This is a genomic window from Spirosoma pomorum (assembly GCF_054776615.1).
The window spans coordinates 1152836-1268178 of sequence record NZ_BAAHBP010000001.1; the positions used below are offsets into that span (position 1 = coordinate 1152836).

A 115343-nucleotide genomic window follows, 5' to 3' on the forward strand; every position below is an offset into this window, starting at 1 on the left:
AACATACTGATCGCCTAATTCAAAAGGCTCTGATACGTCACCAACATCCGTCTTATTATCAAATGCCCACCGGACTACCGAACGAGCGTCGCTTAACGCGTTGATCTGATTAGCATTTTCGGGAATTCGTTCGGCGGTTGCCACAACGAGGGACTTATCTTCCTTCACTTTAGCGTCAAACTCTTCTTTCGTGTTGGCTTCCGATGCGAACTGATCCGCTTTCCGCAACGCTTCGTCACGCGTGGTCTGGCTTGGGTTAATCGTTTTACCGATACCCGCAATCCGATACAGCGTGTTCGTCTTAGGCTGGGTTACGTTGATGATGTGGTAACCAAAATCCGTTTCAATGATGCGAGGAATTAAACCAGCCGAAGTAGCGCTGAACACAGCTGTTTCGAAAGGCTTCACCATCTGGCCGTTATTTTTGAAGTAACCAAGATCGCCACCGATTGACCGCGAACCATCGTCACTATTCTGCTGAGCCAGTGCGGCAAAGTCAGCCCCGCCCTGAATCTGACGAAGAATGTCTTCAGCCCGACGACGCGCGCTTGCTTTGGCCGAATCACCCTGTGCACGCTGAGTGCTGATCAGGATGTGGCTAGCCCGAGCGGTGAAGCTCGTATCTTTCTTGGTGCCGCCGTACTTGTAAATGAAGTACGTATTACCCTCACGGAACGGCCCATAAATACCACCTGGTGCGAAGGTTGGGATAGCCGCCCGCAGTTGTTCGGGCATCTCGCCTGCTGTCAGGTAAAGCGGTACACGGACGTCACTGTTTTGCTGCGCAAAGGTCGAATCATTTTTGGCAGCACCCAGTCCGCGAGCCAGCGATTTGATGTCGTTATACAACGACGAGCTGTCTTCTTTTGACGGAGCAATGGAGAACGTAACGTACTGAATTGTCCGGCTGTTTACACCAGGATATTCATCTTTATGCTGGTTCAGGTAGTCCTGTAATTGCGAGTCGGTCACCTTAATCGCTGTGTCGTTTACCGCGTAAAACGGAACGTACAGGAATTTGACATTCGCTTTTGTGTTCTGAGCCTGATATTCTTTCTGTGCTTCAGCGGTAGTCGCAAAAATCGACATCCGCATTAGACCTTCATACTTTTCGCGAAGACGATCAGAGCTTAAGTTCTGTTCAAAACTAGCCCAGGCAGCCTGCTGCTGTGGTGGCAGATTTTTCAGACCTTTCAGGTAATTGATAATAGTCGATTTATCGAACACGCCCGTTTCAGGGTTCGTAAATGCCTGCCGAACAGAGGGGCTGATGTTGTTCCCCTGTACCATGTCCACCAGCTCTTCTGGCGACACTTTCAGCCCTAGTTTATCGAACTGCTTCTGATAGGCAATTTCAAAAATGAACTGGTTCCAGGCTTGCTCACGAATCTGAGCCAGATCCTGCTCTGCGGGAGCCCGGCCTGCCTGTTGTTCAAATTGCGCCCGCAGTTGATCTACTTTCGCATTAAACTCCGGGTAATCAATGGATTGGCCGGCAATCTCGCCAACCTCCTGCTGGTTTCCGCCGAACAGCGTACTACGGCCGCCGAGCAAATCACCACCCACGATGAACAGAAGCAAGCTGACGGCGATAATGCCTACGGCTAACCCTGAACGTTCTCTGATCTTGTTAATGACAGACATTTCGCTTTTACGTACAATTTAGCCCGCAAAATAACAATTTACTTGGCTGGAATACAAGCGAAACTTATCCGAATAACGATACAAAATTGGCTTTTTTGTGGGTAAGACTAGTTGTCCGTCAACTGATTGGCGATTTCAGTAAATAATTCGCCTTCCGCCCCTACTACACCAAAGCGGGCAAACAATTCTTCGGCATACCAATTTCGTTGTCGTGTCAGGCGAACAACTTCCTTGTGCCCGCTCTGCCGATACGCATACTGCTCTACAGCAGCCGGGTTTCGCCAGACGCTAATCGTGCACTGTTGTACTATGGGAACTTCTCCGACGCCGATTCCAAACAGAAGTTGGTCGCGGTGTTCCTGCAACCGTTGACGAGCCTGCGGAACGTGACGCCAGAAGTCGGGCAGAGCGCGGGTTCGTATGGTTGCGCGAGTTAACACGGCGACAGGGGCGTCACTATCTACGGGCACCAGAGAACTGGTATCAACCTCAAACGGGTTCTGACCACTCCATTGACCGTGCGATCTCTGGGGTTTCAGGTACAACGTACTTACCGACTCAGTGTCGTTTTGCAGCTGCTTGAATAAGCGGGACTGTTTAAACTGGTGAGCTTTGTCTAAATCAGGCCAGGTTCCTAGGAAAACATAGGTCGACCAGTCGGGCATTAAACCGAAGTTCTGACCACTTCCCATGAGTTTACCGAATTGTAGGGCTGGCACTGTCATCGGCTGGCGTAGCCACCGCCCCATATTGGCAAAAGCCCGAAAACGAGCCCCTGTTCTGTAGCGGAATACGGTTACGGTTACAATGCTCATTTAATTCAGTAAACGAAAAAATCTATACTATGGCTAGTCAGCTGGATTACGTTTTCGAACGTTACTAACGAATAGTCAACAAAAATGGGGAGAAGTGACCACACTTAATACACAAGCGCCGACCCCAAGTTGAGGTCGGCGCTTGTCATTTTTTATGTTTGAAAACTAACAGCAACTAGTTATTGTCTAGCTTGTCACCTGCTCTGTCAAAAGCATCGCCAATATTACGGCCTGCCTTCTTAAAACCAGCTTTGATATCTTTCCAGGCGGCAGCTGATGCGTTTTGTGCTTTATCAATGTCGTTACCCAACTCTTTGCGATCCTGCTCTAGCTCGGCTAACTCTTCCTTAGATTCAGCTTTTGCTTTTGCTCCCTGACGCTTTATATCAGCCTGTAAATCATCGATTTTAGCGTCTAACTTGTCTTTTTGTTCTCTCATTTTGGAGACGGCTTCTTTACGTTCCCGCTCGAAATCCTCGCCAGCCTCGTCTGCTTTAGCTTCAGCTTTATCACCTGCTTCTCTCAGATCTTCACGTGCCTCGGCCGTTGCATCTTTGGTATCGGCCTTAATTGCGTCACCAGTTTGCTCCATGGCATCTTCTGTACGTGACTCATTCTTATTGTCCGAGCCACAGGCTTGTAACAGTGCCAGTGAAGCAACCAGCATCATCGTACCACCAAAATTCCGAAGTTGTCCCAGCACGAGTTGTGTCTTTTTCATAGCGTTTAATCTTTTGTGTAGTTAGTTCTGCCTATTCATTGGCAAACGCTGTGCCAAGCGCCAAGAAAATCCACTCGTATCACTGCTTCCATTTGATAGCGCAGCCAATTGGTTTGGTTATTGGTGACTGAACAGGATGACCAGCTAACAAACTGGTGACAGCTTCGTCGACGTAGTGGCGCTGTATCTCGGACTGGTCCTGTGGGTTATCGTCAATTGCCCCTGTATACTCCAGAATAAACTTCCCGTTTACCAAATTCAGCACGAATACTTGCGGAGTACGACTTGCCCCGAAGGCTCGGGCCACAGTCTGGGTGTCATCCCACAAATAAGGGAAGCTATAATTTTTCACCCGAGCCCGCTCCCGCATCTGCTCAAACGTATCATCAGCGTAAGCTGCCGGATCAGTAGACATAATAGCGACAATAGAGAAGCCCTGTTGCGAAAATTTCTGGTTTAGAGCCAGAAGTCGCTCTTCGTAGGCGTTGGAAAAAGGACAGTGGTTACTCGTAAAAACAATGATTACGCCCCGTTGATTTCGAAAATCGCCGAGTGCAACAGATTTACCATCTACGTTTTTCAGGCGAAAGTCGGCTATTACATCGCCAAGAGTATAGCCCTGACGAATTTGTGCTTGACTATCTAGATTAGCCACGGTACAAATAACTGCTAGAAGACTGCTCAGTAGATAATTCATGCGCTTTAACACTCTGCTCTTCGTAAGGGATTTTAGTGTTTAGACAACATAAGTGGCAAAATGATTAATTCCAGAGCAAGTCTTCCTGAACGGGATTCAACGAACGATCACTTTCTGCGTACGTTTTTGTCCGTCAGGTGCTGTCAATTCAAGAATATATAACCCTGGTTGGAGCGATTGTGCGGGCACAAAATCAGCGCTTTCACCTGCTCGCTCCAGACTTCCTTCAATAAGTTGACCGGTGTGAGTGAGCAAACGAATTTGAGCTCCCTCAGCATTCCAGATCTGCGCATGGATACGATCAGAACTCGTCGGCATCGGATATACGAATAGCCCTGGTTCTTCCGGTCGAACAATAGCCGCGACGGGTTTGTAAGAATGTGCTGTTCCGTCGAAGTCTATCTGCGTTAATCGATAATAGTTGGCGCCGGGCAGCGGATGAGTATCGATCAAGCCATAGTTCTGTCGGACAGTGGTTGTTCCTTTGGCTGCTACCTCACCAACCAAAACGTATTCTGTCAGATCACGGCTACGCTCGACAATAAAGCGATCGGCATCCTGCTCCGACGTCGTACTCCAGGCTAGCTGCACCTGATTGGCTTCGGGTTTAGCCGTGAATGAAAGCAGTGATACGGGCAACGTGCCGCTTATATCGCGCATGATGATGCGCCCGATTTGCAGAACACCAACACCATTACTAAACCGAAACTTAAAATTATTAATTGCCTGACCAGGAGTAGTGACTGCCTGATCGTTGAATACCTTCGTTGTTCCCACCCATATGTCATACGTATCATCAGGCAGAGTTTCCAAAACGCCTGTTGGCGCGACATACTTGAAATTACTAGTGCCAGTATTGTTCATGGCAAACGTAATTGTTTGGCGGCCGCTAAACGAAGCGCTGTTGCTAGCAGACCCCTGACCTGGCATATTTCTAATCGAGAATTCTCCCGATTTTACTTCTGACAAGTTGAATCCTACTCGCGCGTACATTTCGCTGATGAGCGGGTTTTGCGGGCCGCTGTTGAAACCACTTCCAATGTACAGTATTACGGAACTAGTCGAACTGACAGATATGTCATTTGAAAGCACCTCAAAGCTAAACTGAACGTGCAGGGAGGTAGGTGTACTAGCAAAATTTGACGAACGGGCTATGTGACCCGTGTTAGCATCCGTTGGCCGGCTGAACTGGACAGCGTTATTCGTAATGGTAGCGCTCAAACCGGCTAGCCCATTGACCTGCGTATTATTGGGTGAGCTGCTAACGTAAGAGGCAGGAGTCCCTCCTGCTGAAAAGTTTTGTTCGAAGTACGTGGTCTGAGCGGATAGACGAGCACTGATAGCTAAAAGACCTAGTGAGGCCGTCAACAAACGGTTAAACATGAATAGTGTGCGTTACGGTGTAAAATCCGGCGCAAACTATTCATTTATACCTACTTAAGCGACTGTTTAGTAAATAAAAGTACCCGTTTTTGTCTCTATAGTTACTCGCTTACCTTCGTAGGCTTCGACATGGCCAATGACCTGAGCGTCAATTCCAAACGAGCTGGCGATCTCAATAACGCGCTGTGCGTGCGCTTCTGACAGGTATACTTCCAGCCGGTGGCCCATATTGAAAACTTTATACATCTCCTGCCAGCTTGTACCACTTTGTTCCTGTATTAGTTGAAACAGAGGTGGAACTGGGAATAGATTGTCTTTGATGACATGTACATTATCCACAAAGTGAAGCACTTTTGTTTGTGCCCCGCCCGAACAATGAACCATGCCATGGATTTGCTCCCGTAACTCTTCCAATAATACCTTCGCAACAGGAGCATAGGTGCGGGTTGGCGAGAGGATAAGCTGCCCGACGTTTAGACCAGTCGATTCAACCAAGTCAGTCAGTGATTTAGAGCCGCTGTATATTAACGATTTATCAACAGCTGGGTCAAAACTTTCGGGATAGTTATCGGCCAAGTAATGTCCTAATACATCATGACGGGCGGATGTCAGGCCGTTACTGCCCATTCCGCCGTTGTACTGGTTCTCGTAGGTTGCCTGTCCAAAGGAAGCCAGACCAACGATCACATCGCCCGCCTGAATCTGATCATTACTAATTACCTGGTCACGTCGCATTCGGGCGATGACCGTACTGTCAACAATAATGGTACGTACCAGATCTCCCACGTCAGCGGTTTCGCCACCGGTGCTGTAAATGTCAACGCCGTGGTCACGCAACAGCTGCAATACCTCTTCGGTACCGCTAACAATTTCGGAGATTACCTCCCCTGGAATCAGATTCTTGTTCCGACCGATAGTCGACGACAGTAGCATTGGCCCGGTAGCGCCTACGCAAATCAAATCGTCGGTATTCATGACAACCGCATCTTGAGCGATACCACGCCACACGCTTAAATCACCCGTTTCACGCCAGTATAGATACGCTAATGACGATTTTGTTCCGGCCCCATCGGCGTGCATAATCGTACAGAAATCAGGATCACCAGCGAGCGTATCTGGTACGATTTTGCAGAAAGCTTTTGGAAACAGCCCCTTATCAAGTTGAGCAATGGCGTTGTGAACGTCTTCTTTACTGGCGGAAACTCCGCGCTGGGCATAACGGTCAGTCATGGGGCAAAGGTAAAGAAAAGGAGGAAGGGGAGGAAAGGGACGAGAGGGAGGAAAGGAAAAATGGTAGTACGTACTAAAAAAGCTAGCCTCAAAACTCCTTTCCTCCTCCCCTTCCTGCCTAATAATTGATTCCCACTTCGGCGCGGACCTGATCTAATAAAGTCATCAGGTTTAGGCTATCCGTCAGGGACCAGAGCGGGCTTTCGGTCAAACCACTAGCTAGGCAATCCATAACGTGCTTCGCTTCAAAATCATATCCGAAACTTGAGCGGTCAAACGTGAGCGTTTCGGGCACTTCGCCAATTCGTTCGAGTGTCAGACTAGTGCTCTCGTGCCAGCGACCATGAACTTTGATAAGTCCTTCAGTACCGTACACATAAGCTTCACAGGGTGTTTTGGTACGTAACGTACTATCCAGCACGGCAATTTCTCCATCCGCATAGGTCACCACCATACCAATTTGTTCATCGACGCCGGTCGATCCGAACGTAGCGGTTGCCTTGATCGACTGCGGCATTCCCAGCATAAAATACGACCAGAACAGCGGGTAGATACCGATGTCGAGCAACGCTCCACCGCCTAGTTTCTTGTCAAACAAACGTCCCTCAGGGTTGAACATGGCTTTGAAACCGAAATCAGCACGAACACCTGTTACCTCCCCAATGGCACCCGCTTCAACCCATTCGCGTGCTTTTTGTACCGTAGGCATAAAACGGCTCCAGAGGGCTTCCATCAGAAACAACTGCTTCGAACGCGCGGTATCAACCATCTCCCGCACCTGCGTCAAGTCCATTGCAAAAGGCTTTTCGCCCAATACGGCTTTCCCTCCGTTCAGCAGCATGATTGCGTCGTCGTGATGCCGAATATGACGCGTAGCGACGTAAACGACGTCCAGTTCGGGTAGAGTCAGTAGATCTGCATAATGTCCAAAAGCGTGAGGAATATCATACTCCCGGGCGAACTCATCGGCTCGCTGCTGATCGGAAGATGCAACAGCATACAGTTTAGCATCTGGTACTGTTAGTAAGTCTTTTGCGAATTTATGGGCGATGTGTCCCGGCCCTAGAATACCCCAGCGAATCATAAGCAACACATAAGTTGAGAGACGATAAACAGCCTAAATTACCGGGCTGAACGGCAGTCAAATCTATAGTTTTTTCCTAAGTTGCGTCCTTACCATCCTGTTTGCTAGTGAAAAAATACCGGTCCCTACTCATCTCGTTATGTTTTCTTTTCACCTTCGTACCCGTCTTTGGTCAGATTGTCGAACAGCCAGATCCGCTACGGCCTTCAACGAAAGAGCCGGTGCTAACTGACTCGATTAAAGTCAATAAAGATTCAACCCGAGCCCGGCAGATTGCCGATTCTATTGCCGCAAAGAAGCCTGTTCAGCCGGAGCGGATTCGTACGGTACGATACCGGTTTGCCGCCGACGGTACTGTAACAAGTGGTAATGTCAACCGGACTTTACTGCAACTGGCCGGGAGTACAGATTACGAACTCAGTAACTACTTTAAGATTTCTAGTAATCCCTCGTTTGTGTACGGTGAGCAAAGCAGGGTGCTGGCTGAGCGAGAGTGGTTCGGCGATTTTCGAACAACGTATCGGTATGCTAACCGACTCTACTACTTAGCATTTGGGTCTTTCGAACGGAGCAACCTTCGGCAAATAGATCGACGCTGGACCGTTGCTGGTGGAGTAGGCTACAAGCTGATCGACCGAAAACAGATATATATCTCGCTGACGAACGTACTGGTACAAGAGTTTACTGATTTTGTTGAGTTAAATGATATCAACATCATCCGAAACTCAGCCAGGCTTTACGGTGAATACACTTTCGGGGCCGACCGATTTAAGGTGACGCACACGGCATTTTATCAACCTGCTCTTGGTCAGTATAACGTCCGATGGAATGCTAGTGTCAGTCTACAGATCAAGCTGACAACACTTATCAGCTTACGCTCAACAATGGCCAATGCCTATGAGAGTCTGGTCGTACCAGGCCGCCTGAATAACGATCTTCGGTTTACTATTGGGCTTGTCTACGAGAAAAAGTAGAAACAAGAAGGGGAGAAAGGAAAAAGAAAAGAATACCATCACTCTTTTACTTGTTCCTCTCTCCCCTTCTTATTACTTCTCCTTCTATTTCTTGTCCGGATACGGAATGATCAGCTTTTCTCCCCGGGTGGCGATGTCTTTACTTTTCTTATTGGCTCGCATTAACGCTTCTTTGCTAACGCCGTACTTCTGAGCCACCACGCGCAGCACATCGCCGGGACCTACTGTGTGTACTGCCATAACTTTTACGTTCAGCTTCGTTACACCAGCCTTTACGTCTGACTCCGATACGCCTGGATTAAGTGCCTTCAGGGTGCTGAGTTTCATGTTGTACCGATTGGCAACACCGTAGAAAGTTTCACCCGTACCAACAGTATACGGGCGAGTTACCCCACCGGCTTTGATAGCCACTTTCTCAATAGGTCGTTCCACCTTTTTTTCTTCTTTCGGCGTACTAACGTCCGGCTTCTCAGCTTTCTTCTCTACCTTAAGTGGTTCAGCCTTAGCTACTGATTCTTTCTTTTCTTCCTTAGGTGTTCCGGCACTCGATTCCTTCGAAACGGTTTTTTCGGGCGACGTTGGTTTACCGGTTGTTTCCCGATTCGCAGCAGCAACGTCTTCGGCTGTTGCATCCGCTACCGGAACGTCCGCTGGCGGCTCTGCCTGGGACAAATCTACGGGAGCGGGTTGCGAGGACGTATCGGCTTCCTGGGGGGCCATTAACATCTCCGGGTCGTCCTGTACCATCGCCTGCTGCGTAGTGGTGTCGAGAGCCACATTCGTCAGTTCGTCAGAGCCGTTTGTGTCATCGGAGATGTAATCATACCCCACGTACAGCAGCGCAACGATAATCCCAACTAAAACGACAAGAGTCAGGGCGGGCAGGCTGGAGTTATTATCGGGGCGCGAGTTTGTTGTTTCTTTATCCGTTTCCATAGTATGTTGTTGTCCGCTTAGGGAGTCATCAGCTGACGACTCATATCGGCTACTTTCTCTTTCAATTCCTCTTTGAAAATAGCCAGGTTTTGCGCTACTCGCTCATCAAACGCGCCAACCATTTGTGCTGCCAGTATCCCCGCGTTACGGGCACCGTCAAGCGCCATCGTTGCCACAGGAACTCCCGCAGGCATTTGTAGAATCGATAGGACGGAGTCCCAGCCATCAATCGAATTGCTAGACTTGACAGGAACGCCAATTACGGGCAACGTAGTGAGCGAGGCTACCATACCAGGCAGATGAGCAGCGCCACCGGCGCCGGCAATAATAACTTTGAGCCCTCGGTCACGGGCTGATTTTGCGTAGTCGACCATTTTTTCGGGCGTTCGATGCGCCGATACAATGTCCATTTCCCAGGCGACCCCGAGCGTGGTCAGAACGCTGGCCGCTTCCTGCATAACCTTGCGGTCGGACAGGCTACCCATGATAATACCGATCATTCAGAAAATAATGTAATTGACTATCTGCGAAGTAACGTAAGATTGACGGACTTTCCCCGGTCAATCTTCTTTTTTTTGTTACCGGGCTTACTTCCCTATTTTCGACTAGTTTGATCGCTTTGGGTTTAATCGATTATGCCACGTCTTTTTTAGATTACGTGCTAATCACACATAAACGACTAGCTTGACAAGGTAGATTAACAGTGAATTAATTTGTTTACTGCCCTAGGCTATCGCAACAACACAGTCGTTTTGATCGTACTAGTTGTTACGTGCAATCACGGCGTACTAACGGGCTTTTCTCTGTATGCATCAATCTTTACGATTCTGGAATTGTCTGTTCGCTACAGGTATATTCTATCTGATTTCATTCCTAGGCTACGCTCAGCCTTTGCGCCAGTACACAGCGCAGCAACAAGCTAGACAACGCGAGATTCAGCGAATCATCACGGCTGAACGGACGGAGAATTATCAGCGAGCAGCAGCAGTAGCCCAAAAGCTAGGCCGCCCTTCTCAACATCGCCGTTCCGATGGCACAGTTGTACTCCTGAGTGGTATCAGCGAAACAGGCGAACTATTATATAACACCACATACAGCGCGACCCAGGCCGGTCAGAGTCTACGTACCTCGTCGCTGTATACAGGCGGCAGTTTAGGGGTTTCCTTGTCGGGGAGTACGCTTTCCAATAAGATAGCCATCTGGGACGGGGGAAAGGTGCGCAATACGCACGTCGAGTTCCGAACCAGTACAACGAGCCGAGTTACTCAGATCGACAATGTTGACACGAACGATGATCATGCTACGCACGTATCGGGCATTATCATGGCCGCAGGCGTCAACCCTCGGGTGAAAGGTATGGCGTTCGGTACTAATCTGCGCGCTTACGATTTTAAAAATGACGCAACAGAAATGACCTCAGCTGCGCCAAACCTGTTGGTTTCTAACCACTCCTATGGAACCCAGGCCGGCTGGGTTTATAACAGTGATCGAACAACGACGACCAAGTGGGAATGGTGGGGCGATACAACCGTTAGCAAAACCGAAGATTACAAGTTTGGGCTTTATAACTCGAGTACCAGAGTCTGGGATCAGATTGCCCAGAATGCGCCTTATTATTTGATTGTAGAAGCGGCTGGAAACAGCCATGGCCAGAATGGACCTGGCGTAGGGCTGCCCTATTACTTATCGACATCAAACAACATCAGTACGGTAGCTCGCAATGATCAGAATGGGTATGACCAGATCAGCACGACAGGAACAGCTAAAAATATTCTCTCTGTAGCCGCTGCCAGCAATTTGTCTTACGGATATAATCAAGCTAGCGACGTCATTTTGGGCGACTTTAGCAGTTGGGGCCCTACGGACGATGGACGAATTAAACCGGATATCGCGGGCATTGGAGTTAGTGTTCTTTCGTCGATTGCTACGAACGATAGCGCTTATGCGTCCTACAGTGGTACGTCCATGGCGTCGCCTACGGTGGCGGGCTCTGCACTCTTGTTGCAGGAACTGTATTCTCAGCGCAACAGCGGTAAGTTCATGCGATCTTCGACGCTGCGAGGCCTGATTTTGCACACCGCCGACGAAGCCGGTACGTCTTCCGGACCGGACTACCGCTTCGGCTGGGGACTCATGAATACTGAACGGGCGGGTCAGGCGATTTTAAACACGAACAATAACTACTTGCTGGACGAACGGACGATCAATCAGGGAGAAACATACTCATTTACGATGGTTGCTTCCGGTCGAGGGCCGTTGGTAGCCACCATTTGCTGGACAGACCCTGCTGGTACGGCTACGACTGCCTTGAATAGTCGTACGCCAAAGCTGGTCAATGATCTTGATCTGCGGGTTAGTGACGGGACCGCAATAACACAACCCTGGATACTTGATCCAGCCAACCCATCCAACGCTGCCACGCGGGGCGATAATGTCCGGGATAACATCGAGCAGGTGTTAATCGCTAATCCCATACCGGAAAAAACTTACACGTTGACCATTACGCATAAAGGTACGCTGAGCGGCAATAAACAGGATTACGCTCTGCTTCTTAGCGGTATCGGTGGGTCAGTCCCCTGCGTATCGAGGGCGACGTCAACAGCTGATACTAAAATCGCTCGTGTTCAGTTCAACACGATTGATCAGACTGGCGCAGCAGGCTGTACAGCGTATACCGACTTTTTAGGCGTTGGCACAACGGTGCAACCTGATCAGCAGATCCCATTAACAGTTTCGCTCGGCACTTGTGGCGCAACGAAAAACGCATCGATCAAAGCCTTTATCGACTGGAATCAGAACGGTAGCTTTGATGAGGCAGGAGAGACCGTAGCCACGTCAACCGTGCTGGCAAATTCAGGCCAGTTTACCGCTACAGTATCCGTTCCGACAACGGTTCAGGCTGGTCAAATTCTCCGTTTTCGCATCGTTGCGGTGGAGACAGACAACCCGGCCACGATTACTGGTTGCGGAACGTACGGAAATGGAGAAACGCAGGATTATACGCTCACTGTCATTCAACCGGTAATTGACGTTGGCCCCACAGCTTTGGTGTCGCCGGAGGGTAATTTCTGTAGTCAGCCGGGACAGTTCGTCACCGTGCGTCTTCGCAACTACGGGAGCGCCACACAAACCAACGTTCCTGTATCGGTAACTATTACAGACGCTAACAATGCCCCAATCGCCACACTATCGGGTTCGGCCCCCAGCATCGTGGCTTTCCGTGAGACTACGTTATCATTAGCGATTCCAGCAAGTACTGCCTTGCAAGCCAGCCAGGCTTACAAGTTTACCATCAGCACAAGCTTAGCGAACGATCTCAAACCTGCTAACAACACGCTTACCGAAACCCGCACGGCAGCACCCACTTCAACGGGGGGGCTCTTCACGGCGATGCGTTGCGGCAGTGACACGGCTCTTTCACTACGTAACGCGGGCAGCGGAGTAGCTTATTGGTACGACGCTCCCACGGGTGGGAATCTCCTGGCAGCCGGTAACCAGCAATCCCTCCGGTCGCTACCAGCCAGCGGTCAGCTCTATGCGGGTCTGAATGACTTCTCAGGGGTAATTGGGCCGACCAGCAATAGCGCTTTCGGGGGTGGTACCTATGCCGGTAATTTCGGCCCCGCCCCCCTGGTATCCACTCAGGTTCCACTTCTGATTGAGAGCGCTCGTTTATACATCGCAGCAGCCGGCAAGCTTACCTTCACTGTACAGAAATACGACAACACGGTTGTTTCGAGCGTAACGCTGGACGTACAGCCTACGCGCAACCAAAGCTTGACGGCCGTTAGTAATGGACAACTGGTCGATGACCCGAATGATCCAGGAGCGGTTTACCCACTGAATTTACGTATACCGACCGCTGGCGATTATAAAATAGCCATCAGCTATGCTGACGGTGCATCTATCTTCCGAAGCAACGTCGGCGTTACGGGTTTCCCATTTCAATTGGCGACGCAAAATGGAACACCCGTGGTAACAATCAAAGGTTCTTTATACGATACCGGCAGTGGAACAGATACCTTGAAAACCGCCTGGTATTATTTTTATAATATGCGAGTTCGGGCGCTGGACTGTGCTGGAACGCAACGGGTTGCCGTTCCGACGACCACCGGAACATCCCCTGCTGCTACGTTGACTGCGAATGGATCAACTAACATCTGTCAGGGTTCCAATTTGGTGTTACAGGCCGGTACAGGGTCTAACTATTCGTATCAATGGTACCGTGACGCGCAATTACTTTCAGGAGTAAGCAGTAGTACGTTGTCCACCTCTACGCCCGGTAGTTACGCTGTTCAGATCGCGAACGGCTGCCTACCCATTCGTTCGACTACCCTTGCCATTACGGTTCAGACTCCTGTTATGCCAACCATTACAACCAATGGCTTGATGTTGACCACTAGCGCTCGTAGTAACATTCAGTGGCTTCTGAACGGAGTAGCTATCACGGGGGCTACCGGGGCAAGTCTTACCGTCGTTCAATCAGGACGGTATTCAGTCAGAGGAAGCGTCAATGGATGTGGTGAACTAATTTCCGATGAAACCTACGTAACGATTCTGGCAGCAGAGCCCACTGTCCAGGAACGTATTCTGAACGTTTATCCTATTCCGGCCACGCAACAGATTACGGTCTCCCTAGTCAACATGCCAATCCTTTCCTACTCACCTGTCGTCCGCCTGACTGATTTACGAGGAACGACCATCCGAACGGCATCCCTGCAACGTAACGGTGCTGACTATTCAGTCGACCTAGATATTGGTGATCTACCCGGTGGCACCTTTATAGTTGTCATCAATGACCAGACATCTCAGTCAGTTTGGGTTAAACGAATCAAAAAGCAGTAGCCTAAAACGACAACAGCCCGCAAACATTCAGTTTGCGGGCTGTTGCTTTTATTCACCAGACGTGTCCGACTTATTTTCCTTTGGCAGCGTCTTCCTGCGCGATAGCCAATTTGACTGCTTCATACAGGTTAACAACACCACCCGTCTTTGACAACGCTTTGAAATCAATCGTATCCGTAGATTCAGGCTTGTGGACCTTAATAGCGTAAGGCGTTGCTGACTGTTCTATAATCCGTTTAATATCCGCGTAGGTCAGTTTCGGAAAATACGATTTCAGCACCGCAGCTACCCCGGCCACAACCGGCGAGGCCATGCTTGTACCGTCGTTGTTTTCGTATTTACTCCCCGGCACGGTCGAATAAATTGCCCGGCCTGGCGCAAAAACGTCGACTGATTTTTTGCCATAGTTCGAGAAGCTAGCAACGAGATCATCACCTGTACTTTCGGCACTTGCCCCCACCGTAATTACGTTTGGAATCTCTTTTCCATCAAGAAAACGGGGAGCCGGATAGTTAGCGGCTGTGTCAATATCTTTTCCGTCATTTCCAGCCGCGTGGACCATTAATACGCCCTTCGACAGCGCGTACCGCTCCGCATCTTCTACCACTTTACGGTTGGGCGAGTAGTCCTTTCCAAAGCTCATGTTGATGATCTGTGCTCCGTTGTCAACCGCGTAACGAATAGCATTAGCGATATCCTTGTCGCGCTCATCGCCATCGGGAACCGCCCGGACACCCATAATCTGAACCGCATCAGCAATTCCTTTTACACCTAGCTCATTCGTCCGATCGGCTCCAATGATTCCCGCTACGTGGGTTCCATGATCTGGACGCGGACCAGCGATGTCGGGATTGCCGTAATATTTTTCGGTCATATCCTCTGGATTGTCACCCACAACAGCCCGGCTATCGAAATCTGGATTGTAGTTGTATTCAGCGCGGGCTTTTAACTGCTCATTGGCTTTTTCAAGCTCCCCAATTACATCATCCGCATTGGCGACTTGCTGTTGCTGCAATAACTGTCGGATAGCGTTGACGGGCCCTTTCAGCATTTCGTTTTTAGTCGTATCAGCAATATTCCGCAGGGCTGTCGTGTCAAGCGTCTTTACATCATACGCACTTTTGATAGCATTCACGGCACCCGCAAACTGCATATAAAACTGGCTGATGCCCTGGTATTGCGCTTTGTACTGGGCTTGGTTTTTCTCGACTTCAGCTTTCGTTTTTTTATAGAGGTCAAACTCTTTCTGCTCTTCAGGCTTGAACGACGCACGGGTTTTGCCCTCATATTTTGGCTTCAGCTTAGCGTACAAACGCGTTACCTCCGCTGTTTCATAGCTTACGTTACGTCCATCTTTTCCACCGATGAAATTCCAGCCGTGAATGTCATCTACGTAGCCGTTCTTATCATCATCAATTCCGTTTCCGGGAATTTCTTTTGGATTGGTCCAAAGCACCCGGCGCAAATCTTCGTGCGTTGTATCGATTCCACCATCAATGACCGCCACAACAACTGGCGTTGGTTTGCGATTCTTCAGCAATTCGCGATAGGTTTTTTCAACGCTGATCCCAGCCGATTTATCGGACTTATCCGACAGATACCATTGGGATTGTTGTGCCAACGCACCCGTTGCCAGCAGACTCATTGCTGCATATACTAGGAGTTTCTTCATATACTCTAAACGTTCTGCTTCGCGATAAAGCTCAACAAAATCAAGGAAAGTCTTTGTACTAAAGCTTAAAACTTGTTAAAACATCCATTTAGTGGATTTCCGTTACAATCGCTACAAGTTTACTGAACGGTCGTATTTTATTCATTAAGCTTTTCGCATTTTTATTAACAACCCGTTCATTTTTATAGTTGTAGAAATAATTCCACTATCAATAAGGATTATGTCTACTAGGCCCCCTAAAAACGGCACAGGTCCGCTCGATCATCTGGCTTTGCGGTATTTAAGGCGGGCACTTGATACAGTTCACCCCACGGATGAACCTTACGTTCTGAACCCGGTCGAGAGCCGGCTTATTCAACGAACGAAGGTGCTAACGCTTAGTCTAGCGGCCTTTTTGGGGGTTTTAGGCGTATTGTTCCTGTACATTCCACAATACAACTGGCCCGATTTTTTTCAGAGTACCCAGATCAATTTGCTGGGCGATACGTATCACTTGCCACTAGTGACGATTGTCTATGGGATTTTGATCGTTTACGTAGAAATCCACCTGCTCATCGGTCTCAATTTACTCGGTGTTAAGACGATTATGCACGTGTGCCAATTTCCCCGGGCTCACGATGCTCAATACGATCGTCACCTGCGGGCGCTGGCCGATGCTGCCCTTGAGAAAACCCATCGGGGGATTCTTCGTTTCGGTATCGACCCGTACCTGAACATGCCACGTTGGGGCCTGACCATTTTTTTTCTACTTAACCAAGTTAAGGCCTTCTTGAGCCAGTTTCTGGTAAAGGTAGTAGTCCGGCGTTTTTTAGGCAGATATGTATTACGTCAGTTTACGGATCTGTTAGGTATGCCCATTTTTGCGCTCTGGAACGCTTATGCATCCTGGCAGGTGCTCCACGAAGCACAGGTTCGCGTGATGGCTCCGACAACAATCCGGGAATTCGTGAACGAACTACACGACGAGTGGGGTAAAGACTCCGAATTTCGCCCCTTGATTCTGGAAGCTTTACAATACGTGGCAATCCTGAAGCGCCAGTACAACTACGCCCATTATCTATTGACCGAGACGCTTATTGATCGCTTCGATTTGCGAACAAATAAACCGCTAACTGGAGACTTCATCGCGCAAATTGCCAATATTTCTCCCAACGTACGCCAGAGCCTTGAACGTCTCATTATTTTTGGGGTGTTGATCGATGGCCGATTATCATGGGTCGAAAAACGTCAAATCCGCCAGCTTCAGAAACAAGGGCTTTTGACGTATTCGATCAGCGAAATCCAGAAGTTAGGCAAAGAATACAACCAGGGTAAAGGGTTGTGGGTATAAGCCCCTCAACTCGTCTTCTCAACGGGCACCTCCTGCGTTTTCGTTACCCGTACCTCATGAATCCGTTTGTCATCGGCGGAGAGGATTTCGAACGTAAAATTGGCGTAACTAATCTTTTCTGCTGTTCTGGGTAGCCTGTTGAACAGTTCCAGTAGCAGGCCGCCTAATGATTCACTATCTCCTTGTACGGCTTCGAACGTAGCGCTGTCGACATTCAGTACGCGGCAGATCTCTGAGATCGGCATTTTTCCTTCGAATACCACGGTTTGTTCGTCTTCACGTCGGTATCCTTCGGGGCTTTCCTCATCAAACTCATCGTTGATATCCCCAAAAATTTCTTCGATAATATCCTCCAACGTAATCAGTCCCCGGGTACCTCCATACTCATTGACAACAATAGCAATATGTACCCGGCGCTTCTGAAAGTCTTGGAGCAGATCGTCAATTTTCTTGTTGTCCGGAATAAAATAGGCAGGACGCAATAACGATTGCCAAGCAAACGAGTCGCTCTGCTGTATGTGCGGTAGCAAGTCTTTAATGTAAAGAATGCCTTCTACCTGATCCAGCGATTCATGATATACAGGAACCCTTGAATAACCGGACTCGTTTATCTGCGCAACCAGCTCAGTAAAGGTCAGATTACTAGGTAACGCTGATATATCATGGCGGGGGCGCATCACCTGTCGGGCGGTTAAGCTGCTGAAGTTGACGATTCCTTTCAGCATTTCTTTCTCTTCAGCCGACGAACTCCCACCCGTCAGCTCAACGGCGTGACTCAACTCTTCAACGGATAATTTATAGCCGCGTCGTTGAATTCGTTTATCGATTTGATTGCTTAGGCTAACCAGTAAAATGGAAAATGGCCGAAAGACAAACAAACCTATTTGGGCAAGAGGAGCTGTTCGACGAGCAACACTCAGACTACTCTGGCTGGCATACGCCTTAGGAATGATCTCGCCAAAAAGAACGATCGCCAACGTAGTGGTCAATACCACTCCTAATAATGTCCAGATTGATTGGTAAGCGGCCTGCGATGATTTCCAGGTCAGATACGTAACAATAACAACTATACTGATATTCAGCAGATTGTTAAATATCACCAATGAAGCTAGTAATCGTTTGGGGCGTTCCAGCAGATTGGCAATCTGCCGTTCATTTGCCTGCATACTATCGCGGCAACGTACCCGATCATCGTGGGTTAACGAAAAGAAAGCCGCTTCCGAGGCTGATACCAGAGCGGCCAGCACAAGAAGCAGCAGGATAAGCGCCGTGTAAGGGGCGTATAAATCAAAATAGGTGCTCCAGCTAGTTAAAGCTGGAAGCACCTGTCGAGGAAGGGGATCACTATGGTCCATCTATACTATATCTCGTTCAACAATCGAGCATTGCGGGATTTAGAACGGTAGGTCGTCATCTCCACCCCCATCGAATGGCATCGGCTCAGGCTCACGCCGGGCCGGTTGCTGACGAGGAGCGGATGGCTGAGGAGCTGGTGCGGCTGCACGCTGGGGTTGAGGCTGCTGACGCACTGGTGCGGCTTGGGGAGCAGCCTGCGCCCGGGGCGCTTCGTATTCAGGCTCGTCCTGCCGGTCGCTGTTTGGTGAGCCCAGCAACTGCATGGTGTTAGCCCGTACCCGTAACGAAGTACGTTCTTTACCTTCTTTGTCCGTCCAGAGTTCAGTACGTAACCGACCTTCGACATAGACCGAGTTTCCTTTTTTCAAGTACTTTTCAGCGACCTTGGCCTGTTCGTTCCAGAGCTCAACCCGGAACCATTCGGTCTGCTCAACTTTCTCACCATTCCGGTTGGTAAATTTTTCGGTCGTAGCCACGTTGAAGGTTGCGACAACAGCACCACCATCCAGGTAACGTACCTCAGGATCAGCACCTAAATTACCGATGATGGTCATTTTATTAAGACTTGCCATTTGCTTGTTTTTTTACGTTTTATACGAAGGGTTTAGTGTGCTTTATTTGCTTAAAGTTACTGAATTAAACCAACTTACGCAACGTTTTTGACCAAATAATTGGTAATTAGAACAGGCTTGGGAAGTTGTTCTACCTCAGCCCGGGAATACCAAGTCATGCCGTCAGGTAATGCTCCTGATAGCTCCTCGGGTAGATCAATTAAATAGACCTGCCCGTTAATCCGCTGATGGGAAAGTAACTGCGAAACCACTACGGGTGGAGCAGCCAGCACACCCTGCTCAACCAACTTTTCAACAGCCTGGGGTAGCGCTAAGTCCCGTAAAGCAGCCTTGGGCTCGTCGGTTTCAAGTAGATAAAAATCGTATAGACTCTGCCAGATATCCTGATTGGTACGCTCACGCATGGCGATCTGGTTACCTTTTCGAAATACTAGATAATTGAAGTAGCGATTCCGAACGGGGGCTTTTTTCGCCTTTACCGGTAGCAGGTGCTGCCGCCCGGTCAAATATGCCGCACATTGTTGTTGTAGTGGACAAAGCAGGCAATCTGGCGCTATGGGAGTACACTGGATAGCACCAAACTCCATGATTGACTGATTATACGTAGCCGGATCGTCGGCAGCCTGTATTAACCGAGTCGCCAGAGCAGCAAAGGTTTTCTTGGCACCCGTCGTTGTAATATCTTCTTCGATGCCGAACACGCGGGCCAGCACCCGATACACGTTGCCATCAACCACCGGTACGCGCTCACCGAAGGCAAATGACGCAACAGCAGCAGCCGTATACGCCCCGATTCCCTTCATTTTGAGCAAGTCATGATACGTATCCGGAAACTTCTCCGCCAACTGCTCCGTTACGTAACGGGCTGTCTGGTGCAGATTTCTGGCACGAGAGTAGTAACCCAACCCTTGCCAGAGACGTAATAATTCGCGTTCGTCAGCACGAGCCATGTCGGCTACGGTTGGGTAGTTTTCAACGAAGCGTTCGTAGTAAGGTTTGCCTTGTGCTACGCGAGTCTGCTGGAGAATTACTTCCGATAGCCAGATGCGATATGGGTCACGTGTGTGACGCCAGGGAAGGTCGCGCTTGTGCCGTTCGTACCAGCGCTCCAAGGTCGGTGCAAACGTTGTCTCAGTGACGTTAAGGTCTGATTGCCAATTCAAAATAAAACAGGAAAATGCACGAGTGGTCGCAAAAAGGAAGCAATGAAGTTTTTTTAAATCTGTTGAAACCCCTACCTTTGTGCTCCCATTTTTGGCACCCGAATTTTCAACAACACAGTAATCGTTAAAGTTTAAGAAGTCGTGACGAAAGCAGACGTAATTTCAGAGATCGCCGATAAAACCGGAATCGATAAGGCAGAGGTTACCAACACTCTTGAGACCTTCTTTTCGGTGGTCAAGGACTCGCTGGCCGAAGGAGAAAATATTTATGTGAGAGGTTTCGGTAGTTTCATCAATAAAAAGAGAGCGAAGAAGGTTGCCCGTAACATCTCGAAGAATACCGCTATGGTAATCGACGAACACTTCATTCCAAGTTTCAAACCTGCTAAAGTTTTCGTAGAGCAGGTAAAAACCAGTGACAAGGCTAAAGTAGCCGCCGAATAGTTTTCAATCTGGCCTTATCGGCGTTTGCATTGTAACTCCTCCCTATGAATAAATACGTGCTTGTAGTGATTATGCTAGCGGCAGTGATGACGGTCGGGCTTTACAGCCTGCCTCGGGTTGTTGTGCGGAATGAAAACAAGCAACTGGGTGGCCGAACAACGCAAACGCCCACGGCCGATTCTCTTTCGGTAGCGGCTAACACGGGCACTCCTGATCGCTCGTCGATGCATGAGGAAGCCGTTACGCCCGAACAACAACGTAAACTGGAAAGTCTCCGATCGGCATTTCTAACGGCAATACCAGCCCAGAAAGATGCTGCTGGAGAAAAGCTGATTTCTTTCTTTCGAGACATTACTCGTTACGACAGTGCTGCTCACTACGCCGAAGTGCTAGCAACTACGCAACCTTCGGAAGCTAATTTGCTCCGAGCTGGTGACGTTTATTTTGAAGCATACACGTTTGCAGTCGACGCAGCAAAAACTGCTACACTGGGCAAGAAGACTCGGGATTTTTACCAGAAAGCAATTGATAAAAATCCGAACCTATTGTCGGCGAAGGCTAATATGGCTATGACCTACGTCAACACGGAAAACCCAATGCAGGGAATCGCCCTTCTGCGGGAGGTGTTGCAGCAGGACCCAACAAACGAGCTGGCTTTGTTTAACTTGGGTTTGCTATCGATGCAGTCAAATCAGTATGATCGGGCTATCGAACGTTTCCGGCAGATTCTGGTCAATAATCCAGCGAGTCGAAAAGCTCAGTTTTATCTGGGTATTAGCCTAGCTGAAGCAGGACAACGTGACGAAGCCAAACAAGTGCTGGCTCAAGTAAAAAAAGGAGAGAAAGATCCGCAAATTCTAGCTGCTATTCGCGAATACGAAGATCGGCTGAAATAATACCCGGTATGCCAACGGGTTTCCTGAAAGCGTACCACCCAGAAGAAATTCAGTATTGAACAACTTCAACAAGGGCCGCGCCGAGTGGTCGGCCGACATCTATTTTCAACCATAAAACACTGTTTGCATTATGCCTTGCGGTAAAAAACGGAAACGGCACAAGATTGCCACCCACAAGCGGAAAAAACGGCTAAGAAAAAACCGGCATAAGAAAAAGTAGTATGCAGCTAGCAGTGAACAGCCTGCAGTTCTGCTTACGCTAAACTGCCTACTGCCTCATTTCATACTGCTCACTCAGCCTACAGAAGCCCCGTGCCGGTCTGCAAAGCCCGAACGTGGCTTCTTTGTTTATACAGCCATTCTAACCGTACATTCATCTTGTGAGTAATGAATTAATTATCAGTTCTACTCAGAAAGGTGATCGGATCGCACTCTTGCAAAGCAAGAGATTGCTGGAGTATCACGAAGAAGAGTTAGACAGCAGCTTTACTGTTGGCGATCTTTACCTGGGAACCGTTAAAAAACTTTCGTCAGGCCTGAACGCGGCCTTTGTCGACGTAGGTCACGAAAAAGATGGTTTTCTGCACTATCAGGACCTTGGGCCTAACATCAATTCGCTCAACAAACTGGTCAAAGACGTTATCGCCAAACGGGTAACGAACGGACGGCTTAGCGGTGCTAAGTTGGAGCCACCTATTGATAAGATTGGTAAAATCGATAAGGTGCTGACAAAGAATATGCCCATTTTGGTGCAGGTAGTTAAGGAACCCATCTCAACCAAAGGGCCTCGCTTGTCGTGTGACATTTCGATTGCAGGTCGCTATCTGGTACTGGTCCCCTTCTCAGATGGGGTAAACCTATCAAAGAAAATTACGGACCGTGCCGAACGAACACGGTTAACCCGACTAATGGCTTCTCTGAAGCCACAGAATTTTGGGGTTATCGTGCGTACCGTAGCACAGGATAAAGATGTTGAGGAGCTTGATCGCGATTTACAGCACTCCCTCGAAAAATGGGATCAAGCTATCAAAAACCTGTCCGAGGCAAAACCACGCGACCGGGTTCTCGGTGAGATGAACCGGGCCTCCTCCATCCTACGGGATATGCTTAATGAATCGTTCGAGAGTATCACGGTGGACACCCGTGAGTCGTTCGATGAGATTCGAAACTTCATCCATACTATTGCGCCCGACAAAGAGAAGATTGTCAAGCTATACACTGGCAAATCCAAACTCTTTGAAGCAATAGGCCTCGAAAAGCAACTGAAATCGCTCTTTGGCCGATCGGTTAGTTTACCAGGCGGAGGATACCTGATCATTGAGCACACCGAAGCGCTGCACGTTATTGACGTCAATAGCGGCAACAAGTCCAATTCGGAAGAGGATCAGGAGGCAACGGCTATCAGCGTTAACCGAGAAGCCGCAAAAGAAATTGCTCGCCAGCTTCGGCTGCGGGACATGGGTGGTATCATCGTTGTTGATTTCATTGACATGAAAAAGCCGGAGAACAAGAAGCTTCTTCAGGATATCATGCGGGATGAGATGCGTGCCGATCGCTCGAAATTTACCATTCTGCCCTTAACAAAATTTGGGCTGATGCAGATTACCCGGCAGCGTGTTCGTCCGGAAATGAATATTGTAACCCGCGAGGTGTGTCCAACCTGTGGGGGAACAGGCACCATTCAAGCAAGTGTTCTAGTAACTGATGTCATTGAGAACAACCTTGACTATATTCTGACTAAGCAGAACGAGACTGGTATCTCCATTTCTATGCACCCCTTTTTGTACGCTTACTATACAAAAGGCTTTTACTCAAAGCAAATGCAATGGTTCGTCAAGTATAAAACCTGGGTTAAATTGGTCAAAGACAGTTCACTAGGCATTGTCAACTTCAAATTCTTCAACAAATCAAACGAAGAGATCGAGGTTGGAAGCGGAGCTTAGTACTAGTAAAAAATTACTAGTATAAACAAAGATCAGTTAGCACTTGCAGTGCAAAAAAGTTTTAAAGAAAAGGCTACACTTTTTCAAGTGTAGCCTTTTCTTTACGTGCTGCTGTTAGTTGACTAATGCAGCACTTCCATCTCGCGTAATTCATTATAGACTTCTTTTCCGATAAGATCCTCCACAGATTCGACCGTATCGATAGTTAACAGTAAGTCCCTCAGGTCGTCCGTAATCTCGTAGATTTGATACGTACGTCTGTCGAACAGGACAGGAGCTTCCTCCAAGTCACAGATAGAATAACGTTGTCCATTAAACGTAGGCTTTGTTGCCCACGGGGAACTGACCTCCGTATTCTTCTCTGTTTCAGGCTCAAGAAAATCCTGAATATAGCTCCATCCATCCCATTGACCCGGATAGCGTTGTACATAACGCCACAGATTATCATACAGTTGTTGCATGGCCTCCTGGCAGAACATATCACGGTCGCTATTCCGGATCGGCTTGATTGGGCTAGAAACGTGCAAGACGTTAGTCAGGTCAGTATCTCGGTAGGCTATTACGGGTATGATAGGTACACCGGTAGCATGTGACAGATAGCCAACACCCTTTCGAGTAAGCACTCGCCGGTTACCAAATCGAACGGGTAGGAATTTGTCTTCCTCGCCAGGTTCGGGTCCCGTTTCCGCGCTTCCATCAACGTAAGCGATAATAGACTTGCCCGCTTTAAGCTCACGTAACAGAGTAAGCCCCGCCGTAGGACTCCCAGCATCAACTAACCGAATCGTATTAGTCAAGCTGTATTTCTGACGTAATGCTTCAAAGTGTTCAGTCAGGATGTCTCCCTGACTTTTGTTCATGTTACTACCAACTAGCAGCACGCAGTCTACACCTCGCCGAAACAGTAAACTTGTTAGAAGCCGATAGGAGCCTAGGTGATACGTACAATAAATAAATGGCTCTTTATTGTTTACCAGAAACTCCTCGCGGCCACTCGTCGTTACTATATCACCCGCTGTCAGACATTGTTGATCGAAGCTTGTAAAGATTTCTTGTAACAACAGCTCTCTGAACAGGTTCTCATGCTCGGTACGGGGTATGAAAGGCATAATGTTCTCTACGTTAGCTGAGAACGTCGTGTACTTCATTAAATAACCCCGTTCCTGATGAAGATTTACGCGGCTAAAGTGCTCCCGACAGCGCACGAGCTCTTCACGGTAAAGTGTGCGTGCAGTTGGCATAACTTGCGATTCTTACAGTGAGAAGTTAGCTTTGGGAGCAAGGCCATGGAAAGACGACCAGCCGCAGCATTCGGCTTCCTGCAAGAAGTTCAGAACGTTCTTGGATTCGTTTTTGACTGCTGACAACTTGATGTTTTTAACGGTTTGAACAGCTTTGATGGTGAATTGCTTTTTCATGATGACTTTTGATTTGAGAGTGATTTTTCCTGTTTTGATCGGCCCCTGAATACGTTGCCGATTGACTGATACAAAATTATATTGCCCAGGAAGGGTCATCAATCGCAAAAAAGTCTCATTATTATCGGCGGAATTAGTAACTAATTACTATTTCTTTAGTCTATATATTTGATAAGGAGTAATATGGAAGCAGTGAAATTAACCAGGTCGTTTTTGAAGAAGCCGCTGTATAGCGTCTACCTCATGCTTGGTATCATTCTGCTTATCGAAGTATTTGCCTGGACTGCTACTTACAATACAAAGTCCTTGATCATGGCTAAACATGGTGGGTTTTGGCCTTATATTGGTCTCCTTTTCCGTAGTTTACTAATACCTGAAGTATTCACAGCTTATATCGTAGCTACGTTAGTTGATAAGGCCCACCAGATTTTCAATTTGACCACTGTTGATCTGAACGCAAAAGCAATTGCTCGTTATGAATTTCTTTTGTTACCAGTCGTTCTACTATCATTTTTGATTTTTAATCCCATCACAGAGTCTGTTAGGTTTCTAATGGAAGCCTTTCCCCATTACACCTTCTCCAACTACTGGGATGAGTTTATAGCCGGCACGTTTAACTGGGGTACGTATTTGCGTTATTTGGCCCCAGTAGTACTAATTGGTTATATACCGACCAACGTTTCTCTTGTATCCGATTACTTTTCCCAGCGACAGCAGGAGCAAGAAGAAGCAAAGCAACAGGCAATTTTGTATCCACCTTTGGTTCCTCCTGCTCCGGTGGCCTCTACCTACCTGATGCACCTCAAAGGTCGCGATCCACAGGGAGAATTAGATTTTCCTACCTCAGACGTCTACTACTTTACGATTGAAGAACGCTCTTACTACGCCGTCGTTCCCAAGGGCCGTTACGCCGTCAGCAAGGCACTAAATGAGCTGGAAGCAGAACTCGATCCGACCCAGTTCTATCGTATTAAGCGCGACTACATTGTCAATAGAAAAGCTGTTCTCAATTATGCTTATTGGGAAAATGGTAAATACATTGTTCGGCTAAATACCCCTGATCACTACGAAATCGTAGTCCCCCGCGCTCGAATGCAGGATTTCAGAGAATGGTTACAAGCTGACCAGCGAGATCCGCAATCCTTTGCTGATTCTAGTCAGGACCCTCTATTGATGCCTCATTAGCCTCTATAAGTAGTTTTTGACTGAAATACTGTACCGAGGTAACTGCCGGCATCCATCTAATTCCAGTTTTTTTGCAATATGTGCCTTGTGGTTTATTATCGTACGATAGCTAATTCCCAGCTCATCAGCGATTTCGCCTGACGTGTGACCATTGGCTATTAGTCGTAATACCTCACGCTCCCGGGTAGATAGCCGCCCTAACTCTTCGCGCGTTTTATCGGTCATGACTTCGATTCCATAATTACGAATTAAGTTCATAAAACCACTGCTGTAGTAACATCCCCCATAGCTCACGGTCTGGAAACAGCGATACAATTCCTCTAATCCATCGTTCGCATACAGAAATCCGAGGAAGCCCATTTGCATAGCTTCAACGATCGTGCGTACATCTGGCTTACTAGCGTATAAAATAAACTTCGTCTGGCTATTTGATCGTTGAAGATCTTGGACGACTTCAAACGTCTTACGTCCTGAAATCTCAGGTTCAATGATAACACACTGTGGCCGTTTCACTCGAATCTGCTGAAGCGTATCCTCCATTTCAACGGCTCGTCCAACTACATTGTATCCTTGCTCTTTCAGGAGTTGGCTCAATACCTCACACGTGAACAGTTCTGACTGTGCCACCAAGATTGAAAAATCCCGACGACGGAGCGCAAAGTTTTTGGCGGCCTCGTGGCCATTATTCGATTGGTTCATAGTATAAGTATGTCACAGATGTTTTTAGCGGTATGAATCTAATATGCTCAAAAAAAACTTAACAATGAATCATTCTGAAATCACCATCAGTAGGGACGAAATCACTGATAATAAAGGGAGAATTTGGGTGATTTCGTCCCTACTGATGGTGATTTCAGGCAGAAAGACTTGATTTCAGCCGTTTTGACCTACTATTTTTGATCATCAGCGGAGCATTCACTGTCTTAACGCATTGTGTGATGAATCATAAAGAATCAAAAAAATCGTCGACCTACGAAGCATCATCTGCCGAAGTTCAAACTGTTATTATGGACTGGGTAGAAGCAACTGAAGCATTCCACCGTCGTTACGCTAAACTGACTGAAGTCATCAACAAGCTGCAATCATCGTCACGTACCAAGTCGGTTCAGCAGCGCGAGCGGCTCAAGAACCTCACGGTTTTACGTCGCCACATGAGCGATGTGTTGATGACGCTACTTATGGACATGGGCGGTCAGCAATCCAGCCGTTCTGCGCTACCATCCAAACCAGGTCAGCTTCGCACGCATGCTTCTTTATTAACTGAACTGACACAGAAAATCGACGCTGAGCTAGTCAACGCTACTGTTGTCGCACGCGCTTAACGTTCAACCTTCCTCATAGACAAATGCAAAGCCTCTCGGTACCGAGAGGCTTTGCATTTCTCCCATCAACCAGAAATAACAGTACCCAGCAGACGCGAGATTTCCATATCAATCCGTTTATACTGCATAAACTCCATTAGTATCCTATCTGCCTCTTCTGTAAACTCTTTGTTTACTTCTCTTAACTGCTGTTGAAGGACCGACATGCGTTGTTCAGCCAGTATTTTCTTTATCCGTAATATATTCCGATAGGCAGCGTCAGCCAGTATCGAAACTTCTTCTTCTGACGGTACGAAAATCTCATGCCGCAGCCATCCTTCGCTAATCTCGTAGCGTGGCGTGGTGAGGCTAATTACCTGCTGCTGAACCGCGGATTCAGACGTTACACGCTGACTGATGAAATCAGTAGCAGTTAGAATAGTTCCATGAGTATATGCCTCACGGAAATGAGTCAAAATATGGTTAAACGGTTGGGTTTGAAAATCGATTTCGTGTAATTCGCTGAGTATGTACTGACAAAGAGTGATACCAGGCTCTAACTCCTGCGCTCCATAGTTTATGAGTAACCGTACACATTCTTCCTCTTGATAGGATACAGGAGTACGTGTTGACCCTACCCGATCTCTTTCTACCTCTGGTGCTGTGGCCGGACTGTATACAGGTTCGTCTGGCGATGGAGCTGTATCGATCTCCAGCTCATTTAATAAGGCATTTATGTCATCAATTGAGGAATCAGCAGCAGTCAGTGGTGCTGATCGTTGCTCCTGTCCTGGCGCCCGTTTCTGCCGATCACTGCTTTTGCGAGCCTGCTCCTGTTGTACTCTCAGCAGCCGGTTTATTTCAGATATAACAGATTGTTCACTGACGTGAAAAACCTGCGCTACACGCTGCGACAATGTCTGGCGCTTTAGCAGGTCCGGTATCTTTGTAATACTAGCGCAGACATCAGATATTCCCTCGGCCCGCTTCAAAGGGTCATCACCAGCTTCGGTTAACCAGCGACCAGCCTTAAAATCAATAAAATCCTGGGAGTGCTCCTTGATATAAGTTTTGAAGACGTCAGCTCCCACTTTATGCACATAACTGTCCGGATCCTCGCCGTCTGGTAGTAGCAGCAGCTTAAGATTAAGCCCTTCCTCCAGTACCATATCTAATCCGCGCAGGGCAGCCTTGATACCGGCGGCATCGCCATCGTACAGAATCGTTACGTTAGGTGTAAAGCGACCAATCAACCGAATCTGCTCCGTGGTGAGCGACGTACCTGATGAAGCTACTACGTTCTTAATGCCCGCCTGGTGAAGGGATATAACATCCGTGTAGCCCTCAGTTAAATAACAGACATCCTCTTGACGAATGGCCTGCTTCGCCTGGAAAATTCCGTACAGTACCTGACTCTTGTGGTAGACTTCCGTTTCGGGCGAGTTCAGGTACTTGGGTTGATTTTTATCCGTTTTTAGGATTCGGGCTCCAAACGCAATAACTCGACCCGACACATTATGAATGGGAAACATGACCCGCCCCCGGAAGCGGTCAAATACTTTGTTGTTTTCTTTACTAAGGATTAGCCCGGCCTTTTCCAGTATTTCTCTCTTGTAGCCGCGTTTCAGACCAGCTTGTAGTAGGGCGTCCCACTGGTCGTAGCTATAACCCAGATCAAAAGCGTCCAGCGTCGGATTCGTAAAACCACGCTCACGAAAGTAGGTAAGCCCCACGGTTTTGCCTTCGTCGCTGTTCAGTAATGCTTCCTGAAAAAATGTTTTGGCGAAATTCAGTACGATTAGCAGGCTTTCACGCTCGTTCTGGCGTAAGAGCTCTTCTGGTGTCTGCTCCTGCTCTTCAATCTCAATCCCGTACTTTTTGGCGAGATAGCGTAGTGCTTCGCCGTAGCCGATGTTTTCCACATCCATAACGAAGCGAACCGAATCCCCCGCTTTGCCACAGCCAAAGCATTTATAAATCTGCTTGGCAGGGTTAACGCTAAACGAAGGCGTTTTTTCATTATGAAATGGACAGCAAGCAATGTAATTGCTCCCACGCTTTTTCAGGGAAACAAAATCATTGACTACTTCCAGGATATCAGCCGCCTGCCGAATTTGATCGACAGTTGCTTCAGGAATACGCATCAGTTATTAGCGAGTTTTGACCTAGCAAATTTATAGCCAATTCCATCTTTTTGTTATACGCAAATTGCCTAATGTCGGTTTGAGTATATCTATCATGTGGCATTTTTTTTGTCACCGTTTCTTGAGGCCTAGTCGACACCAATTTCGCCCGCCCCCGTTGACCTCTTTTTGCCCAACGTATGATATACCGTGTTGTATCCTCTGCAACGATTTGTAGTTGTGTAGAATACCCTAGAGGAGCTTCACCTTACACGATAGCTGGCCGGTTTATTTTTCTACTTTTTTGCTCGATCTGCATTCAGGCTACAGGTTTGCGTAAGGGTCGTACAACGAGATGTAATGATGAAAAGGTACAAATCTTTATAAACAAACTGGGCGAGCAGAATCACTTCTGCTCGCCCAGTTTGTTAGTTTAGTTGATGTTGACTAATAAGCCCGCACCAACTTACCTTCCATAAAGTTAACGAAAGCTTTATTGACAACATTGTTCCCGCCGGGGGTTGGGTAATTACCTGTAAAATACCAATCGCCGGAATGAGCAGGGCACGCTTCGTGCAGATTTTCAACCGTCTGATAAACAACGGCTACTTCAGCCTTTAGATCAGAGGGCGTAATAATCTGCGCAACTTTGTTCGACAACTCTTCGTGCGTAAATGGCGCGAAGATGGCCTTCACGTAGTTCTCTTTGGTTGCATTGCCAGACTCGATGGCGGCTACGCACTCAGCGTACACCTCATCAAGAATATATTCTTGTCCGCGCTCGCGTAATAATTCCAGCACGGCCCGGAAAGCAACAAATTCTTTTACTTTCGACATATCGATGCCATAGCAATCCGGAAAGCGAATCTGAGGAGCCGACGACACGATGATGATTTTCTTGGGACCTAGTCGGTCCAGCATCCGTAGGATGCTTTTTTCAAGTGTCGTTCCCCGCACAATGGAATCATCTACGACAACGATATTATCCTTGCCCTTCTTGATGACCTCGAACGTAGTATCGTACACATGCGATACCATGTCATCCCGCTGACTATCATCGGTGATAAATGTCCGCAGTTTTACGTCCTTCGAAACCAGTTTCTCAATTCTAGGACGGAAAGCAAGTACTCGATCGAGTTCCTCTTCGAAGAGAATGCCTTCCATAATCGCTTTTTTACGCTGCTTATAGAGATATTCTTCGATGCCTTCTACCATGCCGAAGAACGCCGTTTCAGCCGTGTTCGGAATGTACGAGAAGACTGTGTTTTCCAGATCGTAATCGATTTCTTTCAGGATCTGCGGAATAAGCAGTTTACCCAGTTGTTTCCGCTCGTTGTAAATATCAGGATCGGTAGCACGCGAGAAATAAATCCGCTCGAAGCTGCATGAACGCTTTTCGATTGGTTTGACGAACTGCTGCTCAGCGTACTCACCATGTTTATCGATGATCAACGCGTGACCCGGCTGTACTTCTTTAATCTCGCTATATTCTACGTTAAATGCCGTCTTGATCGCTGGCTTTTCAGATGCAACAACGACCACTTCATCATCGGCATAGTAATACGCAGGCCGAATACCGGCTGGATCACGAGCGACGAACGATGCACCGAAGCCCGTCATCCCCACCATGGCATAGCCACCGTCAAAATCGCGGCAGGAACGGTGCAAAACGCGCTGCATATCAAGATTATCTTCGATGATGTCCGACAGTTGTGGGTTTTCGTAAATCCCTTTGAATCGATCGAACACCCGCTGGTTTTCTTCGTCCAGGAAATGGCCGATTTTTTCCATCACCGTAACGGTATCCATCTTGTCTTTGGGGTGCTGTCCCAGCGAAACAAGTTTGTCGAACAGGCCGTCTACGTTGGTCATATTGAAGTTACCCGCAACGACCAGATTCCGGCTACGCCAGTTACTTTGGCGCAGCATCGGGTGACAGTTCTCGATCTCATTAGCCCCGTGGGTCCCATAACGCAGATGGCCCATCCAGACCTCACCCGTAAACGCTATATTCTCCTGCAACCATTTGGCATCTTTAGCCTTGTCCTTGTTGCCTTTGAGTGCTTTACGGAATTTCTTGTTGACCTTCTCGAAGATGTCGGCTACCGGACGCTGGTCGACTGAGCGGTAACGGCTGATATAGCGGTGACCGGGTGGAACATCAAGCTTGATGTTTGCGATACCGGCCCCGTCCTGGCCCCGGTTCACTTGCTTTTCCATGAGCAGGTAAAGCTTGTTAGCTCCGTAAAGAGCGGTACCGTATTTGTCGATGTAATACTGGTACGGTTTGCGGAGCCGAATCAGGGCAATACCGCACTCATGTTTGATAGCGTCGCTCATGAGGGTGTCGCTGAAGCGATTAGGTTTTTAGTACGTAACGAAGTAACGGCTGCCATTTTGCAATGGTTCAGCAGTGGGTAGAACAAAGTTATGAAAAGTAGAAGGCCGTAAAATCAACAAGTTGAAATTCCTTGGTAAAATATAGGGCTCCTATTACGTGTATCGATACGCCCACCAGATTAGCAGCCCCTGCAAGGGAAGCCTTCCCCACCGTATCAATGCAGGAATGTGGGCAAACTTATCGGCCGTAGCCATGTATATGTTGGCAGGAAATACAGCAATCAATAGCAAAATAAGTCCCCAAGCCGCCCAGGATCGTGTCGCTGGAATTAGTAAACCAATCCCCAGTAGTATTTCAGCGATACCACTAAGCCCCACCATTAATTGGTGAGCGGGAACGTACGGTGGCATAATAGACAGAAATGGTCGAGGCTTGACCAAGTGCGCGATTCCTGCCACTATGTACACAACTGATTGTAGGTAGAGCCCCATAACTGATTTTTTAGAAACCTTTCTTCGCGCGGATTAAACGATCAGAGTATTACGTTGTCCAACCGGCAGACTGTAGGGAAAACAGCTTGCCAGCTGACTTGTTCCGCTCACCGTAACAGAAACGGCCCTCTGCGCAGAGGGCCGTCTTTTTTATTCGATGATATGACCAACAAAGCTGGCACTGTTGTCTAAAATGGGGCCGCCTTTCCGAAAGCCCAGTCCGCAGGCCTCTCCGGCAAAGAATACCCCTGCTTGATACGTGTTGCCCTGGCTATCCTGTTCGAGTTGAACGTATTCCTGGTAAATCTTGGGATAGTCGCCGTACTCACCGTCAACGCCTAGTCGTTCGCTCCCGTCCTCGTTCAAAATCCGGACGTTAGCCCCTTCGCGACCAAAAATCACTTTTTCCACGCAGGCTTTTCCCACCAGTGGTTTTGTATCGGTTTCGAGCAGCAATGGATGGTACGGATACAGTTCCCAAAGGATTTTTAGAATGTACTTCGATTGAAACAGCAGTGTGTACGCCGGATTCAAGACCACAACCAGCCGCTGCCGAATCAGTTCTGTTAAGATATTGACCATTTCAGGCTCGTCTTCGGCAATCGATTCCCAGGGAACCAGCTTGAACCAGAAATCCATTTTTTCGAACTGACTATTTTTGGGATTCTGCCAGAAGATACCCTCCTGCCCCGAAAACTCTACGTTGTCAACAAAGTCAAATTCTACTTCAAAGCCTGCTTCCCGAGCTGCTTCGCCCAGAAGCGCAACGTTGGCATCGTCTTCCGGAAAACCGCGCATGGCAGACAACAGCAGTGTCGGCTGTAAATCAGGATTTACCGCTAGTAATTCTTCGAATTGCGTGGTCAACGTTTCGAATAACGTATTGAACTGCTGACTGTCATCCAGTTGGTTGGCACGTAAGTGGGCGTATTGCACCACGGCGGTTTCGGGCAAGCAGGTTGCCGTATCGGCGTTAAACTCCAGCAATTTGATTTGACTGCCATTAATTCCTCCGGCTAGGTCAAACCGACCGTACAGATGAATGTTCCGATCGTCATCCCAGGAAAGCTTAATCAGTTCAACCAGATTTTCGGGAATCCCCAGCTCAGCAAATCGATTGTTGTCAATGACGTGCTGACCAGCCGCCACAAACATATCGAACAAGTCGTTGGCCGCTTCAGCGTAAGCATCAGCTTCATCAGCGCTAACGTTGACGACTTCATTCGTTAAATAAGGTAATGTATCGTGACCCAGCATCCAATCCCAACCAATGTTTCGTAGCTGGGCATCAGGGCTGGTGGCCAATGTTTTTAAGGAAATCATTACTTCTTGTTAAGTCGGGTTTTAGATAGGAATACCTACTGATTAGGCCGTTATCAGATTTTTTTGCAGGCCCGCTTTCTGGATAAAATCAGCAATTAGCGTTTGATAGTACTTGACGTATTGATGCTTTTCATTCAGCGACCAGTTCAATTCCGTTGCCATTAGATCGGCCACAACTGGTGTTACGTCGCTCGTTAGCCGCCAATCCAGTAATTCCAGTCGCCAGCGCCGGGCCAGTACATCCCGGATTGTGACAGCCATCTCTTCGCGAACCTGATAAACTACTTCGGCCTGTACGTAAGGATACTTCGGATCGATACGCTTTGCCCATTGGTTATTCTCCCGAATCAAGCTAGCCACGCCCTCGGCCCGGTTACCGTACGCTTTCATCAAATGCTGACAGACGTCCGCCGGGAGCTGATACGCCTGCTGAAGTTTTTGCCAGTTGTCAAACCGGTAGTTTTCGCCCCCAACCAGAAAGTGCGTTGCCGTCGTTGAATGGGCGGAGTTATTTAACCGTTGAGCGACTTGATCAATAGCGTCCTGCGCCATGAGTCGGTATGTAGTCCACTTCCCTCCCAGCAGACTCAGTAACCCCGACTCAGCATCTTCTTCTACTTCGTGATCACGCAACAACGCTTTGGTGTTGGCTCGATTACTAACAATCAGTGGGCGTATTCCGCCAAAGCCAGCCTGTACTTCGTTGGCATTGGGAACGTTGGCAACGTAAGGGCGTAACGTATCCAGCAAATACTGAACCTCGTTGGGTTCCAGCACGGGTTCGTGTTGCCCTTCGGTATAGTCATTGTCTGTTGTTCCAACAAAAACTTTGTCCTCGAACGGAATAGCAAAGACGACCCGTCCGTCCGCCGTTTTAGGAATCAGCATCGCACTGTCGCTTTGCAGCACCTGCCGGGGCAACGTAATGTGAACGCCTTTACTAGGTCGGATACGGGGCTCGGCTGATGGATTGGCCAGTAAGCGGATTGCATCCGCGTAAGGGCCCGTACAGTTCAAAAACACCCTGGCTTTTAGGGGGAACGACCTATCTGTAACCTTATCCTCAACGAGCGCAGCCGTAAGCCGTTGGCCGTTACGTTCAAAGCCCGTTACGTTTATATACGTTGCCACAGCAGCCCCGGCTTCAGCGGCTGAATGAGCCAATGCCAGTGCGTACCGCGCATCATCAAGCTGTCCGTCATAGTACTGAACCGCACTGTGCATGTTGGGCGTCAGAGTTGGCATCTGAGCTATAGCTTCTTTTTTACTGAGCCAGCGTCCCTTCGGGAATGCGTCGTGCCGGGCAAAGAAGTCATACAGACGCAGGCCGATAGTAATGTATATTCCCTCAATAAGGCTGAACACTGGGGTAAGCAGTGCCAATGGGTGAGCCAGATGAGGGGCGTTCCGAATAACCGTTCTTCGCTCAGCCAGACCGTGCCTGACCTGCCGTAGTTGAGCCAGATCCAGCTTTTTAATTGCCTGCTCCAGGTAGCGCACGCCCCCATGAATAAGCTTTGTTGAGCGGGACGACGTTTCGCCCGCGAAATCACCCCGATCAATCAGCGCGACTCGTAATCCTCGTAAGGCAGCGTCCAGCGCGGCTCCGGCCCCACTAGCGCCAGCGCCAATTATGCATACATCGAATTCTTCGTTTTGAAACCTCTCTATGCTTGCTTTCCGATTCATGCCTAAAGGTACGTTAATAAGACGTTGTCTACGCTGCGGTTAGCGTTGATCGCAGGTCCGTTCCTACGATGAGAAGCCCCGGCTCCGGCCACCAAAGAAACCGCTGCGACCGCCTGACGGACGCGTGGTCCGGACAACCCGCGACGCACGGACATTTTCGCCGATTTGTGCCGACCGATTATACAGGCCCGAATTAGCATACATGCCTGCTCCGTAGCGCTGGCGGTCATCCGTATATTGTGGCGCCGTGCTTCTACCCAGCATGTATCCCATACCTCCCCACAAAAGTGCGTTAGCCAGTCCGTTGCTATGATGATAGCCCGCTGGATTATTCAGATAGGTACGGGTCGACTGGTCGTTTTCAACGAGTCGACGGGCAGCTTCGACACTAAGCGTATCGCGGTGACCATCCGCGTAATTCACAATCGCACCCGCCTTATCTGAATCGGTCTCTACTTCATCCGTAATTTTGAAATTACCAGGAGATGTTTCAGTGATGTACGTTCGTACGCCTTTACGAAAACTGGTTTCGGTCTGTTCCGTTTCGTCGGCGTTATTATTACCACAGCTTTGGAGCAGCACGGTTCCATTCAGCAATGCCAGTGTCAGCGTAGTACTGAGCGTAATGTCTTTAACGCGCCGAAGAATTGTATTCCTACGTAGTGGAGTCATAAAAAGAAAAGGTTTTGTCTGGACTAAACTACCAGAAAGCATTGGCGGTTGCAACGGTAATTGGATAAGTCCGCTATAGTATCTTCCGAGTGGTCACTAGCGAGGACGAAAATTACCTCGGAATAAAAACGGGACATCAATGGAAACGCTAACTGTTGTATTCAGTGCTTTCAAACTGGCCGGTGTTGCTCTGGCATTAACAAATTCTTGTTATCCTGACAGAACTTTAGCGGATACGACTGTCATCAGGGGTAAGGGCAGATCATTCCTGTTGAATTCTCACCATAAACTCAATCGTTTCTTGCTCCTAACGGTGCTTTATCGTAGCCATGCGCAGATAGACGCCGTTGGTCCAGCCAAATCCATCCTGGTTCGGGTATTTCCCTCCCCCTGTCGTCAGCGAAGCGTCAACTACGTTATATTTTTCCATCATCTTGCCCGTGGATTTGAATACTTTATCATTTAAAGATAGCCACCGGTCACGGGCATCATCAGCTGTAGTTTGAAAACCATAGTTGACTAACCCCTGGTAAACAATCCACTGCAAAGGTGCCCAGCCGTTGGGCCAGTCCCACTGCTGACCGCTATTTTCGAGTGTAGTAACCCAGCCTCCAGCCTGCAGAAACTTTTCCTTCAGTTGCTCATGAACACGCTCTCCCTGCTGAGGACTCGCCAGGTTAAAAAACAAGGGAAAAGCCGACGCCAGCGTCAAGGCTGGTGTTTGCTGTCCCGCCAGCAGATCATAGTCGTGATAAAAACCCGTTTCTTCCTGCCAGAAATACGTATCGATAGCTTGTTTACGCTGCTGAGCCAGCCGCTCGAATTCAGATGCCTGAGTTAAGTTTCCGGCCTGTTGATACGCTTCTTGCAGCGTTTTTTCTAAACTGTATAATGTGCAGTTCAGATCGACCGGTACCAGATCGGCAGTGCGGGTCTCTATCATAGCCATTCCCGTGGAAAACCAACGACTGCTAAAATCCCAGCCCGACTCGCAGGCCGCCCGGAGGTGCACATGTAATTTGAGGGGATCGACACCGGCCTCTATGGCCTTGCGGCCCAGCTCATACTCCGCCTTAAACGCTTCAGCACGGGGCAGTTCGGTCGCGTCCCAGAAACGGTTTAGCACCTGTCCATCGGGCATCCGTACCACTCGCCGATTGAATGGATTTTCCGGCGTTACCTCTGCCTGCCCAGTCATCCAAAAATCGTATTCTTTTTGCAGATGGGGCAAGTAACGTAACAATACGTCCGGACCGTCCACTTCCGCCAGTAACTGAACCATAAGCGCAAAAAAAGGTGGCTGTGATCGGGTCAGAAAATACGTTCGGTTTCCGTTGGGAATGAAGCCAAACGTATCTATCAGATAGGCGAAGTTGTCGAGCATAGCCCGGATCAAGTCCCAACGACCTGCATCGGCGAGGCCCAGCATGGTAAAATACGTGTCCCAGTAGAAAATCTCCCGGAACCGCCCTCCCGGAACCACATATGGATATGGCAGCGAAACCCGCGAACTACCCGGCACATCCGTGTCGGCCGGTCGGGTCAGGTTATCCCAAAGGCTGTTGATGTGGTCGACCGTGCTGCGCGAGCGGTCACTAACGTAATCGCGGTGAGCCGCACTGGGTAGGAGAAAGTACTTGTTGACAAAGGCGGACAGGTTAAAATCAGGCTTTACTTTTTCAGACTCGTAAAGCGCTAGTAGTTTACTAGCCTCCAGCTCTGGTATGCAGTCAACAAACGTTTTCGAATCCGTAAATACCGACGTCAACTGGACTTCCCGAAATAAGTCACTAAAAAGCTGATCGGGTGGTAGGTATTGTGATGAGTGAGCCAAGAGTAAAAGAAAGTCGTCCCGGCCAGTTGACCAGGACGACTTCGTTTATTTGTTGATGATAGATGTAATCATGCGAAGCGGTACCTGCACCCAGTCAGGCCGATGATTCAGCTCGTAGCTTAGATCAACAACGGCCCGTTCGAGCAGGTATGTTTCGATCATCATCTCCAGATCATCGGGCTGCTGAGGAACCAGGGCGCTCCCTCGGACCGTATCCAGGTAAGCCCTCAAGAAGAAGCTACTCATGTAGTACGCCCAGAAATCAGCGTATCGTTTCGTATCCTTTTTCTCTTCTTCCGATAGTTGAAGACTTTTCGAGAAACCTTCGTGGGCAACGTAATAAAACGACCGGATCATCGTAGCAACGTCACGTAACGGAGATCGCTTGAGTCGGCGTTCGCTGTAACTGCGAGTTGCATCGCCCCCGAAATCCTGAATAGCCATGTCTTTACCCGTCAGCAGGATATTATTCAGCTGCAGGTTGCCATGAATCCGGGTTTTTGTCGCGTCTAGTTTCTTTTCGTAAATCCGTTTCAGTACGTTCAGTATATCTTCTTTACGTTCGATAATGGACTCAAGCTCTTCCTTGACGTCGTTCGACAGGCGATTTAGCGTACGCTGCTGGATTTGATAGTTTTCCCGAACAATCGCCTGCATGCCCGAAAACAGCGACCGTTGATAGTGCAGTGAAAAATCTTCCGGTGCAAAGTCCTTGAGTTCTTTATCGGACGCCAGTGCCAGATGCATCTCACCGATGTGGTGGCCAATCACGCGAACCTGTTCAGCAGCTCGCACGCCCAGTAAGTCTTCTAATTCTGGGGATATCTCATTCACCGAAACGGGCTGCGCCAGACTCCCTTGTCGGTCCTGCGTATTGAGCAAGCTCAGGTCGCGGGCCAGAATCCGCTCAATGTAGTTATTGATGCGCTCCAGCATGAATCGGTGTCCGTCGCCCCGACTTTCGGGAATAAGTTGCATCATACCAAGCGCAATCGGATCCACACCCGTTTGCAGACTCACTGCCCCCGCAAAGGCAGGCACGCAGCCAAATCCAACGGTTTCGGATAGGTACCGACTGATTTCCAGGTCAGGGTTAAGAGCACGGTCAATTTTACGGTACATCTTCAAGATGAAGTTGTTATCGTAACTAATGGCCGTGTAGCCCTGCCCGGACGTAACAAGTTTAGGCCGGATATCACCGTGACTGTTGGCGTAATCGCTCAGTATTTTACTGCCTTCAAACGTAATTCGATCCTGATCAGCAGCCGACTCAGTCGAGTTTGTTTTGGCCCCACTGTCAACAAATCGATTTAGCAGTAACTGTTGGAGCGCCGTTACGTAAAACCCATCACAGAGAATACCTTCTTTGCCGTCGACCGTTAACGTAGCTAACACTGATTGCGCGCAGTTTTCCAATAGTTTGCCGGCCTGTATGTCGGTGGCAAAAGTTAGCACCAACTGATACGTTTCGGGTAGACCGCGCTCGTAAGCGATCTCGATCAGGAGCAGATAGGAATCCCGGTCATCAACAGATAGTTTGCTAGAGTCGGTGATGGAAACCCCGAAAAGCGTTTGTCCGCGTCCGTTGAACCAATCGACTTTGTCCAGGTAGGCTGGTATTACATTTGTTTCGAGCAGCTCCCGCGAATAACCATCCAGTATGTTCTCCCACTTAGCTACTTCTAAGTTTGGAATATCAGCCGTTTCAGCTACCTCGGTGCGGGTTTTATCCAGCACAAACCACTGGTAATCGTGCGGAGCCAGCGTAAAGAAATACGTACCGTTTTCGCCAATAACCGGGAAGCGGTTCTGGCTAAATAGTTCGACCGGAACCTGACCGCGATAATCGTTAAGATCCACCTCAGCCGGCTGCGCATATTTCGACAGATTGATAACAATCAACAATGTCTGATCGTCGTAAGTCCGCGTAAACGCCAGCACTTTCGGGTTTTCGACGTTCATAAACTTCAGATCGCCCCGCCCGAACGCTTTGTATTTTTTGCGCAGACTCATCATCCGCTTCGTGAACCAGAACAGCGACGACGTGTTGCCCCGTTGCGTTTCGACGTTCACCGACTCGTAATGATACTCCGGGTCCAGAATGGTTGGCAGGTATAGTTGCTGCGGGTTAGCGCTGGAGAAGCCCGCGTTTCGATCGGGCGACCACTGCATCGGCGTTCGTACGCCATCCCGATCGCCCAGATACACGTTATCACCCATACCGATCTCATCACCATAATACAAAACAGGCGTCCCGGGCAGCGAAAAAAGCAGGCTGTTCAGCAGTTCGATCCGCTTCCGGTTGTTCCCCATGAGCGGTGCCAGCCGATGCCGAATCCCCAGGTTGATCTTGGCCTTCGGATTTTTGGCGTAGGTCTTGTACATATAATCCCGCTCTTCATCAGTCACCATTTCAAGCGTTAGCTCATCATGGTTACGCAGGAAAATAGCCCATTGACAGGTTGGCGGAATCTCGGGGGTCTGGTCGAAAATGTCCGTAATGGGATACCGATCTTCCATCTGCAATGCCATGAACATCCGCGGCATCACCGGAAAATGGTAATTCATGTGACACTCGTCACCATCACCGAAATACGAAGCCGAGTCTTCCGGCCACATATTCGCTTCGGCCAGAAAGACAACGCCGGGATAATGGTCATCGACGTGTTTGCGCAGTTTCTTCAAAAACGCGTGAGTTTCGGGCAGGTTTTCGCCGTTGGTACCCTCCCGCTCAAACAGATACGGTACCGCATCCAGACGGAAGCCATCAACGCCCATGTCGCACCAGTAGTCAATCATCTTGAACACTTCGTCCTGTACCAGCGGATTATCGTAGTTCAGGTCAGGCTGGTGGTGAAAAAACCGGTGCCAGTAGTACTGTTGCGCTTCGTGATCCCAGGTCCAGTTGGAGAGTTCAAAATCCTGAAAAATGATCCGAACGTCTTTGTACTTCGTCGGATCATCGCTCCAGACGTAATAATCCCGTTCCGGCGATCCTTTAGGCGCTTTCCTAGCCCGTTGGAACCAGGGGTGCTGATCGGACGAGTGATTGATAACCAGCTCCGTAATCACTTTTAGGTTTCGGCGGTGAGCTTCATCCAGAAAGTGCTTGAACTGTTGTATGGTCCCATAGGACGGATTAATGCTGTAATAGTCGGCAATGTCATACCCATCATCACGCAGCGGGGATGGGTAAAAGGGCAACACCCAGATGGCTGTTACGCCCAGTTCCTGCAGGTAATCGAGCTTTTCAAGCAGCCCCTGGAAATCACCAATTCCGTCACCGTTTCCATCACGGAAAGCCTTGATATGCAGTTCATAAATTATTGCATCCTTATACCAGTGTAGCTTATCATCTATCACGCTGTTATTTCCCGCCATAATCCTGTAACGTTGGTAAATGTCTGTATTTAGTGAGCACAAGGGCTTGAAACAATAAGACATCTTTAGCATCTTTTGTTAAAAAGATGTGACGATCAGCAGAAATAAGCCTGTTTTTTGCACGCACGCTGCAATTTCCCGGGTTCGGAAAAGAACATGTCCTGCTGATATTCGTTAACGTACTATAGAAGACCACTCATTGTCATGGATGATAGTGATCAACGCCCACCTATTAGCTACAGGCTTATTTCCGGCTGAACCGGAACCGTGTTACACGTTTTACGGGCATTTATCAGGCGTTTTCGGACGCTAAACTGTACGTATGAATAGTCTTAAACAGTCTCACAACCGTATTATCATTGTCGCCTATCGATTACCCTTTACAATCAAACGCACCAACGAAGGCACCGAACTTTTTCAGAACTCAGGCGGGCTCGTTTCAGCGGTTCTATCGCTGGCCGAACAGGTAAGTCAATCTACCTCGGACAATTCCCCGAAAATTCACTGGGTTGGTCAGGCAAGCAACGATTTAGTGGATCTGCCCCGTTCTGTTTTTGAAAACGAGAACTTTGTGGCACATCCGGTTTTCATCGACGATGAGGTTAATAAACGGTTTTATGAGGGCTTTGCGAATGACCTGATCTGGCCCTTATTTCATTATTTCCCAACTTATGCCTCCTTTCGGGAGGAGGATTTTGAGGCTTACCAGCAAGCAAACACTCGTTTTCTGGAAGAGATAACAGCGATTATCCAACCCGGTGATCTGGTCTGGATCCAGGATTTTCAACTGATGCTGTTACCAGATATGCTGCGACAAGCCGTCCCGGATGCCTGTATCGGCTATTTTTTTCATATTCCTTTTCCCAATTACGAAATTATCAAGCTCCTGCCTCGTACCTGGCGTCAGGCGCTTATCAGTGGGGTTCTAGGGGCCGATGTAGTAGGCTTTCACACCAACGACTACGTACAGCATTTTCTGAACAGTGTTACGGAAGTTCTGGGGTTGCCTAATATTAACCAGCGTATAGTCCTCCCCGAGCGGTCGGTAGTTGTCAAAGACTTTCCGATCAGCATCGATTACAATAAATTCAATCAGGAAAGCCAAACCCCGGAGGTTATCGAAATTAAGCAGCGCTACCAGAAGATGGTTGCCCCGCATAAGCTTATTTTCTCAGTCGACCGACTCGACTATACTAAGGGGATTACGTATCGCTTACAAGGGTACGAGCGATTCTTAGAGCAGAATCCGGACTGGCATGATCGGGTGACCTTTGTCATGAACGTCGTTCCTTCGCGGGATCAGATTGGCCAGTACCAGGAATTAAAGCGTGAGATTGACGAAACGGTTGGTCGAATCAACGGGCTTTACGGAGGAATCGGCTGGCGACCGATTGTCTATTCCTACAAATCGCTGGATTTCAACAAGTTATTAGCATCATATACCTCCTGCGACGTGGCCTTGATTACGCCCATCCGGGACGGCATGAATCTCGTCTGTAAAGAATTCGTAGCCAGCCGGTTCGACAATCAGGGGGTACTTATTTTAAGTGAGTTGACGGGCGCGGCCCAGGAGTTACCCGAAGCCCTGATCATCAATCCAACCGATACTCAGGAAGTTGCATCGGCCATTTTACAGGCGCTCAATATGGAGCCTACCGAACAGGCCCGCCGTATGCAGATTATGCGCAAACATATCCAAAATCATAATGTCTTCCGCTGGAGCCACGATTTCATGAACACGTTCGAACAAGCTACCGATCAACATCCTGTTTTAGAAACCGATCTCTCGGTTGACGCTTATCTGACCGCTTTTGACAATGCCAGTCGGCGCCTACTGCTGTTCGATTTCGACGGCACATTGGCCCCACTAGTCAACGACCCGAACGACGCCCGTTTGTCAGATGCGATGCGCCAGACGCTGTCTCAGCTTGCTCAGCAAAGCGACATTGTTGTCATCAGCGGTCGGAATCGAAAGTTTTTGGAGGCTACGTTTGACGGTTTACCCGTACAATTGGTTGCTGAACACGGCGCTTTTCTGAAAAAATCCGATCAGGAATGGGAACGACTCGACCTGTCAGACGGAAATTGGGTAGATCTGATTCATCCTTTGCTGAAGCAATACGTTGATCAGTTCCCGGGTACGTTTGTTGAGGCAAAGGAAACGGCTATTGCCTGGCATTACCGCCGGTCTACTGCAGATGATATTGAAAGCCGGGCGGTCGAATTAGCTACGCAGCTACGTAACATCCAATCGTCGGTTCCCCTAGCAGTCATTCAAGGCAACAAAGTTATTGAGATCAAACCGGCTCAGCACAGCAAGGGAACCGTGGCCCGCACGCTGTATGAGGGTGAATCCTATGACTTCATTGTCAGCATTGGCGATGATACGACGGATGAAGACATGTTCCGGCAAATGCCAAACTGGGCTTATACGATCAAAGTGGGCACTGGCAGCTCGTTTGCGCAGTATCGCCTGGCCCGGCAGCATGACGTAGAAACCTTGCTGCAACTTATGAGCAACTCCCTCGTCAATTCCTGATAGGTGATCGGCGGGATTACAGTATATTTGACCAGCTCCTTTACGGGGGCTGGTTTTCTTTTTCCCGAAGGTTATGCAACGACTCCTGCCTGTTCTGCTGCTGTTCTGTTTTGCTTCGCTGTCGTTCGGGCAAAACCCAGCCTCTATTTTCCCGAAACCACTGAGCCCCCGGCTGGCAAATTATCAGATCGACGTAACGCTCGACCCAACAACCAAAAAGCTAACCGGACGTGAAACGCTGACCTGGCGTAATCCTTCGAATGACGTCGTTCGCGAATTACAGTTTCACCTCTACTTAAACGCTTTCCGGAACGAACAATCGACATTTATGCGAGAGTCGGGCGGACAGCTGCGTGGCGATCAGATTGACCGGAGTGCAAAGGAAAGTCCTTACGGCTCCATTGATGTGGTTTCGATGAAAGTACGAGGGGGTGAGTCGCTGGCTTACCAATTTATCCAGCCCGACGATCAGAACAAAGATGATCATACCGTTATCCGGGTGCCGCTCAGCAAACCCGTCGGTCCCGGCGAAACGGTTGTGCTGGACATTAATTTCCGGGCTAAACTTCCAAAAATCTTCGCGCGCACGGGATTCAGCCGGGACTATTTTCTGGTCGGACAGTGGTTCCCCAAAATTGGCGTGTACGAACCCGCCGGTACTCGATACGCTACACAAGGGCAGTGGAATTGCCACCAGTTTCATGCTCATTCTGAATTTTACGCTGATTACGGGGTCTATGACGTAAATATTACCACGCCAACCCAGTTCTGGGTCGGGGCAACGGGGCTGATGGTTGGCGAGAGAAAGAACCCCAACGGCACCAAAACGCTACGTTGGCATGCGGAAGATGTCGTCGACTTTGCCTGGACGGCCTCCCCGCATTTTCAGGTTGTCAATGATAAATGGAAACATGTCAGTATTGAACTTCTGCTCCAGCCCGAACACGCGGATCAGGCTAAGCGGCATCTGGACGCCATCAAAGCCGCTCTGGCTTATTTTGATAAGAATCTTGGTAAATACCCATTCCCTAACCTCACGATCGTCGATCCACCTGTGCACGCAAGTGGCTCAGGCGGCATGGAATACCCGACGTTCATCACCGCCGGTACCGCTTGGTTTATACCAAAGGGAGCTCGAATACCCGAGACAGTGACCATCCACGAGTTCGGGCACCAGTACTTCATGCAATTACTGGCTTCGAACGAATTTGAAGAGGCCTGGCTGGATGAAGGGTTCAATCAGTATTACGAAGGCCGGATCATGGACGATACGTACGGCGTTCGTTCGTCGGCGGTTGATTTGCTAGGCTTCCGGATGGGCGACATGGAAAGTTCGCGGGATAGCTACGTTCACCAGCGGAACCCGGCTATTGGCTCTTCGTTCGGCAATACCTGGCAACTTCCCGACGGCCAGTACGGCGTGTTAACCTATTCCAAAACAGCTACCTGGCTCAAAACGCTGGAGGGTCTAGTCAGCAAACCTGTTATGGATGAGATTATGCGGACGTACTTCCAGCGCTGGCAGTTCAAGCATCCGAATGCTGACAGTTTCATCACCATTGTCAACGAGATCGTTACTAAACGACTGGGCACCAAATACGGCCCCGATATGAACTGGTTTTTCGACCAGGCACTTTACGGCGATAAGGTCGTCGACTATGAGCTGACTAGCATCCGCAATCAGAAGCAGGGAAACCTATACCGTTCGACCGTGCTGGTGCAGCGTAAAGGCGATGGCCAGATGCCTATAGACGTACGGGTTCATTTCGACAACGGCAAAGAGCTGCTGCTGTTCTGGGATGGTAAAGCGCGTCAAAAGGCTTTTTCGTTGACCGAAGACGCTAAAGTTGTCTGGGCGAAAGCCGACCCAAAGCAGAAGTTGTACATGGATACTAACTTCAACAACAACAGCCTGACTTTGGCTCCTTCAACCGCTCCAGCCGCCAAATACGCTACGTCCTTTCTGTTTTGGCTCGAAAACTGGATGCAATGGCTGGCCTGGCTGGTGTAACTTTGCGGCTTACTCGCTACTATGACATTCACCGAACTATACAGCCTGCTGGAGGAGAAATTCCCTCAAATACTTCAGGCTAATACGCAGAATTTACAGCCTTACGTCATCGTTCCTGTTGACAAACTGGTAGCCGTTTGCCAGTTTCTGCGCGACGACAACCGGCTTTTCTTCGATCTGCTAGCTTGTGTCACGGGTCTGGATAACAGCCCGGCGGCCGACACGATGGATGTAGTCTACAACCTGACCTCTATCCCCTACGAACACGATCTCATGCTCCGGGTTACGGTCCCTCGGAACACGGGGGGGAAGTCACTGCCCACGGTTCCGAGTGTCGCTCATATCTGGCGAACGGCCGACTGGCACGAGCGGGAAGCGTACGACTTGGTTGGCATTTTCTTCGATGGCCACCCCGATCTCCGTCGAATTCTACTGCCAACCGATTGGGTTGGGCATCCACTGCGGAAAGATTATAGGGAAGAAGAAAAATACCACGGCATCAAAACCAGCTAATTTCCTCTCAATTTTAAGAATTGGGTTGACAGTTTAGGTCTTTCGTTTGTTATTGCTTTATCCTTTTGCGAGCAATGAGAAACAGCTATACAGTATCGCTTACCTTATTTTTTCTCTTTCTTTTATTTACCAGCACCAGCTGGGCGCAGGTCGATTCAGTAATCGTTACGGGACAGATTAAAAACCTGTCAGCTCGTTTGTACCGCGAATCACCCACCGTTTTTGTTAGCCGAAACAATATCCTGCGGGCAGGTCGCGAACTGGTCCGTCCGGCGCCATTGGCCATTGACGGTACCTTCCGCGTGTCGCTTCCGTTGCTCTATCCGCAGGAAGAAATGTACTTCACTTATGGTCGAATCTCAACCGCCTTTCTGGCGGCCCCCGGGACGCTGACAATCACGCTGGACGCTGATTCTCTATTTACAGCCGCGGTGCCCTTTCGGTTTGCGGGTGTCAACGCGCAGGTTAATCAGCAGTACGCTCGTTATAAAGCCTTTGAAGCAACCTATCCCAATAAGCCTGATGGACGTAAAATAACCAACAGCACCGAGGGGAAGAGCGATATCTTTGCTTACCAAATCGCTTTTGACGCGTACCAGGCCCCCTTTCTAGCGTATGCGAAAAAAGAAAAGCCGTTCCCACTAGTCAGAAGCTGGCTTCAATCCATCTCGCGGTACAACGCAGCGTCTTTCTTATACGAACGAGCCCAGGCGTTAGGAACTGATATTGAACCTACAATAAGCGACACACTCCGCCCGGCCGATGACATTCTGTTAACAGCGGCCCGTGCTTCGGCTATGAACCGTTTTGCTTTGTATGCCATTCAGCAAAGCTCGACGCCCGAAATTACGCGTCAGAACAGCGGTTTGTCGGTACGGGCGCTGTCAGAGTTATTGCTTCGCTACGGACGCGTAACGGACGATGAACGCACCCGGCTGGCCGGCTACGTTGATAATAACAACGCGCGGGCTTCGGACATTAACTTCTTCAACCGACTCATCAAACGCAGCAACGATACCATTCAGCGGCTAGTGTTCTACGAATTACTCCAGCAACGTACCCGAACTAAATTTAAGGAAGCGGCCACTGATTACGTTACCGCTTACTGGCTGGCCGACGTGTTACCGGGCCTGACCCTCAATTTTTCGGCACTCCTCTACGACTATGCCCGTCCTCGTATTACCAGTCCCGTCCTTAAACAATCCCTGGCCGAACTTTATGCACTTGAAGTTAAGGATAGTGCACAGGCTCAGCAGGCAGTAAAAAAACTGCAACAGGCCAAAGGTGAAATTAATGCCCTCGACTTGTCTAACGGTATTTTCGTTACCCGCGACGCGTTTATCGACGGTCGAGCCTTGTTGGATCGCGTTGTTAACGCAAACCGGGGCAAGGTTATTTATCTTCTGATGACTAGCCCCGATTCGGAAGCGGGCCGTCAGGCCGCCCTGGACGCGCAGCGGCTTCGTGATTCGTATCGGAGCCGGGACTTTGCGCTGGTTTACCTGCCTAACTTTGGCGACGACCCTCGTTTATGGATTGAATTTAGCACGAAGAACAAACTTGCGGGGGATCATCTGTTACTTACGCTGCGTCAGCTCGAAGACCTGCTTGGTTATTTACGATCGACAGAGGAAATAGCCGCTACTGTGATCAACCGTACAGGCAAGGTCGCCAAACGTAACGCACCCTTACCTGATGCATTCGAAGAAGTCAGAAAAGTCTTGGCCAAAAGTTTCTAGCGATAACTTTTCATTGGCGACTTCTTGAAAGCTACACAAAATCGGCCGGGCGGAGTTGTATAGACATACGCATTTCTCCCGCATGCAACTCACTATTTCCCCAGAAAATCCACTCGAGTGGTTTGCCCTACAAGCTAACCTGGTTCCAATACCGCTTCTTCACGCTCAGGTCATGCCGGTTATGGCTAAAGCTGTTCTGGAAGCCGCCGATAAAGGAGTTTTTGATGCCCTGGTTCCGAGTCCCCAATCCCTTGACGAGCTGGTAACGACTTTACAACTTAACCGTAAAGCACTCAGCGAACTGATGGGTTTACTGACAGCCATGGGTTATTTTACGTTTAACAATGAACGGTTTTCGTTGACTCGAATGGCGCGTCGCTTTGCGGCAAAAAATGATCCTCAGTCGGTGCAGGGTATGATGATTTTCAACAATCGAGTTGTCTGGGATTGGTTGAATCATCTGGGTGAGTATTTGGAAACGGGTCAGGGGATTCAGTATCACAATACCTTATCGGCGCAGCAATGGCACTACTATCAGGAAGCTATGGTAGCGGCCAGTAGCGCCGAAGCCAGTGAATTTGGCCGACGTGCGCCCGTTCCCAAATCAGCTACGGCCATGCTTGACGTTGGCGGTTCTCACGGGCAACACTCGGTAGCACTCTGCCGGAAATTCCCGGCGCTGAAGTCAACGATCTTGGATCTCCCCCAGGCTATTGAGCAGGCCGCCCCCCTCCTGGCTCGTCATGGAATGGGCGACCGGGTCGTTCATCAGTTAGGTAATGCACTGACGGATGATTTTGGCGAAAATCAGTATGACATTGTCCTGTTATCAAGCCTGGCTCATCATTTCACAGCGGACCAAAACCAACACGTTACGGAGAAAGTAAGCCGGGCGTTACGCCCCGGTGGCGTTTTCATCGTCAACGAATTTATTCGCCCCCAAACCGGCGAAAAGCCCGAGCTGGTCGGCAGTAGTACCGATTTGTTTTATGGGCTCAGCAGCACAGCGGGTAACTACTCCATAGCTGAAATTCAGCAGTGGCAGCAGACGGCTGGGCTCCGATCCCACAAGGTTGTCTGGTACCGAACGCTACCAGGCCGGGCTATGGTTGTGGCAAAAAAATAGCGTATTCAACCTGTCTCTGCTGGCTGTCTACGTTGGCGCTGAGCTAACCTTCCCTTTTTTTATTGAGGGATTATACGGTTTGGTACTTACTCGCAAATAAGAACTCAAGTGCAAACCACGTGCGATGTTCTCTAGTACTTTCTTCAAAAAAAGAGGTTAATGTATCGTCAAATATATATTTGAATCAATCATATATAGAATATATGATATGATGCTGACTAAGAGACAGATTGCTATTGAAAGCAGTTGAAAGTCGTTCAACATACCCTATTTGTCCTAGAATTATACATGAGTGACTTGGACAAAGGCAGTCAGTCTTACTAGCCATAGAGATCCAGGCTAAGTTCTTTTTTGAGAGAAAGTAGACACAAAGGGGGCTCTATAACTGCTATGGTTTCCCGAAAACGTATACTTACTTTCAGCTTACTTACCAGAATTATTTTTTCATTACAAGGGTTACTTACGGCATTCATCGTGCATGCTCAACCCAGCCTGAATTTGCCGGAGCAACTGACGGCGAATCTTGTGGAAACCAAAGGTTTGACGCAGATTCTAACGGGCAACGTTAAGTTACGGCACAAGGGAGTTGTGTTGTTCTGTGATCAGGCGGTGCACGATATAGCGATGCACTCTGTCCGCGTTAACGGCCATGTTTTGGTTGTACAGGGCGATTCAATCACCGCCCGTGGTGACTCAGCCAACTTTGTCTATTCTGACAGCCGTCTGCAGATATACGGCCGGGTTATGTTTCAAGATCACAGAACGATACTGACTACTACCCAGTTTGACTACGATCTGGCAGCGGGTGTCGTCACCTATTCGCAAAAAGGTCGTATTGTCGACGACAAGAACGTATTAACCAGCCTGAGGGGCATCTACAACGTTCAGCTAAAACAGTTCATCTGTCAGCAATCGGTTCAACTGGCAACCAGAAAAAGTACGGTAAGAGCCGAATCGATGGTGTACAACACAGTTACCCAACGCTTGGCTATCCTCCCCAAAGTCGTTAATCCTACCGAAATAGAACAGCCTACTGCCGCCAATCAGTTGGTTCATCAGGATGATAAACGTGTGACCGCCACGCTGGCTACACATCAGCCAGTTGCCGAACAGGCACCTATGGTCACCACGCCAGCACCTGTTGCAAAACAGGCTATCTTACCCAAAATAGCTATTAGTCTACCTGCGTCTGTCCTCGACGCTAATACTAAGTTGGCCATGGCAGCAACGCAAGACGTCCCTAAAGCTAATCTGACGGCGATACTCCCACCGAAGCCACAGCCTACAGCAGCCTTCTCCTCAGCTGTAAACAAACCCCATTCACCAACATTCCAGCAAGCTATTCCGGCAACCTCATCTAAATCAGCTGTTGTGTCAACCTTCTCCGATATCAGCGATCTGGAGGTGGAACTCAACAAGAAGAAGCGCTTTCACTAGTATCGTTTACCTACCAATTCACTTAAAATGAAGTACTTATTAATTTCTCTTGCTCTAATCTTTTCGGTTAGGGTTACAACCGCTCAGGATGCTCGGTCTGTTACACAGGCTATTCATTATATCAAACTGGCCAGTACCCTGCGTGAAGTCAATAAATCGGATGAATCAATTAGCCTCTTAAAACGAGCGTTGCCTGCTGTCGAATCGAAGAATTTATATTGGGAAGCAGTCGCTAATGAAATGCTTGGTAGTTCATATAATGACCTGGAAGAGTACGACGCGGCCGTTCACTACCTGGAGATTGCCCGGTCGCAATATGCCAAACTCAAGTACGTAGCCAGCGCCTGGGGCGTTAACGAAATCATCCGGGACATTTCAGGCAAGAACCTGTACGCAGGTATTCAGGTCGGTGCATCCGATGTTAAACTGGCTATTTTCAAGACCCAGTACGAGAGCGACTTCTACGAGAAAGATATTCGGTCGGTCATCAATATTCCGGATATTACCCTGGTCAGTGATGCGTCCAACGCCTTTGGCAAGCAGCAACTAGCCTTGAAAAGCTGCCTGGATTCAATTCAGCGGTATAACATCCCCAACGAGCGGGTGTTTATCGTTTTCAGCAGTGACGTAAAAGGCGGTCAGACGGGTAAATTAGTTAACAAAAACCGGCTTTACGACGAGCTGGCTGGTATTCTGCCTAATGGTAGTAACCTCAAAATTGATACATCCCTAACGGCCGAACGAGAAGCTGAGCTATTTACAATTGGTGCTATTCCCCGTAAAGTATGGCCTACTACGTTTGCGCTTAACCTGGGGAATACCAGCACAATGGGTGGTTATTTTGACGCTGACAAGTCGTTCCATCACACGGTTTCCCCGCTGGGCGTAATGACGCTGGTAGATCAGGTGGACCCCAATCGGACAATGGACCTGGAAACGTATCGAACGGCTATTCAGCAAGCAGTAGCAGTTGTCCCTAACAGTAGCCTGGCTTCTGAAGAAACAGGTTTTAAAGGGCGAAAAACCATTGGTGTTGGTGGCGACATTGTAAAAGCGCTGATTACTTATCTACACCCTGATAAATCGACCACTACGGCGATAGCTATAACGAAACAGGATATTGATCAATTCAAGCGGCTCGCCCTTAGCGATTATGCTTCGCTGGTTCGTCCGGACCTGACCTTTATTACTGATCCTATTATCCTTGCCAAGGCCACTCAGGACATTCGCGCCATGCAGAACCAGGTTACCCAAAAGCAGCTCATTGCAGGAGCGCTCCTGCTCGAAGCCACCGCCAACGCTTATTCGCGACAGGGTACACCCAAACGGATGGTCTTCATCCGCGATTCGGACATTGGCTGGGTTACAGGTAAGTTTCTGGAAACGATCAACTTCGAGTACGAATCAACCATTGCCAAAGGATCGCTTTATACCCGCTAAGTACGGTACTTCGCAAAAAGTTAGCCAGTGAATGACACACCATGCTATGTCATTCACTGGCTAACTTTTTTGTGGAGATAAAACAAACTTTTCGTTACTCCTGAAGATTGGTATTACTGTAACATTGCCGATACGCATTGGTAGTTGATCCTATCCTTGAGCAAGAATCACCCTTTATATGCCTTACAAACACCTTTTCTTTGACCTTGATCATACGCTCTGGGACTTTGATCGTAATTCGGCCGAGTGTCTTTCCGAATTATACACGACCTTCCGGCTAGCCGATGCAGGCATTACGTCCGAAAGCGAGTTTAGCCGCCATTTCATCGACATCAACAAGAAACTCTGGTCCGACTACGACAAAAACCTGATTGAGCACACGTTCATTCGGGAGAATCGTTTTCCCATGACTTTTCGTTCCTTGGGCGTCGATCCCGTTCAGATCAAGGCCGATCTCAACGCCGAGTATCTACGTATATTACCTTATAAACCGCATCTGCTGGAGTCAGCTCGGGAACTCCTCGATCATTTAAACGGTCGCTATCCAATGCACATCATCACCAATGGCTTTGCTGAAATTCAGGCGGTCAAGATGGATAGTGCTGAGATTGCCTATTATTTTACTAATGTCGTTACCAGCGAGACTGCCAACGCCAAAAAGCCCGACCTGCTGGTCTTCGAGTATGCTTTACAAATAAGTGGGGCTACCGCAGCCGAAAGCCTGATGATCGGAGATAACTACGAAGCCGACATTTTGGGAGCCAAGCGAGCTGGCCTGGATACAGTTTTTTACAATCCGGCGGGCCAGTCCGTTGACGAACAACCCACGTACAATATTCGGCACTGGAATGAATTGATGGAAATCCTCTAACCATGCTATGGACGTAGCACAGACAACCGCTTTGGTCACTGGGGGAGCCTCCGGACTTGGAGAAGCCACTACCCGATTGTTGGTTCGTAAAGGAGCCAACGTAATTATTGTTGATCTGAACGAGCAACGGGGAGCAGCATTAGCGGAAGAACTGGGACCGAAGACCCGTTTCATCAAGACAGACGTAACCAACGAAGCCGACGTGCAGGCGGCCGTCAATCTGGCCGTCGAAACGTTTGGCGCACTTCATATTAACGTAAACTGTGCGGGTATTGCCGAAGCCCGAAAGACCGTTGGTAAAGTTTCTGGTACGTACGGTGCTCACTCCCTGGCTGTCTTTCAAAAAGTTATCGCTGTTAATCTGATTGGTACGTTCAATGTCATTCGGCTGGCAGCCTTGGCAATGGAACGTAATGACCCTCAGCCTGAAACGAGTTCGTTCGCGGGCGAACGGGGCGTTATCATCAATACCGCATCCGTAGCTGCTTTTGACGGTCAGATCGGACAAGCAGCTTACGCAGCATCAAAAGGAGGTATCGCCAGTATGACGCTGCCTATCGCCCGCGACCTGGCGCGCTTGGGTATTCGGGTAATGACCATTGCGCCGGGCCTGTTTGAAACTCCACTACTGGCTGGTCTTCCCGAAGAGGCTCAGCTTTCCCTAGGGCAGCAGGTACCTTTTCCTTCTCGGTTAGGCCGCCCAACTGAATATGCCCTACTGGTACAGGCCATCATTGAAAACCCCATGCTCAATGGCGAGGTAATTCGGTTGGATGGTGCTATCCGAATGGCACCGAAATAATTACACTATGCTTTTCAAAAGGAAACGCCATTCCAAGGTTGGAATGGCGTTTCCTTTTTTAGAAAACAACTGGTTTATTTGGCGGATACGACCTCTATATCGAATCGTAGCGGTGCGTATGGTGTAATGACATACCGGTTATTACTAACGCGTCCATCCGTTCCATACCCCAGCGATGAAGGAAAAATGATAGTAGCCGCTTCGCCGATCTTAAGTTTCGACAAACCTTCTTCAAAACCTTTTACGTAGGAATTACGGCCCAGTACGGCATCGAACGTACCGGTTCCTGTACTATCGAATGCCGTCGCCGAACGTAACATTTTTCCTTTGTATTTGACGGTCAACGTTTGGCCAATACCAGGGCTAGACGCGCCTGCTACTTCTTTTGTTTTGATGAACCGAAGACCAGTACCAGTCGATTCAACGTTGGTGAATTTCTGAGCCGCGATATACTCATTGATCTGCTCATCCTGCGTTCGGGAGCGGTTGAGTGTTATGTCAAATCGCACCACCGAATAAGCGGGCAGATTCGTTTTCGCTTCGCTGCCATATCCAAGGTACGACGGAATCAGCAATGCCGTTGTTTCTCCTTCCCGCATCAGGCTTACGCCTTCTTCCAGACCAGCCAGAATTGAATTAACTCCCAATGGGTAATACACAGGGTAGCCTTTGATCGTTGAGTCAACCAGGGCTCCGGTCAGCATGTTGGTAGCCTTGTACGTAAATTCAACCTCTTCGCCAATGGTTGCTTGCTTGGCGGTCGGCTTGGCGACGAGCGTTCTGTAGTAAAGACCTGTACTACTCGACGTCCATTGAGCGCCACTCTTTGACACGTAATCTTTAATGTTATTGTCGTTCTCAGTGTACTGTTCGGTCGTTGAATCGACTGATTTCATACAGGCGCTTAAAGCACCTGTCAATATCACTCCGAGGATTGGAAAAAGAAGCTTGCGCATAAAAAACCTATTATCTAACTATTCTCACTACGCTTACTGACCCCGATTCGTGGCGAAGCGTTGGCAAACCTCTTACTTTTTTGTTGCTCTACGGCAACATCACCTGATCGATGATGTGCAATACGCCGTTATTGGCTACCTGATCGGCCGTCTTTACAGTACCTGTTCGCGGGTTGCTGTTACCCTTAAGCGTGACCAGACTACCCGCGACAATCGTTGTAAATCGAGTATTATTGAATAGAGAAATCAGCGATCCTGTCTGAATCTGGTTCGAAAATACCAGCCCTGACACCATGTGGTACAGTAAGAGATTAGCCAAAGTTTGCTGATTAGCCGAAGCAATGGCCGTTGGCGTCGTAAATCGACCATCCGCCTGGAAAGCAGCATTACTCGGGGCAAAAACCGTGACCGGGTTCGTCATTGATGTAGCCGACGTACTGAACGTAGCCGCAATCGTTGGGTTCGTGGTTCCCACCCGCCGGATAGCGGCTGCCAGCAGTGTTAGGTCGGGGTTGTTATCGATAGCCGCCAGTAAGTTTCCCGCCGATGGCGTCAGCACCCGGTTAATGATATGAATGTAGCCATTAGCCGTCGATACGTTCGCCTGCGTGAGGGTGGCGTTGTTGATCGAAATTACCGCATCGCTGCTTTTGTTAATGAACGCGGTTCCCTTGTTGGCCATATCAATCGCGTTCTGGCCCGTTGGCAAATCGCCAGCGGCAACCGAGGCCGGGAGCAGATGATACAGTAACAGGGCCTGAACCTGATTGGGCGTCCGGCTTCGGATAGCGGCATCATTACCCAGCCCCGCAGCCGTGAATGCGGCATTCGTCGGCGCAAACAGCGTCAGGTTCCCACCCTTGAACGTATCAACCAGACCAGCGTAATTCATGGCCGCCCGCAGAAGGCTAAACTGCTCATCTTCCAGTATAATATCCGTGATCGTCTTGGGTTCAGCTACGGTCGCTTCATCCCGACTACAACCCAGTACGGTCAATACAATTCCAAGAACAACAAACGTGTGGCGGAGGCCTACCAGCAGCATGCGATGCATAAATAGTTTAATTATCTTGAACACAGGCGGTAGTAGTGAAACGTCCGTGCAAGACCGATATTTCATCGCTTCTCAACATACCAGCCTTCTGTCTACTACCATACCTGACTTGCGTTCGCAAATATAGGGGAATCCGACCGCCCCGAACATTCACCAATTTACTGATTCCGTATCGGCCAACGTACTGACCTTCTGCGTAAATTTCTGTAACTTCGCGGTCTTGTTAATAAATCTTAAAACTCCCCTATTGGGATGAAGGAACTCATTGACCCGAGCAATCTGCCTCAGCACATCGCCGTTATCATGGATGGAAATGGACGCTGGGCAAAACAGCAGGGCGCGGCACGGGTGTTCGGCCACCGCAGTGCCATCAAGGCAGTCCGGGAAGTTACGGAAGGATGCGCTGAATTGGGCGTAAAATTTCTGACGCTCTACGCGTTTTCCACCGAAAACTGGAACCGCCCAAAGTTTGAAGTCGACGCGCTGATGACGCTACTAGTACATACAATCAAAGGGGAGATTAAAACACTGATGGACAACAACGTCCAACTGGCAACCATTGGGCAGACCGACAGCCTGCCTGCCGACTGTCGCCGGGAACTGGCCGATGCTATTCAGGCCACGCAGCAAAACACGGGCCTGACACTGGTTCTGGCGCTTAGCTACAGTGGTCGCTGGGAAATTCTTCAGGCTGCCCGCCAGTTGGCTGTAGCTGTACGGGATGGTCAGATTCAACCCGAGCAGATCACAGAAGCGCTTTTTAGTCAGCATCTGGCAACGGGTGGTATTCCTGATCCAGAGTTGATGATCCGAACCAGTGGCGAAATGCGTATCAGTAATTTCATGTTGTGGCAGCTTGCTTACTCCGAACTGTATATGCCCGAGGTGCTGTGGCCCGATTTTCGAAAAAAGCATCTCCACGAAGCCATTTTAAGTTACCAGCAGCGCGAACGTCGGTTTGGCAAAACCAGCGAGCAGTTAACCAGCTAGTTTATTTGGGGGTATCATGCTGATTGACAGTTAGTTTTTATTCGTCATGCTTGCAACTGATCTTCCCAAAAAAGAATCCCCACAAGTAACAAACAATACGTACGTCAACTTGGAACACCGTATAAACGTTTTATTGGGAGCAACGCTTTTGCTCATTAGCCTGCTGCCTGCTACCATTCAGGCACAGGTACGCGTCGGCGTAGGTCGTGGTGTAGAAGCACCGGCCAGCAACGACGATCTGCTGAATTATGCCAACCCTAAAGAATACGAAATCGTCAGCCTAAACGCAACGGGTACTCGTTATCTCGACCCAAATTCGCTGGTTTCACTGGCGGGACTGAAGGTTGGTGATAAAGTACGTATTCCGGGTGAAATCGTTGGTTCATCCAGCCGCAAGCTGATGGACTCGGGGCTGCTCGACGATGTTGAGTTAAAAGCCAATCATGCTGGCGAGGGTAAAGTCGCTCTTACGTTCATAGTACGTGAGCGTCCCCGGCTTTACCGCGTGTCGTTTATGGGCGTGAAAAAAGGAGAACAGGATCAGCTCAAAGACAAAACCAAGCTGAACCTGGGCAAGATCGTAACCAATACGATCGTCAAAAACACGCAGCTTGCCGTTAAGAAGTACTTTGTCGACAAAGGCTATCTGAACACGAAAGTTAAGATCACAACGATTCCTGATAGTAGCCGGAATAACGCGACGCTGCGGGTGCTGGTCGATAAGGGCCAGAAGGTTAAGATCGCTAAAATTACGTTCGATGGCCGGGAAGAACTGGACGATGCTACGGTTCGGCTTAAGATGAAAAGCACGAAGCAGAAGCGATTTGGCCGTCTGTTCAGTCCGTCGAAGTTCGTCCCGAAAAAATACGACGAGGATAAGCAGAAGCTGATCGAGTACTACAACAAGCTTGGCTATCGCGATGCAGTTATCGAGGATGACAGCGTTATTCACAACCCGGATAATACCATTAGTCTGGTTATGAAGCTCGACGAAGGGCACAAATACTATTACCGCAAGGTTGACTTCTCCGGTAACTACCTGTATCCTGCTGATCGGCTACGGGAAGTGTTGGGCGTTGTGAAAGGCGATGTGTATAACCCGGAAGATCTCGAAAAGCGGCTTAATGGTAACCCTGGTCAGGACCTTAGCTCGCTGTATATGGACGATGGCTACCTGTATTACAACGCACAGCCCATCGAAAAATCAATTGATGGTGATTCGATTGACCTAGAGATTAGGATTTTTGAGGGTAAACAGGCTTCTATCAACCGGGTGGTGCTGAATGGTAATACGAAAACCAGCGACCATGTTGTGATGCGTTCGATCCGGACGCTGCCAGGACAGAAGTTCTCTAAAACGCTGTTGATCCGGACGCAGCGCGAGTTAGCAACATTGGGCTATTTCGATCCGGAGAAAATCGGTATCAATCCGGTTCCACAAACCGACGGTACGGTAGACATCGAATATACAGTAGAAGAAAAACCATCCGATCAGATTGAGCTTTCTGGTGGTTGGGGCGGCTACGTTGGCTTCGTCGGTACGTTAGGTTTGACCTTTAACAATTTCTCGGCACGTAATATCCCGAACTTTGGCGCCTGGCGGCCACTGCCAGCCGGTGATGGACAACGGGTTCAGGTTCGTTTCCAGGCCAACGGTCAGCAGTACCAGGTGTACTCAATGTCATTTACGGAGCCCTGGTTGGGTGGTCGCAAACCGAACGCGTTCTCGATCAGTGCCAGCCACACGGTTTATAAATCGTTCTTCGATGCTAGTAACCCATATGGCAACCTTTATCAGCCGTTGAAAGGCCGTACGCCAACGGGTTCGTACACCAACACCGCCTTCACGGTAGGTCTTGGCCGTCAGTTAAAAGTCCCCGATGATTACTTCACGTTGAGTAACTCATTATCGTACCAGCGCTACAACCTGAATAACCTGGATATTTTCTATATCGGTTACAGCAACGGTATATCGAACAACTTGACGTTCAACACGACGCTGGCACGTAACAGCATTGATAATCCACAGTTCCCCCGGTCGGGTTCTTCGTTCTCGCTGAGCGGATCGCTGACGCCCCCCTGGTCGGCGTTCCGAGGCACCGCGGCTCTGTCGAGTGCGGAAGATCAGTACAAACTGGTTGAGTACCACAAATGGATGTTCGACGCCAGTTGGTTCCAGACCGTGTTTGGTAAACTGGTGCTGAACGCCCGGGCGCACATGGGCTTCTTGGGAAGCTACAACCGCCGTACGGAAATTGGACCATTCGAGCGCTTTGTACTGGGTGGTTCGGGTCTGGCGGGTCAAGGTCAGTTTGCCCTGGCGCAAGACATTATCGGTCTGCGTGGTTATGATGACCGGAGCGTTTACACGGCTGACTATGATCAGACAACCAACTCGAACGTACGGAGCCGTGGTGGGGTTGCTTACAACAAGTTTGTTGCCGAATTACGGTACCCTGTTTCGCTTAACCCGTCGGCGACAATCTTTGTACTGGGCTTCCTGGAAGCGGGTAACAACTGGGGAAGTTACAGTCAGTACAACCCATTTGACCTGAAACGGTCGGCTGGATTTGGTGCTCGTATCTTTATGCCCGCCTTTGGTTTGATCGGTATTGACTATGGATACGGCTTCGACCGGATCCCAGGCGTGAAAGACCGGCCATCAGGTCAGTTCCACTTCACGATTGGTCAGCAGATCAGATAGATAAGAATTGACCCGCTTTCGTCGTTTAATCAGGAGAAAATATAGTCTTCTATTTCAGATCCTGATTAAACGAAAGCGGATCGAATTGCTCTAAAAGATGCGATTTCAGCAATCAGCTTTTATCTGAAAATCAACCATTCTGCGCAAAAATTGACTGGTTATCAATGAAAAAAAGCCTATTTTTTGTATTTTTGTGCGCTGTTTGGCTGGTTCCTTCCGCAAAGGCGCAAAAGTTCGGTTACGTTGACACGGAGTTTATCTTCGGTAAGATGCCCGAATACCAGAAGGCGCTGACCGAGATCGACAAGTTTACTGATAAGTGGTCGAAAGACATTCAGGATAAATACGTTGAGATTGATAAACTGCAGAAGACCTATCAGGCTGAAGAGATTCTGTTGACGGACGACATGAAACGCGATCGACAACGGACTATCAGCGATAAGGAACGGGAAGCCAGAGAGTACAATAACAAAGTGTTCGGTTACCAGGGGTTGCTTTTCGAGAAGAAAAAAGAACTGATGAAAGCGCCCATGGAGATTGTAAATCGGGCGATCGAAAAAGTATCCCAGCAAAAAAAGTTGAACTTTATGTTCGATAAGGCGTCTGACTTTGTGATGCTCTATACCGATCCCCGTCATGATTACACGGACTATGTCATGGAGGAATTAGGCCTCGACGCAACCGGCAAAACAACGGCTGGAGCTGCTCCCGCAACAAAAACAACCACAACAACAAACCCCAAATAGTTTCTTTAATTTAATCCCAAAATGAAGAAAAACCTCGTCATAGCGTTTGCCGTAGCTCTCTTAGCAGGCGGTCTTAACGCACAGGCACAAGCCCCAACGGCAGCACCAGCAGCAGCCGCAGCCGGTTCGCTGAAGTTAGGGTATACGAACATTGATTACGTACTGGCTCAAACGCCCGAAGCTAAAGATATTCAGAACCAGTTGACCATTCAGCGCACGCAGTCGGAAAACGAAATGAAGCGCATGAGCAAAGAACTGGAAGATAAGTATGAAGCTTATCAGAAAGGTGCTGCTCAGATGTCGGACGTAATCCGTAACGACCGCGAGAAAGAGCTGCAGGGTCTGCAAACCCGGCTTCAGGAGTTTGGCCGTACCGCCGAGCAATCGCTGCAAACCAAATACCAGTCGCTGGTAAATCCTGTCGTTCAGAAAATTCAGAAAGCTATCGATGCTGTTGCGAAGGATGAAGGTTATCAGTACGTATTCAATCTGGATGCTGGCTCGAATACCATCCCCATTCTGCTGGTAGCTCCTGAAGATAACAACATTACCGAGTCTGTCCTGAAAAAACTGGGTATCGACCCAACGAAAGTTCAGGCTCCTGGTTCGACCACAGCACCAGCCAAGCCTGCTACGACAGGTAGCAGCACGACGACTGCACCAAAGAAAAAGTAGTCTTCACAGTACTAAATCACTCGATAAAGCCCTTCCTAACGAAGGGCTTTTTTAATGCATTCGACTCTGGCAGTCCGATAGGCACTATATTTTCCTGCCTTAAATTGATGAAGAATTACTGACAATATCCGCAGTATCTCAAGTGCTCGTAAAATCTTCGCCTTATTTTTGCGTTCTTCAAAGACGAACTACCCTCTGCTCATCGCTTATGATCCGTCTAATCGGTAGCATCGTGTGGCTGCTACTTATTTCTTTTTTTAGAATTGGTTACGCCCAGGATACAAAACAATTACAACTCATTTTTCCATCACAACCGAATTGGAACGTCGTTCCCGAAGGAAGTACCGTTCGATTTGATCTAAAGGCAGCCGCTGCTCCTAGTGATACTATCAAATTCTCGCTTGGTCAGGATAAATTGGAAGGAATGCAACTTGATTCGTTGGGGCATTTCACCTGGACACCTAGTTATGCGTTAGCGGATCGTATTCAAACAACGCACGTATACCCTGTCACGTTTGAAGCCCGTAGTAAACATGGACAAAGCGTCAACCAAGTTGTCGAATTTAAAGTACTTCATGTAAACCGTCCGCCAATTGTTGGCGATTTACGTCCATTCTATGTGGGCTATCGCAAAGAGAATGTTCATAAGATCGATCCAGAGGTTGTGTACGACGCGGATGGCGATCCAATTGTCTTTATCCCCATCGCCGACCAGATGCCTGAGGGCAGTAAGCTTTCTTCGCAGGGTGAACTGAGTTGGACGCTCTCGCAGCAGCAGTTTAACAAACTCCGGCAGCAGCCTCAATACATTGAATTCTGGGTAGAGGATCAGCCGTCAAAAACGCGCACTAAAGGCCGTTTAAAAGTTGAGGTAACACAGATGGATCTAGCACCAGAAATTACGCTGGTGCCCCGGGAAACGTATTACAAGCTACGTGAGAATGCCACAGTCAATCTGAAGTTCTACCTGGAAGATCAGAACGGGGATGACGACGTAACGACTTTTGACTTCCTGTCCGACAATCAACAGATTCCAAAAACGGCACTAGTTAAGAATACTAATAACCAGTACGAGTTTATCTGGACACCAGGCTATGAATTTGTCAAGGATCCACTCGATAGTCTGACGGCGCACATCACCTTTTTTGCACTAGATAAAGCACAAAATCGGGACGAAAAGAAAATCCGCTTTACGGTCCTGAATACTGTCAACGAGCAGGAAAAGGACCGGTATTACTACGCTCAGTACCGCCAGCTGCTTGTTCAAGCGTGGGGCCTGGTTGAGCAACTGAGTGAAAAAGAAGAGCAACTAAAGCGCGATTATAGACGAGCGAAGAGCGGTAAACGGAATCGCTCTGTTGCGAATGCGTCATTGGGAGCTATAACGGGAGTTTCACCCGTGATCACGGCGCCTAACGCCAAATACGTGTCGGCAGTAGGCGGAACCGCTGTATTGACGATGGGAACGTTAGAAGCGACGGAGGTAATCGGTAAATCAATGAAGGATTTGCTTGATCGCTATAATTATGTATTAGGCAAGCGGAGTGAAATTCAGAATAAGGGTGATGTTTTTGCTCGCGAGTATTCCCTTAAATCAAGTCGGCGTACTAATGAATTCATTAAAAAGCTTGATGAGTTCCGTAACGCGATGAGCCTGAGTGGTCTGGTCGCCCTGGAGCTGGATGCGAACTGGCAGAGTAAGAAGGAAGCTACTGATAACGCCATCAAGCGTCGATTTAAAGACTTTGCCGCTTTAGAAGAAACACAATAAATATGCCTATACCCCGAGCATAAAAAGAGAGCGGAGCCCACACTTACGTAGGTTCTGCTCTCTTTTTATGCTCGAGGTATTTTCAGTTTATTTTTATCGAGAAAGTTGCCGAAAAGATTTGTCCGACAGCAACTTGCTGAATCAGTTCTTTTTGCTCAATAGGCCGCAACTCCCCTATCGAATCGGCACAACCCAGCCAGGGCTCAATGCAGACAAATGAAGCACCTGGTTTGGCCCAAATGCCCAGATACGGAAACTCATCGTAAGCAACCGTGACAGCTCGATCATTTTTGGTGCTTCGAATCGTCACCGAACGCGAACTGATCTGTTTAAAGACCAGTGCATCGTCATCGAACAGATGCTTGGTTAACAGCAAGCAATCCCCCTCAGTCGGTATTAATTTTGTTTCGCCCGTAAAGTACCCCTCTGCTGAAAGCATAGACGTTTCGAGCGGCTCTGCCTTCTCAAATTCCAGATAATAGTCTTCGTACGTTTCGCCTTCAAAAAATGGCACGGCGAACGCCGGGTGCGCCCCTACAGAAAAGAAAACAATTTTATCATCCTGATTGACAACACGGTACGTTACGTTCAGTTGGTTTCCTTGTAGATCATACTTGATCTGAAACTCAAATGCATACGGGTAAGCCTCAGCTGTTTGTTCGTTCGACTGTAAAGCGAACGTAACGCTGGAGTCTGTTGACTCTTTCAGACTAAATGTCGATTGTCGGGCAAAGCCGTGTCGCTGCATGGGGTAAGTCTTCTCCTCAACCAAAAGTTGATTGTTCAGACAACCGCCAACAACGGGGAACAAATTGGGCGCATACCAGGGCCAAACGGCTGGATCTGCCTGCCACAGGTGCTCAATGCTGTTTTCCTTGTCGAAGATCGACGTTAGCTCGGCCCCCTTTTCTTGTATTGTAACGCGCAGCGTATCGTTTTCTAGCGTAGCCATATGGTGAGAAACAACAAAAGCTACCCAATGTTGGATAGCTTTTGTATAAACTGATAACCACCGGGAAAATGGCTATCGTAAATGAATTAGAACCGGAAGTGCGAGAACGCCTTGTTGGCTTCAGCCATACGGTGCGTATCGTCCTTCTTCTTAACCGCTGCACCTTCACCTTTGGAAGCAGCAACGATTTCAGCAGCAAGCCGGTCTACCATTGTTTTCTCACCCCGCGAACGAGCGTACCGGATAAGCCATTTCATGCCTACCGCGACCTTCCGGTCTGCCCGTACTTCGGTTGGCACCTGGAAGGTAGCTCCACCGACGCGACGGCTTTTTACTTCAACCGCTGGCATTACGTTATTTAATGCCTTTTTCCACGTATCCAGACCGCTTTCGTTCGTGCGTTTTGCAACTACGTCCAGCGCATCGTAGAAGATGGCGTACGCCAGGCTTTTCTTGCCTTCGTACATCAGGTTGTTAACAAATTTGGTTACGAGAACCTCCTTATACTTAGGATCGGGTAATACGTAACGCTTGGGCGGTTTCGCCTTTCTCATGATTTCTTCAGATTTTTGATCTTACTCTGCCGTATTTCTCAACGGGCAGTCTGATTAATTACTTTTTCTTCTTAGCCGGTGCACCTTTTCCAGCAGCAGGAGCTTGACCTGGCTTCGGACGTTTCGCACCGTATTTCGAGCGGCTTTGCAGACGACCGTTTACACCAGCCGTATCCAGAGCGCCACGAACGATGTGGTAACGTACCCCTGGCAAATCTTTAACCCGACCACCACGAATCAGTACGATTGAGTGCTCCTGTAGGTTATGGCCTTCACCTGGAATGTAGGCGTTAACTTCCCGACCGTTCGTCAAACGAACCCGGGCAACTTTACGAAGAGCCGAGTTTGGCTTCTTCGGTGTCGTGGTGTACACACGCGTGCACACGCCCCGACGTTGTGGGCATGCGTCAAGAGCCGGCGATTTCGACTTGAATTCAAGCTTCTCGCGGCCTTTACGCACTAGTTGTTGTATAGTAGGCATTTGATAATTGGTTACAAAAAAACAGTCTTCCCGAATTTTGAGGTGCAAAGATAGGCAAAACCCGTTGAAAGTCAAACCTAAAGCCGTTAGATTTTCGGTTAAGCTTGACCAACTGGCCCGCCGTAACCACCGCCCGGAAATCGAAACGTATCGTTTGGCTCATTGATGCCTCCGTTAGCTTCTTCGTACCGGCTAATGTTCTCACGAAGTGCATCCAGAAGCCGTTTGGCATGTTCCGGCGTTAGAATAATTCGGGCTTTCACCTTGGCTTTGGGAACACCCGGCATTAGTCGAATAAAATCCAGGATAAATTCGCTGTTTGAGTGAGCAATCATTGCCAGATTGGCGTAAGTACCTTCGGCAATATCTTCACTAAGTTCTACGTCGATAGAACCTTCTGGGGTCTGGGATTGAGAATTCATAGTTGGGCTCTTTTTACAAAAATATACATTTACAAGAAACGCCCCGGTCGTTTCCAACCGGGGCGCTCCGTAAAATATAATTCGCTACGTATTAGACCGTTGCCCGTTTCTTACTACGAGCAAATTGTTCGCGTGATTCGGTAACCGTTTCCAGTTCCTCTTTCGAGCCAACAATCGCATTTTGGTAGCGACGGATACCCGTACCGGCCGGGATCAGGTGACCAACGATCACGTTTTCTTTCAGCCCTTCGAGCGTATCACGTTTACCGCGGATCGACGCTTCACTCAGTACTTTCGTCGTTTCCTGGAAGGAAGCCGCTGAGATAAAGCTATCGGTACCAAGCGATGATTGGGTAATACCCATCAACGTAGGCTGAGAAACGGCAGCCATAGCATCACGTACCTGCACTAGAGCGAGGTCACGACGTTTCAGGCTTGAGTTCTCATCCCGTAGACGACGGCTCGTTACGATCATACCTGGTTTGAAGTTCTCCGAATCACCAGCGTCGACAACGACTTTTGCGTCAAGAACTTTATCGTTCTCTTCACGGAAAGACCATTTATCAACTACTTGGCCTTCGAGGAAGTTGGTATCACCCGAGTCGATAATTTCAACTTTCTGCATCATCTGGCGTACGATAGCCTCGATGTGTTTATCGTTGATTTTTACCCCTTGCAGGCGGTATACTTCCTGAATTTCATTTACCAAATACTCCTGAACGGCCGTTGGCCCTTTGATGGCAAGGATGTCGCTCGGCGTAATGGCACCATCTGACAGCGGAGCGCCAGCCCGTACGAAGTCATTATCCTGGACAAGGATAAACTTCGACAGGGGTACAAGGTACTTCTTCTTCGTACCGTCTTTCGACTCGATGAAGATCTCCCGGTTACCCCGTTTGATCGTACCATAGGTTACAACACCATCGATTTCGCTAACAACAGCTGGGTTTGATGGGTTACGTGCTTCGAACAATTCCGTTACCCGTGGCAGACCACCCGTGATGTCGCGGGTTTTACCAACGTTACGTGGAATCTTCGCCAGTGGTTGACCAGCTTTGATCGACTGACCTGTTTTAACAACCAGACGAGAACCTACAGGTAAGTTATAGCTCTTCTGAAGTTTACCCGATGCGTCAGCATCCGGCAGGTGCAGTGTCATCGTCGTTGTCCCTTGAACAACGATAGCTGGGTTTTTTGCTTTATCGCGGCTTTCGATGATTACCATTTCCTGGAAGCCCGTCTGTTCGTCGAACTCTTCACGGTAGGTAATACCATCTTCAATCGCGTCAAACGTCAGCGTACCCGTCAGCTCGGACAGGATAACGGCGTTATAAGGATCCCATGCGCAGATATCGTCGCCTTTGCTAACGATATCCCCATCTTTCACCCGCAGGAACGCACCGTAAGGAACGTTATTGCTGATCAGAACTTGGTTACGGTCTTCTGGATTAACAATCCGAACTTCACCCGAGCGGCCCATAACGACCGTCTGTGGGTTTCCTTCAGAATCTTCCGATTCAACCGTACGCATTTCTTCAAACTCGATCAGACCATCGAATTTCGCTTTGATCGACGCATCGACCGCGATGTTCGAGGCCGTACCACCCACGTGGAAGGTACGAAGCGTCAGCTGCGTACCAGGCTCACCAATCGACTGCGAGGCAATAACACCTACTGCTTCACCGATGTCGACCATCCGGCCTGATGCCAGGTTACGTCCGTAACACTTAGCACAAACTCCACGACGAGATTCGCACGTCAGTACCGAACGAATTTCAACTGTTTCAATGCTGGTTTCGTCAATAGCAGCGGCAATCTCTTCCGTGATCAGTTCACCAGAACCAATCAGTTTGAGTGGTTTGCCTTCTTCATCTTTCTTCAGCGGATCGAAGATGTCGTGTACCGTTGTACGGCCCAGAATCCGCTCCGACAGAGGCTCAACGATATCCTCGTTGTCCTTGAGAGCCGATACCTGCAGACCACGTAACGTACCGCAATCGTCTTCGCTGATAATAACGTCCTGTGCTACGTCATGCAGACGACGGGTTAGGTAACCAGCATCGGCCGTTTTCAGAGCCGTATCAGCCAGACCTTTCCGCGCACCGTGCGTCGAGATGAAGTACTCCAATACGTCAAGACCTTCTTTGAAGTTCGAGAGGATCGGGTTTTCGATGATCTCACCAACCGAGCCCTGCAGGTTTTTCTGTGGCTTAGCCATCAGACCCCGCATACCGCCCAGCTGACGAATCTGCTCACGGGAACCACGGGCGCCTGAGTGCATCATCATGTAGATCGAGTTGAAACCACCCTGATCGGCTTCGAGCTGCTTCATCAGCGTCTCGGTTAGACGGGAGTTCACGCGCGTCCAGATATCGATAACCTGGTTGTAACGTTCGTTCTCCGTAATCAGACCCATCAGGTAGTTATCCCAAACGCTCTGTACTTCCGCTTTCGCTTCGTCAACCAGACCTTGTTTGGCTTCTGGAATCATTACGTCACTCAGACCGATCGACAGACCGCCTTTGAAGGCCATCTGGAAACCAAGTTCTTTGATCTCATCAAGGAATTGTGCCGTACGGGCACCACCCGAGATTTTGAAGATCAGCGCAATGATTTGCTGAAGTTTCTTCTTCGTCAGCAGTTCGTTGATATAACCAACCTCTTCCGGTACAGCCTGGTTGAACAACAACCGACCAGCAACCGTATCGATTACTTTATATACCAGCTCGCCGTTCTCATCCCGGACCTTCACCCGGCACTTGATGTTGGCGTGCTTCGATACACGACCTTCGTTGATACCGATGATAACTTCTTCAGCACCGTAGAACGTCATGCCTTCACCCACGATTGGGTACTCAGGAATGCTCTTACGACCTTTCGTTACGTAATACAGACCAAGTACCATGTCCTGCGACGGTACCGTAATCGGCGCGCCGTTGGCAGGGTTCAGGATGTTGTGCGAAGCCAGCATCAGCAGCGAGGCTTCAAGAACGGCTTCCTGACCCAGTGGTACGTGAACAGCCATCTGGTCACCGTCAAAGTCAGCGTTGAAAGCCGTACAGACGAGTGGGTGCAGCTGGATAGCTTTCCCTTCGATCAGTTTTGGCTGGAACGCCTGGATACCCAGACGGTGAAGCGTTGGAGCCCGGTTCAGCAGGACAGGGTGACCTTTCAATACGTTTTCCAGAATATCCCAGATAACGGGGTCTTTCCGGTCAACGATTTTCTTCGCCGATTTTACCGTTTTCACGATACCCCGCTCAATGAGCTTCCGGATAACGAACGGTTTGAACAGCTCAGCGGCCATGTCTTTCGGCAGACCACACTCGTGCAGTTTCAGTTCTGGTCCTACGACAATTACCGAACGACCTGAGTAGTCAACACGCTTACCAAGCAGGTTTTGACGGAACCGTCCCTGCTTACCTTTCAGCATGTCCGACAGCGACTTCAGGGCCCGGTTACCTTCCGAGCGAACGGCGTTGACTTTCCGCGAGTTATCGAACAGCGAGTCAACAGCTTCCTGCAGCATCCGCTTTTCGTTCCGCAGAATTACTTCCGGCGCTTTGATCTCGATCAGGCGTTTCAAACGGTTGTTCCGGATAATAACCCGACGATACAGATCATTCAAATCGGACGTAGCAAACCGACCACCATCAAGAGGGACAAGTGGACGCAGTTCGGGAGGAATAACCGGTACCATTTTGATCACCATCCACTCCGGACGGTTTTCGATACGGCCATTAGCTTCCCGGAACGCTTCAACAACTTTAAGCCGCTTCAGCGCTTCTGCTTTCCGTTGCTGCGACGTATCCGTAGCGGCAGCGTGACGTAACGAGTACGACAATTCATCCAGATTTACGCGTGACAGCAGCATCTCCAACGCTTCGGCCCCCATCTTAGCGATGAATTTGTTCGGGTCTTTGTCGTCGAGGTGTTGATTGCTGCTTGGCAGCTTATCCATGATGTCCAAATACTCATCTTCCGTTAGGAAGTCGAGTTGGTTGATACCATCCTCCGCTTTTACGCCAGGCTGAACAACAATGTACCGCTCGTAATAAATGATCTGATCCAGCTTTTTGGTCGATAGACCCAGCAGGTAACCAATTTTGTTTGGTAAGCTGCGGAAATACCAGATGTGCGCAACGGGAACCACCAGTTCGATGTGCCCCATCCGCTCCCGACGAACTTTTTTCTCGGTCACTTCTACGCCACAACGATCGCAGATAATGCCTTTGTAACGAATCCGCTTGTACTTTCCACAGTGACACTCCCAGTCTTTTACAGGCCCGAAGATGCGCTCGCAGAACAAGCCACCCATCTCAGGTTTGTACGTCCGGTAGTTAATAGTCTCCGGCTGTGTCACTTCGCCGTAGGAACTCTCCAGAATGGACTCGGGCGAAGCCAGGCTGATCGTCACGCTCTGGAAATCGCTATTGAGTTTCTTGTTCTTTTTGAACGACATTGGTTGGAGGTTTTATTTAAAAGGAGAAAAGGGAGGAAGGAGGAGCGGGAGACCAGAGAAGCAGACTTTGATCATCCCTTCTTTGGTCTCCCTTTCCTCTATGCTCCTTACTCTAATGTAATTTCAAGTGCCAGACCACGTAACTCGTGGACAAGTACGTTGAATGACTCCGGAATGTTCGGTTTTGGCAGGTTTTCGCCTTTTACGATTGCTTCGTAAGCTTTCGCACGGCCAACTACGTCATCCGATTTAACGGTCAGGATTTCTTGAAGGATGTTCGACGCACCGAAGGCTTCCAGTGCCCAAACCTCCATCTCACCGAAGCGCTGACCACCGAACTGGGCTTTACCACCCAGCGGCTGTTGCGTAATAAGCGAGTATGGTCCGATCGAACGGGCGTGCATCTTGTCATCAACCAGGTGACCCAGTTTCAGCATGTAGATGATACCCACTGTTACCTTCTGATCAAAACGCTCACCCGTCAGACCATTGTATAGGTACGTGCGGCCGAAGGATGGCAGACCAGCTGCGTCCAGTTCGTCAGCAACCTGTTGTTCGGTAGCTCCGTCGAAGATCGGCGTAGCATACTTGCGATCCAGTTTCTGACCAGCCCATGCTAATACGGTTTCATAGATCTGACCCAGGTTCATCCGGGATGGTACGCCAAGTGGGTTCAGTACGATATCCACTTTCGTTCCATCTTCCAGGAACGGCATGTCTTCGTCACGAACGATCCGGGCAACAACCCCTTTGTTACCGTGACGACCAGCCATTTTATCACCCACTTTCAGCTTACGCTTCTTAGCGATGTAAACTTTAGCCAGTTTCACGATACCTGCTGGCAGTTCATCACCCACTTCGAGGGTAAACCGCTCGCGCTTGAACCGGCCCGTAATTTCGCTCCGACGATTGTTATAGTTTTTCACCAGCGATACAATCATCTGGTTCATTTTATCGTCCTCGGTCCAGTTACTCAGGTCCAGATCAACCAGCAGATTAGCTTCTTCCGGTACGGCATAGCCACTTTCATCCCGGTACGGGTTCCGGTCAGGAAACAGGTTATCCGTGATGTTTTTCCGGTTGAACTTGACGCCTTTGCTAACGATTTCATCACCAAACTTGTGTTTTACTCCCTGGCTGGTTTGGCCATCAAGCAGTGTCACCATTTTGTCGATCATACGAGCCCGGAAGTCATTCAACTCACGGCCGTATTTTTTCATCAGCACTTTAACTTCTTCCTTATGCTTACCCCGGTCTTCTTTGGCCGGACGAGCAAATAGCTTGGTATCGATAACAACACCTTTGAGGGACGGTGGTGCCTTTTTCGAGGCATCTTTCACGTCACCTGCTTTATCACCAAAGATGGCACGCAGCAGTTTTTCTTCAGGCGTTGGATCGCTTTCTCCTTTCGGTGTGATTTTACCGATCAGGATATCACCTTCTTTCACTTCGGTACCAACCCGAACGATACCATTCTCATCCAGGTTACGAACCGTTTCTTCGCTTACGTTTGGAATCTCAGAGGTCAGTTCCTCTTCTCCCCGCTTCGTATCACGAACTTCCAGTTCAAACTCTTCAATGTGAATCGACGTGAAAATATCTTCCCGCACAACGCGTTCCGAAATCACGATAGCATCCTCGAAGTTGTAACCCTGCCATGGCATGAAGGCCACTTTCATGTTCCGGCCCAATGCCAGTTCACCTGCCTGCGTCGCATAACCTTCGCAAAGCACATCACCTTTTTTCACCTTCTGGCCTTTCAGCACGGTTGGTTTTAGGTTGATACAGGTATCTTGGTTCGTCCGGCGGAACTTGATCAGGTTGTACGTTTTTCGATCTTCATCGAACGTAACGGCCATTTGATCGTCGTCCAGATTGTAGCGAACTACAATTTTGGTCGAATCAACAAATTCGATCATACCGTCAGCTTCGGCAATAACTAGCGTCCGTGAATCAACAGCCACGCGGCCTTCCAGTCCCGTACCAACGATCGGAGCTTCTGGGCGCAACAGTGGCACGGCTTGGCGCTGCATGTTCGATCCCATCAGGGCCCGGTTAGCATCGTCATGCTCTAGGAACGGAATCATGGAAGCGGCAACCGATACGATCTGGTTTGGCGCGATGTCCATGAACGTTACGTTCTGTGGCTCAGCAATCGGGAAGTCACCCTCAAAACGAGCTTTCAGACGATCAACCTGGAAGTTACCTTTGTTATCGATGTCGGCGTTTGCCTGAGCGATGTAGTGGGTATCTTCTTCTTCTGCCGTCAGATACATCACCGGCTTGTCCATCGATACCTTACCGTTTTCAATGATTCGGTACGGAGTTTCGATGAAGCCCATGCTATTAATCTTTGCGTACACGCAAAGCGAAGAGATCAGACCGATGTTTGGTCCTTCCGGTGTTTCGATGGTACACAGACGACCGTAGTGCGTATAGTGTACGTCACGAACCTCAAAACCAGCCCGTTCGCGTGACAGACCACCAGGTCCCAGTGCTGACATACGACGCTTGTGCGTCACTTCGGCCAATGGGTTGGTTTGGTCCATGAACTGCGACAGCTGGTTCGTTCCAAAGAACGAGTTGATCACCGACGACAGCGTACGGGCGTTAATCAGGTCAACAGGTTTAAAATCTTCGTTATCCCGAACGTTCATCCGTTCTTTGATCGTCCGCGCCATCCGGGCAAGACCAACACCAAACTGAGCGTACAACTGCTCACCTACTGTCCGGACACGCCGGTTGCTCAGGTGGTCAATATCATCGACAACAGCTTTCGAGTTGATCAGGCCGATCAGGTATTTCACGATCGATACGATATCTTCCGTGGTCAATACCTTCATATCTGACGATATATCTAGACCAAGTTTTTTGTTGATCCGATAACGACCTACATCACCCAAATCGTACCGCTTATCCGAGAAGAACAGGCTCTGAATAATTTCACGAGCGGTTTGTTCATCCGGCGCATCAGCGTTACGTAACTGCCGGTAGATTTGCTCAACAGCCTCTTTTTCCGAGTTTGAGCTATCTTTCTGCAGTGTATTGTAGATGATGTTGTAATCAGCCATGTTCATATCTTCCTTATGCAGGATGACCGATTTTTGGCCTGACTCTGTAATCGTTTCAATATCGTCAACCGAGATCGCCGAATCCCGCTCCAGCAGGACTTCGTTTCGGCTAATCGATACAACTTCGCCTGTATCCTCGTCAACGAAGTCTTCCGTCCAGGTTTTTAACACCCGGGCAGCCAGACGACGACCGATTGCTTTTTTCAGGTTAGCTGGTGTTGCAGGTACCTCTTCCGACAGACCAAACAGATCTAGAATATCCTTATCTGATCCGAAGCCGATGGCCCGTAACAATGTTGTGACCGGGAATTTCTTTTTCCGGTCAATGTATGCATACATGACGTTATTAACGTCAGTCGAGAACTCAATCCAGGAACCTTTGAATGGAATAATCCGGGCAGAGTATAACTTTGTACCATTAGTGTGTTTACTCATCGAGAAAAACACACCAGGCGAGCGGTGTAATTGAGAAACAATAACCCGCTCTGCTCCGTTAATGACGAACGAACCTTTTTCCGTCATGTACGGAATGTTACCAAGAAAAACCTCCTGCTCGATCGTTTCGAAATCCTCGTTATCAGGATCGTTGTTCGAAAGACGCAGTTTGGCTTTTAGTGGAACAGAATAGGTCAATCCTCGATCAATCGACTCGTCAACCGAGTATTTTGGAGGATCAACAGAATAATCAATGAACTCCAGCTTGAAATTCTCACGGGAGTCAGAGATTGGGAAGTTTTCCTGAAATACTTTAAACAGCCCTTCCTCCGAACGCTGGTTCGAGGGTGTATCGAGCTGGAAAAAGTCTTTGAATGATTTTACTTGAATATCCAGGAAATCGGGATATCCAATCACTGGCTGAATCGTCGCAAAATTTTTGCGCGTACTGATTTTCGCGTTTGTAGCCAAGATTGTACTCTGTTTAGTTGCGTAACCGATTCTCTATGAGTGCATTATATTCTTTCACAATGCGACTCGAACTAAGCGGTCATCCAGGCCCGGGATGTGACCCAACCCAGGGAGCGTGAATAGACAACGTAAGGCAATACGAATAAGTTTGTCTTTTGCAAGGGCATAGACAAAAAAGTCTCCAAACAGGAAAAGACCAGACGTTGGTCTGGCCTCCCCTGTTTGGAGCATATCCCAATAAAGCGGCTGCTTACCTAACTTCTACTTCAGCGCCAGCTTCTTCGAGTTGTTTCCGCAGAGCTTCTGCTTCATCTTTAGCAACGCCTTCTTTCACTGGTTTCGGTGCGCTGTCAACCAGTTCTTTAGCTTCTTTCAGACCCAGGCCCGTCAGATCTTTAACCAGTTTTACAACTGCCAGTTTACCAGCACCAGGAGCTTTCAGAATAACGTCGAAAGACGTTTTTTCAGCAGCAGCAGCCGGAGCATCGGCACCAGCACCACCACCAGCTACCATTACTGGAGCGGCAGCAGCCGGCTCAATACCATACTCATCCTTCAGGATAGTAGCCAGTTCGTTAACTTCTTTAACTGTCAGGCTTACAAGCTGCTCGGCGAACGCTTTCAAATCTGCCATTTTAGTATTTTAATTTGATTGTGATACGATGATAGAAAATTGATTGTCGGAAAATTAAGCTTGCTCTTCCCGCTCCGACAGCGTTTTGAGAATACCAGCCAGTTTGTTACCACCGCTCTGAAGACCAGAGATAACGTTTTTGGCAGGCGATTGTAAGAGACCGATGATTTCGCCGATAAGCTCTTGTTTGCTTTTCAGCGCAATCAGGGTATCAAGTTGATCAGCACCAACGAAGATGCTATAGTCAATCGACGCTCCCTTTAATTGCAGTTTATCACTGGTTTTACGAAACTCTTTGATTAATTGAGCCGGTGCTTTGCCATTCTCTGGGTGAAACATCACCGCAGACTGACCATGCAGTACCGTATCGTTGAACGGAGTGTAATCCGTATCCAGGGTTTCGAGTGCTTTTTTGATGAATGTGTTTTTCACCACTTTGTACTCGATGCCCCGCTCAAAAGCCATCCGACGTAGATTGTTGGTTTCAGCAACCGTCATGCCATTGGCTTCCGTGATGTAGAAGAAGGGGACCGTCTGAAACTTTTCAGTCAGTTCCGCAATAATTGCTCCTTTGTCCTCGCGCTTCATGGCTTAAATACCGGCTACTGTGCCTTTATCAATCGTTACTCCCGGACTCATCGTGCTCGACAGGTTGATCGTTCTTACGTACGTACCTTTAGCCGAAGAAGGCTTCAGGCGCATTAACGTAGCGATCACTTCCTGTGCGTTTTCAGCCAGTTTTTCTGGCGTGAACGATACTTTACCAATACTGGTGTGAATGATACCAGTTTTATCAACTTTGAAGTCGATTTTACCAGCCTTCACCTCACGAACAGCTTTTGCTACGTCAGGCGTAACCGTACCCGATTTTGGGTTCGGCATCAGCCCACGAGGACCCAGAACTTTACCCAAACGACCAACTTTAGCCATTACGTTCGGCATCGTGATAATCACGTCAACGTCCGTCCAGCCTTGTTCGATCTTCTGAATGTAATCGTCCAGCCCTACGAAGTCAGCACCTGCTTCTTTCGCTTCGTTCTCCTTATCCGGTGTGCAAAGCACCAGAACGCGAACCGTTTTACCCGTACCATGCGGCAACGTAGCAACGCCACGAACCATCTGGTCGGCTTTACGCGGGTCAACGCCTAACCGGACGTCAATATCCACCGAAGCATCGAACTTAGTATACGAAATCTGCTTCAGAATATCAGCTGCTTGTTCCAGCGAGTATTCTTTCGTAGCATCGTACTTCGTTAATGCTTCTTTTTGTTTTTTCGTTAACTTAGCCATTTGTGTATTTGCCTAGGCAAGTCTATTAGTTTTCGAAGGGTGATGCACCCGTCACCGTAATCCCCATGCTGCGAGCGGTACCTGCAACCTGACGCATTGCCGATTCAACCGTAAATGCATTTAAATCAGGCATTTTGGTTTCAGCAATTGTCCGGATCTGGTCCCACGTAACCGACCCAACTTTATTGCGGTTCGGCTGAGCAGAACCACCTTTCAGTTTGGCCGCTTCCAACAGAAGGATTGGTGCAGGAGGAGTTTTAATGACGAAATCAAAGGACTTGTCCTTGTAATACGTAATTAAAACTGGCAACACCGTACCAACCTTATCCTGCGTCCGTCCATTGAACTGCTTGCAGAATTCCATGATGTTCAAACCCTTGGAACCCAGCGCAGGACCAATTGGCGGAGACGGATTAGCCTGTCCACCTTTGACTTGCAGCTTTACATAGCCACCTACTTCTTTTGCCATTGTGGTAATATTAGTTACGACCGCACGGGCGGCCCCGCTGGTGCTTGAGTTTCTAGCCAGTTAGTCACATAACCAGCCCGCACTACTCTCGCACCAAATCAACTCTTGCTGACGGGTCATCTTCAGAGGGAAGCAAAAGATGCCGCGTCTCGGAAATCCAGTTGAATCAACTAGGCTTCCTTCTCTACTTGTGCGTAACTGAGTTCTACCGGAGTACTCCGGCCAAATATTTTTACGACGACGTTCAGTTTCTTCCGGTCGTCAAAAACTTCTTCTACAGTACCAATGAACCCGCTGAATGGGCCGTCAACAACTTTGATCGACTCGCCTTTTACGTAAGCAACCGTTGGAGCCGCTACTTCCTGTGCTTCTTCATCTACTTTCCCCAGAATCCGGTTTACTTCAGCTTGCCGAAGCGGTACGGGAATCTTGGACGTTGTTCCTACCTGTGAGTTTCCAAGAAAACCAAGAACACCGGGCATATTCAGAATCATGTCGAGCGCCCGGTTGTTACCAAGGTCAGCCGAAATCAGGATGTAGCCAGGAAAGAATGATTTTTCCCGAACGCGCTTTTTACCGTTACGCATTTCATACACCTTTTCCGCTGGTATTAGAACCTGCGGAATAACATCGTCCAGATTCTGACGGATAATCTCATTGTCAAGGTAAGATTTGATTTTCTTCTCCTGACCAGAAACTGCCCGAATGACGTACCATTGTATGCCGCTCATGCTTTCGAGTTTTGGTAGTCTACCTGTTTCAACTACAGTCTCTGTAGTCGCCCAGATAAGCCGTGCTTAGAACGACGTGTAGAACACATTCAATGCGTTCTCAAACACTAAATCGATAACACCGACCAATAGCGCAAAAATGAGCGAAGCTACGAGTACCAGCGTTGAACTGGACTGCAGATCGCTGAATTTTGGCCAAGTCACGTTATGCTGAACTTCCTCCCAGGAGTACTTCAGAAACGAGATAAACTTATCCATTGTATGTAAAGGATTGGCACGGGTGGAGAGATTCGAACTCCCATCAACGGTTTTGGAGACCGCTATTCTACCCTTGAACTACACCCGTATAGATTACTGAATCAGTATATCTAGAAAAGTCCACTACAGCGTGCTTCTGTAACGGACTGCAAAACTCCGAAATAATATCAAAAAAAACAAGTGCACCTCGTTAGAAATGCACTTGTTTTTCAATTATTTACTTAGTCAAGAATCTCCGTTACCTGACCAGCACCTACGGTACGGCCACCTTCGCGGATAGCGAAACGAAGACCTTTTTCCATAGCGATCTTGTTGATCAAATTTACTTCGATAGTGATGTTATCACCTGGCATTACCATCTCAACGTTAGCTGGCAGCGAAATCTCGCCCGTTACGTCGGTGGTACGGAAGTAGAACTGCGGACGGTACTTGTTAAAGAATGGGGTGTGACGACCACCTTCTTCTTTCGACAGTACATAAACCTCAGCTTTGAACTTCATGTGTGGGGTTACCGAACCTGGTTTGCAGATAACCATACCACGACGGATATCGGTTTTCTCAATACCACGGAGCAGCAGACCTACGTTGTCACCGGCTTCTCCACGGTCCAGAATTTTTCGGAACATTTCAACACCCGTTACAACTGATTTCAGGTTCTCAGCACCCATACCCAGGATCTCAACTGGTTCGCCCGAGTTGATAACACCCCGTTCGATACGACCCGTTGCAACCGTACCACGACCTGTGATCGAGAATACGTCCTCTACCGGCATCAAGAACGGAAGATCCGTCTGACGTGGAGGCAGTGGGATGAAGCTATCAACGTTGTCCATCAGCTCTTCGATGGTTTTAACCCACTGAGCATCGCCGTTCAGACCACCCAGGGCTGAACCTTGAATTACAGGAATGTTGTCACCGTCGAAGTTATAGAAGCTTAACAGCTCGCGGATTTCCATCTCAACGAGTTCGAGCAGCTCTGGATCGTCAACCATATCCACTTTGTTCATGAACACCACCAGCTGGGGTACACCTACCTGGCGGGCCAGCAGGATGTGCTCACGAGTTTGTGGCATTGGGCCATCCGTAGCAGCAACTACAAGGATAGCACCGTCCATTTGCGCAGCACCCGTCACCATGTTTTTCACATAGTCAGCGTGGCCTGGGCAGTCAACGTGAGCGTAGTGACGGTTAGCTGTCGCGTACTCAACGTGCGATGTATTGATGGTGATACCACGCTCTTTTTCTTCAGGAGCGTTGTCAATCGAGGAGAAGTCCCGAATTGCGGCCAGACCCTTTTCGGCCAGCACTTTCGTAATGGCAGCCGTCAGCGTCGTTTTACCGTGGTCAACGTGACCAATCGTACCGATGTTTACGTGCGGTTTCGAGCGGTCAAAATTCTCTTTTGCCATGTTTTTAAAACGCTATTGTGAACTGTTTTTGTTTTAGATGAACTCGCTGAACGTCAGTTAAGCCATGTTGAGATCATCCCCTACGAGGTTTGATGCCTTTTGGCTTAAAACTCAAAAAGACTTCACGAAGAAGTCTTGAGCCGTTACGGGGACTTGAACCCCGGACCTCTTCCTTACCAAGGAAGTGCTCTACCGCTGAGCTATAACGGCTGATTGTACTAGAACCAGAGCGGAAGACGACTACCGAAGTGATATATTACCTCAGTCACAATCTACAGCCTGTAAGGCTATCGCTCTATCAATTGAGCGGAAGACGGGTCTCGAACCCGCAACCTATAGCTTGGAAGGCTATCGCTCTACCAATTGAGCTACTTCCGCAAAAAAATTGTTCGCCCTAAAAGAAACGAACAATTTTTTGGTGGGGAGTGGAGGATTCGAACCTCCGAAGGCGTACGCCAGCAGATTTACAGTCTGATCCATTTGGCCACTCTGGAAACTCCCCAAATAAACTGTTAAAGAACTTTGCCCATCCCCTCTTCCGGGTTTGGAGTTGCAAAATTACACGATTTTGAATTGTTGTCAACAGGTTGTTCAAAAATAATTTTGGGATTTCTCGAATGTATACGTTTAGCGTTGCTCAACTCCCTCTTACCTAATCAATTGAGTTAGTTGTTTACCATCTGGATACAGCATGTCTGTTATGTACCAGCGCCCTTTCTGCTGCTGTAAATCAACCTTTATCTCTTCAGGCTTACCATTGTTTTCAAACGTTACGTAAACAATAGCCCGGCTTCCTCCAACAGCTGCGGGTTCTACCCACATCTTTTTTACACTCGCATCAGGAGCATTGTACAGCGGATTATTCTTCGATGGTTTAAGTTTGTCTCCGTTCTTCCAGATCAATTCAGCAGTTGATTGACTAAAATAGTCCTCAATCAGCGATCGATTTTTCTCCCGAAAGGGATTGTCTTCTTTGCTGTGCTCGAAGTAGAGCGCGCGTACTAGTCGATCAGCTGCTGAACGAGGAGACTCAGCCGTGGGTCGTTTTGCCAATGCGCTAGCACTGTCAACCTGCGCTGTTTCTGTTTTAGTAGCGTCTTCTTTTTTAGGCTTTGTCTGGCAGGCCAGTTGCAGTAGTGTAAGAGCGGCTAGCAGATAGATTGATCGCATGGGAGAGGCAGTTATTAGGATTCGGTCGCTTATCAAAGATGCAAACTATGCATTTCTCACAATCGATAATTCTTTGAACAAGCAAAAAGCCGCGCTCCTGGATAGGAGCGCGGCTTTTTGCTTGTTCGAGCTGGTTTACCAGACTCTGATACGTTCGTCTTTCGACTTATACATTTTGTCGCCCGGCTGAATGTTGAAGGCTTGATACCAGGCATCAATATTCGACACAGGTCCATTACAGCGGTACATACCTGGTGCGTGTGGATCGGTCAGAATCAGTTGGGCCTGGGTCTCGGGTAATACGTTGATACGCCATACCTGTGCCCACGACAGGAAGAAACGTTGATCGGGCGTAAAGCCATCAATTTTCGTTTTCGATTTACCCTGCGCCGTCTTTTTGAAGGCATCGTAAGCAATTGCCAGCCCGCCTAAGTCAGCCAGGTTTTCGCCGAGTGTCAACTGCCCATTTACTTTGATTGAGTCAAGCACTTTAAAGCCGAAGAACTGCTCTTTAACCTGATCAGCCCGTTTTTTGAAGTTGTCGGCGTCGTCTTTCGACCACCAATCACGGAGTGTACCGTCAGCATCGTACTGACGACCTGAATCATCGAAACCGTGGGTCATTTCGTGACCTATAACCGCGCCTATTCCACCATAGTTGATCGCGTCATCCGCTTCGAAATCGAAGAATGGAAATTGTAGAATAGCAGCAGGAAACGCGATCTCGTTGTTGACCGGACTGTAGTAAGCGTTAACCGTTGGTGGCGTCATTCCCCACTCTGTTTTATCGACGGGTTTACCAAGTCGATTAATCATGTAGTTGTACGACCATTTGCTGACCGACTTTACGTTTCCGTAAAGATCATTCCGGCTAATGTTAACCCCTTCGTAAGCTTTCCATTTGTCAGGATAGCCAATTTTCCGTTTGAACGACGTCAGCTTATTCAAAGCCCGCTTTTTGGTTTCGTCGCTCATCCAATCCAGATTCTTGATGTGTTCTTTGTAGGACGCTTCCAGATTATCTACCAGTGTCAACATGCGTTGCTTGGCTTCGGGTTTGAAGTAGCGCTGAACGTAAAGCTGACCCAGCAGATCACCCAGTGTTCCATCAATCAGCCCACTAACACGCTGCCAACGGGGCGTTTGCTCCTTCTGCCCGCTCAAAACGCGGGAGAAAGCAAAATTCTGCTTAACGAATGCATCACTCAAATAAGGTGCAGCTCCTTTTACGATGTTCCAGCGCATGTACGTGCGTAGATCTTCAACAGGCGTAGCCGTGATCAAGCTATCAACGGCGACGTAAAAGGATGGACTCTGCACCAGTACCGTATCCTGACCTTTCACGCCATATTTGACCAGTTGATCGGCCCAGTTAATACCTGGGGTTTTCTGGCTGAGTTGGGCTACGGTCAGTTTGTTGTACGTTTTGTACGGATCACGCATTTCAACGCGTGCCATCTGCGCTTTAGCCAGCGCTGTTTCAAGACGGACTATAACATCCGCATCCTGAGATGCCTGCGTCGGCTCCTCACCAATCAGCGTAAACATTTTCGTTACGTTGTCCCGGTACGCATCGCGGACTTTCTGGCTACGAGCATCGTTTTTCAGGTAGTAGTCCCGGTCTGGAAGCGACGTGCCGCCCTGACCAAACTGCGGCAGGTATTTGTTGACGTTTTTGCGATCCTGACCTACGTAAAAACTAAACAGCATTCCGTTTCCCTGCGTGCGCTGATAAGCCAGTTCATCCAGGAAAGCCGTTTTGTTGTTGACTTTGTCGATTCGGGCCAGTTCGGGTTTAATAGGATCAAAACCCTGTTTCTCGAGCGTTACACTATCCATACCGCTCGCGTAGAAATCACCAACCATTTGGTACAACCGCCCTTTGGTGGTTGACTTTGTTGCGTCTTCGAGCAGCGTCTTCATCGCATCAAGACTCTTGTCCCGCAATTCGTTGAAGCTCCCCCAAGATGTTTTTGAGGCTGGAACCGCGTTCTTTTTCAGCCAGTTTCCGTTCGCGTACTGGTAAAAATTATCACCTGGCTTCACCGACATATCCATGTTCTGTGGATCGATAAACTTGCGCGGAGCCAATGTTTTAACAGCGGGCAGTGTCCGGGCTGGACCTGGAGGAGTTGGTTTGTTCGGACCGGCGGTAGCCAGACCAACGGCAAATGACATTGCCGAGACAATCATTAAGCGTTGATTCATGTAATCAGTTAATAGGAATAAAAAAGGATAACAAAAATACGAGATAAGTATCAAATGATGCCCTCCTTATTCCAAAAGTTAACTTACTTCCCGACCGCCAATGAGGTCTGGTACGCTTTAGCGTAAGTTCCCGTTTTGAACTGGTCGAAGGGCTCCTTCTGATGGTTATTACCGCCGAAGTACGTAATGATCTGGTGGAACATTCGTGGCTCCATGTAGCCGGGTACGGGTTGAATAAGATTAAATTTCTCATCCATGAACACCGTCGTTGGGTAGCTCATCTGATTTTTCATCAAGGCTGCTGCTAACTCGTGTACGCCACGACCACCACTTCCGACGTATTTGAAGGTATGTTGCCCCAGGGTTATTGGTGCCGTTTGTTCAGCATTCAGACGGACGGCGTAAAAATTTTCGTTGACATAGTCAATGATCGCGGGTTTTGAAAAGGTCTGTCGATCCATGACTTTACACCAGCCGCACCAATCGGTATAAACGTCGATGACAAATTTTTTAGGCTTTTTCTGCGTCAGCTTATAAGCCTCCTCGATAGTCAACCAATTGATGTGCTTGACTTCATGCTTGGTCTCTTTCTTGGGGGCGTTTGTCGGGTCGTCAGGTGGGGTAGTCCGAAGAGCGCCGAGTGTAGCGATGAGTAATTCAGCAAAAAGAAGAAGCAGAGGTCTCATGAAATTTTTGTTTTGAGGATAACGTAGCGTTGCTGCATAAAATTTGCTCACCAACAGCGTTTTATGCGTCACGTCGGTTTTACAGCTCGCAGGACTTCACGCTTATGGTGTGGCCCCGGATGTTTCTCAACAATCAGGCCAGCCGCTTTCATGTTGCGTTGCACGTAACTGCGCGAACAGTAGGTTGTTAACAGCCCTCCCGACTTTAATAAATCAGCCATCTGCTGAAAAATGGCCTCTTCCCACAACTCAGGTTGTGATACGGGTGCGAAGGCATCATAATAGACCAAGTGAAAACGCTGGTCTGTCTCAAAATCCTGTAGCCTCCCCTCCCACTTAGTTAACGTTAGAAAAGGGCTGATTTCAGTTGGCTTGTTCCAGGGAGCATCGTGTAGTTTCTCCAGATAATCAGTTTCAAACAATACATTGTAGTTCAACTGGCGGGCCTGGTCTAGCAATAGCGGTTGGGTCTCGACGGCAACGTAATGAATTAGTCGCTCTCGCTTTTCGGCTTCCAGTAAAGTCATTAAGGCATTGAGCCCTGTCCCAAAGCCCATTTCGAACACGTATAAATCCGTATCGGGGAATTTGTCTAGCGCAGTCAGCAGCCCCAATTCGATGTACACCCGCTGAGATTCCTGCTGTGCGCCATAGATGGAATGATAGGATTTGTCCAGCGTTTCATTTATTACCGTGCTGGAGCCATCTTCAGTCGTGATGATACGCAGTGAAGCTTTCATTCTCTATCGGATTTTAGGCTATTTTTGCCTTTCTAAAAACAAGTATATTACCAATGATTCAACGCGTTCAGACAATATTTTTGTTTCTTATCGCTGTAGCCATGGGCATCGCGCTGTCAACACCAATCTGGGAAAAGGCAGGTACACAGGCGCCAGAAATTGCACAACTGACTGCTCTACAATATAGCCAGGTTCAGGCCGTAGACGGCCGTACCGCCCCAGCTACCTACGTTACGTCCGTTTGGTACCTGGGCCTTCTAATGGGGCTGGTTGCCTTGGTATCTCTGGTAGCTGTTTTTCAGTACCGTAACCGATTGGCCCAAACCGGCCTTTGCGCGGTTAATGCACTAATGTTAACGGGCATTATGGGAGTCATCCTCTACCGGACGCTCTACTTAGGAAAGTCATACGGCAGCACTAGTAGCCAGGGGGATTTCGAAGTTGGCTTTTACGCCGTTATCGCTGCGCTGGTTCTTAATACGTTAGCGAATCGTTTTATTCGTCGGGATGAGAAGCTAGTCCGCGATTCTGATCGACTGCGCTAAAAAATCGATTGACACCTTTTTACAGGCGGCCTGACTTGAGTCAGGCCGCCTTTTTTATGGAATTGGCTGGCTTGTTTTCTCAAACGTCCATTTCTTCAACGCCAGATACACGATTACCGACGATACGGTACCGACTATTGAACCAACGTAAGTATCCTCAACGAAATGCTGAAACAGGTAAACACGAGAGTAACCCGTCAGCACGCCCAGGAAAACAAACAGCCACGCCCGGCCTTTTCGCTGATCCAGAAAAGACAGCAGACTAAAGACAGCAAATGCGGTGGTTGTGTGCCCTGAGGGGAAGCTGTTGTAGCTGTAAATGTCCAGTCCTTTTATTATGTGGTACTCAAAGGCAGAGTGCTCAAAAAACTTAAGCGGCCGCAGTGAATTCGGAAACACTATAGATTTTAGGAAGAGCGAGGTGAGAGATGAAAGCGCAAAACTAGCCAGCGCCATTACGCCCACCCGTTGATTGACAGCTAGTAAAATTAGACAGATGACGATAAAAAAAGCGCCATCACCCATGTAGGTGACATAGGTAAAAAAAACATCGGCGATCTCACTGTTTCGCACATTCACTACTTGCATCAATTGCTCCTGAGTGAAGTTCAGCTGGAGCAGACCAACCACGACCAGCACTAGGGCGTATAACAAAAAGAACAGCCGGTTCTTTTGCAGTAAATTGATTAATGGTTGCAAACGACTACTGATTTAATTGGCGGGAGTTGCTTTCTCTACGGTAATACCGACGCTTTCGATATGAAGTAGTGGATCCTGTCGCATGTACTGTTTGAGTTGCATGGTGTACTTTCCTGATCGGGGGAACCGATAATTACGTTTCATCAGGAACTTGTGATCGAACAAATCGCCAATGCCTTCGCCGGTGGGTTTTCCCGTTTTCGGATCCATCAGGATCAGTTCATCCAGCCGCGACTCTAATTCTTTGCCACTTTCGTCGCGTAGATACCGAGTTAGATACAGGTTGTAGTAATCGTAGGAAAGCGAATTTCTCAGATTGTAATAAATATTGTAAGCGATGGTCGTGTCTTTGATCTCGAACGTAAACGAGGGAGCTTCTTTGACTGACCATTTCCCTTCGTCGATATCGGTGTATTCTTTATAAACAGCATTGGTGTTACAGCTAAATGCCGCTATGGATACGACCAACAGTACCAGTCCTAATCTTTTCATACATTCTAAACGAATCAATTGCCAAAACTACGATGAGCACTTTGGCTTTTCAAACAATAAAAAACTACACAACTAGTTTTGAAACTAGAAAAATAGTTTTACGTTTGCTTCATGGAAAAGTTAACCGCGAAAGAAGAAGAGGTCATGCAGGTTCTCTGGAAGATGGAGCCCTGTTACGTCAAGGATATGGTTCCACATTTCGTGAGCCCGCCATTGCATTATAATACGGTTTCGACCATTGTTCGTAATCTGGAAGAAAAAGGGTACATCAGTCACCGGGCTTACGGCAACACGCACGAGTATTTTGCCCTAGTCACCAAGGAGGACTATCAAAATAGCTTTGTCCTGACGAAAGTAGTGGGCGACTACTTCGATAATTCGTACAAAGATCTGGTCAGCTATTTTGCTAAGAACGAAAAAATCTCCGCCGACGAATTGAGGGAAATCCTGGCCATGATCGAGAAAGGAAAATAAAGCTATGGATACCCTGCGCTATGTATTGCTTGCCAATGGGCTACTGCTGGTCGTGAGCGCGGCTTACTACCTGCTACTCCGTCAAGAAACATTCTTTGCGGTCAATCGGCTAATTCTGTGGTTGGGCATTTTGGCTTCATTCACATTACCCTTGCTAGAATTACCCGACTGGAGTCCACGGCCAGTGCGAACCGCTATCCAGCACACTGCGCAGGTTGTCCAACCAGAGTACCTACGGCAGTCCGTTCTCCCACAATTGACTAGCAAGTCAGTGAAAAAAGATTCGCCGGCTGACTCGGGTGCTTCTTTTGACTTGACTTGGACCGAAGTCGGTCTGTGGTTATACGGACTCGTTCTGATAGGCTTGCTGACTCGATTCGGCATTCAGCTTTTTTCGTTGCTCCGGCTGATACGTCGATCTGTCCAGGAACCCTACGATGATTTTATTCTTGTATCCTCCCCTACCGTTCAATCTCCCTTTTCTTTTTTTAATTGGGTAGTCATCAACCCAATGTTATATACCGCTGACGAGTTAGAGTTGATTCTTCGTCATGAACGTCTTCACGTTCGGTCGAAACATAGTCTGGACACTGTAGGTGCTACCCTACTTTGCTGTTTTCTCTGGTTCAACCCAGCCATCTATCTGTTCCGGCATCTACTGCATCAAGTCCTGGAATTTAGTGCGGATCAGGCTGTACTGTCTGAGGGGGTTGATGCCCGCGCGTACCAGTATAGTTTGCTTCGGGTTAGTATGGCCGATTCTCCATCTACGATTAGCAACCACTTCAACAAGTCTCAACTAAAAATACGCATTGCTATGATCGCCCGCACCCGTTCGTCAATGTTAACAGTTCTTAAGTATCCTTTTGCAGTTCTTATTGTATTTGTTGTGACAGTAGCGTTCACTCGTCCGATAGTTACTAAGCACTCTGCGCTAAAAAGCTCGCATAAGTCTATGCCGATGAAGCGCGTAATCAGTTTTTCGCCCGCACAAACAATTACCCCTGAGTTATCTGTGCCAGAGGAAAATTTGAACGAAGCAACCACGGGCGTAGTGACCAGCCCTGATTCTGTTCGCAAAACCAGTGAGATCACTCCGGAAGTACCCTTAAAATCCCGTTTGTTAGTCAAGCAGGGGGATTATTTATATTGGATCATTACACCCAAGACCACTCTGGACGATTTCGCGCTGCTTAAGCAGGAGCTAGCCCACTACGGTAATACGATGCAGCTCAATGAGGTCAAGTACGATCCACTGTATACCTATATTGATCGACTTATCTTCACCGTTATTCGCTCATAGGGTGGTTCAACACAAATCACCGAGACCGATGATGAAACTAAACCAATCCCTACTGTATCGGGCTACGTAGGCATTGGTGCTCGGTCTGGTGAATCCGGTACGGGGCAGTTAAAATCTGTTGATAAAGACGATTTCTGGAAGAGAGGAACCGGCGCACCTTTTCCAGCGCAACTGCGGCAAGTTGCTGACAACGATGAATCGGCCGTAGCTCAGTTCGTGGCCGAGCATCGTCTCGACTATTTGATTCACGAAGGAGAAAAGAAATTTGCGCAGAACAGTGGTCGAACCAGATTCGGGAAAGTCTTTTTTCAGAATAAATCCATTAAGGCTAGTGGTCTCATTCGGCAGGATGATGGTCGTCTCTACGTAAGCAACGAATTCCTCCTGATTCCACTGTACATCAACAATCAACCCGCCACGTTGACCGATATTACCGCTTTGACTGTCGATCAGTTGTATAGTGTGATAAAGGTAACTACGTATGACGCTGCGCAGAAAAAGAGCGTGAATTCCGCTTTGTTAATTTACACCGAAGACAGTAAGTAGCTATGTATACGTTCAGCAATCGCTTTAATGGCTCTACGCTTTCTCGTCGCATTCAAATGATGAACCAGCAGGCACCCGCTCGTTCGCTAACAGCTGGCCGCTACGTACTCATCCTTTCGGTCTTTGTACTCGTTGGCATAGCTTGTCAGTTCACTCGCAGCGATACGTCTCGTTATAGCCAGGAGACAAACCGGGGCTGGTACGGCATCATAACGGCGCAAACGTCCCGAGCGCACCTGGACACACTCCAGCAAGAACTAAACAGGCGGAACGTACAGTTTAGCTTTGATAAGCTTCATTGCATGGCGGATGGCCGTATCCGACAAATCACGGTCGGCTTACAGGCAGACAACCAGAAGCGATCAAGCGAGACTACCGTCGGCTCACCACTGGGTGAAGCTCCCATCACAGCGCTTGGTATTCACTGCTTCGATGGCGATTGCCAGATTGGTGTTGTCGATGAGAAATTTCCCGATCGATTACAGGGGTTGGCCAAAGCCGAAAGTCAGCAACTATTACGTGATCAGGAATTAGCCAGTATTACGCGCGATGCTAATGCTCAGTTCGGTGTTTACCGCGTTTATTTCCGAAACGACTTCATGGAGAGTAGCTACTTTGGTCAACGTAATACACTGGTTCGGATGACCCCAGATTTTCATCTTGCTCTCTATCCAGAAGCCAGGGACGCTGTGGTCTTTCTGGATGGTCGGGAGATCAACCCGGATGAACTAGCCAATTTTCACGTTTTAAACCTGAAGCGACTTGTGGTTTATAAAGGTGAGGCAGCCGTTGTTCGGCTGGGTAACACCCGGGCTAAGAATGGGCTGGTTCTACTCACCAAACGGAACAGTGAGGAGATTACCTACAACTATATATCAACTCCTTTATTGAGAACGGTATACCCGGAGATTTTTGATAAATAGTGTATGTTGCAGCAGATATGGAAGACAGATTAAACAAACACCCTGATTATCTGTCTAAGTTGTGAAAACCAACGCTTTCAACTTACGCCATGCGCCTGTTTGCTTCTCTTTTGCCAGCCTTGCTTTTTTTCGGTTTTGCTGCTTTAGCCGAAGTAGCTATAATTCCCGTGATTCCTCGGCAATCTGCAGTTGCGGATACTATTGTTCCCGGTAAGTCTCGCGTTCACAAGAACATTGTGCCAACACGTGGTGTCAAACCTATAATTCTTCCGGGTACAATGCTGGACACAACGTTTAGCTCACTTCCGGCGCAATCCCCGGCCGTTGGCAAAGCAGTGCCCGGCTGGTTACGAGCCACCGTTCAAGGGAGCCCCCTCTACGTGATCGACGGAAAGTCTGCAACAGCCAACCAGTTACGCACTCTGCGGCAGAAAGACGTCGTATCCACTTATCAACTTGAGGGTAGCAAAGCGCAGAATATGTACGGCAAGAATGCCCGAAATGGCGTGTTTATTATTACCACTAAATCGGGCGTTGCCCCCAAATAGAAAAAGACCCGAACTTGATCAAGTCCGGGTCTTTTTCTATTTGTTATTTGGCGAAGCCTTGGTGGTATTGCTCGGTGGAGCACCTGTCCCCTTCGGCTTTTTCTTTTTCTTCTTCGCTGTTCGGGTAGCGTATTTCGCGTCCAGTTTTTGCAAATCGCTGTTTAGCGTAGCTGCTGTAACAGGTTGCTTCTCACCAACGGGAGTGAGTACATCAAATGACTCAGGAATAACCCCCCGTTTGTTTAGGTTCGCAATTTCCAGTACCCGAGCAATAGGTAATGGATACCAGGTACTCTCGGCACCGTATCCAAACCACATCAGCTTTCGGAATATGTCGGTTTTCTGCAAGTAAGCACGGCCTTTCTGAGTCTCCAGCGGCTTGTCAATCGTCGGGATATCCCGCAGTGCGTCGACGTACGTATCAAGTTCGTAATTCAAACAACATTTTAGCCGTCCACATTGACCCGATAGTTTAGCCGGGTTCAGCGATAAATTCTGATAGCGAGCAGCCGACGTAGCAATATTTTTGAAATCAGTCAGCCAGGTCGAACAGCAAAGTTCGCGGCCGCAAGAGCCGATTCCACCCAATCGACCCGCTTCCTGCCGCAGACTGATTTGCCGCATTTCGATCCGGGCTTTGAACTCGCTCGCGAGCATTTTGATCAACTCTCGAAAATCAACCCGCTCCTCAGACGAATAGTAGAACGTAGCTTTTGTGTTATCCGACTGGAATTCTACGTCCGACAGCTTCATGTTTAGCTTCAGCTCCCGTACGATTTCTCGGGATCGGTACAGAGCGGGCAAATCCCGCAGGACAGCCTGCTCATGCCGCTCCATATCTTTTGGTGTAGCTAGCCGGTGAATGACTTTCGTATCGTCATTCACTTTGATGCCTTTTTTCTTAAGCTGTATCCGAACCAGCTCTCCTTGCAAAGATACAGCGCCAATGTGATACCCGGACTGCATCTCGACAACTACGTAATCGCCTGTCGTCAGATCCAGCTGATGTACGTTTCGATAATACTCTTTACGGCCGCCCTTGAATTTAACTTCGACGACCGCCATTGCATGTTGACCTGGCATCGATATATCGCTCAGCCAGTCAAACGAGTTTAGTTTATTGCAACCTCCAGTGCTACATCCGCCACTTCCACATCCTGCAACGGTCGTTGTCGTTCCGTCAGTTGTCGTGCGTTGGGTGCCACACCCACCGGTTGCGCAGGATTTACATGACATAATTTGTGTAGTTACGGCTCCAAGCCCCAGACCCTAAGCCCTGGACCCTTCACCATTAATCCGAATACCGGATCAGGTCAAGTCCAATATCACGTCGATACTGCTTTCCTTCAAATTGCACCAGCCGGGCTGCCTCCTGCGATTTCCGAATAGCGTTTTCCAATGAATTCGCCTGTGCAGTTATGGCCAGCACTCGTCCACCGCTGGTTAACACGTAACCATTTTTTTGTGTCGTTCCGGCGTGGAAAGCGGTTACGTCTTCCAACCGTTCTAACTCTGAAATGGCCTTTCCCGTTTCATACGCGTCAGGATAACCTCCTGAAACCAGTACGGTCGTTACGGCAGTTTGCGGAGATACCTGTACTGTCACCTGATCCAGTTCACCCTTAGCCGTTGCCATCATCAGTTCCGCGAAGTCGGTTTGAATACGCGGCAAAACAACCTCCGTTTCCGGGTCGCCCATTCGGGCATTATATTCAATAACGTATGGCTCGCCGTTTACCTTCATCAATCCGATAAAAATAAAGCCTTTATATTGGATTCCTTCCTGTTTCAGACCAGCCAGCGTTGGTTTTACTACCTTCTCTTCTACTTTCGCCATGAACGAACTGTTCGCGAATACAACTGGCGATACAGCTCCCATGCCCCCCGTATTAGGCCCCGTGTCTTCTTCGCCAATACGTTTGTAGTCCTTTGCTTCAGGTAAAATTTTGTAATTCTCGCCGTCGGTCAGCACAAACACAGATAGCTCGATTCCGCGTAGAAACTGCTCGATCACTACTTTGCTTCCGGCTTCGCCGAACTTCTGTCCGCCCAGCATATCTTCCAGCGCAGCTTTAGCTTCAGCGGTAGTTTCAGCAATGATTACTCCCTTACCAGCGGCTAACCCATCCGCCTTGATAACGACAGGCAATGAATGTGCTTCCAGATAAGCTAATCCATCGGCCAGCGTTTCGGCAGTGAACGTTTTGGAGGACGCTGTTGGCACTCCGTGACGTACCATAAACTGTTTGGAAAAATCCTTACTTCCTTCCAGTTGGGCTCCTTCAGCGTCCGGGCCAACAATTCCTAAGTTAGCCAAATCAGGTTGCTGACGTAAAAAATCGACGATTCCTTTTACCAGTGGTTCTTCCGGCCCCACGATAAGCAAATCTATTTTATGCTCACGAACTGCCGCAGCTACAGCTGGAAAATCAGTAAAATTAACCGGTAGATTCTTTGCAACTTGAGCGGTTCCAGCATTACCCGGAGCAACAAATAAAGCACTACATAGAGGGCTTTGGGACAGTTTCCATGCAAAAGCGTGTTCACGCCCACCCGAACCCAGTATTAATATATTCATTTTAGAAGAGAAGAGACCGCAAAAAGAAAAGGAGATTAGTGCATCAACTGCTGAGTACCCTCCGTTTGTTATCGCTGTTTCCCCTGTTTTAATTGGCTACTTCCGATAGGAATTTGATACGCATCAACCGCAACTCCTGCTCGGTAAAATCATCTCCTCCAAACTCGCGCATGGCAACGGCAATATTATCCGTTTCAGCACGCATGAAGTAGTCAAAAATCTCGTCCTGCCGATCTTCATCCATGATCTGGTTGATATAGTAATCCAGGTTCAGGCGGGTTCCTGAATAACAGATATGCTCAATCTCTTCGACCAAATCCTCAATCGAGAGCGATTTTGTTTCGGCGATTTCCTCCAGGTCAACCTTGCGATCAATCTGCTGAATAATGAAGATTTTAACCTTTGACTTATTAACGGTTGACTTTATGACAACGTCTTTAGCCGTTTCAATCTCGTTATCCTCAACGTATTTCGTAATCAGGTCGATGAACGGACGGCCAAATTTCTGCACTTTCCCCATGCCCACCCCGTTGATCTGCGCCATCTCTTCGCGCGTGGTCGGGTAAGTAGTAGACATTTCTTCCATAGATGGGTCCTGGAAGATGACATAGGGGGGCAGATTTTTTTCTTTAGCAATCTTTTTCCGCAGCGCTTTTAGCTGAGCAAGCAGTTCTGCATCATAAGCCACTCCACCCGAAGATGGCGACGAGTCTTTGTCGTCGTCCTCTTTCTGGTCGACAGGTTCGCTGTCGTAATCATGATTTTTGGACAGCGAGACCGGGTAGGGATCTTCAATGTAGTTCATCCCACGCTGGGTCAGCTTCAGAATGCCGTAGTTATCAACGTCTTTTTCGAGATAGCCGTGAATTGTAATCTGTTTGATGAGCGAACACCAGAAATCCGAGCTTTCGTTGTATTCCCGGCCTTTGCCGAAAACATCCAGTCGATTGTGTTCGTAACTTGTTACGTATTGATTGCTGGTTGCCGTCAGTACGTCACTCAGATGTTGGACATCGAATCGCTGGTCAGTCTGCAACACCGTTTGCAGCGCCAGCACGATTTCGTGCTGCACCTTGAATTTCTCGGTTGGTTTCAGGCAGTTATCGCAGAAACCACAGTCCTTATCCAGGTATTCGCCAAAGTAACCAAGCAGTTGTCGACGACGGCAAACGCCTAGGTTTGAATACGACACCATCTCATGGAGCAGGTGTTTGGCATTGTCGCGTTCCGTAACGGGTTTATCCTTATTGAATTTCTCGAGCTTAACGATGTCGTCGTAACTATAGAACATGACGCAGTTACCTTCTAGCCCGTCGCGGCCAGCTCGCCCTGTTTCCTGATAGTAACCTTCCAGTGATTTCGGTGCGTCATAGTGAATCACAAACCGGACATCGGGTTTATCGATTCCCATACCAAACGCAATGGTTGCCACGACCACATCTACATCTTCGTTCAGGAACGCATCCTGATTATGCATGCGGGTCTGGGGATCGAGCCCGGCATGATAGGGCAACGCTTTTACGTCATTGACGTTAAGCAGTTCGGCTATCTGCTCGACCGTTTTGCGGCTCAAACAATAGATGATTCCCGATTTACCTTTATTCAGCTTGACGTACTTTATCAGTTGCTTTTTTGCGTCAGCTTTTGGCTTGATTTCGTAGTAAAGGTTTTTCCGATTGAATGAAGTTTTATAAAGGTTGGCGTCTTCCATCTGCAGGTTCTTCTGAATATCCTGCTGCACTTTAGGAGTAGCTGTAGCCGTTAATGCAATGACGGGTAGATTCCCAATGTTGTCAACAATGCCCCGAATCTTTCGATACTCCGGACGGAAGTCGTGCCCCCATTCAGAGATACAGTGAGCCTCGTCAATCGCTACGAATGAAATATTGGCTTTCTTTAAAAAATCCAAATTCTCTTCTTTCGTCAGCGACTCTGGAGCAATATATAAAAGCTTTAATGTCCCGTTCAACGTATCTTTCTTAACCTTGTTCATTTCGGTTTTTGAAAGCGTTGAATTCAGAAACTGAGCGTTTATACCAAACGCATTTAATTGATCAACCTGGTTTTTCATCAGGGCAATCAGGGGCGAAATCACGATTGCAGTTCCTTCGCTGACGATTGCAGGCAATTGATAACAGAGTGATTTACCGGCGCCCGTGGGCATAATTACGAACGTATTACGTCCTTCCAGAATGCTGTGAATAATGGCTTCCTGGTCACCCCGGAACTGACTATACCCGAAAATTTCTTTAAGACGCTCTCTGAGGGTCACATGAACCCTCTGGTCAATCTGCATCATTCTACAAATCGTACAAAAGTTACTTTACTCTATTGCTTGCTGTATCTTTGCTTTATAAAGTTAGCGAATATACATAGCATTATCGGCTCCATCACGAAACTGACGTTGAAAGTAGCAAAAAATCACAAATCAACTGCCCGGGCTGTCCTCACGGCTGAAGCCGACGCCATCCGGCGCGCTACGGACCTGGTTGACGATCAATTTGACGCAGCCGTTGAAACAATTCTCGCCTGTACGGGGCGCCTGGTTGTAACTGGTGTTGGCAAAAGTGCCCTCATCGGACAGAAAATTGTGGCTACCATGAACTCCACGGGTACCCCATCTTTGTTCATGCACGCTGCCGATGCCATTCATGGCGACTTGGGCATGATTCAGGCCAATGATGTTGTCCTAATTCTGTCAAAGAGTGGTAATACGTCGGAAATAAAGGTACTGCTGCCTTTACTGAAGCGCACCAACGTATCAATTATAGCACTGGTAAGTAACGCGAGTTCATACCTGGCCCAGCAGGCGAATTTTGTTATACAAGCCTATGCCGAACAGGAAGCAGATCCGATGAACCTGGCTCCGACGACGAGTACTACCGTGGCCTTAGCACTGGGCGATGCACTAGCGATTAGTTTACTGGAAGCGCGTGGCTTTACACGCCATGATTTCGCTCGCTATCATCCTGGTGGTGCTTTGGGAAAACAGTTGTACCTAAGGGTATCCGATATCTTTCCCCATAATCAATGTCCACAGGTGCCGCTTGACTCAACAGTTAAGGATGTCATTTTTACGATTTCTGCTAATCGGCTGGGAGCAACAGCAGTTATCGACGCAAATGGCTTATTGGCTGGTATCGTTACCGATGGCGATATTCGGCGGATGGCTTACGAGCACGACTCCTTTCTAAAATTGTGCGCTCGTGACGTAATGACAGTCACACCGATCTGTGTTTCTCCTGATGATTACGCCGTGGCAGCTCTCCAGCTGATGCAAAGCCGCAATATTACCCAGCTTGTCGTAGTAGAGAAGGGCCACGTTAAGGGCTTTATTCACTTACATGATCTTCTCAAAGAGGGCTTGGTATAAGACAAAAGAAGCCGACAGCTAAAAATTCCGCTGATTTTTTAAACAATTCCCACAGTTCCACACCACACATTCCACACAATGGGGGAAATTTTCCACACGTTGCCCAACGTAATTGTGGAATGCACTTTTTTGAGAAAATCTTTAAATAACGGATAAACCTCTCATTTTCAAATAAGTAACCTATAATATTGATCTAAAAAACGTAAGGGTGGCCTGGTTGGCTGCCTTTTTGTTTAAGTAGTAGTCAAATAGGATTCAACAGAAAAACTTTAAAACCATGACCGCTCTCGAATTTACTAACCATATCGGAAAAGTATCAAAATCGTTACGTCCTTTTGCTCTTCGGTTAACTAAAGATGTTGAAGATGCTAACGACCTGCTTCAAGATACGCTACTTAAAGCGTTCACAAACCGCGATAAGTATACAGACGGTACTAACCTGAAGGCATGGCTTTATACGATCATGAAAAACACGTTCATCACGAACTATCAGCGTATGGTACGTAAGAACACCTTCATTGATACGACTGATAACCTACATTACATCAACTCGATTGAAAGCAGCACCGACAACATGGCTTATTCATCATTTGCACAAGATGATATCAACCACGCTGTGAACGGTCTTGACGATACATACCGGACTCCTTTCATGATGCACTTCCGTGGCTTCAAATACCATGAAATCGCAGCAAAACTGGACATCCCCATCGGCACCGTGAAAAACCGCATTCACATTGCCCGCAAAGAATTGAAAGATCAACTAAAAGTTTACGCTCACTACAATGCGTAGACGATACCTTAGGACAAAGTATGCGTCTCAGGTATAGATGATCGATAAGTTTTGGTTAAAAAAGAGGAAGGTTCAAAAAAGCCGGGGGAAGTTCACCCGGCTTTTTTTGTTTTTAACTGGTCGGTATCGTCAAAATAACCGCTATTTTGGCCCATTCTTCCGCTTTCCGCTTAACCAATTCCTTAATCAGTCGGTTACCTCCTTAATCAGTCCTTCCCATAAATGCCCCAGCGCGTACTTGTTATTGGTGCCGGTTTTGCCGGTTTGGCCGTAGCTACCAGTCTTGCCGACAAAGGTTACGATGTAACTATCCTTGAAAAGAACAGTTCTCCCGGCGGGCGCGCACGTATCTTCCACGAAAAAGGCTTTACGTTCGATATGGGGCCCAGCTGGTACTGGATGCCCGACATTTTCGAGAACTATTTTGCTCGCTTCGGTAAGAAGCCCTCCGATTATTACCAGCTTGTCCGTTTAGACCCTTCTTACTCCGTCATTTTTAGTAAGAACGAAGTTGTTGACCTACCCGCCGAAATGAGTAGCCTCGAACAGCTTTTTGAAACGATGGAACCAGGCAGTACTCCTAAACTGCGTGAGTTTCTGAAGCAGGCATCTTATAAGTACGATGTAGGCATGAACAAGTTCGTCTGGAAGCCCAGTCGATCGGTTACAGAGTTTTTAAGTCTAAAATTGCTTCTCGATGTTTCGCGACTTGATGTATTACAATCTTTTTCCAGCCACGCCCGCAAGTTTTTCAGCAATCCTCGCTTACTGGAGATCGTAGAATTCCCAATTCTTTTTCTAGGTGCTACGCCAGAAAATACGCCTGCGATGTATAGCATGATGAATTATGCTGAAATGGCGCTGGGTACCTGGTATCCGATGGGTGGCATGCATGAAATCGTAAAAGCAATGGTGAGCCTGGCCGAAGAGAAAGGTGTCAAAATGCTTTTCAATCAAACGGTAACGAAACTTGATGTAGCGAACAAAGCGGTAAAACGCGTCGTAACCAACCAGGGCATTTTCGAGACAGACGTAGTAGTGGCTGGCGCTGATTACAATCACGTTGAAACTAGTTTGGTTGATGATCAGTATCGCAATTACGATGATGATTACTGGCAGAAACGCGTAATGGCTCCTTCATCGCTTCTATTTTACGTTGGTGTGAATAAGCGCGTTCCTCGTTTACAACATCACAATCTTTTTTTTGACGAAGACTTCAAGCTGCACGCAAAAGAAATCTACGAAACACCACGCTGGCCTAGCAAACCACTTTTTTACGTATCAGCCCCTTCTAAGACTGATCCGAGCGTAGCACCAGAAGGCTGCGAGAACCTTTTCCTGTTAATTCCGGTAGCACCAGACCTGGAAGATGAGGAGGCTACGCGCGAAAAATACTTTAGTATGATCATGGATCGACTAGAAGCGTACGTGGGTGAAGACATTCGTAGTCACATTGTTTACAAGCGTAGCTACGCACACAGTAACTTCAAAGAGGATTATAATGCGTTTCGAGGAAATGCTTATGGCTTAGCCAATACACTCCGACAAACCGCGATTTTGAAGCCTTCGCTGAAGAACAAAAGGGTAAACAACCTGTTTTACACGGGTCAGTTGACCGTTCCTGGCCCTGGTGTTCCTCCTTCGCTGATCTCAGGACTGGTCGTTGCCGATGAAGTTGCCAAAGAGTTTGCTTAATTTATTGCCCTAACCGATCCCCTTTTCTTTATGATGGCCCTATTCAACAAGACCGCACTGGAATGCAGTAAGCTAATTACCGAGCGTTACAGTACGTCGTTCACGCTAGGCATCAAAACTCTGGATCAGAAGTTTCATATGCCTATTTACGCCATCTACGGATTTGTTCGATATGCGGATGAAATCGTTGATACGTTCCATGACTACGACAAGAAGACACTTCTGGAGCGTTTTAAGTATGATACGTATCAGGCCATTGAAGAAGGTATCAGCCTCAATCCGGTCCTTCAATCATTCCAGTTGGTCGTTAACGAGTACAACATCGAACGCGAATTAATCGACGCTTTCCTGAAAAGTATGGAAATGGATCTGTACTTTCAGGATTACGACGCAGCTGGTTACGATAACTACATATATGGGTCAGCAGAAGTGGTTGGTCTGATGTGCTTGCGAGTATTCTGCGAAGGTGATTGTGATGAGTTTGGTCGTTTGCGCGAACCCGCTCGAAAGCTGGGATCCGCCTTCCAGAAAGTCAATTTCCTTCGTGATCTGAAAAGCGATTTCGTTGACCGGGGCCGTACGTACTTCCCAAACATGAATTTTAAGGAATTCAGCCGGGATGCCAAACAAGAGATTGAAGACGACATCCAGCGTGATTTTGACGACGCTTATCAGGGAATAATCAATTTACCGCGTGGAGCACGTATGGGCGTTTACTTGGCTTACACGTACTACAAGACATTATTCGAGAAGATCAAAGCGCTGCCGGTCGCTCGTATTCAGAACGAACGAATCCGAGTTCCGAATCCGCAGAAAATAGCGTTGCTGGCACAAACGTACCTTAAATGGCGCCTGAACGTCATCTAGAGTAACTCTCCCTGTTTCAGGTTATCTTTGCAGAAACAAGTCTTGTTTCTCATGGTAGCCGACGCCACCGTTTCACCAGCTGTATTGGCTAAGTACGAAGCCGTTATTGGGCTGGAAGTACATTGCCAATTACTCACCGATAGCAAAATATTCGCGGCCGACGCTAATGCTTTTGGGGCCGCTCCTAATACGAACATTAGCGTAATTACCCTTGGGCACCCCGGTACGTTGCCCAAACTGAACCGTAAGGCTGTTGAGTTTGCCGTACGCATGGGCATCGCCTGCGGTAGCGAAATCACCCGGCACAACGTCTTTGCCCGTAAAAATTATTTCTATCCTGATCTGCCTAAGGGCTATCAGCTTTCGCAGGATAAAGGCCCTATCTGCGTGGGCGGTGGTATTCCTGTACAAGCCAAAGACCCTGAAACAGGTGAATTGTACCAGACGACCATTCAGCTTCATCACATTCATCTGGAAGAGGATGCGGGCAAATCCATTCACGATGGAGACGAGTGGGCGACGCAACTGGACTACAACCGGGCTGGTACTCCTTTGATTGAGATGGTAACGGAGCCATGCCTTAAGACGGCCGATGAGGCAGGTCAATACTTGACTGAAGTACGCCGGCTGGTTCGCTATCTTGACATCTGCGACGGTAACATGGAAGAAGGTTCGCTACGTTGCGACGTAAACGTATCGATCCGCCCAAAGGGAGCTACGCACTTAGGCACGAAGGTTGAAGTAAAAAACCTGAACTCGATCCGAAACGTAATGCGCGCCGTCGACAGCGAATTTCAACGCCAGGTTGCCCTGACCGAGTCGAACGGACGTATTATTCAGGAAACGCGGACGTTCGATGCGGCCACCGGCCTAAGTTACGGCATGCGCGAGAAGGAAACGATGAATGACTATCGCTACTTTCCGGATCCAGACCTAACGCCAGTTACCATTTCTGATGCCTGGCTGGCAGACATTGAAGCAGCCATGCCAATGCTGCCCGCAGCCCGTTTTCAAAAGTTTACGCAACAATACGGTCTACCAGACTACGACGCAGCACTGCTCACTGATTCGAAGGAGTTGGCCGAATACTACGAAGCGGTTTGTGCACACACATCCAGCTTTAAAATAGCGTCTAACTGGATCATGGGTCCGGTGAAAAGTCAGCTCAACGAAAAGTCACTACGCGATCGGCAATTTCCGGTTTCAACTCAGCGATTGGCAGAGCTAGTCAATCTGATTGGCGCAGATACGGTTAGTCAGTCGGCGGCTCAGCAGGTTTTTGCGCTAATGATCGATCATCCAGATACTTCTCCCGCGGATCTGGCCACCCAACATGGTCTGGTACAGAATCGCAATACTGATGCTCTGCAAACGTTGGTAGAAGAGGTATTGGCGGCTTGGCCTGATAAGGTCGCTCAATACAAGAAAGGCAAGAAAAACCTATTGGGTATGTTCGTTGGTGAGGTTATGAAAAAATCAAAGGGTTCTGCCGATCCCAAACTGGTGAATGAACTGTTAACAAAGACGCTACAATCTGCATGAAAAATCTGTTCTTCGGTCTGGTCGGTACATTGGTACTCAGCCAGCCGCTTGCGGCTCAGACGACGAAGCCGTTTACAGTAACGGGTAGGGTAAAAAATGCGACACCGGGTAGTTATGTTTACCTGGAAGCCAACGCCCAGCCGACCCGTAAAATCGACTCGACCAAAATAGGAACGGACAATACGTTCACGATGAACGGCAAGGTCACCGACGGGGGCGATGTACTGGTATTAAACGTGGGCGGTGGTCAGAAAATGGCTATCCTGCTCGAAGGGGGTGAAACACTGAATGTAGTGGCCGACGGCTACCGTATGAATGCCAAAACGGGCGAAATGAGTCAGGCTCTTGTAACAGGCTCCAAAAACATGGAGTATTACAATAAGCTCATGGACCTTCGCACAGGTATGGAAGCCCGCGTCAACACCTGGAACAAACAGGTTGCCGCTGCTACGGAGAAGAAAGACAACAAACGTATCGCCCAGATTGAAGCAGAGTACCAGGCCGCTGAACAGGACGTTGTCAAGAAAGTAAAAGCGATGCTACCCGAAATGGGTACGTCTATGGTGGCTTTGTTCGCGCTGAACTTCATCAATATTGACAGCGATTTTGCTACGTATGATGAAGTTGCTCAACGATTCGCCAAAGAAAACCCAAATAGCCCACACGCCAAATCGCTGATTGGCCGCGTTGCCCGTATCAAAGGCGTCATGGTTGGCTCGAAAGCACCAGACATTACGTTGAGCGACACAACCGGTAAGACAGTCCCTCTTTCGTCGTTACGTGGCAAATACGTACTGATTGATTTCTGGGCTTCGTGGTGTGGCCCCTGCCGGGCCGAGAATCCAAACGTTGTCCGGATGTACAACAAATTCAAGGACAAGGGATTTGCTATCTACAGCGTTTCTCTGGACCGTCCCGGCGACCGCGAAAAATGGGTACGGGCTATCCGGAATGATAACCTGACCTGGACGCACGTGTCTGACCTGAAATTCTGGCAATCAGAAGCCGCTCAACAGTACGGTGTACAGGCTATTCCTGCTACGTTTCTACTGGATAAAGATGGCACGATCATCGCCAAAAATCTCCGTGGGGAAGCCCTGGAACAGAAGTTAGATGAAGTATTAAAATAAAAAAGGAGAAAGGGAGGAGGGAGGAAAGGATGGCAGTATATCGTACTGACCTTCTCCTTTCCTCCCTCCTCCCTTTCTCCTCTACTCCTTCCCTTATGAAAATTGCTATTGTTGGCTGTGGGAATATGGGCATGGCCTTTGCCAAGTCTTTTCTACAGTATGATCTGGTAAAGAAAGAAGACCTACTGCTTATCGAGAAGAGCAGTGACCGCTCTGACACGCTCCGTAACGAGAAAGCGGGCGTGGTTGTCGATACCATTGGACCGCGGGTTGGCGAAACCGACCTGATTATCCTCTCCGTTAAACCCCAGGACTTCAATAGCGTTCACGAATCGTTACGTGCTGTTATCCAGCCCAAGCAACTGGTCCTGTCAATTATGGCAGGAATCCCAATGGCCCAGATTCAGGAAAAATTAGGCCATCCGCTTGTGGTACGAGCCATGCCAAATACACCTGCTATGCTAGGCATGGGCATTACCGGGTTCACAGCTGCGAAAGAGATTGATCCGGGTAGCCTACGCCGGGTTGAGAATTTGATTAATGCAACCGGGCGGTCTATTTTTCTAGAGGATGAAAGTATGCTCGATGCTGTTACAGCCCTCAGCGGCAGTGGCCCTGCTTATTTCTATTACGTTGTCAAGGCGATGATCGAAGCTGGTAAACAGATGGGCTTTAGCGACTCAGTGGCGGCCATTCTGGTTAAACAGACGATGCTGGGCTCCTATCACTTGATCAATAACGCCGATAAATCACTGGATGAACTAATCAAAGCAGTAGCCTCCAAAGGCGGCACTACCGAAGCTGCCCTACGATCCTTCGAAGAAGGCGGGCTGGATGATACGCTAATTGCTGGTATCAGGGCTGCCCAGACGCGGTCGACCGAGCTATCAAAAGCTTAACAACGAAAAGAGGGGCACTTAGTAAGGCCCCTCTTTTCGTTGTTGGCAATCATTAAATACCGGTATACGTAAATGGCGTGATGGCTCGTAATTCATCCTTCACCGATTCCGACACATTCAGCTCATTAATAAAATGACGAATTGTTTCAGCCGTGATCTTCTCGTTCGTGCGGGTCAGCACCTTCAAGGCTTCATACGGTTGAGGGTAACCTTCACGCCGAAGGATCGTCTGTATTCCCTCGGCTACAACCGCCCAGTTGTCTTCTAGATCCGCGTTGATAGCCGCTTGATTCAACTCCAGTTTACCCAGTCCTTTCAAGAGCGAATTCAGTGCAATAAACGAATGAGCGAAGGGAACGCCAATACTACGCAATACAGTCGAGTCGGTCAGATCGCGCTGGAGTCTGGAGATTGGTAGCTTTGCCGACAAATGCTCAAACAGCGCGTTGGCAATCCCTAGGTTTCCTTCTGAGTTCTCAAAGTCGATCGGGTTCACTTTGTGCGGCATCGCCGATGATCCAACTTCGCCTGCTTTCAGTTTTTGCTTGAAGTAGTTCATCGACACGTACGTCCAGACGTCACGATCCAGGTCGATCAGGATTGTGTTCAACCGCTTGAAGGCATCCAGCGTAGCTGCTAGCATATCATAGTGCTCAATCTGCGTCGTGAACTGGCTACGTACCATACCCAGGCTCTCGACAAACTGATCGCCGAATTGTTTCCAGTCCTCGTTCGGATAGGCAACTGCATGCGCATTGAAATTACCGGTTGCTCCACCAAATTTAGCCGCCGTTGGAATTTCTGTCAGCAAGTGAAGTTGCTTTTCGATTCGCTCGATAAACACCTCTAATTCTTTCCCCAGACGTGTTGGCGATGCTGGTTGTCCGTGGGTACGGGCCAGCATCGGTACGTTTCCCCACTGACGAGCTAGTTCCTGCAGCCGCATGAATACCTGGCGGTAGAGCGGTACAATCTCAGTATCGAGTGCTTCGCTGAGTAGCAGCGGAATAGCGGTATTGTTGATATCCTGCGACGTCAGCCCAAAATGAACAAACTCCAAAAATGGCTCAACCGGCGAGTTCACCAGCTTCTCCTTGATAAAGTACTCAACAGCTTTTACATCGTGGTTCGTCGTCTTTTCAATTTCTTTGATCCGCTCGGCGTCGGCCTCTGTAAAGTTTTCGTAGAGACCTCGTAACACCGCAAACTGCGTTTTTTCGACGCCTGCCAGTTGAGGAATTGGCCACTCGCAAAGGGCGATAAAGTATTCTATTTCGATCCGAACCCGGTATCGGATTAAGCCAAGTTCCGAAAAGTAAGGAGCCAGCACCTCTACCTGACGCCGGTAGCGCCCGTCAATGGGAGAAATTGCCGTTAATGCCGATAAATTCATACGGTAGTAAAAGAAAAGGCGTCTGCATAGCTGCAGACGCACTGATTATTGTCCTGTAATGTGATCAAAACGGATTCAAGTAGATTCCTACCCCCAACCAGTTTGTATGCTGCGATTCAAACTGACTGTACGGCCGAAATCCGGAGTACCCTTCCAGCAAGAAGGTTAAATTATTCTGCGTACGGCCTACCTCTACACCAATACCAGCGTGGATTCCCGGTTTGAAGTTAGTTTCCTGCCAAAACTTCATATCGACCCCGCCAACCAATCGGGCAGCGCGCGAGGAAGGCTTTTTATAGAATGCCCCTAGCTGAGCACTAAAGCGCTTCCGTTCCTCTGATTTGCGGAGACCAATACCAATACCGCCGTAAAGCCGCCAATCTCGAACAACACGACTATACGTACCGTCAATCACTTCGTAGTTCACCGAGTTAGGCGAAGGCGCAGTGATTCGGTTTCGGTAGATGTAATCATCGCCTAAATGCGACGACAAATGATACAGCCGAATCCGGTAGTTGTTTTCGCCCCGACGAATATTGTATATGAAGCTGATTTTGTAGTCGTTGTTGACAATCTGCCGACGCTGCTTGTTTCTCTGATAGTCGTAATACACTTCAAACTGCGTGAATGAGGCCAGATCAAGTACAAGCTCCTCCGAACGGCCGGGCTCCGTAGTCCGCCGGTAGAAAGGCTTGGCAAAACCAAACTCGAACGGAACAATACTGCCCGGATATTTCTCCCCGTTTGTCGAATAATACGGCAGAACGCTGCCGTAGGTCTGTGCTTCCAGGGGATCTAACAGAATTGGCTCGAACAGATGACCCTTGGGTAGAAATTCGTGTTTAGGGCGCGCCATTTCCGGCTGCGTTCCGGAAGCTGCGGAGACGGAGGCCGAATCGATCGGCGGAGGAGTCGGTTGAGGCTGCTTTTCGCGACGAGGCCGAGGAGCTTTAACGGGTTTCGGTTCTTCATCAGGAATGATGACCTCTTTTTTGCGCTTTTCCTTTTTTTCTTTAACCGGCGGAGCGGCAGGAGCGCTAACTGGCGCTGGTGTTTCAATAGCCGGCGCGCTAACTGTAGGCGCAGGCGTTGGTTTAGCCGGTTCCTCCTTTACTTTGGGCGCGTTTTTTTCTTGTTCTTTAGCCGCTTTCCTAGCCCGTTTTTCGGCTTGTTTAGCTTCGTATTCGCGCTGTTTTTGCGCCCATTCTGCCCGAATTTGCCGTTCGCGTTGTACCTCCCGTTCTATTTTTTCTTTTTGTTTTTGTTCGGCCGGGGTTAGTTGGCGCGTAGCTGGCTGCTGAGCGAAGACCAAGATACTTGTCTGACAGCTCAACAGGAGAGCCAACAGCGTCTTTTTCATATAGGTAGTGAAGGTTACGGCTCCGCCCCGAAAGACGAAGCCGGACAAATAAAGTTATTGCTTTAAGGCTGCGTAGTTTTTGTAGAAGTAAGGGATCGTTTCGATGCCCTTATAAAAATTGAAAAGACCGTAGCTCTCGTTGGGCGAATGGAGGGCATCACTGTCCAGGCCAAAACCCATCAGAATCGATTTCACTCCTAGCTCCTGTTCAAATAAGGCCACAATTGGGATACTACCGCCCCCGCGGGTTGGAATCGGCTTTTTACCCCACGTATCCTCAAAAGCTTTGCTGGCCGCTTCAAATTCAATAGAATCGACCGGCGTTACGTAAGGTAAGCCGCCATGATGTGGGCGAACCTGTACAGTTACGCCCGCAGGCGCAATCGACGTAAAATGGTTCGTGAACAGTTCGGTGATTTCGTCAGGAGTTTGGTTAGGCACCAAACGCATACTGATCTTAGCGTATGCTTTTGAAGGCAAAACCGTCTTAGCGCCCTCGCCCGTATAGCCTCCCCAGATACCATTCACATCCAGTGTTGGACGAATCGACGTCCGCTCGTTTGTCGAATAGCCTTCTTCGCCTGCTACGTCATTAATTTCCAGATCGGCTTTGTATTCATCCAGACTAAACGGTGCTTTTGCCAGTTCAGCTCGTTCAGCCTCGCTCAGATCAACTACATTGTCGTAGAAACCAGGGATCGTAATCCGCCCCTGCTCGTCGTGCAACGAAGCAATCATGGTGCACAGCGTATTGATTGGATTGGCTACTCCCCCACCATAGACGCCAGAGTGCAGGTCGCGATTCGGACCGGTCACTTCGACCTCAACGTAAGACAATCCCCGCAAGCCTGTCTCCAGCGATGGTGTTTCGTTAGAGATGATACTCGTGTCCGAGATCAGAATAACGTCAGCTTGTAGCATATCCCGATTCTCGGCAACAAACGTGCCCAGATGGTCAGAACCGACTTCTTCTTCGCCTTCGATCATCACCTTTACGTTACAGGGCAGGCCATCGGTTGCTACCATCATTTCGATGGCTTTAATGTGCATGTAAAACTGCCCTTTGTCATCGCAGGCTCCCCGTGCATAAATACGTTCGTTACGAATTGTTGGCTCAAAAGGCGGAGTTTTCCAAAGTTCGTATGGGTCAGCGGGCTGCACATCGTAGTGGCCATACACCAATACCGTTGGTCGGGTGGGATCAACAATCTTCTCGGCGTAAACAACCGGATGCCCCGCCGTTTCAAACAATTGCGCTTTGTCCAGTCCAGCCGCGGCTAGTTTGTCTTTTACAAATTCTGCCGCCCGTCGAACGTCGTTTTTAAAGGCAGAATCTGCCGAAACCGATGGGATACGTAATAACTCCAGCAGTTCGTCGAGAAACCGCTGCTTATTGGCGTCAAAGTACGTCGTCATGAATGAACCGGAAATGCAGCAGTATGAAAACCAGGTCTTTTCCTCGACCAATAAAAAGGCTACTGCTGACTATGGTACAAAAAATTTGCCCCGAAGTTACGTACTTTTCACGCAACGACGGGGCATCAACTCTTTATGAAACAGGTTTCTTATTTTTTGTCACTCTTGCGTAACCCTTTGATCAGGATTGTTCGGTTCTCCTGACCACGCCATAAGCGGCTTATATTCTTCTGGTGCGTCAAGACAACAACCAGAAACATCACAAAGCCAAATGCAATAACAAGCGGGTTTTCCTGCTCACCAAAAATCTTTAATAAAAGCAATACAGGAAACGCCAGCGCGGCCAGAATAGACCCCAGCGATACGTACTGCGAGGCAATAACGACCAGTAAAAAGATACCAATACAAACACAAGCCATTTCAGGATGTACGGCTAGTATCATGCCTAGTAAGGATGCTACTCCTTTACCACCTTTGAAATCAGCAAAAACGGGATACAGATGGCCAATTACGGCAACCATCCCGAAAACGATTTTAAACGTCATGATCTCGTTGATGGTGATGACGTCAAAATACCAGAGCAACGAAGACAACATGGCGGCCGTGTATCCTTTCAGTACGTCGACCAGCATCACGACAGTGCCCGCCCGTTTGCCCAGTACCCGGAACGTGTTCGTAGCACCCGCGTTGCCGCTACCGTGCTTTCGAATATCAACCCCGAAGAAACCCTGGCCATACCATACTGCTGTCGGGATCGATCCTAGCAGGTAAGCCAGTACTGTAGCAACACAAATCAAAGCGATGTTCATCTATAATACGTAAGTAACGGGTTAGATAAAAACGTTGTGATACTCGTAATAAAACTCTTCTGCAATTAGAATAAAACCCCCAAAATTAAGGGATTGTTACCAGTCTACCAATTCTTCACTTTAGTAAACAAGCGGCATAGCCAATTAATTCAGTTGCTATTTACCGCCGACGACAACTTCACGCAAATTTTCTTCGGCGAGATAAGTCTTCGTTGTTTTGATAATATCTTCCTGTGTTACCGCGCGCACTTTCGAAATATACTCCGTCAGAAACTCGGGCGGCAATCCATCCAGCAGTATTCCCTTGTATCGATCCGCAATTTCGAACGGCGTATTCAGCGAGCCGACAAACTCTCCGGCCATATAGTTTTTAACCGTCGTCAGCTCGTTGTCCGAAACAGGCTCATTCTGCAGAATATGAATTTCTTTACGTATTTCATCCAGTGTTTGCTGAGTATTTTCTTTATTCACATCTGTACCAATGATGAAATACCCGTCTCGACGAAACGAAGGCATGTTTGAAGAAATACCATAGGTAAATCCCTTCTCCTCTCGAATATTCTTCATCAGACGCGAGCCAAAATAGCCACCCAATACTTCATTGGTGACCAACATGTTGAAAAAATCGGGATGGGCACGCGTAAACAACCGGCGACCCAGACGAATTGAAGACTGAATGCTATCAGCTTTTTCCAGTAGTGTCGGTGTATTTGCTTCGGTTTCTATCTCCCCTGTAAATCCTGGTAATTCACTTTGTACTATCGGCAACTGGCCCAGCTCCCGATTGATCAGCAGAATTTCGTTTTCGCCTGCCTGCCCAGCTACCACGATGTGAAAATGTTGCTGATAAATTACCCGCTGGTAAAAATCAACTACCTCCTGCCGGGTCAGTTGTTCGATCAGTTCAGGACGTTGCGTACGCCCATAAGGGTGACTCAGCCCGTAGAGTTTCTCCCGAAACAGAACTCCTGCACGATACGCATTTTTCTCGTAGTTGACCCGTAAGTTTTGTAAGGTGATATTCCGTAGGTCTTCCAGCTCTTTTCCAGGGAAGGTGGGTTCGGTTAACAGCTCACGCACAAGTGGTAGTACGTCTGGGAGAAATTTCGTCAGACAGTAAACGACGATGCTGGCTCGGTCAGGACCACTATTTAATTCCAGAAATGCACCGTATCGATCGAAATATTCGCTGATCTGGGCAGATGTTCGGCTGCCGGCACCCTCGGCCAGCATTTTTATGGCGAAAAAAGCGGAATTAGGCGTCTCTTCGTACCAGTTCCCCGCATCGAACACACACTCCAGTCGAAGGACAGGTTGTTGATCGACGGTAATCAGATGAAGGGGTAAATTATTATCAAGTGTTTTAGTTTGCACCGCAGGAATACGGACTTCCTGAATAGCCTGAAATGCTGGAGACTGGCTTCTATCGAGCATAAGTTGGGGATAAAACAAAATGGCATCCCGATCCGAAATGCCATTTTTAATAACGACTACGCGTCTAAAAATCGAAACGTATTGAATCTATCGGTGAATCACGAACTAGTTGTCTTCGTTGCTAGCTGGATCGTCGTCACTGAATATGCGATTGGCGTTAGCTAGGTTGATCAACAACGATATCCGGAACGTATTAGCCAGTGGGCTTCCCTGTCTGATTGGTACGATATAGGAGAAATCAATCCCATAGCTTTGTTTCAAGCGAAGACCAAGACCAGCCGTAGCATATTGGCGACCGCCTTTCAGATTCGACTCGCCAAAGAAACCAGCCCGAGCCGCGAACTGCTCATTATACCAGTATTCAAGTCCAGTCGACACAGTAACTTCTTTAATTTCTTCGCTGAAACCGCCTGGGGCATCCGTAAAGGAGCCAAATACCGAACTGAAATAGTTCTGGGGGTTGCTCCGGCCACCTGGTGTTGGGGTCATCAGTTTATTGAAGTCTACCATGAAGTTAAACTTGTTGTACTGATCAGCGTAATACGTCAGCGAGCCGCCTATACGTAGATTGGTCGGAATATAGTAGCGTTCTGTTCCTCCGTAGTTGATACGCCCACCCAGATTTGATAACATTCCACCAAATGCCCAGCCTAACCCCTTACCAGTTGAGTTATCCCGCGCTTCATCCCGATAGAATGCACTAATATCAGCAGCCGCAGTGGCACCTGGTTTGAGCCCGGGGTTGCTGCTTCCGGCAGCCAGGTTGGAGTTCAGGTATTTCAGATTAACGCCCAGAGAGAAGTTCTGCGAAAGGCGTTGGACGTAGGAGGCCGTTACAGCGTATTCGCGAGAGTTAAACGACCCAGCCGCGACACCGGTTGCCGTCGTGAAATCAACGGTACCCAGATCAAAATACATCAGCGAACCGCCAATGACTGAGTTCTTACCTAGTTTGGAATAACCGCTCAAGTAGGTATAATACATGTCACCGATCAGATCTCGCAGCCAAGGTGTGTAGGAAACAGATGCCCCTTTGTCCTGTTTGGCAAATACGAGTTTAGATGGATTCCAGAAAATTGCGTTCGCATCCGCGTCTGGCAGTGCAGCTCCTGCTTCCCCCAATGCACCCGAACGTGCATCAGGCGTGAAGTTCAAGAATGGAACCGATGACGTTGGAATTCCTACCCCACCATTGAGCTGTTGTACGGGCTGAGTCGAAGTAGTCTGAGCAGAAACGACAAACGGGAATAAACTACAAACGCCGAGAAAGATACGGGAAAAAGTACGCTTCATACAGAGAAGGTTGGTCAAAGACTGATAAGTTGGAGTGAATGTGACAGTCTTATGGGTCAAAAATACAAGGAAACCTTTGATAGAAAAAAACGCATTGAGTCAAGTCAATAAATCAACGACTGAGCAGTATTCGACCGCTGCTGGTTGTGGTTGATCCGTCCGTTGCCGATCGAATCTGCAAATGCATAATATACAGGCCAACCGGCGCTGAATTTCCAGTATTTCTTCGCCCGTCCCAGTTACCCACTTCTACCCTGGCTGGACAATTAGTACACGTCCCTACTTGCTGAGTGACCAACAGTCCGTTCAGATCATACACACTCGTTGTCCAGTCAAGAGCTTCACCGACTCGATTCAGGTCGGCCGAGAGCGTTGTTTGCGTGATAACCGGGTTTGGGGTAGCCCATAATCGCTGTACCTGCAACCCTGGGCGCTCCGAAACTACTATGCTCAACGTGCCCTCCGTTGAATTATTGTTAATGTCCCAGGCTTTCACGCGTACCTGATATGTACCGGCTGCTACATTTCGGAACGTATACAGAACTTGCCCCTGTCGGCCATCCATTCCAGTGGATACGTACAAATCATTAAGTATAACTGGTGGCTGATTATCCAATTGAATTGTCAACTCGTGCCCCAACCCCGACTTAGCAATATTGATGCCTCGATTATCCTGTAAGTTAACGATCACGGTTACGTCAGGGCCAGCGACCCTGACGGTTTCTCCCTGTGGATTACCCCCAACGACGCTCATGGCTACGATTGGAGGTTGTATATCAAGGCTGTCTACCGTTACGCTTCCCCCAACTCGCAGGTTCTCGTAACTCCCAATAGCCGTCATCAGACTATCGGACTGGATAGCATAACTGTATAGTTTAGCCTGACCAATAGTATAATTTATATCCTTCGGCATTATGAACCGCAGGGCAAACTGGCCCTGTTGGACAGCGACACGCCCCGTAAAAATGGGATTTGCGTATTCCTCGTAACTCATTCGCGGACTAGACGCTTCCGTACCGAGTGTGGTCCGGGTTGTTTTCTTGTCGAATAAATTCAACTGAATCGTTCCGGAGAAGCTACTCATTCGATCTGTTCCCTGCCGAATCTCCCCCGCCAATTCAATCGACTGTGAGGCACGTAACGTATCGAGCTGTCCAGCCACTACTGGACGGCCATTTATCTTTGTTAGCGCTACAGTTGCTTCTGGATAGGCTAGCCGCATAGATGGATCACCCAGAAGCGTAAAATTTCGATTGAGTGGACCGCTGAGACTAGTATTCTTCGTTATTCGCATGACATCGCCTAAGCGAGGCATTGTGCCGTTGATGGGCGTAAACACAGCGTTGTAAAACGCTTTATTGAGTAATAGGTTCGAATTAGCATAGACAGGCCGGGTAGTTGACAACAACGCAACGGCCCCACCAAGTCGACTCAATAGCGCCAGCTCTGCACCAGAATTAGCGCCCGGATCGTCGTAGCGACCAAACTGACAGGTGGCCGTCACAAGCAGCGGCAGGCGCTTATTTTTCCAGTTTAGAATATCCTGCAACGTAACAACTTGCTCATCGGCAAGCGTCGAAACTCCACCATGCCCGCTGTAATTGATGACCAATCGGCCATCCACCATCGACTGACTAATCAATTGGTTAACGGCCGGAATGCGTTGACCAATGCTGGTCGTTTCCTGAACGTAGTTGTCCAGAAAAATCCGTTCGGGTCGATAGGCGGGATCAGCCGTTTCGATCAGGGTAGCCAATTGATTTGCGTCCTGCTGGTGGAGATTGTAGTCGCCATCGTCAGCAACCAGCATTACCTTCGTTTGCCAGTCGCCCCGCAACGTCTGATCAGAGCCGTACCGGATTAATTTATCGACAACGATTTTTGCTTCGTCAACCGATTTAACCGGCAAACGACCTACGCCTACATCTATTAAGTGATCGTTGGCGTTATCCTCCAGCCACTCGCCCTGACTGGCATTCATAAAGCCAAAATAATCGTCGGATGAATAACTCAACACGGGATGCAACGACTCCCGGCTTTCATAAACCGGCACCATATTAGCCAGTTCAGTGGCCGTATTCATTCCGGCGATGTTGCGGTAGTCATACGTTGCATCGCCGAACAGCAGTAAGTAGCGTAACTGCTCCGGCGACTGATTATAGAAGTAACGAGCGGCATCGCGAATCGCTGTCGGATCAGCCTGCCCCGACCCGAATTCATTATAAATCTGCTGCGTTGTAACAACCAGCACCGATAGTTTGTCGTGCTCCCGCCGATAAGCAGCTAACCGTTCTGCCTGCGCCTGCCAGACAGCGGACGTAATAATAAGCAGGTTTGGTATCGACTGTCCGTGGATATTTTGCGTAGCTATTGTCCTTGCTGAAGCGGGTATTTGCACCTGCGCATCGGTGAAAAGAAAATAATCACCTGATCGCCCGGCTACCCAGTTGGCTTTCCCCGCCGTGAGGGAATAATTCTGCACGGACGGAACCAACGGGTTCGTTACGTCCCAGACTCGCAATCCCGTTGTGGCTTGCTGAACGGCGTATTGTCCAGTAGGTAATCGGCGCACCCAAGTTGCCTGACCATACTGACGTAATTCGCGTCGAACTTGAATAGTCAGGTAGTTCAAATATCCCTGTGCAGCTTCTAATCTGTTTTTTTGGTAAGCCACTGTTATTGGCAGCGCATCAGCGGTAATCGACTTGGTAAGGAACGTATCCGTCCGGGCTATCCCCTGTTGGTCGTATTCGTAGCCAGAGATAGCGCCCATATTCATCACACCCAATGCTTGACTATTCAACCGAAGTCGAAACGAAGTGGCAGCTTTCGATCTGGCCACTGTCGACGCACTTAAGCGAACAGGTGTTCCGGCAGCCATACCAAGTACTGAAAAATTAATAGCAATCGTCGTATCTGTACTCAGATCTTCTCCCAGCCACTCGCGCCCGGATCGTACATATGATAGCTTCATAGCTTCCTTTTCGTGAAACTGGTAGTCATCAAAATTGGCGATTGTGGCCGTGTCAGCAACTTGTCTGGGAAGCAAGGTCCCTACCGCCTGCGTACTCATCCGCAAGCCCGGCACCGAACCAATAGTTAGGAAGTAAAACGTTGTGTCGGAGTAGATATTCGTCTGATGCGTGAATCGTCGATTAAGCGTGTCGTATTGTATTACGTTTGGCGACTGACCAAAAAAAAGAACGGCATCACCAGTATCGAAACGTCCATCCGCTTCGCCGGATACTTGGATGGCATTTTCGATTAGATCACTGGGTCGTGAGCTAGCATTGGACTGCGGCAGCATGGCCCCTCCGTTTCCATACAGACGAAACAGCCTTGGGTCGGCATTTGCGAAAGCAGCACTAAGCGTAGTGAGCGTGGGCTGATCGAGCCGGTATACCCCAGATGAAGTAACACCGATTTTTATCCAGGTTCCCTCGCGTAACACCGAGTTAGCAACCGTTTGTGCCCACCCGGGCAACGAAGCACCAATCAAGACAGTCAGCCATGCGCTACAGGCCGCTTTTTTCCACCCATGCATGAGCCAGAATTGCGTAAGAACTACCGGATGTTATTTCTTTACAAACGACGCGGGTTCGCCGTAGCGTACCTCGTACAAACGTCTTTTTTCCAAGCCGGAACGAGGCCCCCTCTGGAATGTCGCGCAGCAACAGCCGATCAGAGTTTATAGACTCGGGCTGGCTGTTGTCGAACTGTCGTAGCGCCTGCATCAGCGCCGAATTGGCTGATGTTGTAGCGGATGGTTTTTGCATGTATCGCTGTAACGGCTCAAGCACCACTGCCGGAAACACAGCCTCACTCAGCAAGGGCTGCATTAGCCCATTAAATGTTTTTTGCCAGTCTGTTCCGTGAGGCTGTGGCCGTTGGGTACGTTTTCCTACCAGCCGATTCTGGTGATAGCGCTGCCGATAAGCTTGGTGGACAACTGCATGAGCAACCTCGTGTACGTACGTAATCAGAAAAGCGTACGAGTTCAGATCGGCATTGACCGTAATCTGAGTTCGACCATCGGGATAAGCCCTAAAATCGCCAAGCTTTGATCGACGTGGCCGTACCACCCGAAAATCAAATTGATACTGCTGCCACAACTGACGGCAATAATCGGTTGATTGTCCAGAAAAATATTGAATGAAAATATCCGCCAACGTAGTTGAAATCAGAAAAGCCTTATAAAAATAAGGCTTTTCGGTAACTCATCAACGGATATATCTCGTTATCATTTGCGCCGGAATCGGTCATACACTCCCGTACTACGAAACGTCAGTGATTTATGGCCGAAATAATTAGCCATAAAACTCATACCCATTCCTACAACGTGAGACCCCGTTTCGCGCCATAGTTGGGGCGTTTCAGGAAACAAAGGATTGGCAACGTATTGCAGTGTATACTTTGCCCCATAGACCTGAACAACTAGAGCCAGAAGGGCAATGCCCAGAAATTTGACGGCCTCCCGCCCCGTATTCCCGGTTTCGGCTGCGGCAAACGCGTACCGTTTTGTTGGCAGAAAGGTTAGCACCGTGGCTGTCAAATAACCACATAGAACGCTGGTGTCGAAATCCAGAAAGTTTCGATAAAGGATTCGACTGACAAAGTTTATCGAAGCGCCGAGTAGCGCTGTCAAAAAAAATGTGAGAAAGTTTCTGACTTCTTGTCGCTTTGGTGGCGGTATACTTCTCACATTCACGTCTACGCAGGATAAGGGTGGTTGCCGTTGAGCTTTGACTAAGGCAAAAGTATCTTTTTTGCGTTACTTACTGTCGTCAAAGGCCTGATTCGCCTAGAATAGACCTTCTAGCAAACCCGGTGCCAGACCGAGGCCAACCGTTATCAGGATAGCAGCCAGCAGAACGTAACGATAAAATGGCGCCACCTGAATGGGTTCGGTAGCTCCGTCACGGAAGTACATGGCAATGATCACCCGGAAGTAATAGTAAATACCAATAGCCGACATCAGTACAGCAATCACTAATAACCAGATCATTCCCCGATCGACCGCACTGGAGAATACGTAGAATTTCCCCCAGAAACCAGCTGTTAGCGGAATTCCAGCCAACGACAGCATAGATACCGTCATGGCAAAACCCAGTAATGGATTTTGTTTTGCCAATCCATTGAATGCATCAAAGCTTTCACTCATGACACCATCGCCTGAAATTGTCTGCGTATTGCGTTGTTTTGCGACCAGCAACAATACACCAAATGCCGAAATAGTTGCGACCGAATACGCGAGCGAGTAAAACACGATGGCCTGCTTGGTAAGGGCGCTCAGTGCCGCCAGACCAATCAGCAGATAGCCAGCGTGAGAAATGCTGGAGTAGGCCATCATCCGTTTGAAGCTGTTCTGATAAACCGCTGTTACGTTTCCGGCAACCAACGTAACGGCTGTAATAACTGCCAGAATCATCCACCAGAATGGATAAATCCCATCGAAGGAGATGGATAATAACTTAAATAAGGCAGCAAAACCCGCCGTCTTAACTACCGTTGACATAAAGGCAGTGAAGATGGTCGGAGCGCCATCGTACACGTCGGGTGTCCAGAAATGGAATGGGGCAGCCGAGACTTTAAACAGCAGGCCAATTAATAAAAGCAGCAAACCAACGTAAATGAGCAGTGGCAGCCCTATTTGCATCGTTGGTGCACTGGCAGCCAACCCAGCTAGGGTGAACGAACCCGTCGAGCCGTATAACAAAGCCATACCGAACAACATAATCCCCGTCGCGAAAGCACCCATCAGAAAGTATTTCAGTGCGGCTTCATTCGACCGTAGATTACGCTTGTCGCTACCCGTCAGTACGTACATTGCTACAGATAGAATCTCGACGCCGACAAACAGCATGATCAAGTTTTCGTAACTGATCATCATGATAGCTCCAACCAGCGAAAACAGAATAATTGCGTAATATTCAGCGGGCTGAGCTTCATCA

Annotated in this window: 93 protein-coding genes and 4 tRNA genes (2 of these 97 running past the window's edge); 35 read left to right on the forward strand and 62 right to left on the reverse strand. The window is 48.5% G+C overall.

Annotation, left to right across the window (positions count from 1 at the left end; genetic code table 11):
• The 7 genes from ACYVAD_RS04775 to ACYVAD_RS04805 form a co-directional block, all read right to left on the reverse strand.
• Positions 1–1644, reverse strand: partial view of a peptidylprolyl isomerase gene (locus ACYVAD_RS04775; RefSeq protein ID WP_461138314.1) — the 5' portion only. It extends 474 nt beyond the left edge of the window; 1644 of the gene's 2118 nt are visible here — the first part of the coding sequence; the start codon lies at positions 1642–1644; the stop codon falls past the left edge of the window.
• A gap of 107 nt (positions 1645–1751) precedes the next feature.
• The gene (locus ACYVAD_RS04780; RefSeq protein ID WP_461138315.1) at positions 1752–2459 is read right to left on the reverse strand and encodes a DUF3291 domain-containing protein; all 708 of its coding nucleotides are present in this window, start codon (positions 2457–2459) and stop codon (positions 1752–1754) included.
• A gap of 175 nt (positions 2460–2634) precedes the next feature.
• Complete coding sequence (locus tag ACYVAD_RS04785) at positions 2635–3180, reverse strand: sll1863 family stress response protein (protein ID WP_461138316.1); 546 nt, start codon at positions 3178–3180, stop codon at positions 2635–2637.
• A gap of 79 nt (positions 3181–3259) precedes the next feature.
• On the reverse strand, positions 3260–3835 hold the full coding sequence (locus ACYVAD_RS04790) for a thioredoxin family protein (RefSeq protein WP_461138317.1): 576 nt from the start codon (positions 3833–3835) through the stop codon (positions 3260–3262).
• A 138-nt stretch (positions 3836–3973) separates the two neighbouring features.
• Positions 3974–5260 carry a T9SS type A sorting domain-containing protein gene (locus ACYVAD_RS04795; protein WP_461138318.1) on the reverse strand — a complete coding sequence of 429 codons (1287 nt, stop codon included), beginning with the start codon at positions 5258–5260 and terminating at the stop codon, positions 3974–3976.
• 66 nt (positions 5261–5326) lie between these two features.
• Complete coding sequence (locus ACYVAD_RS04800; RefSeq protein WP_461138319.1) at positions 5327–6490, reverse strand: AIR synthase-related protein; 1164 nt, start codon at positions 6488–6490, stop codon at positions 5327–5329.
• A gap of 118 nt (positions 6491–6608) precedes the next feature.
• Positions 6609–7574, reverse strand: coding sequence for a Gfo/Idh/MocA family protein (locus ACYVAD_RS04805; protein WP_461138320.1), 966 nt, complete (start codon positions 7572–7574; stop codon positions 6609–6611).
• A 107-nt stretch (positions 7575–7681) separates the two neighbouring features.
• Here ACYVAD_RS04805 and ACYVAD_RS04810 point away from each other — a divergent pair, with 107 nt between their 5' ends.
• Positions 7682–8548 (forward strand): DUF481 domain-containing protein, encoded by an 867-nt coding sequence (locus tag ACYVAD_RS04810; protein WP_461138321.1) that lies wholly within the window; start codon positions 7682–7684, stop codon positions 8546–8548.
• 84 nt (positions 8549–8632) lie between these two features.
• On the opposite strand, the gene ACYVAD_RS04815 is transcribed toward ACYVAD_RS04810, so the two are convergent.
• Entirely contained in the window at positions 8633–9484 is an 852-nt protein-coding gene (locus ACYVAD_RS04815) for a LysM peptidoglycan-binding domain-containing protein (protein WP_461138322.1), read from the reverse strand.
• A 17-nt stretch (positions 9485–9501) separates the two neighbouring features.
• Positions 9502–9984 carry a 5-(carboxyamino)imidazole ribonucleotide mutase gene (purE, locus tag ACYVAD_RS04820; protein WP_461138323.1) on the reverse strand — a complete coding sequence of 161 codons (483 nt, stop codon included), beginning with the start codon at positions 9982–9984 and terminating at the stop codon, positions 9502–9504.
• A 307-nt stretch (positions 9985–10291) separates the two neighbouring features.
• Between purE and ACYVAD_RS04825 the strand changes: the two genes are divergently transcribed.
• Positions 10292–14329, forward strand: coding sequence for a S8 family serine peptidase (locus ACYVAD_RS04825; RefSeq protein WP_461138324.1), 4038 nt, complete (start codon positions 10292–10294; stop codon positions 14327–14329).
• Between the two features lie 70 nt (positions 14330–14399).
• Here ACYVAD_RS04825 and ACYVAD_RS04830 read toward each other — a convergent pair whose 3' ends face one another.
• Entirely contained in the window at positions 14400–16001 is a 1602-nt protein-coding gene (locus tag ACYVAD_RS04830; RefSeq protein WP_461138325.1) for a S8 family peptidase, read from the reverse strand.
• Positions 16002–16221: 220 nt separating this feature from the next.
• On the opposite strand from ACYVAD_RS04830, the gene ACYVAD_RS04835 reads away from it, so the two are divergent.
• Complete coding sequence (locus ACYVAD_RS04835) at positions 16222–17331, forward strand: LBF_2804 family protein (protein WP_461138326.1); 1110 nt, start codon at positions 16222–16224, stop codon at positions 17329–17331.
• 5 nt (positions 17332–17336) lie between these two features.
• Here ACYVAD_RS04835 and gldE read toward each other — a convergent pair whose 3' ends face one another.
• From gldE to mutY, 3 genes are all read right to left on the reverse strand, one after another.
• Entirely contained in the window at positions 17337–18686 is a 1350-nt protein-coding gene (gene gldE, locus ACYVAD_RS04840) for a gliding motility-associated protein GldE (RefSeq protein WP_461138327.1), read from the reverse strand.
• A 39-nt stretch (positions 18687–18725) separates the two neighbouring features.
• Complete coding sequence (locus ACYVAD_RS04845; RefSeq protein WP_461138328.1) at positions 18726–19259, reverse strand: single-stranded DNA-binding protein; 534 nt, start codon at positions 19257–19259, stop codon at positions 18726–18728.
• Between the two features lie 74 nt (positions 19260–19333).
• Positions 19334–20371: an A/G-specific adenine glycosylase gene (mutY, locus tag ACYVAD_RS04850; RefSeq protein WP_461138329.1), complete on the reverse strand. Its 1038-nt coding sequence runs from the start codon at positions 20369–20371 to the stop codon at positions 19334–19336.
• A gap of 192 nt (positions 20372–20563) precedes the next feature.
• Between mutY and ACYVAD_RS04855 the strand changes: the two genes are divergently transcribed.
• The 3 genes from ACYVAD_RS04855 (at position 20564) to ACYVAD_RS04865 (ending at position 23705) form a co-directional block, all read left to right on the forward strand.
• A complete protein-coding gene (locus ACYVAD_RS04855) occupies positions 20564–20866 on the forward strand; it encodes an HU family DNA-binding protein (protein WP_176565554.1) in 303 nt (100 codons plus the stop codon).
• A 44-nt stretch (positions 20867–20910) separates the two neighbouring features.
• Complete coding sequence (locus tag ACYVAD_RS04860; protein WP_461138330.1) at positions 20911–21762, forward strand: tetratricopeptide repeat protein; 852 nt, start codon at positions 20911–20913, stop codon at positions 21760–21762.
• A gap of 380 nt (positions 21763–22142) precedes the next feature.
• Complete coding sequence (locus ACYVAD_RS04865) at positions 22143–23705, forward strand: Rne/Rng family ribonuclease (RefSeq protein ID WP_461138331.1); 1563 nt, start codon at positions 22143–22145, stop codon at positions 23703–23705.
• A 122-nt stretch (positions 23706–23827) separates the two neighbouring features.
• Here ACYVAD_RS04865 and ACYVAD_RS04870 read toward each other — a convergent pair whose 3' ends face one another.
• Positions 23828–24814 (reverse strand): lysophospholipid acyltransferase family protein, encoded by a 987-nt coding sequence (locus tag ACYVAD_RS04870; protein WP_461138332.1) that lies wholly within the window; start codon positions 24812–24814, stop codon positions 23828–23830.
• A 144-nt stretch (positions 24815–24958) separates the two neighbouring features.
• Positions 24959–25123, reverse strand: a complete 165-nt coding sequence (locus ACYVAD_RS04875) for a hypothetical protein (protein WP_461138333.1) — start codon at positions 25121–25123, stop codon at positions 24959–24961.
• A gap of 183 nt (positions 25124–25306) precedes the next feature.
• Between ACYVAD_RS04875 and ACYVAD_RS04880 the strand changes: the two genes are divergently transcribed.
• Complete coding sequence (locus tag ACYVAD_RS04880) at positions 25307–26308, forward strand: LytTR family DNA-binding domain-containing protein (protein WP_461138334.1); 1002 nt, start codon at positions 25307–25309, stop codon at positions 26306–26308.
• Positions 26309–26311: 3 nt separating this feature from the next.
• Here ACYVAD_RS04880 and ACYVAD_RS04885 read toward each other — a convergent pair whose 3' ends face one another.
• Positions 26312–27007 (reverse strand): response regulator transcription factor, encoded by a 696-nt coding sequence (locus ACYVAD_RS04885; protein ID WP_461138335.1) that lies wholly within the window; start codon positions 27005–27007, stop codon positions 26312–26314.
• A gap of 239 nt (positions 27008–27246) precedes the next feature.
• Between ACYVAD_RS04885 and ACYVAD_RS04890 the strand changes: the two genes are divergently transcribed.
• The gene (locus tag ACYVAD_RS04890; RefSeq protein ID WP_461138336.1) at positions 27247–27630 is read left to right on the forward strand and encodes a hypothetical protein; all 384 of its coding nucleotides are present in this window, start codon (positions 27247–27249) and stop codon (positions 27628–27630) included.
• Between the two features lie 65 nt (positions 27631–27695).
• Here ACYVAD_RS04890 and dnaG read toward each other — a convergent pair whose 3' ends face one another.
• From dnaG to treS, 8 genes are all read right to left on the reverse strand, one after another.
• Positions 27696–29753, reverse strand: a complete 2058-nt coding sequence (gene dnaG, locus ACYVAD_RS04895; RefSeq protein WP_461138337.1) for a DNA primase — start codon at positions 29751–29753, stop codon at positions 27696–27698.
• A 426-nt stretch (positions 29754–30179) separates the two neighbouring features.
• Entirely contained in the window at positions 30180–32072 is a 1893-nt protein-coding gene (locus tag ACYVAD_RS04900) for an amidophosphoribosyltransferase (protein ID WP_461138338.1), read from the reverse strand.
• A 153-nt stretch (positions 32073–32225) separates the two neighbouring features.
• Positions 32226–32564 (reverse strand): DoxX family protein, encoded by a 339-nt coding sequence (locus ACYVAD_RS04905; RefSeq protein ID WP_461138339.1) that lies wholly within the window; start codon positions 32562–32564, stop codon positions 32226–32228.
• Positions 32565–32714: 150 nt separating this feature from the next.
• Positions 32715–33887, reverse strand: a complete 1173-nt coding sequence (locus ACYVAD_RS04910) for a glutathionylspermidine synthase family protein (protein WP_461138340.1) — start codon at positions 33885–33887, stop codon at positions 32715–32717.
• A 42-nt stretch (positions 33888–33929) separates the two neighbouring features.
• Positions 33930–35576, reverse strand: coding sequence for a glycerol-3-phosphate dehydrogenase/oxidase (locus ACYVAD_RS04915; RefSeq protein ID WP_461138341.1), 1647 nt, complete (start codon positions 35574–35576; stop codon positions 33930–33932).
• Between the two features lie 63 nt (positions 35577–35639).
• Positions 35640–36248 (reverse strand): hypothetical protein, encoded by a 609-nt coding sequence (locus ACYVAD_RS04920; protein ID WP_461138342.1) that lies wholly within the window; start codon positions 36246–36248, stop codon positions 35640–35642.
• A gap of 307 nt (positions 36249–36555) precedes the next feature.
• Positions 36556–38082 (reverse strand): alpha,alpha-trehalase TreF, encoded by a 1527-nt coding sequence (gene treF / locus ACYVAD_RS04925; RefSeq protein WP_461138343.1) that lies wholly within the window; start codon positions 38080–38082, stop codon positions 36556–36558.
• A gap of 45 nt (positions 38083–38127) precedes the next feature.
• Positions 38128–41463, reverse strand: coding sequence for a maltose alpha-D-glucosyltransferase (gene treS / locus ACYVAD_RS04930; RefSeq protein WP_461138344.1), 3336 nt, complete (start codon positions 41461–41463; stop codon positions 38128–38130).
• A gap of 322 nt (positions 41464–41785) precedes the next feature.
• On the opposite strand from treS, the gene ACYVAD_RS04935 reads away from it, so the two are divergent.
• The 9 genes from ACYVAD_RS04935 to ACYVAD_RS04975 all read left to right on the forward strand — a co-directional run bounded on the left by ACYVAD_RS04935 (position 41786) and on the right by ACYVAD_RS04975 (position 53941).
• Complete coding sequence (locus ACYVAD_RS04935; protein WP_461138345.1) at positions 41786–44002, forward strand: bifunctional alpha,alpha-trehalose-phosphate synthase (UDP-forming)/trehalose-phosphatase; 2217 nt, start codon at positions 41786–41788, stop codon at positions 44000–44002.
• A gap of 73 nt (positions 44003–44075) precedes the next feature.
• A complete protein-coding gene (locus ACYVAD_RS04940; protein ID WP_461138346.1) occupies positions 44076–46013 on the forward strand; it encodes a M1 family metallopeptidase in 1938 nt (645 codons plus the stop codon).
• Positions 46014–46034: 21 nt separating this feature from the next.
• A complete protein-coding gene (locus ACYVAD_RS04945) occupies positions 46035–46526 on the forward strand; it encodes an NADH-quinone oxidoreductase subunit C (protein ID WP_461138347.1) in 492 nt (163 codons plus the stop codon).
• Positions 46527–46600: 74 nt separating this feature from the next.
• Entirely contained in the window at positions 46601–48265 is a 1665-nt protein-coding gene (locus ACYVAD_RS04950; protein ID WP_461138348.1) for a hypothetical protein, read from the forward strand.
• An 82-nt stretch (positions 48266–48347) separates the two neighbouring features.
• Positions 48348–49391: a class I SAM-dependent methyltransferase gene (locus ACYVAD_RS04955; protein ID WP_461138349.1), complete on the forward strand. Its 1044-nt coding sequence runs from the start codon at positions 48348–48350 to the stop codon at positions 49389–49391.
• Between the two features lie 390 nt (positions 49392–49781).
• Positions 49782–50828, forward strand: a complete 1047-nt coding sequence (locus ACYVAD_RS04960) for an OstA-like protein (RefSeq protein ID WP_461138350.1) — start codon at positions 49782–49784, stop codon at positions 50826–50828.
• Between the two features lie 27 nt (positions 50829–50855).
• Complete coding sequence (locus ACYVAD_RS04965) at positions 50856–52268, forward strand: tetratricopeptide repeat protein (RefSeq protein ID WP_461138351.1); 1413 nt, start codon at positions 50856–50858, stop codon at positions 52266–52268.
• A gap of 178 nt (positions 52269–52446) precedes the next feature.
• Entirely contained in the window at positions 52447–53139 is a 693-nt protein-coding gene (locus ACYVAD_RS04970) for a YjjG family noncanonical pyrimidine nucleotidase (RefSeq protein WP_461138352.1), read from the forward strand.
• 7 nt (positions 53140–53146) lie between these two features.
• Positions 53147–53941, forward strand: a complete 795-nt coding sequence (locus tag ACYVAD_RS04975) for a 3-hydroxyacyl-CoA dehydrogenase (protein ID WP_461138353.1) — start codon at positions 53147–53149, stop codon at positions 53939–53941.
• Between the two features lie 74 nt (positions 53942–54015).
• Here the strand turns inward: ACYVAD_RS04975 and ACYVAD_RS04980 are convergent, their stop codons facing one another.
• Together ACYVAD_RS04980 and ACYVAD_RS04985 are read right to left on the reverse strand one after the other, a co-directional pair.
• Positions 54016–54837, reverse strand: a complete 822-nt coding sequence (locus ACYVAD_RS04980; RefSeq protein WP_461138354.1) for an FKBP-type peptidyl-prolyl cis-trans isomerase — start codon at positions 54835–54837, stop codon at positions 54016–54018.
• Between the two features lie 148 nt (positions 54838–54985).
• Entirely contained in the window at positions 54986–55951 is a 966-nt protein-coding gene (locus ACYVAD_RS04985) for a fasciclin domain-containing protein (protein WP_461138355.1), read from the reverse strand.
• Positions 55952–56203: 252 nt separating this feature from the next.
• Between ACYVAD_RS04985 and ACYVAD_RS04990 the strand changes: the two genes are divergently transcribed.
• From ACYVAD_RS04990 to ACYVAD_RS05010, 5 genes are all read left to right on the forward strand, one after another.
• Positions 56204–56941, forward strand: a complete 738-nt coding sequence (locus tag ACYVAD_RS04990) for an isoprenyl transferase (protein WP_461138356.1) — start codon at positions 56204–56206, stop codon at positions 56939–56941.
• Between the two features lie 109 nt (positions 56942–57050).
• Positions 57051–59645, forward strand: coding sequence for an outer membrane protein assembly factor BamA (gene bamA / locus ACYVAD_RS04995; protein WP_461138524.1), 2595 nt, complete (start codon positions 57051–57053; stop codon positions 59643–59645).
• Positions 59646–59809: 164 nt separating this feature from the next.
• Positions 59810–60391: an OmpH/Skp family outer membrane protein gene (locus ACYVAD_RS05000; protein ID WP_461138357.1), complete on the forward strand. Its 582-nt coding sequence runs from the start codon at positions 59810–59812 to the stop codon at positions 60389–60391.
• A gap of 21 nt (positions 60392–60412) precedes the next feature.
• The gene (locus ACYVAD_RS05005; protein ID WP_461138358.1) at positions 60413–61066 is read left to right on the forward strand and encodes an OmpH/Skp family outer membrane protein; all 654 of its coding nucleotides are present in this window, start codon (positions 60413–60415) and stop codon (positions 61064–61066) included.
• Between the two features lie 208 nt (positions 61067–61274).
• Positions 61275–62837 carry a hypothetical protein gene (locus tag ACYVAD_RS05010; RefSeq protein WP_461138359.1) on the forward strand — a complete coding sequence of 521 codons (1563 nt, stop codon included), beginning with the start codon at positions 61275–61277 and terminating at the stop codon, positions 62835–62837.
• 82 nt (positions 62838–62919) lie between these two features.
• Here ACYVAD_RS05010 and ACYVAD_RS05015 read toward each other — a convergent pair whose 3' ends face one another.
• From ACYVAD_RS05015 to mnmC2, 21 genes are all read right to left on the reverse strand, one after another.
• Complete coding sequence (locus ACYVAD_RS05015; protein ID WP_461138360.1) at positions 62920–63789, reverse strand: aldose 1-epimerase family protein; 870 nt, start codon at positions 63787–63789, stop codon at positions 62920–62922.
• Positions 63790–63875: 86 nt separating this feature from the next.
• Positions 63876–64343, reverse strand: a complete 468-nt coding sequence (rpsG, locus tag ACYVAD_RS05020) for a 30S ribosomal protein S7 (RefSeq protein WP_176565521.1) — start codon at positions 64341–64343, stop codon at positions 63876–63878.
• A 58-nt stretch (positions 64344–64401) separates the two neighbouring features.
• Positions 64402–64824: a 30S ribosomal protein S12 gene (gene rpsL, locus ACYVAD_RS05025; RefSeq protein ID WP_461138361.1), complete on the reverse strand. Its 423-nt coding sequence runs from the start codon at positions 64822–64824 to the stop codon at positions 64402–64404.
• A 98-nt stretch (positions 64825–64922) separates the two neighbouring features.
• Entirely contained in the window at positions 64923–65246 is a 324-nt protein-coding gene (locus ACYVAD_RS05030) for a DUF3467 domain-containing protein (protein WP_461138362.1), read from the reverse strand.
• A 91-nt stretch (positions 65247–65337) separates the two neighbouring features.
• Positions 65338–69708 (reverse strand): DNA-directed RNA polymerase subunit beta', encoded by a 4371-nt coding sequence (rpoC, locus tag ACYVAD_RS05035; protein ID WP_461138363.1) that lies wholly within the window; start codon positions 69706–69708, stop codon positions 65338–65340.
• A gap of 107 nt (positions 69709–69815) precedes the next feature.
• Positions 69816–73685: a DNA-directed RNA polymerase subunit beta gene (gene rpoB, locus ACYVAD_RS05040; RefSeq protein ID WP_461138364.1), complete on the reverse strand. Its 3870-nt coding sequence runs from the start codon at positions 73683–73685 to the stop codon at positions 69816–69818.
• A 250-nt stretch (positions 73686–73935) separates the two neighbouring features.
• A complete protein-coding gene (gene rplL / locus ACYVAD_RS05045; RefSeq protein ID WP_461138365.1) occupies positions 73936–74319 on the reverse strand; it encodes a 50S ribosomal protein L7/L12 in 384 nt (127 codons plus the stop codon).
• A gap of 54 nt (positions 74320–74373) precedes the next feature.
• The gene (rplJ, locus tag ACYVAD_RS05050; RefSeq protein ID WP_461138366.1) at positions 74374–74907 is read right to left on the reverse strand and encodes a 50S ribosomal protein L10; all 534 of its coding nucleotides are present in this window, start codon (positions 74905–74907) and stop codon (positions 74374–74376) included.
• Between the two features lie 3 nt (positions 74908–74910).
• On the reverse strand, positions 74911–75609 hold the full coding sequence (gene rplA, locus ACYVAD_RS05055; RefSeq protein ID WP_461138367.1) for a 50S ribosomal protein L1: 699 nt from the start codon (positions 75607–75609) through the stop codon (positions 74911–74913).
• Between the two features lie 25 nt (positions 75610–75634).
• A complete protein-coding gene (gene rplK, locus ACYVAD_RS05060) occupies positions 75635–76078 on the reverse strand; it encodes a 50S ribosomal protein L11 (protein ID WP_176565509.1) in 444 nt (147 codons plus the stop codon).
• A 170-nt stretch (positions 76079–76248) separates the two neighbouring features.
• Positions 76249–76809 carry a transcription termination/antitermination protein NusG gene (gene nusG, locus ACYVAD_RS05065; protein WP_461138368.1) on the reverse strand — a complete coding sequence of 187 codons (561 nt, stop codon included), beginning with the start codon at positions 76807–76809 and terminating at the stop codon, positions 76249–76251.
• A gap of 66 nt (positions 76810–76875) precedes the next feature.
• Positions 76876–77067, reverse strand: coding sequence for a preprotein translocase subunit SecE (gene secE, locus ACYVAD_RS05070; protein WP_461138369.1), 192 nt, complete (start codon positions 77065–77067; stop codon positions 76876–76878).
• 14 nt (positions 77068–77081) lie between these two features.
• Positions 77082–77155 (reverse strand) — tRNA-Trp (locus ACYVAD_RS05075).
• A gap of 133 nt (positions 77156–77288) precedes the next feature.
• Entirely contained in the window at positions 77289–78476 is a 1188-nt protein-coding gene (gene tuf, locus ACYVAD_RS05080; RefSeq protein WP_461138370.1) for an elongation factor Tu, read from the reverse strand.
• A 138-nt stretch (positions 78477–78614) separates the two neighbouring features.
• Positions 78615–78686 (reverse strand) — tRNA-Thr (locus ACYVAD_RS05085).
• A 95-nt stretch (positions 78687–78781) separates the two neighbouring features.
• Positions 78782–78854: transfer RNA gene (locus ACYVAD_RS05090), tRNA-Gly, on the reverse strand.
• Positions 78855–78892: 38 nt separating this feature from the next.
• A tRNA-Tyr gene (locus ACYVAD_RS05095) sits at positions 78893–78978 on the reverse strand.
• Positions 78979–79124: 146 nt separating this feature from the next.
• Positions 79125–79646: a hypothetical protein gene (locus ACYVAD_RS05100; protein WP_461138371.1), complete on the reverse strand. Its 522-nt coding sequence runs from the start codon at positions 79644–79646 to the stop codon at positions 79125–79127.
• 135 nt (positions 79647–79781) lie between these two features.
• Positions 79782–81854, reverse strand: a complete 2073-nt coding sequence (locus ACYVAD_RS05105) for a M13 family metallopeptidase (protein ID WP_461138372.1) — start codon at positions 81852–81854, stop codon at positions 79782–79784.
• Between the two features lie 83 nt (positions 81855–81937).
• Positions 81938–82540, reverse strand: coding sequence for a thioredoxin family protein (locus ACYVAD_RS05110; RefSeq protein WP_461138373.1), 603 nt, complete (start codon positions 82538–82540; stop codon positions 81938–81940).
• Positions 82541–82608: 68 nt separating this feature from the next.
• The gene (gene mnmC2, locus ACYVAD_RS05115) at positions 82609–83280 is read right to left on the reverse strand and encodes a tRNA (5-methylaminomethyl-2-thiouridine)(34)-methyltransferase MnmC2 (protein WP_461138374.1); all 672 of its coding nucleotides are present in this window, start codon (positions 83278–83280) and stop codon (positions 82609–82611) included.
• Between the two features lie 53 nt (positions 83281–83333).
• Between mnmC2 and ACYVAD_RS05120 the strand changes: the two genes are divergently transcribed.
• Entirely contained in the window at positions 83334–83825 is a 492-nt protein-coding gene (locus tag ACYVAD_RS05120) for a DUF4293 domain-containing protein (protein ID WP_461138375.1), read from the forward strand.
• 54 nt (positions 83826–83879) lie between these two features.
• Here the strand turns inward: ACYVAD_RS05120 and ACYVAD_RS05125 are convergent, their stop codons facing one another.
• The gene (locus ACYVAD_RS05125) at positions 83880–84524 is read right to left on the reverse strand and encodes a phosphatase PAP2 family protein (protein WP_461138376.1); all 645 of its coding nucleotides are present in this window, start codon (positions 84522–84524) and stop codon (positions 83880–83882) included.
• 12 nt (positions 84525–84536) lie between these two features.
• Entirely contained in the window at positions 84537–85016 is a 480-nt protein-coding gene (locus ACYVAD_RS05130) for a gliding motility lipoprotein GldH (RefSeq protein ID WP_461138377.1), read from the reverse strand.
• Positions 85017–85127: 111 nt separating this feature from the next.
• On the opposite strand from ACYVAD_RS05130, the gene ACYVAD_RS05135 reads away from it, so the two are divergent.
• The 5 genes from ACYVAD_RS05135 to ACYVAD_RS05155 all read left to right on the forward strand — a co-directional run bounded on the left by ACYVAD_RS05135 (position 85128) and on the right by ACYVAD_RS05155 (position 88810).
• Positions 85128–85490: a BlaI/MecI/CopY family transcriptional regulator gene (locus ACYVAD_RS05135; RefSeq protein WP_461138378.1), complete on the forward strand. Its 363-nt coding sequence runs from the start codon at positions 85128–85130 to the stop codon at positions 85488–85490.
• 4 nt (positions 85491–85494) lie between these two features.
• On the forward strand, positions 85495–86793 hold the full coding sequence (locus ACYVAD_RS05140; RefSeq protein WP_461138379.1) for a M56 family metallopeptidase: 1299 nt from the start codon (positions 85495–85497) through the stop codon (positions 86791–86793).
• A 216-nt stretch (positions 86794–87009) separates the two neighbouring features.
• Positions 87010–87339 carry a hypothetical protein gene (locus ACYVAD_RS05145; protein ID WP_461138380.1) on the forward strand — a complete coding sequence of 110 codons (330 nt, stop codon included), beginning with the start codon at positions 87010–87012 and terminating at the stop codon, positions 87337–87339.
• Positions 87340–87341: 2 nt separating this feature from the next.
• Positions 87342–88262 (forward strand): hypothetical protein, encoded by a 921-nt coding sequence (locus ACYVAD_RS05150; RefSeq protein ID WP_461138381.1) that lies wholly within the window; start codon positions 87342–87344, stop codon positions 88260–88262.
• Between the two features lie 278 nt (positions 88263–88540).
• The gene (locus ACYVAD_RS05155; protein WP_461138382.1) at positions 88541–88810 is read left to right on the forward strand and encodes a hypothetical protein; all 270 of its coding nucleotides are present in this window, start codon (positions 88541–88543) and stop codon (positions 88808–88810) included.
• Between the two features lie 36 nt (positions 88811–88846).
• Here the strand turns inward: ACYVAD_RS05155 and ACYVAD_RS05160 are convergent, their stop codons facing one another.
• The 3 genes from ACYVAD_RS05160 to recQ all read right to left on the reverse strand — a co-directional run bounded on the left by ACYVAD_RS05160 (position 88847) and on the right by recQ (position 93687).
• A complete protein-coding gene (locus ACYVAD_RS05160) occupies positions 88847–90046 on the reverse strand; it encodes a PSP1 domain-containing protein (RefSeq protein WP_461138383.1) in 1200 nt (399 codons plus the stop codon).
• Positions 90047–90101: 55 nt separating this feature from the next.
• Complete coding sequence (gene purD / locus ACYVAD_RS05165) at positions 90102–91388, reverse strand: phosphoribosylamine--glycine ligase (RefSeq protein ID WP_461138384.1); 1287 nt, start codon at positions 91386–91388, stop codon at positions 90102–90104.
• A gap of 88 nt (positions 91389–91476) precedes the next feature.
• Positions 91477–93687 carry a DNA helicase RecQ gene (recQ, locus tag ACYVAD_RS05170; protein WP_461138385.1) on the reverse strand — a complete coding sequence of 737 codons (2211 nt, stop codon included), beginning with the start codon at positions 93685–93687 and terminating at the stop codon, positions 91477–91479.
• Positions 93688–93792: 105 nt separating this feature from the next.
• On the opposite strand from recQ, the gene ACYVAD_RS05175 reads away from it, so the two are divergent.
• From ACYVAD_RS05175 to proC, 7 genes are all read left to right on the forward strand, one after another.
• Positions 93793–94761, forward strand: coding sequence for a KpsF/GutQ family sugar-phosphate isomerase (locus ACYVAD_RS05175; protein WP_461138386.1), 969 nt, complete (start codon positions 93793–93795; stop codon positions 94759–94761).
• A gap of 277 nt (positions 94762–95038) precedes the next feature.
• On the forward strand, positions 95039–95554 hold the full coding sequence (locus ACYVAD_RS05180) for an RNA polymerase sigma factor (RefSeq protein ID WP_176565492.1): 516 nt from the start codon (positions 95039–95041) through the stop codon (positions 95552–95554).
• Positions 95555–95776: 222 nt separating this feature from the next.
• Complete coding sequence (locus ACYVAD_RS05185) at positions 95777–97249, forward strand: phytoene desaturase family protein (RefSeq protein WP_461138387.1); 1473 nt, start codon at positions 95777–95779, stop codon at positions 97247–97249.
• Positions 97250–97279: 30 nt separating this feature from the next.
• Complete coding sequence (locus ACYVAD_RS05190) at positions 97280–98116, forward strand: phytoene/squalene synthase family protein (RefSeq protein WP_461138388.1); 837 nt, start codon at positions 97280–97282, stop codon at positions 98114–98116.
• A 51-nt stretch (positions 98117–98167) separates the two neighbouring features.
• Complete coding sequence (gatB, locus tag ACYVAD_RS05195) at positions 98168–99658, forward strand: Asp-tRNA(Asn)/Glu-tRNA(Gln) amidotransferase subunit GatB (protein ID WP_461138389.1); 1491 nt, start codon at positions 98168–98170, stop codon at positions 99656–99658.
• Complete coding sequence (locus tag ACYVAD_RS05200) at positions 99655–100788, forward strand: redoxin domain-containing protein (protein ID WP_461138390.1); 1134 nt, start codon at positions 99655–99657, stop codon at positions 100786–100788. Before gatB ends, ACYVAD_RS05200 begins: the two co-directional genes overlap by 4 nt.
• A 95-nt stretch (positions 100789–100883) precedes the next feature.
• The gene (gene proC, locus ACYVAD_RS05205) at positions 100884–101687 is read left to right on the forward strand and encodes a pyrroline-5-carboxylate reductase (RefSeq protein WP_461138391.1); all 804 of its coding nucleotides are present in this window, start codon (positions 100884–100886) and stop codon (positions 101685–101687) included.
• Positions 101688–101739: 52 nt separating this feature from the next.
• Here the strand turns inward: proC and purB are convergent, their stop codons facing one another.
• The 10 genes from purB to ACYVAD_RS05255 form a co-directional block, all read right to left on the reverse strand.
• Complete coding sequence (gene purB, locus ACYVAD_RS05210; protein ID WP_461138392.1) at positions 101740–103080, reverse strand: adenylosuccinate lyase; 1341 nt, start codon at positions 103078–103080, stop codon at positions 101740–101742.
• Positions 103081–103144: 64 nt separating this feature from the next.
• Positions 103145–104440, reverse strand: coding sequence for a DUF1207 domain-containing protein (locus tag ACYVAD_RS05215; protein ID WP_461138393.1), 1296 nt, complete (start codon positions 104438–104440; stop codon positions 103145–103147).
• 54 nt (positions 104441–104494) lie between these two features.
• Positions 104495–105856 carry a dipeptidase gene (locus ACYVAD_RS05220; protein WP_461138394.1) on the reverse strand — a complete coding sequence of 454 codons (1362 nt, stop codon included), beginning with the start codon at positions 105854–105856 and terminating at the stop codon, positions 104495–104497.
• 149 nt (positions 105857–106005) lie between these two features.
• A complete protein-coding gene (gene plsY / locus ACYVAD_RS05225; RefSeq protein ID WP_461138395.1) occupies positions 106006–106665 on the reverse strand; it encodes a glycerol-3-phosphate 1-O-acyltransferase PlsY in 660 nt (219 codons plus the stop codon).
• Positions 106666–106821: 156 nt separating this feature from the next.
• Complete coding sequence (locus ACYVAD_RS05230; RefSeq protein ID WP_461138396.1) at positions 106822–108099, reverse strand: M16 family metallopeptidase; 1278 nt, start codon at positions 108097–108099, stop codon at positions 106822–106824.
• Positions 108100–108204: 105 nt separating this feature from the next.
• Positions 108205–109392 carry a type IX secretion system outer membrane channel protein PorV gene (gene porV, locus ACYVAD_RS05235; RefSeq protein ID WP_461138397.1) on the reverse strand — a complete coding sequence of 396 codons (1188 nt, stop codon included), beginning with the start codon at positions 109390–109392 and terminating at the stop codon, positions 108205–108207.
• Positions 109393–109504: 112 nt separating this feature from the next.
• On the reverse strand, positions 109505–112936 hold the full coding sequence (gene porU / locus ACYVAD_RS05240; RefSeq protein ID WP_461138398.1) for a type IX secretion system sortase PorU: 3432 nt from the start codon (positions 112934–112936) through the stop codon (positions 109505–109507).
• A complete protein-coding gene (locus ACYVAD_RS05245) occupies positions 112908–113561 on the reverse strand; it encodes a sprT domain-containing protein (protein WP_461138399.1) in 654 nt (217 codons plus the stop codon). Before ACYVAD_RS05245 ends, porU begins: the two co-directional genes overlap by 29 nt.
• 71 nt (positions 113562–113632) lie before the next feature.
• A complete protein-coding gene (locus ACYVAD_RS05250; protein ID WP_461138400.1) occupies positions 113633–114037 on the reverse strand; it encodes a GtrA family protein in 405 nt (134 codons plus the stop codon).
• Between the two features lie 156 nt (positions 114038–114193).
• Positions 114194–115343, reverse strand: partial view of an NADH-quinone oxidoreductase subunit N gene (locus tag ACYVAD_RS05255; protein WP_461138401.1) — the 3' portion only. Its footprint extends 257 nt past the window's final position; the window shows 1150 of its 1407 coding nt (coding positions 258–1407); the start codon falls outside the window, past its right edge — the gene reads right to left on this strand; its stop codon occupies positions 114194–114196.

Excerpts from the sequence above, each read along its gene's own strand:
- ACYVAD_RS04780 (WP_461138315.1), bottom strand. The coding sequence starts at position 2,459 with ATGAGCATTGTAACCGTAACCGTATTCCGCTACAGAACAGGGGCTCGT.
- ACYVAD_RS04785 (WP_461138316.1), bottom strand. The coding sequence starts at position 3,180 with ATGAAAAAGACACAACTCGTGCTGGGACAACTTCGGAATTTTGGTGGT.
- ACYVAD_RS04795 (WP_461138318.1), bottom strand. The coding sequence starts at position 5,260 with ATGTTTAACCGTTTGTTGACGGCCTCACTAGGTCTTTTAGCTATCAGT.
- ACYVAD_RS04800 (WP_461138319.1), bottom strand. The coding sequence starts at position 6,490 with ATGACTGACCGTTATGCCCAGCGCGGAGTTTCCGCCAGTAAAGAAGAC.
- ACYVAD_RS04805 (WP_461138320.1), bottom strand. The coding sequence starts at position 7,574 with ATGATTCGCTGGGGTATTCTAGGGCCGGGACACATCGCCCATAAATTC.
- ACYVAD_RS04815 (WP_461138322.1), bottom strand. The coding sequence starts at position 9,484 with ATGGAAACGGATAAAGAAACAACAAACTCGCGCCCCGATAATAACTCC.
- purE (WP_461138323.1), bottom strand. The coding sequence starts at position 9,984 with ATGATCGGTATTATCATGGGTAGCCTGTCCGACCGCAAGGTTATGCAG.
- ACYVAD_RS04825 (WP_461138324.1), top strand. The coding sequence starts at position 10,292 with ATGCATCAATCTTTACGATTCTGGAATTGTCTGTTCGCTACAGGTATA.
- ACYVAD_RS04830 (WP_461138325.1), bottom strand. The coding sequence starts at position 16,001 with ATGAAGAAACTCCTAGTATATGCAGCAATGAGTCTGCTGGCAACGGGT.
- ACYVAD_RS04835 (WP_461138326.1), top strand. The coding sequence starts at position 16,222 with ATGTCTACTAGGCCCCCTAAAAACGGCACAGGTCCGCTCGATCATCTG.
- gldE (WP_461138327.1), bottom strand. The coding sequence starts at position 18,686 with ATGGACCATAGTGATCCCCTTCCTCGACAGGTGCTTCCAGCTTTAACT.
- ACYVAD_RS04845 (WP_461138328.1), bottom strand. The coding sequence starts at position 19,259 with ATGGCAAGTCTTAATAAAATGACCATCATCGGTAATTTAGGTGCTGAT.
- ACYVAD_RS04860 (WP_461138330.1), top strand. The coding sequence starts at position 20,911 with ATGAATAAATACGTGCTTGTAGTGATTATGCTAGCGGCAGTGATGACG.
- ACYVAD_RS04870 (WP_461138332.1), bottom strand. The coding sequence starts at position 24,814 with ATGCCTTTCATACCCCGTACCGAGCATGAGAACCTGTTCAGAGAGCTG.
- ACYVAD_RS04875 (WP_461138333.1), bottom strand. The coding sequence starts at position 25,123 with ATGAAAAAGCAATTCACCATCAAAGCTGTTCAAACCGTTAAAAACATC.
- ACYVAD_RS04880 (WP_461138334.1), top strand. The coding sequence starts at position 25,307 with ATGGAAGCAGTGAAATTAACCAGGTCGTTTTTGAAGAAGCCGCTGTAT.
- ACYVAD_RS04885 (WP_461138335.1), bottom strand. The coding sequence starts at position 27,007 with ATGAACCAATCGAATAATGGCCACGAGGCCGCCAAAAACTTTGCGCTC.
- ACYVAD_RS04890 (WP_461138336.1), top strand. The coding sequence starts at position 27,247 with ATGAATCATAAAGAATCAAAAAAATCGTCGACCTACGAAGCATCATCT.
- dnaG (WP_461138337.1), bottom strand. The coding sequence starts at position 29,753 with ATGCGTATTCCTGAAGCAACTGTCGATCAAATTCGGCAGGCGGCTGAT.
- ACYVAD_RS04900 (WP_461138338.1), bottom strand. The coding sequence starts at position 32,072 with ATGAGCGACGCTATCAAACATGAGTGCGGTATTGCCCTGATTCGGCTC.
- ACYVAD_RS04905 (WP_461138339.1), bottom strand. The coding sequence starts at position 32,564 with ATGGGGCTCTACCTACAATCAGTTGTGTACATAGTGGCAGGAATCGCG.
- ACYVAD_RS04910 (WP_461138340.1), bottom strand. The coding sequence starts at position 33,887 with ATGATTTCCTTAAAAACATTGGCCACCAGCCCTGATGCCCAGCTACGA.
- ACYVAD_RS04915 (WP_461138341.1), bottom strand. The coding sequence starts at position 35,576 with ATGAATCGGAAAGCAAGCATAGAGAGGTTTCAAAACGAAGAATTCGAT.
- ACYVAD_RS04920 (WP_461138342.1), bottom strand. The coding sequence starts at position 36,248 with ATGACTCCACTACGTAGGAATACAATTCTTCGGCGCGTTAAAGACATT.
- treS (WP_461138344.1), bottom strand. The coding sequence starts at position 41,463 with ATGGCGGGAAATAACAGCGTGATAGATGATAAGCTACACTGGTATAAG.
- ACYVAD_RS04935 (WP_461138345.1), top strand. The coding sequence starts at position 41,786 with ATGAATAGTCTTAAACAGTCTCACAACCGTATTATCATTGTCGCCTAT.
- ACYVAD_RS04940 (WP_461138346.1), top strand. The coding sequence starts at position 44,076 with ATGCAACGACTCCTGCCTGTTCTGCTGCTGTTCTGTTTTGCTTCGCTG.
- ACYVAD_RS04945 (WP_461138347.1), top strand. The coding sequence starts at position 46,035 with ATGACATTCACCGAACTATACAGCCTGCTGGAGGAGAAATTCCCTCAA.
- ACYVAD_RS04950 (WP_461138348.1), top strand. The coding sequence starts at position 46,601 with ATGAGAAACAGCTATACAGTATCGCTTACCTTATTTTTTCTCTTTCTT.
- ACYVAD_RS04955 (WP_461138349.1), top strand. The coding sequence starts at position 48,348 with ATGCAACTCACTATTTCCCCAGAAAATCCACTCGAGTGGTTTGCCCTA.
- ACYVAD_RS04960 (WP_461138350.1), top strand. The coding sequence starts at position 49,782 with ATGGTTTCCCGAAAACGTATACTTACTTTCAGCTTACTTACCAGAATT.
- ACYVAD_RS04965 (WP_461138351.1), top strand. The coding sequence starts at position 50,856 with ATGAAGTACTTATTAATTTCTCTTGCTCTAATCTTTTCGGTTAGGGTT.
- ACYVAD_RS04970 (WP_461138352.1), top strand. The coding sequence starts at position 52,447 with ATGCCTTACAAACACCTTTTCTTTGACCTTGATCATACGCTCTGGGAC.
- ACYVAD_RS04975 (WP_461138353.1), top strand. The coding sequence starts at position 53,147 with ATGGACGTAGCACAGACAACCGCTTTGGTCACTGGGGGAGCCTCCGGA.
- ACYVAD_RS04980 (WP_461138354.1), bottom strand. The coding sequence starts at position 54,837 with ATGAAATCAGTCGATTCAACGACCGAACAGTACACTGAGAACGACAAT.
- ACYVAD_RS04985 (WP_461138355.1), bottom strand. The coding sequence starts at position 55,951 with ATGCATCGCATGCTGCTGGTAGGCCTCCGCCACACGTTTGTTGTTCTT.
- ACYVAD_RS04990 (WP_461138356.1), top strand. The coding sequence starts at position 56,204 with ATGAAGGAACTCATTGACCCGAGCAATCTGCCTCAGCACATCGCCGTT.
- ACYVAD_RS05000 (WP_461138357.1), top strand. The coding sequence starts at position 59,810 with ATGAAAAAAAGCCTATTTTTTGTATTTTTGTGCGCTGTTTGGCTGGTT.
- ACYVAD_RS05005 (WP_461138358.1), top strand. The coding sequence starts at position 60,413 with ATGAAGAAAAACCTCGTCATAGCGTTTGCCGTAGCTCTCTTAGCAGGC.
- ACYVAD_RS05010 (WP_461138359.1), top strand. The coding sequence starts at position 61,275 with ATGATCCGTCTAATCGGTAGCATCGTGTGGCTGCTACTTATTTCTTTT.
- ACYVAD_RS05015 (WP_461138360.1), bottom strand. The coding sequence starts at position 63,789 with ATGGCTACGCTAGAAAACGATACGCTGCGCGTTACAATACAAGAAAAG.
- rpsG (WP_176565521.1), bottom strand. The coding sequence starts at position 64,343 with ATGAGAAAGGCGAAACCGCCCAAGCGTTACGTATTACCCGATCCTAAG.
- rpsL (WP_461138361.1), bottom strand. The coding sequence starts at position 64,824 with ATGCCTACTATACAACAACTAGTGCGTAAAGGCCGCGAGAAGCTTGAA.
- ACYVAD_RS05030 (WP_461138362.1), bottom strand. The coding sequence starts at position 65,246 with ATGAATTCTCAATCCCAGACCCCAGAAGGTTCTATCGACGTAGAACTT.
- rpoC (WP_461138363.1), bottom strand. The coding sequence starts at position 69,708 with ATGTCGTTCAAAAAGAACAAGAAACTCAATAGCGATTTCCAGAGCGTG.
- rplL (WP_461138365.1), bottom strand. The coding sequence starts at position 74,319 with ATGGCAGATTTGAAAGCGTTCGCCGAGCAGCTTGTAAGCCTGACAGTT.
- rplJ (WP_461138366.1), bottom strand. The coding sequence starts at position 74,907 with ATGAAGCGCGAGGACAAAGGAGCAATTATTGCGGAACTGACTGAAAAG.
- rplA (WP_461138367.1), bottom strand. The coding sequence starts at position 75,609 with ATGGCTAAGTTAACGAAAAAACAAAAAGAAGCATTAACGAAGTACGAT.
- rplK (WP_176565509.1), bottom strand. The coding sequence starts at position 76,078 with ATGGCAAAAGAAGTAGGTGGCTATGTAAAGCTGCAAGTCAAAGGTGGA.
- nusG (WP_461138368.1), bottom strand. The coding sequence starts at position 76,809 with ATGAGCGGCATACAATGGTACGTCATTCGGGCAGTTTCTGGTCAGGAG.
- secE (WP_461138369.1), bottom strand. The coding sequence starts at position 77,067 with ATGGATAAGTTTATCTCGTTTCTGAAGTACTCCTGGGAGGAAGTTCAG.
- tuf (WP_461138370.1), bottom strand. The coding sequence starts at position 78,476 with ATGGCAAAAGAGAATTTTGACCGCTCGAAACCGCACGTAAACATCGGT.
- ACYVAD_RS05100 (WP_461138371.1), bottom strand. The coding sequence starts at position 79,646 with ATGCGATCAATCTATCTGCTAGCCGCTCTTACACTACTGCAACTGGCC.
- ACYVAD_RS05105 (WP_461138372.1), bottom strand. The coding sequence starts at position 81,854 with ATGAATCAACGCTTAATGATTGTCTCGGCAATGTCATTTGCCGTTGGT.
- ACYVAD_RS05110 (WP_461138373.1), bottom strand. The coding sequence starts at position 82,540 with ATGAGACCTCTGCTTCTTCTTTTTGCTGAATTACTCATCGCTACACTC.
- mnmC2 (WP_461138374.1), bottom strand. The coding sequence starts at position 83,280 with ATGAAAGCTTCACTGCGTATCATCACGACTGAAGATGGCTCCAGCACG.
- ACYVAD_RS05120 (WP_461138375.1), top strand. The coding sequence starts at position 83,334 with ATGATTCAACGCGTTCAGACAATATTTTTGTTTCTTATCGCTGTAGCC.
- ACYVAD_RS05130 (WP_461138377.1), bottom strand. The coding sequence starts at position 85,016 with ATGAAAAGATTAGGACTGGTACTGTTGGTCGTATCCATAGCGGCATTT.
- ACYVAD_RS05135 (WP_461138378.1), top strand. The coding sequence starts at position 85,128 with ATGGAAAAGTTAACCGCGAAAGAAGAAGAGGTCATGCAGGTTCTCTGG.
- ACYVAD_RS05140 (WP_461138379.1), top strand. The coding sequence starts at position 85,495 with ATGGATACCCTGCGCTATGTATTGCTTGCCAATGGGCTACTGCTGGTC.
- ACYVAD_RS05150 (WP_461138381.1), top strand. The coding sequence starts at position 87,342 with ATGTATACGTTCAGCAATCGCTTTAATGGCTCTACGCTTTCTCGTCGC.
- ACYVAD_RS05155 (WP_461138382.1), top strand. The coding sequence starts at position 88,541 with ATGCTGGACACAACGTTTAGCTCACTTCCGGCGCAATCCCCGGCCGTT.
- ACYVAD_RS05160 (WP_461138383.1), bottom strand. The coding sequence starts at position 90,046 with ATGTCATGTAAATCCTGCGCAACCGGTGGGTGTGGCACCCAACGCACG.
- purD (WP_461138384.1), bottom strand. The coding sequence starts at position 91,388 with ATGAATATATTAATACTGGGTTCGGGTGGGCGTGAACACGCTTTTGCA.
- recQ (WP_461138385.1), bottom strand. The coding sequence starts at position 93,687 with ATGATGCAGATTGACCAGAGGGTTCATGTGACCCTCAGAGAGCGTCTT.
- ACYVAD_RS05180 (WP_176565492.1), top strand. The coding sequence starts at position 95,039 with ATGACCGCTCTCGAATTTACTAACCATATCGGAAAAGTATCAAAATCG.
- ACYVAD_RS05185 (WP_461138387.1), top strand. The coding sequence starts at position 95,777 with ATGCCCCAGCGCGTACTTGTTATTGGTGCCGGTTTTGCCGGTTTGGCC.
- ACYVAD_RS05190 (WP_461138388.1), top strand. The coding sequence starts at position 97,280 with ATGATGGCCCTATTCAACAAGACCGCACTGGAATGCAGTAAGCTAATT.
- gatB (WP_461138389.1), top strand. The coding sequence starts at position 98,168 with ATGGTAGCCGACGCCACCGTTTCACCAGCTGTATTGGCTAAGTACGAA.
- ACYVAD_RS05200 (WP_461138390.1), top strand. The coding sequence starts at position 99,655 with ATGAAAAATCTGTTCTTCGGTCTGGTCGGTACATTGGTACTCAGCCAG.
- proC (WP_461138391.1), top strand. The coding sequence starts at position 100,884 with ATGAAAATTGCTATTGTTGGCTGTGGGAATATGGGCATGGCCTTTGCC.
- purB (WP_461138392.1), bottom strand. The coding sequence starts at position 103,080 with ATGAATTTATCGGCATTAACGGCAATTTCTCCCATTGACGGGCGCTAC.
- ACYVAD_RS05215 (WP_461138393.1), bottom strand. The coding sequence starts at position 104,440 with ATGAAAAAGACGCTGTTGGCTCTCCTGTTGAGCTGTCAGACAAGTATC.
- ACYVAD_RS05220 (WP_461138394.1), bottom strand. The coding sequence starts at position 105,856 with ATGACGACGTACTTTGACGCCAATAAGCAGCGGTTTCTCGACGAACTG.
- plsY (WP_461138395.1), bottom strand. The coding sequence starts at position 106,665 with ATGAACATCGCTTTGATTTGTGTTGCTACAGTACTGGCTTACCTGCTA.
- ACYVAD_RS05230 (WP_461138396.1), bottom strand. The coding sequence starts at position 108,099 with ATGCTCGATAGAAGCCAGTCTCCAGCATTTCAGGCTATTCAGGAAGTC.
- porV (WP_461138397.1), bottom strand. The coding sequence starts at position 109,392 with ATGAAGCGTACTTTTTCCCGTATCTTTCTCGGCGTTTGTAGTTTATTC.
- porU (WP_461138398.1), bottom strand. The coding sequence starts at position 112,936 with ATGCATGGGTGGAAAAAAGCGGCCTGTAGCGCATGGCTGACTGTCTTG.